General features: G+C 35.9%; 94 protein-coding genes and 2 pseudogenes (2 of these 96 running past the window's edge). 77 read left to right on the top strand and 19 right to left on the bottom strand.

Translation table 11 applies throughout. From position 1 onward, the window contains the following. Positions 1 to 2,829, top strand: the 3' portion of a protein-coding gene (gene rpoC / locus A5880_RS07170; RefSeq protein ID WP_086330905.1) for a DNA-directed RNA polymerase subunit beta'. 825 nt of this gene lie to the left of the window's left edge; the window shows 2,829 of its 3,654 coding nt (coding positions 826-3,654); its start codon lies off the left edge, out of view; its stop codon occupies positions 2,827 to 2,829. A gap of 43 nt (positions 2,830 to 2,872) precedes the next feature. Here the strand turns inward: rpoC and A5880_RS07165 are convergent, their stop codons facing one another. Further along, positions 2,873 to 3,592, bottom strand: a complete 720-nt coding sequence (locus A5880_RS07165; RefSeq protein ID WP_086330906.1) for a glucosamine-6-phosphate deaminase — start codon at positions 3,590 to 3,592, stop codon at positions 2,873 to 2,875. Between the two features lie 136 nt (positions 3,593 to 3,728). On the opposite strand from A5880_RS07165, the gene msrA reads away from it, so the two are divergent. Beyond that, positions 3,729 to 4,262, top strand: a complete 534-nt coding sequence (msrA, locus tag A5880_RS07160; RefSeq protein ID WP_086330907.1) for a peptide-methionine (S)-S-oxide reductase MsrA — start codon at positions 3,729 to 3,731, stop codon at positions 4,260 to 4,262. 136 nt (positions 4,263 to 4,398) lie between these two features. Here msrA and A5880_RS07155 read toward each other — a convergent pair whose 3' ends face one another. Beyond that, positions 4,399 to 5,085 (bottom strand): prepilin peptidase, encoded by a 687-nt coding sequence (locus A5880_RS07155; RefSeq protein WP_086330908.1) that lies wholly within the window; start codon positions 5,083 to 5,085, stop codon positions 4,399 to 4,401. 101 nt (positions 5,086 to 5,186) lie between these two features. Between A5880_RS07155 and A5880_RS07150 the strand changes: the two genes are divergently transcribed. The 3 genes from A5880_RS07150 (at position 5,187) to A5880_RS07140 (ending at position 8,130) form a co-directional block, all read left to right on the top strand. Further along, the gene (locus A5880_RS07150) at positions 5,187 to 6,716 is read left to right on the top strand and encodes a gluconokinase (protein ID WP_086330909.1); all 1,530 of its coding nucleotides are present in this window, start codon (positions 5,187 to 5,189) and stop codon (positions 6,714 to 6,716) included. 63 nt (positions 6,717 to 6,779) lie between these two features. Continuing rightward, positions 6,780 to 7,517, top strand: a complete 738-nt coding sequence (locus A5880_RS07145) for a DUF5105 domain-containing protein (RefSeq protein ID WP_086330910.1) — start codon at positions 6,780 to 6,782, stop codon at positions 7,515 to 7,517. A gap of 124 nt (positions 7,518 to 7,641) precedes the next feature. Continuing rightward, a complete protein-coding gene (locus A5880_RS07140) occupies positions 7,642 to 8,130 on the top strand; it encodes a Dps family protein (RefSeq protein WP_086330911.1) in 489 nt (162 codons plus the stop codon). Between the two features lie 25 nt (positions 8,131 to 8,155). Here the strand turns inward: A5880_RS07140 and argH are convergent, their stop codons facing one another. Further along, positions 8,156 to 9,550 (bottom strand): argininosuccinate lyase, encoded by a 1,395-nt coding sequence (gene argH / locus A5880_RS07135; RefSeq protein ID WP_086330912.1) that lies wholly within the window; start codon positions 9,548 to 9,550, stop codon positions 8,156 to 8,158. A 51-nt stretch (positions 9,551 to 9,601) separates the two neighbouring features. Further along, positions 9,602 to 10,807: an argininosuccinate synthase gene (locus tag A5880_RS07130; protein ID WP_086330913.1), complete on the bottom strand. Its 1,206-nt coding sequence runs from the start codon at positions 10,805 to 10,807 to the stop codon at positions 9,602 to 9,604. Positions 10,808 to 11,191: 384 nt separating this feature from the next. On the opposite strand from A5880_RS07130, the gene rplM reads away from it, so the two are divergent. Next, positions 11,192 to 11,620: a 50S ribosomal protein L13 gene (gene rplM, locus A5880_RS07125; protein WP_306298353.1), complete on the top strand. Its 429-nt coding sequence runs from the start codon at positions 11,192 to 11,194 to the stop codon at positions 11,618 to 11,620. A 13-nt stretch (positions 11,621 to 11,633) separates the two neighbouring features. Next, positions 11,634 to 12,026 carry a 30S ribosomal protein S9 gene (gene rpsI / locus A5880_RS07120; RefSeq protein ID WP_010771970.1) on the top strand — a complete coding sequence of 131 codons (393 nt, stop codon included), beginning with the start codon at positions 11,634 to 11,636 and terminating at the stop codon, positions 12,024 to 12,026. Positions 12,027 to 12,131: 105 nt separating this feature from the next. On the opposite strand, the gene A5880_RS07115 is transcribed toward rpsI, so the two are convergent. The 5 genes from A5880_RS07115 to A5880_RS07095 form a co-directional block, all read right to left on the bottom strand. Further along, positions 12,132 to 13,322, bottom strand: coding sequence for a site-specific integrase (locus A5880_RS07115; RefSeq protein ID WP_086330914.1), 1,191 nt, complete (start codon positions 13,320 to 13,322; stop codon positions 12,132 to 12,134). 66 nt (positions 13,323 to 13,388) lie between these two features. Next, on the bottom strand, positions 13,389 to 13,670 hold the full coding sequence (locus A5880_RS07110; protein WP_086330915.1) for a MerR family transcriptional regulator: 282 nt from the start codon (positions 13,668 to 13,670) through the stop codon (positions 13,389 to 13,391). After that, the gene (locus A5880_RS16195) at positions 13,663 to 14,262 is read right to left on the bottom strand and encodes a rolling circle replication-associated protein (protein ID WP_473700993.1); all 600 of its coding nucleotides are present in this window, start codon (positions 14,260 to 14,262) and stop codon (positions 13,663 to 13,665) included. Before A5880_RS16195 ends, A5880_RS07110 begins: the two co-directional genes overlap by 8 nt. Before the next feature lie 426 nt (positions 14,263 to 14,688). Continuing rightward, on the bottom strand, positions 14,689 to 15,198 hold the full coding sequence (locus A5880_RS07100; RefSeq protein ID WP_086330917.1) for a hypothetical protein: 510 nt from the start codon (positions 15,196 to 15,198) through the stop codon (positions 14,689 to 14,691). Beyond that, positions 15,198 to 15,527 (bottom strand): hypothetical protein, encoded by a 330-nt coding sequence (locus A5880_RS07095; protein WP_086330918.1) that lies wholly within the window; start codon positions 15,525 to 15,527, stop codon positions 15,198 to 15,200. Before A5880_RS07095 ends, A5880_RS07100 begins: the two co-directional genes overlap by 1 nt. A 169-nt stretch (positions 15,528 to 15,696) precedes the next feature. On the opposite strand from A5880_RS07095, the gene A5880_RS07090 reads away from it, so the two are divergent. Continuing rightward, positions 15,697 to 16,527: a helix-turn-helix domain-containing protein gene (locus tag A5880_RS07090; protein ID WP_086330919.1), complete on the top strand. Its 831-nt coding sequence runs from the start codon at positions 15,697 to 15,699 to the stop codon at positions 16,525 to 16,527. A 176-nt stretch (positions 16,528 to 16,703) separates the two neighbouring features. Here the strand turns inward: A5880_RS07090 and A5880_RS07085 are convergent, their stop codons facing one another. After that, on the bottom strand, positions 16,704 to 17,075 hold the full coding sequence (locus A5880_RS07085) for a hypothetical protein (protein ID WP_179190442.1): 372 nt from the start codon (positions 17,073 to 17,075) through the stop codon (positions 16,704 to 16,706). A gap of 167 nt (positions 17,076 to 17,242) precedes the next feature. Between A5880_RS07085 and A5880_RS07080 the strand changes: the two genes are divergently transcribed. The 5 genes from A5880_RS07080 (at position 17,243) to A5880_RS07060 (ending at position 22,132) form a co-directional block, all read left to right on the top strand. Next, positions 17,243 to 17,557 carry a helix-turn-helix domain-containing protein gene (locus tag A5880_RS07080; protein ID WP_086330920.1) on the top strand — a complete coding sequence of 105 codons (315 nt, stop codon included), beginning with the start codon at positions 17,243 to 17,245 and terminating at the stop codon, positions 17,555 to 17,557. A 259-nt stretch (positions 17,558 to 17,816) separates the two neighbouring features. After that, on the top strand, positions 17,817 to 18,869 hold the full coding sequence (locus tag A5880_RS07075; protein WP_336577025.1) for a hypothetical protein: 1,053 nt from the start codon (positions 17,817 to 17,819) through the stop codon (positions 18,867 to 18,869). A gap of 38 nt (positions 18,870 to 18,907) precedes the next feature. Beyond that, positions 18,908 to 19,111, top strand: a complete 204-nt coding sequence (locus A5880_RS07070) for a hypothetical protein (RefSeq protein WP_336577024.1) — start codon at positions 18,908 to 18,910, stop codon at positions 19,109 to 19,111. Between the two features lie 110 nt (positions 19,112 to 19,221). Continuing rightward, complete coding sequence (locus tag A5880_RS07065; protein WP_086330921.1) at positions 19,222 to 20,679, top strand: ATP-binding protein; 1,458 nt, start codon at positions 19,222 to 19,224, stop codon at positions 20,677 to 20,679. A 751-nt stretch (positions 20,680 to 21,430) separates the two neighbouring features. Then, positions 21,431 to 22,132: a DUF6287 domain-containing protein gene (locus A5880_RS07060; RefSeq protein ID WP_179190443.1), complete on the top strand. Its 702-nt coding sequence runs from the start codon at positions 21,431 to 21,433 to the stop codon at positions 22,130 to 22,132. 170 nt (positions 22,133 to 22,302) lie between these two features. On the opposite strand, the pseudogene A5880_RS07055 reads toward A5880_RS07060, so the two are convergent. After that, positions 22,303 to 23,068 (bottom strand): annotated as a pseudogene (locus A5880_RS07055) (tRNA-dihydrouridine synthase). Positions 23,069 to 23,248: 180 nt separating this feature from the next. On the opposite strand from A5880_RS07055, the gene yqeK reads away from it, so the two are divergent. After that, positions 23,249 to 23,818 (top strand): bis(5'-nucleosyl)-tetraphosphatase (symmetrical) YqeK, encoded by a 570-nt coding sequence (gene yqeK / locus A5880_RS07050; protein WP_419469609.1) that lies wholly within the window; start codon positions 23,249 to 23,251, stop codon positions 23,816 to 23,818. Between the two features lie 82 nt (positions 23,819 to 23,900). Here yqeK and A5880_RS07045 read toward each other — a convergent pair whose 3' ends face one another. After that, entirely contained in the window at positions 23,901 to 24,707 is an 807-nt protein-coding gene (locus A5880_RS07045; protein WP_086330923.1) for a hypothetical protein, read from the bottom strand. A gap of 109 nt (positions 24,708 to 24,816) precedes the next feature. Continuing rightward, on the bottom strand, positions 24,817 to 25,491 hold the full coding sequence (locus A5880_RS07040; RefSeq protein WP_086330924.1) for a cyclic nucleotide-binding domain-containing protein: 675 nt from the start codon (positions 25,489 to 25,491) through the stop codon (positions 24,817 to 24,819). Between the two features lie 157 nt (positions 25,492 to 25,648). Between A5880_RS07040 and A5880_RS07035 the strand changes: the two genes are divergently transcribed. The 5 genes from A5880_RS07035 (at position 25,649) to A5880_RS07015 (ending at position 29,854) form a co-directional block, all read left to right on the top strand. Then, positions 25,649 to 26,593 carry a nucleoside hydrolase gene (locus tag A5880_RS07035; RefSeq protein WP_179190444.1) on the top strand — a complete coding sequence of 315 codons (945 nt, stop codon included), beginning with the start codon at positions 25,649 to 25,651 and terminating at the stop codon, positions 26,591 to 26,593. Positions 26,594 to 26,643: 50 nt separating this feature from the next. Then, on the top strand, positions 26,644 to 27,831 hold the full coding sequence (locus A5880_RS07030) for an MFS transporter (protein ID WP_086330926.1): 1,188 nt from the start codon (positions 26,644 to 26,646) through the stop codon (positions 27,829 to 27,831). Positions 27,832 to 27,846: 15 nt separating this feature from the next. Further along, positions 27,847 to 28,245, top strand: coding sequence for a PfkB family carbohydrate kinase (locus A5880_RS07025; RefSeq protein ID WP_336577023.1), 399 nt, complete (start codon positions 27,847 to 27,849; stop codon positions 28,243 to 28,245). After that, a complete protein-coding gene (locus A5880_RS07020) occupies positions 28,242 to 28,745 on the top strand; it encodes a PfkB family carbohydrate kinase (RefSeq protein ID WP_336577021.1) in 504 nt (167 codons plus the stop codon). The genes A5880_RS07025 and A5880_RS07020 overlap by 4 nt, the downstream gene beginning before the upstream one ends. Before the next feature lie 287 nt (positions 28,746 to 29,032). Beyond that, positions 29,033 to 29,854, top strand: coding sequence for a histidine phosphatase family protein (locus A5880_RS07015; protein ID WP_086330928.1), 822 nt, complete (start codon positions 29,033 to 29,035; stop codon positions 29,852 to 29,854). A gap of 447 nt (positions 29,855 to 30,301) precedes the next feature. On the opposite strand, the gene A5880_RS07010 is transcribed toward A5880_RS07015, so the two are convergent. Next, a complete protein-coding gene (locus tag A5880_RS07010) occupies positions 30,302 to 31,285 on the bottom strand; it encodes a tRNA dihydrouridine synthase (protein ID WP_086330930.1) in 984 nt (327 codons plus the stop codon). A gap of 597 nt (positions 31,286 to 31,882) precedes the next feature. Between A5880_RS07010 and A5880_RS07005 the strand changes: the two genes are divergently transcribed. Beyond that, complete coding sequence (locus tag A5880_RS07005; RefSeq protein ID WP_179190445.1) at positions 31,883 to 33,373, top strand: helix-turn-helix domain-containing protein; 1,491 nt, start codon at positions 31,883 to 31,885, stop codon at positions 33,371 to 33,373. Between the two features lie 20 nt (positions 33,374 to 33,393). On the opposite strand, the gene A5880_RS07000 is transcribed toward A5880_RS07005, so the two are convergent. After that, positions 33,394 to 34,896, bottom strand: a complete 1,503-nt coding sequence (locus A5880_RS07000; RefSeq protein ID WP_086330932.1) for a helix-turn-helix domain-containing protein — start codon at positions 34,894 to 34,896, stop codon at positions 33,394 to 33,396. A gap of 213 nt (positions 34,897 to 35,109) precedes the next feature. Here A5880_RS07000 and A5880_RS06995 point away from each other — a divergent pair, with 213 nt between their 5' ends. From A5880_RS06995 to A5880_RS06915, 16 genes and pseudogenes are all read left to right on the top strand, one after another. After that, complete coding sequence (locus A5880_RS06995; RefSeq protein ID WP_086330933.1) at positions 35,110 to 35,817, top strand: helix-turn-helix domain-containing protein; 708 nt, start codon at positions 35,110 to 35,112, stop codon at positions 35,815 to 35,817. Positions 35,818 to 35,906: 89 nt separating this feature from the next. Then, positions 35,907 to 39,068, top strand: a complete 3,162-nt coding sequence (locus A5880_RS06990) for a lectin-like domain-containing protein (RefSeq protein ID WP_086330934.1) — start codon at positions 35,907 to 35,909, stop codon at positions 39,066 to 39,068. Between the two features lie 219 nt (positions 39,069 to 39,287). Beyond that, positions 39,288 to 42,632, top strand: coding sequence for a MucBP domain-containing protein (locus A5880_RS06985; RefSeq protein ID WP_086330935.1), 3,345 nt, complete (start codon positions 39,288 to 39,290; stop codon positions 42,630 to 42,632). A gap of 15 nt (positions 42,633 to 42,647) precedes the next feature. After that, a complete protein-coding gene (locus tag A5880_RS06980; RefSeq protein ID WP_086330936.1) occupies positions 42,648 to 43,016 on the top strand; it encodes an LPXTG cell wall anchor domain-containing protein in 369 nt (122 codons plus the stop codon). A 4-nt stretch (positions 43,017 to 43,020) separates the two neighbouring features. After that, on the top strand, positions 43,021 to 43,821 hold the full coding sequence (locus A5880_RS06975) for a WxL domain-containing protein (protein ID WP_086330937.1): 801 nt from the start codon (positions 43,021 to 43,023) through the stop codon (positions 43,819 to 43,821). Between the two features lie 30 nt (positions 43,822 to 43,851). Next, a complete protein-coding gene (locus tag A5880_RS06970; protein ID WP_086330938.1) occupies positions 43,852 to 44,637 on the top strand; it encodes a WxL domain-containing protein in 786 nt (261 codons plus the stop codon). Positions 44,638 to 44,800: 163 nt separating this feature from the next. Further along, a complete protein-coding gene (locus A5880_RS06965; RefSeq protein WP_086330939.1) occupies positions 44,801 to 45,904 on the top strand; it encodes a WxLIP family cell surface protein in 1,104 nt (367 codons plus the stop codon). A gap of 27 nt (positions 45,905 to 45,931) precedes the next feature. Next, positions 45,932 to 46,597 (top strand): hypothetical protein, encoded by a 666-nt coding sequence (locus A5880_RS06960; protein ID WP_086330940.1) that lies wholly within the window; start codon positions 45,932 to 45,934, stop codon positions 46,595 to 46,597. A 30-nt stretch (positions 46,598 to 46,627) separates the two neighbouring features. Further along, positions 46,628 to 47,302, top strand: coding sequence for a signal peptidase I (gene lepB, locus A5880_RS06955; protein WP_419469608.1), 675 nt, complete (start codon positions 46,628 to 46,630; stop codon positions 47,300 to 47,302). An 18-nt stretch (positions 47,303 to 47,320) separates the two neighbouring features. After that, on the top strand, positions 47,321 to 48,040 hold the full coding sequence (lepB, locus tag A5880_RS06950) for a signal peptidase I (protein ID WP_086330941.1): 720 nt from the start codon (positions 47,321 to 47,323) through the stop codon (positions 48,038 to 48,040). A 19-nt stretch (positions 48,041 to 48,059) separates the two neighbouring features. Then, a pseudogene (locus A5880_RS16190) lies at positions 48,060 to 50,683 on the top strand (YfhO family protein). 160 nt (positions 50,684 to 50,843) lie between these two features. Further along, the gene (locus A5880_RS06935) at positions 50,844 to 52,517 is read left to right on the top strand and encodes a hypothetical protein (RefSeq protein ID WP_086330943.1); all 1,674 of its coding nucleotides are present in this window, start codon (positions 50,844 to 50,846) and stop codon (positions 52,515 to 52,517) included. Positions 52,518 to 52,856: 339 nt separating this feature from the next. Further along, positions 52,857 to 54,611, top strand: a complete 1,755-nt coding sequence (locus tag A5880_RS06930; RefSeq protein WP_086330944.1) for a DUF2264 domain-containing protein — start codon at positions 52,857 to 52,859, stop codon at positions 54,609 to 54,611. Beyond that, positions 54,598 to 55,425 carry a hypothetical protein gene (locus A5880_RS06925; RefSeq protein WP_086330945.1) on the top strand — a complete coding sequence of 276 codons (828 nt, stop codon included), beginning with the start codon at positions 54,598 to 54,600 and terminating at the stop codon, positions 55,423 to 55,425. The genes A5880_RS06930 and A5880_RS06925 overlap by 14 nt, the downstream gene beginning before the upstream one ends. 138 nt (positions 55,426 to 55,563) lie before the next feature. Further along, the gene (locus tag A5880_RS06920; RefSeq protein ID WP_086330946.1) at positions 55,564 to 56,727 is read left to right on the top strand and encodes a glycoside hydrolase family 88 protein; all 1,164 of its coding nucleotides are present in this window, start codon (positions 55,564 to 55,566) and stop codon (positions 56,725 to 56,727) included. Between the two features lie 12 nt (positions 56,728 to 56,739). Then, complete coding sequence (locus A5880_RS06915; RefSeq protein WP_086330947.1) at positions 56,740 to 58,518, top strand: glycoside hydrolase family 35 protein; 1,779 nt, start codon at positions 56,740 to 56,742, stop codon at positions 58,516 to 58,518. A gap of 19 nt (positions 58,519 to 58,537) precedes the next feature. Here the strand turns inward: A5880_RS06915 and A5880_RS06910 are convergent, their stop codons facing one another. Further along, positions 58,538 to 59,245: a GntR family transcriptional regulator gene (locus A5880_RS06910; RefSeq protein ID WP_086330948.1), complete on the bottom strand. Its 708-nt coding sequence runs from the start codon at positions 59,243 to 59,245 to the stop codon at positions 58,538 to 58,540. A 233-nt stretch (positions 59,246 to 59,478) separates the two neighbouring features. On the opposite strand from A5880_RS06910, the gene A5880_RS06905 reads away from it, so the two are divergent. The 8 genes from A5880_RS06905 (at position 59,479) to A5880_RS06870 (ending at position 68,946) form a co-directional block, all read left to right on the top strand. Further along, complete coding sequence (locus tag A5880_RS06905; protein WP_086330949.1) at positions 59,479 to 60,405, top strand: PTS sugar transporter subunit IIAB; 927 nt, start codon at positions 59,479 to 59,481, stop codon at positions 60,403 to 60,405. Between the two features lie 279 nt (positions 60,406 to 60,684). Then, a complete protein-coding gene (locus tag A5880_RS06900) occupies positions 60,685 to 61,476 on the top strand; it encodes a PTS mannose/fructose/sorbose/N-acetylgalactosamine transporter subunit IIC (protein ID WP_086330950.1) in 792 nt (263 codons plus the stop codon). Then, positions 61,463 to 62,269 carry a PTS system mannose/fructose/sorbose family transporter subunit IID gene (locus tag A5880_RS06895; RefSeq protein ID WP_086330951.1) on the top strand — a complete coding sequence of 269 codons (807 nt, stop codon included), beginning with the start codon at positions 61,463 to 61,465 and terminating at the stop codon, positions 62,267 to 62,269. Before A5880_RS06900 ends, A5880_RS06895 begins: the two co-directional genes overlap by 14 nt. A gap of 24 nt (positions 62,270 to 62,293) precedes the next feature. Then, positions 62,294 to 62,938 carry a bifunctional 4-hydroxy-2-oxoglutarate aldolase/2-dehydro-3-deoxy-phosphogluconate aldolase gene (locus A5880_RS06890; RefSeq protein WP_086330952.1) on the top strand — a complete coding sequence of 215 codons (645 nt, stop codon included), beginning with the start codon at positions 62,294 to 62,296 and terminating at the stop codon, positions 62,936 to 62,938. A 4-nt stretch (positions 62,939 to 62,942) separates the two neighbouring features. Further along, complete coding sequence (locus A5880_RS06885) at positions 62,943 to 63,950, top strand: sugar kinase (RefSeq protein ID WP_086330953.1); 1,008 nt, start codon at positions 62,943 to 62,945, stop codon at positions 63,948 to 63,950. A gap of 13 nt (positions 63,951 to 63,963) precedes the next feature. Continuing rightward, the gene (gene kduI / locus A5880_RS06880) at positions 63,964 to 64,806 is read left to right on the top strand and encodes a 5-dehydro-4-deoxy-D-glucuronate isomerase (protein ID WP_179190447.1); all 843 of its coding nucleotides are present in this window, start codon (positions 63,964 to 63,966) and stop codon (positions 64,804 to 64,806) included. Positions 64,807 to 64,821: 15 nt separating this feature from the next. Continuing rightward, positions 64,822 to 65,625 (top strand): gluconate 5-dehydrogenase, encoded by an 804-nt coding sequence (locus tag A5880_RS06875; protein ID WP_086330954.1) that lies wholly within the window; start codon positions 64,822 to 64,824, stop codon positions 65,623 to 65,625. Between the two features lie 426 nt (positions 65,626 to 66,051). Continuing rightward, positions 66,052 to 68,946: a hyaluronate lyase HylB gene (locus A5880_RS06870; protein ID WP_256924835.1), complete on the top strand. Its 2,895-nt coding sequence runs from the start codon at positions 66,052 to 66,054 to the stop codon at positions 68,944 to 68,946. Positions 68,947 to 69,014: 68 nt separating this feature from the next. Here the strand turns inward: A5880_RS06870 and A5880_RS06865 are convergent, their stop codons facing one another. Further along, positions 69,015 to 70,196, bottom strand: a complete 1,182-nt coding sequence (locus tag A5880_RS06865; protein WP_179190448.1) for an MFS transporter — start codon at positions 70,194 to 70,196, stop codon at positions 69,015 to 69,017. A gap of 168 nt (positions 70,197 to 70,364) precedes the next feature. Between A5880_RS06865 and A5880_RS06860 the strand changes: the two genes are divergently transcribed. The 3 genes from A5880_RS06860 to A5880_RS06850 all read left to right on the top strand — a co-directional run bounded on the left by A5880_RS06860 (position 70,365) and on the right by A5880_RS06850 (position 72,410). Further along, positions 70,365 to 71,204, top strand: a complete 840-nt coding sequence (locus A5880_RS06860) for a helix-turn-helix domain-containing protein (RefSeq protein ID WP_086330956.1) — start codon at positions 70,365 to 70,367, stop codon at positions 71,202 to 71,204. Positions 71,205 to 71,295: 91 nt separating this feature from the next. Further along, positions 71,296 to 71,709 carry an Rrf2 family transcriptional regulator gene (locus A5880_RS06855; protein ID WP_086330957.1) on the top strand — a complete coding sequence of 138 codons (414 nt, stop codon included), beginning with the start codon at positions 71,296 to 71,298 and terminating at the stop codon, positions 71,707 to 71,709. Between the two features lie 77 nt (positions 71,710 to 71,786). Then, on the top strand, positions 71,787 to 72,410 hold the full coding sequence (locus A5880_RS06850) for an NAD(P)-dependent oxidoreductase (protein ID WP_086330958.1): 624 nt from the start codon (positions 71,787 to 71,789) through the stop codon (positions 72,408 to 72,410). A gap of 51 nt (positions 72,411 to 72,461) precedes the next feature. On the opposite strand, the gene A5880_RS06845 is transcribed toward A5880_RS06850, so the two are convergent. After that, complete coding sequence (locus A5880_RS06845) at positions 72,462 to 73,475, bottom strand: hypothetical protein (protein ID WP_086330959.1); 1,014 nt, start codon at positions 73,473 to 73,475, stop codon at positions 72,462 to 72,464. Between the two features lie 179 nt (positions 73,476 to 73,654). On the opposite strand from A5880_RS06845, the gene A5880_RS06840 reads away from it, so the two are divergent. From A5880_RS06840 to A5880_RS06705, 28 genes are all read left to right on the top strand, one after another. Beyond that, positions 73,655 to 74,902, top strand: coding sequence for a competence/damage-inducible protein A (locus tag A5880_RS06840; protein ID WP_086330960.1), 1,248 nt, complete (start codon positions 73,655 to 73,657; stop codon positions 74,900 to 74,902). 107 nt (positions 74,903 to 75,009) lie between these two features. Beyond that, positions 75,010 to 76,059: a recombinase RecA gene (gene recA / locus A5880_RS06835; RefSeq protein WP_086330961.1), complete on the top strand. Its 1,050-nt coding sequence runs from the start codon at positions 75,010 to 75,012 to the stop codon at positions 76,057 to 76,059. Between the two features lie 257 nt (positions 76,060 to 76,316). Further along, positions 76,317 to 77,873, top strand: coding sequence for a ribonuclease Y (gene rny, locus A5880_RS06830; protein ID WP_086330962.1), 1,557 nt, complete (start codon positions 76,317 to 76,319; stop codon positions 77,871 to 77,873). Positions 77,874 to 78,043: 170 nt separating this feature from the next. After that, on the top strand, positions 78,044 to 79,696 hold the full coding sequence (locus A5880_RS06825; RefSeq protein ID WP_086330963.1) for a peptide ABC transporter substrate-binding protein: 1,653 nt from the start codon (positions 78,044 to 78,046) through the stop codon (positions 79,694 to 79,696). Between the two features lie 162 nt (positions 79,697 to 79,858). After that, the gene (locus A5880_RS06820) at positions 79,859 to 80,743 is read left to right on the top strand and encodes an ABC transporter ATP-binding protein (protein ID WP_086330964.1); all 885 of its coding nucleotides are present in this window, start codon (positions 79,859 to 79,861) and stop codon (positions 80,741 to 80,743) included. After that, complete coding sequence (locus tag A5880_RS06815; RefSeq protein WP_086330965.1) at positions 80,740 to 81,492, top strand: ABC transporter permease; 753 nt, start codon at positions 80,740 to 80,742, stop codon at positions 81,490 to 81,492. The genes A5880_RS06820 and A5880_RS06815 overlap by 4 nt, the downstream gene beginning before the upstream one ends. A gap of 9 nt (positions 81,493 to 81,501) precedes the next feature. Next, positions 81,502 to 82,620 (top strand): sensor histidine kinase, encoded by a 1,119-nt coding sequence (locus A5880_RS06810; RefSeq protein WP_086330966.1) that lies wholly within the window; start codon positions 81,502 to 81,504, stop codon positions 82,618 to 82,620. Next, positions 82,613 to 83,212, top strand: a complete 600-nt coding sequence (locus tag A5880_RS06805; RefSeq protein ID WP_086330967.1) for a response regulator transcription factor — start codon at positions 82,613 to 82,615, stop codon at positions 83,210 to 83,212. The genes A5880_RS06810 and A5880_RS06805 overlap by 8 nt, the downstream gene beginning before the upstream one ends. A 148-nt stretch (positions 83,213 to 83,360) precedes the next feature. Beyond that, positions 83,361 to 84,158, top strand: a complete 798-nt coding sequence (locus tag A5880_RS06800; RefSeq protein ID WP_086330968.1) for a TIGR00282 family metallophosphoesterase — start codon at positions 83,361 to 83,363, stop codon at positions 84,156 to 84,158. Positions 84,159 to 84,350: 192 nt separating this feature from the next. Next, positions 84,351 to 85,850 carry a helix-turn-helix domain-containing protein gene (locus A5880_RS06795; RefSeq protein ID WP_086330969.1) on the top strand — a complete coding sequence of 500 codons (1,500 nt, stop codon included), beginning with the start codon at positions 84,351 to 84,353 and terminating at the stop codon, positions 85,848 to 85,850. Positions 85,851 to 86,148: 298 nt separating this feature from the next. Continuing rightward, positions 86,149 to 88,554: a MucBP domain-containing protein gene (locus A5880_RS06790; RefSeq protein ID WP_086330970.1), complete on the top strand. Its 2,406-nt coding sequence runs from the start codon at positions 86,149 to 86,151 to the stop codon at positions 88,552 to 88,554. Positions 88,555 to 88,567: 13 nt separating this feature from the next. Beyond that, the gene (locus A5880_RS06785; RefSeq protein ID WP_086330971.1) at positions 88,568 to 88,843 is read left to right on the top strand and encodes an LPXTG cell wall anchor domain-containing protein; all 276 of its coding nucleotides are present in this window, start codon (positions 88,568 to 88,570) and stop codon (positions 88,841 to 88,843) included. After that, positions 88,844 to 89,425, top strand: coding sequence for a WxL domain-containing protein (locus tag A5880_RS06780; protein ID WP_086330972.1), 582 nt, complete (start codon positions 88,844 to 88,846; stop codon positions 89,423 to 89,425). It abuts the gene before it with no gap. 101 nt (positions 89,426 to 89,526) lie between these two features. Next, on the top strand, positions 89,527 to 90,582 hold the full coding sequence (locus A5880_RS06775; protein ID WP_086330973.1) for a WxLIP family cell surface protein: 1,056 nt from the start codon (positions 89,527 to 89,529) through the stop codon (positions 90,580 to 90,582). Positions 90,583 to 90,791: 209 nt separating this feature from the next. Further along, positions 90,792 to 91,160: a YlbF/YmcA family competence regulator gene (locus tag A5880_RS06770; protein ID WP_086330974.1), complete on the top strand. Its 369-nt coding sequence runs from the start codon at positions 90,792 to 90,794 to the stop codon at positions 91,158 to 91,160. A gap of 2 nt (positions 91,161 to 91,162) precedes the next feature. Then, positions 91,163 to 93,730: a DNA mismatch repair protein MutS gene (gene mutS, locus A5880_RS06765; protein WP_086330975.1), complete on the top strand. Its 2,568-nt coding sequence runs from the start codon at positions 91,163 to 91,165 to the stop codon at positions 93,728 to 93,730. Between the two features lie 37 nt (positions 93,731 to 93,767). Further along, positions 93,768 to 95,840: a DNA mismatch repair endonuclease MutL gene (gene mutL, locus A5880_RS06760; protein WP_086330976.1), complete on the top strand. Its 2,073-nt coding sequence runs from the start codon at positions 93,768 to 93,770 to the stop codon at positions 95,838 to 95,840. A gap of 29 nt (positions 95,841 to 95,869) precedes the next feature. Next, positions 95,870 to 96,424, top strand: coding sequence for a Maf family protein (locus A5880_RS06755; RefSeq protein ID WP_086330977.1), 555 nt, complete (start codon positions 95,870 to 95,872; stop codon positions 96,422 to 96,424). 30 nt (positions 96,425 to 96,454) lie between these two features. Then, positions 96,455 to 96,949, top strand: coding sequence for an acyl-CoA thioesterase (locus tag A5880_RS06750; protein ID WP_086331429.1), 495 nt, complete (start codon positions 96,455 to 96,457; stop codon positions 96,947 to 96,949). A gap of 100 nt (positions 96,950 to 97,049) precedes the next feature. After that, positions 97,050 to 97,487 carry a peptide-methionine (R)-S-oxide reductase MsrB gene (msrB, locus tag A5880_RS06745; RefSeq protein WP_086330978.1) on the top strand — a complete coding sequence of 146 codons (438 nt, stop codon included), beginning with the start codon at positions 97,050 to 97,052 and terminating at the stop codon, positions 97,485 to 97,487. 267 nt (positions 97,488 to 97,754) lie between these two features. After that, a complete protein-coding gene (locus tag A5880_RS06740) occupies positions 97,755 to 99,428 on the top strand; it encodes a peptide ABC transporter substrate-binding protein (protein WP_086330979.1) in 1,674 nt (557 codons plus the stop codon). A gap of 251 nt (positions 99,429 to 99,679) precedes the next feature. Then, positions 99,680 to 100,291, top strand: a complete 612-nt coding sequence (gene ruvA / locus A5880_RS06735) for a Holliday junction branch migration protein RuvA (RefSeq protein WP_086330980.1) — start codon at positions 99,680 to 99,682, stop codon at positions 100,289 to 100,291. Between the two features lie 12 nt (positions 100,292 to 100,303). Further along, positions 100,304 to 101,314: a Holliday junction branch migration DNA helicase RuvB gene (ruvB, locus tag A5880_RS06730; RefSeq protein WP_086330981.1), complete on the top strand. Its 1,011-nt coding sequence runs from the start codon at positions 100,304 to 100,306 to the stop codon at positions 101,312 to 101,314. Between the two features lie 253 nt (positions 101,315 to 101,567). Beyond that, positions 101,568 to 104,210: a BspA family leucine-rich repeat surface protein gene (locus A5880_RS06725; protein WP_179190449.1), complete on the top strand. Its 2,643-nt coding sequence runs from the start codon at positions 101,568 to 101,570 to the stop codon at positions 104,208 to 104,210. A gap of 180 nt (positions 104,211 to 104,390) precedes the next feature. Beyond that, positions 104,391 to 104,966 carry a TetR/AcrR family transcriptional regulator gene (locus A5880_RS06720; protein WP_086330983.1) on the top strand — a complete coding sequence of 192 codons (576 nt, stop codon included), beginning with the start codon at positions 104,391 to 104,393 and terminating at the stop codon, positions 104,964 to 104,966. 110 nt (positions 104,967 to 105,076) lie between these two features. Beyond that, positions 105,077 to 106,771 carry an oleate hydratase gene (locus A5880_RS06715; RefSeq protein WP_086330984.1) on the top strand — a complete coding sequence of 565 codons (1,695 nt, stop codon included), beginning with the start codon at positions 105,077 to 105,079 and terminating at the stop codon, positions 106,769 to 106,771. A gap of 279 nt (positions 106,772 to 107,050) precedes the next feature. Then, a complete protein-coding gene (locus A5880_RS06710) occupies positions 107,051 to 110,071 on the top strand; it encodes a hypothetical protein (protein WP_086330985.1) in 3,021 nt (1,006 codons plus the stop codon). Between the two features lie 445 nt (positions 110,072 to 110,516). After that, positions 110,517 to 112,040: a helix-turn-helix domain-containing protein gene (locus tag A5880_RS06705; protein WP_336577018.1), complete on the top strand. Its 1,524-nt coding sequence runs from the start codon at positions 110,517 to 110,519 to the stop codon at positions 112,038 to 112,040. Positions 112,041 to 112,050: 10 nt separating this feature from the next. Here A5880_RS06705 and A5880_RS06700 read toward each other — a convergent pair whose 3' ends face one another. Then, entirely contained in the window at positions 112,051 to 113,550 is a 1,500-nt protein-coding gene (locus A5880_RS06700; protein WP_336577017.1) for a helix-turn-helix domain-containing protein, read from the bottom strand. Positions 113,551 to 113,918: 368 nt separating this feature from the next. Here A5880_RS06700 and A5880_RS06695 point away from each other — a divergent pair, with 368 nt between their 5' ends. Continuing rightward, positions 113,919 to 114,509, top strand: a complete 591-nt coding sequence (locus tag A5880_RS06695) for a winged helix-turn-helix domain-containing protein (protein ID WP_256924823.1) — start codon at positions 113,919 to 113,921, stop codon at positions 114,507 to 114,509. Between the two features lie 136 nt (positions 114,510 to 114,645). After that, positions 114,646 to 115,343: the 5' portion of an L-type lectin-domain containing protein gene (locus A5880_RS06690; RefSeq protein WP_086330989.1), read on the top strand. 1,807 nt of this gene lie beyond the right edge of the window; only the first 698 of its 2,505 coding nucleotides appear in the window; it begins with the start codon at positions 114,646 to 114,648; its stop codon lies beyond the right edge, outside the window.

The raw sequence follows: 115,343 nt of genomic DNA, 5'->3' as shown, positions 1-115,343 counted from the left end.
GCACCAAGCATTATCGTGCAAAATGAAAAACGTATGCTGCAAGAAGCTGTTGATGCGTTGATCGATAATGGTCGTCGTGGCCGTCCTGTTACAGGACCAGGTAACCGTCCATTGAAATCTCTTTCTCATATGTTGAAAGGGAAACAAGGTCGTTTCCGTCAAAACTTACTTGGTAAACGTGTGGATTACTCTGGTCGTTCCGTTATCGTCGTAGGGCCTAACCTAAAAATGTATCAATGTGGTCTACCAAAAGAAATGGCGATTGAATTGTTCAAACCATTCGTTATGCGCGAATTAGTTCAACGTGAAATCGCAACAAACATCAAAAATGCAAAACGTAAAATCGAGCGCGGTGAGGATGAAGTTTGGGATATCTTAGAAGAAGTAATTCAAGAACATCCAGTTTTACTTAACCGGGCACCTACATTGCATAGACTTGGTATCCAAGCCTTTGAACCTGTATTGGTCGAAGGTCGTGCGATTCGTCTTCACCCATTAGTGTGTGAAGCCTACAATGCCGATTTCGATGGAGACCAAATGGCCGTTCACGTTCCGTTGAACGAAGAAGCACAAGCAGAAGCACGTATGCTGATGTTAGCGGCTCAAAACATCTTGAACCCTAAAGATGGTAAACCAGTTGTTACACCATCTCAAGATATGGTCTTGGGTAACTATTACCTAACGATGGAAGAAGAAGACCGTGAAGGGGAAGGCATGATCTTCCGTGATATGAATGAAGCTGTTTTAGCATGGCGCAATGGCTATGTTCATTTACACTCACGTATTGGTGTTCAAACAACATTACTTGGTGATAAACCATTTACGGACTGGCAAAAAGAACGTATTTTGATCACTACTGTAGGTAAAATTATTTTTAACGAAATTATGCCTATTGAATTCCCTTATTTGAACGAACCAACTGACTACAACTTAACTGTGCAAACGCCTGATAAATATTTTGTAGAAGCTGGTACGGATATTCCAGCGCATATTAAAGCGCAAGATTTAGTATTGCCGTTCAAGAAGAAAAACTTAGGAAACATCATCGCTGAAGTATTCAAGAGATTCCATATCACTGAAACTTCTAAGATGCTTGATAGAATGAAGGACTTAGGGTATAAGCATTCTACTCATGCGGGTATGACTGTTGGTATCGCAGATATCATGGTATTGCATGAGAAACAAGAAATCATCGATGATGCCCATAAACAAGTTGAAAACATTACAAAACAATTCCGTCGTGGTCTGATTACAGATGATGAACGTTATGAACGTGTTATTGGTGTTTGGAACAAAGCCAAAGATGAGATCCAACAAAAACTGATTGAAAGTATGGATGCTAAAAATCCAATCTTCATGATGTCAGATTCTGGAGCCCGTGGTAACATCTCCAACTTTACTCAGCTTGCTGGTATGCGTGGACTGATGGCCGCTCCAAACGGACGTATCATGGAACTACCGATCATCTCTAACTTCCGTGAAGGACTTTCTGTCTTAGAGATGTTTATCTCTACCCATGGTGCTCGTAAAGGGATGACCGATACAGCCTTGAAGACAGCCGATTCAGGTTACTTGACTCGTCGTTTAGTTGACGTAGCGCAAGACGTTATTATTCGTGAAGACGATTGTGGAACTGACCGTGGTCTAGTGATTCAATCTATTCGTGAAGGAAATGAAATCATTGAACCTTTAGAAGAACGTCTACTTGGGCGTTACACTCGTAAATCAGTGATGCACCCTGAAACAGGCAAAATGATTATTGGCGAAGATCAACTGATTTCAGAAGATCTTGCTAGAGAAATCGTTGATGCTGGTGTTGAAACTGTAACGATCCGTTCCGTATTTACATGTAATACCAAACATGGTGTGTGTAAACACTGTTACGGCCGTAACTTGGCTACAGGTTCTGGTGTTGAAGTTGGTGAGGCAGTTGGTACAATTGCCGCTCAATCAATCGGAGAGCCTGGTACACAATTAACAATGCGTACGTTCCATACAGGTGGGGTTGCCGGAGACGATATTACTCAAGGTCTACCTCGTGTCCAAGAAATCTTTGAAGCACGTAATCCTAAAGGGCAAGCAGTTATCACAGAAGTTACCGGTGAAGTTATCGATATTTCTGAAGATCCTGCAACACGTCAAAAAGAAGTAACAATCAAAGGAAAAACAGATACTCGTACGTATACAGTTCCGTATACAGCTCGTATGAAAGTCGCTGAAGGCGATACGATCCATCGTGGGGAACCATTGACAGAGGGTTCGATCGATCCTAAGCAATTACTACAAGTTCGCGATGTTTTATCTGTTGAAAACTACCTATTGCGTGAAGTACAACGTGTGTACCGTATGCAAGGGGTGGAAATCGGCGATAAACATATCGAAGTAATGGTTCGTCAAATGCTTCGTAAAGTTCGTGTCATGGATCCAGGTGACACTGAAATCTTACCAGGCACATTACTAGATATCGCTGAATTTAAAGATCGTAACTATGACACATTAGTAGCTGGCGGCGTTCCTGCAACAAGTCGTCCAGTTTTACTAGGAATCACAAAAGCATCATTAGAAACAAACAGTTTCTTATCTGCTGCGTCATTCCAAGAAACAACTCGTGTGTTAACAGATGCTGCGATTCGCGGTAAAAAAGACCCATTACTTGGTTTGAAAGAAAATGTTATCATCGGTAAGATCATTCCGGCTGGTACTGGTATGGCTCGTTACCGTAACATGGAACCAAAAGAAGTTGGCGTAGCTAGCGAAAATGTTTACAGTATCTCTGATATTGAAGCACAAATGGCTGCTGAAGATGCTTTGAATGAGTTGAACAAATAGATAGAAAAAGGCTTGAAATCAGTTGATTTCAAGCCTTTTTTATTTAGTTAAGCTCTGATGCAGCTTCTTGATCTAAAACAATTGTTAGGTTCGGGTGTGTTTGCAGTAAAGATGCGGGCACCTCATTTGTAATGGGACCGAAAAAGGCTTGTTTAATAATACTTGCTTTTTTCTTCCCAGTCGCAAATAAGACAATTTCTTTAGCTCTCATCACACTTTTAGGTCCCATTGTAACGTAAAGATCAGGGCGTTCATTTTCATCGCCACCGACCTCATTTAATAAAATATCTTTCATATTTTCGGTAGCATTCTCATCTACCACAGAAGTTAAATCTTCAAATTTTGTTGTTCCAGGCAAATTTCCACAGTAATGTCCATCAGCGCCAATACCTAATAAAATCAAGTCTAATCCACCGTCTTGTTCAATCCTTTTATCCTGCGATTTGTAGTTGATTTCGTCTAATGGATGAATCTGGCTCTCAGGAATTTCTGCTGGTTTAAAGAAAAGGTTATTGAGATTTGTCATAGTTACACCATACCCTTTTTTCTGTCTGAACGGGATTTCATCAAAGTTGTAATAATGAACGTTATCAAAATAAGATTTGTTTTTTACATCAGCAACCAAGTACTCGTACATTTTAACTGGTGTTGAGCCTGCGGTAATTGCTAAGTTGACTCGTTTTTGTTGGTGCATTTTTCCTAGTAGAATGTTAGCAGCAACGCGGCTCATTTTTTCGTAGTTTTCTTCAATAATGATTTTCATTTTTTGCACATCTCCTTCTTTTTGTTTAACTTATCATGTGGGAACCATCCCATGTCAATGGCATTTTTATAGGCAAAGTAATTTCATTATTTTTTTATTCGGCTTATGATAAAGAAAAAGAAGAGGTGAAGTGGTCATGGAACATAATTACGAAAAAGCAATTTTTGCTGGCGGTTGTTTTTGGTGTATGGTCAAACCTTTTGATACGCAACCAGGTATTATTTCAGTTGTAGCTGGTTACACAGGAGGACATGTTGAAAACCCAACTTATGAACAAGTCACAACAGGAACAACTAGTCATACAGAAGCGGTTGAAATAACGTATGATCCCACGATTATGTCATACGAAAAACTAGTAGAAACGTATTGGCAACAAACAGATCCAACAGATGCTTTAGGGCAATTTGCAGATCGCGGTGATTCTTATCGTCCTGTTATCTTTTATGCAAATGAAGCACAAAAGGAAATTGCTGAAAAATCCAAAGCGACACTACAAGCAAGTGGTCGTTTTACTCAGCCAATCGTTACAAAAATTGAACCAGCTCAGCCTTTTTATCCAGCAGAAGACTATCATCAAGATTACTATAAAAAACACAGTGTACACTACAATCTATATCGAGAAGGATCTGGACGAGCTGGATTTATTCGGAAAAATTGGAAAAATAAATAGATAAATGGAGAGGCTGGAACAAAAGCACCTAACTTCGAGAAAGAAGAAGGAGTTAGGCGTTTTTACTCCAAACTTTTACTGGATTTGAGATGGCTGAGATATGACTCTTAGAGTTATGACCCAACCACGTTATTAATTATTTGTATAGAAATACAATAAATAAACCGAGACTTAAAAAAGGGACAAACGGTAGCTGAGTTTGTTTTTGGTGTAGGAGTAATCGATAAAGAACAATGAAAATCAAGCCACTACTGCTAGCAACAAACAATAAAAGAATCAAAGACTGCCCACCCAAAAGTGCTCCCCAGAAAGTCAGTAAAATAATATCTCCTCCACCTATGGAATGAGGAAGAACATAATTTAATAGATGTAGACTAACGAATAGAATTAGACTTGTCAAAAAATCAAGTGGTAAGGCTAAATACATATGAATGATACTTAATAAAATAGCTGAAGGATAAAAAATGACTGGTTCCACTATTAAATAAAAAATATCTGTCAAAGAAAGCAGAATAGCTGTAAATAAAAACAATAGAAAGTATAACGGCTGAATATTTATGAAAGTCACTAGTAAACAAAGAAGACCGCAAAGCAGTTCGCTTAAAAAATACACGATTGATAATTTCTGCTGACAATAGCGACATCTAAAGCGTACAAATAAAATAGACAGAATTGGGATTAGTTCAAATGATTTTAGTGGTGTCTGGCAATAAGAACAATGAGAAGCAGGAAATAAAATGGATTTCCCAGCAGGCACACGTTCTGCGACTAAACAAAGAAATGAACCGATGACACATCCAATGAGAAAATGAATAAACAACATAAAAAAACTCCCTTCATTACATAAATACGCAACTTACTTTTTTTTCACTAGACAATTCTTTTTTTATTAGGAATAATGAAAGTGAGAAATGAGGCGATAAAATGGAGAAAATAGCAATCGGTGTAGATATGGGAACGACTCAAACAAAAGCAGTAGCTTTTAATCAAGATGGAACAGTCCGAACATCAGCCTATGTTCGCTATCCACTTATTCAAGAGACAGAAGGTATGGCAGAACAAGAGGTGAATCAAATTTTCCAAGCAGTTCTTACATGCATCAAACAAGTTGTCTTTGAGGTGCATCCGCTTGAAGTTTCATTGGTATCATTTTCTACAGCGATGCATGGGCTGATTGTAATGGATAAAAAAAATCAACCGTTAACGCAAGTCATTACATGGGCAGACAATCGAGCGGAAAAATATGCAGAAGAATTAAAAGATACTGCTGTGGGGCAAACGCTGTATCAAAATACAGGTTTGCCTATGCATCCAATGACGCCTTTTCATAAAATTCGTTGGATAAAAGAAGAATTACCTGCTATATATAATCAAGCAGTGATGTTTATTGGTATGAAAGAGTATGTTTTTTATCAGTTATTTGATCAATATATTACAGATATTAGTACAGCTTCAGGTACAGGATTTTTAAATATTCATGATCTTACTTGGGATCAACAAGCGCTATCTGAGATGGGGATTAACGCAGAGCAATTGCCTAAATTGGTGAAGCCGACACATCAATTGATTGGATTAAAAAATGAATGGATAGAAGTGTTAGGTTTGTCAGCAAAAACGATCTTTGTCTTAGGCGGTGCGGATGGTCCGCTATCTAATTTAGGTTTAGGGGCTCTAGCGAAGGGAACTGCTACATTAACTGTTGGAACAAGCGGTGCGTTACGATATATTGTCGAAAAACCGAGTACACATCCGCAAGCAGAGACCTTTTGTTGTGTTTTAGATGAAAAACATTGGGTGATTGGCGGAGCTACTAGTAATGGTGCAGGCATTTTTGATTGGGCGTGTGAAACATTATTAAAAGAAGTTCAAGATGTAGCTCGTATGTCTGGGAAAAATCCTTATGACGAAGTAATGAAACTTGTAGACGAAACGCCAGTAGGAGCTAAAGGATTGCTATTTCATCCTTATTTATTAGGAGAACGTGCACCATTATGGGATGCAAAAGCAACAGGTAGCTTTGTTGGTTTAAAACGAACCCATGATAACAAACTCATGATGCGAGCTGTAATTGAAGGGATTTGTTTAAATTTAAAACGTATTTTGACAGAATTGGAAGACCTAGGTGGACCGATAAATGAAATTCGAGCGACAGGCGGCTTTGCTGATTCAGAGGTGTTTAAAAAAGTGATGGCCGACGTTTTGGGCTACAATCTTTCTCTGACACAAAGTATTGAAGCGTCGGCGTTAGGAGCGGTCTTGTTAGGTTGGCAGAGTTTAGGAGAGATGGCTGACCTAGAGGCTGCATGTAAACAAGTGAAGGTTTATGAGATAATAAAGCCCAATAACAAAAACCATCGAGTATATCAGCAAATGTATCCATTATTCGTAGTAACACAACAACAAATGTGTGCCAGCTATCATCAACTAGCAAAGTTAAGAGCAGATTTAGGCTAAAGTTTTTTTGACAAATATCTGCGGACTTGTTTTACTAGTAAGTAAGAGAATGGAGGAAAGGAAATGAAAAAATTATGGATGACTTCTTTGGTTTTGGTAATAGTATTGCTGACAAGCTGCGGAGGCAAAGGAATCTCAGCAGAAGATGCAGGAGAATTATTTGTTGATCGCCTTGTCTATCAAGAAGAAGAAAGTACATTTGCTAAAGAATTTCGTGATGGGAAAAAAGCTGGCAAAGAATTAGATAAAAATAGCCAAATTTTTGAAGAAAGTTTTGCTCAAGGTTTGTCTTCCGCGGGCGCAAAAGTTTCAAAAAAAGAAGCTAAGGAATTAACAAAAGAACTTTTACGACAAGTAAAAGATAAAACAACGTACAAAATTGTTCAAGTGGATGAAAAAAAGAATGGAGCAGAAATTACCTATTATGTTACGGGTTTAGATCTTGTAAGTGCGATGAAGGAAATGACAAGAGAGTTAGTCAAAGACACGCTAGCTAACCCAGAGTTAGCCAAAGATGATCAAAAAACACTGGATTCAACATTTTCTATTTTAAAAGAGCAGTTACAGACAATTAAAGTCAAAACAGATCCAGTTGCATTAAAAGTGCATTTAGAGAAAGAAAAAGGCAAATGGTTTGTACCGAACGATAAAAAGGATGAAGTATCCAATTTGTTCATGGCTTTTATCTCAGGTGCAAAAAATAGTGATACAATGAATAAAGAATTACAAGAAGCGATGAACGATGTGGCAAAAGAGATTATCGATTCAATAGATAAACAACCGATTCTTAACAACAACTAGTGTTTCAGTTTATAATAATTATTAAATAAAAAATATTATTAAAATGAAAGATTTTAGTGTACTTTTTTGTCGTTTCGTACTACAATTATAGATGTAGATAAAGAATTTAGGAGGATGATGTATAATGAAATTTGAACAAACAAAAGAAGTATTGAATCAGCTTGTTGCAGACTTAAGCCAGTTTTCAGTGGTTATTCACCAGACTCATTGGTATATGCGTGGACCAGAATTTTTGACATTGCATCCAAAAATGGACGAATTTATGGATCAAATCAATGATCAATTAGATGTTATTTCTGAACGTTTAATCACATTAGACGGAGCTCCTTACTCAACATTACAAGAATTTGCCGATCATACTGGTATTGCAGATGAAATTGGCACATATGAGCGCACAATTCCTGAGCGTATGGAAAAATTAGTAGAAGGTTACCGCTATTTAGCAGATTTATATCAAAAAGGAATTGAGGTTTCTGGTGAAGAAGGCGATGATTCTACACAAGATATTTTTATCGCAAATAAAACAGATATCGAGAAAAATATTTGGATGTTGCAAGCAAAATTAGGTAAAGCACCTGGTATTGATGCAGATTCACGTACGAAAACTCGTTAATTAAAAAGGTATAGAAGATAGCGCACTATCTTTTATACCTTTTTTCCTTTTCCAATGTCCGTTTGCTACGCTCAATCGCTTTTTTTACTTGATCGAATCCTGTTCCACCATAAGAATGTCGACGTTCGATTGCTGTTTTTGATGCTAGGGTTTGATAGATGTCTGATTCGATCAAAGGTGTAATTGCTTGGTAATCTTCCAGAGAGATATCTTGGAGATAGATGCCCTTTTTTGTACATTCTAAAACTAATTTTCCAACAATTTCATGTGCTTGCCTGAAAGGTATCCCTTTACTAGCAAGATAGTCCGCAAGTTCTGTCGCGTTTGAGAAATCTTTTTCGGTGGACTTTTCCATCGTCTCTTTATTCAATTTCATCGTTTCTACCATGCCCGCCATGATCTCTAAACTAGTCAAAATCGTGTGAGACGTATCAAACATGCCTTCTTTGTCTTCTTGCAAGTCTTTGTTATAAGTTAGGGGTAGTCCTTTTAAAACCGTTAAAAGGCTAAATAGATTGCCGTATACGCGGCCGGACTTTCCTCTAATTAATTCTGCCATATCTGGATTTTTTTTCTGAGGCATAATAGAGCTGCCTGTAGAAAAAGTGTCAGTTAATTCAATAAATTGAAATTCATGGCTACACCATAAAATGATTTCCTCGCAAAAGCGTGATAAATGCATCATTAAAATTGAGCTGTTACTAAGAAATTCCAAAATGAAATCACGATCACTAACCCCATCTAAACTATTTTCGTAAATCGTAGAAAATCCTAGTAATTCAGCGGAATAAGCTCGATCAATTGGAAAAGTCGTTCCAGCGAGAGCCGCACAACCTAAAGGAGAAATATCAATACGTTTCAAACTTTCGGAAAAACGTTCTTGATCACGAGTCAGCATCCCGTAATAAGCCATCATATGATGCGCAAATGAAATGGGTTGTGCATGTTGTAAATGAGTGTATCCTGGCATGATTGTTTCGATGTTTTCCTCAGCTTTATGAACCAACACTTGACGAAACAGATGGAGTTTTTGACTTACTTCTTGAACGATTTCTTTTAAGTACAGATGCATATCTGTCGCTACTTGATCATTTCTACTACGACCTGTATGCAATTTTCCAGCTAAAGAACCGATTTCTTCATGTAGATATTTTTCAATATTTAGATGAATGTCTTCGTTTTCTATAGTGAATACAAGTTCTCCAGCTGCTAATTTATGCTGAATGGTCTTAAGTCCAGCGATTATTTGTTGGGCTTCATCTTCAGTTAAAATACCAGTTTTTGCTAGCATTTTTACATGTGCTAAACTGCCTATAATATCCTGTTTGGCTAATTTTTGATCGAAAGAAATAGAAGCGCCAAAGGCATCAATCCAGGTTTCACTCTTTCCTTCAAAACGTCCACCCCATAATTTTTCCATTACGCATCCCTCTTTTGTGTATGATTATTCATTATTGAACGCTACTAATCACTAATTATCTTTAGTAAGTGAAGCTTGAACTTCTGCATGGACTTTTGTTGGTAACCCCCAAAGCTTAATGAAGCCGACAGCAGCATCTTGATCGAAAGTATCGGCAGATGTGTAAGTAGCTAGGTTTTCATTATATAAACTATTGTCAGATTTACGTCCTTCGACAATTGCATGACCTTTAAATAATTTTACACGCACGACGCCATTTACATATTTTTGCGTAGACTTTAAAAAAGTAATCAAGGCATCAGTTAGTGGATTGAACCATAGTCCATCATAAATCAGTTGGGAAAGTTGATTTTCAATAAGTGGTTTGAAATGAGCAACTTCACGGACAAAGGTCAAATCCTCTAACTCTTTATGGGCGGTCATCAAGGTAATAGCTGCCGGACATTCATACACTTCACGAGATTTGATTCCGACTAAACGGTTTTCAACATGATCGATTCGGCCGATGCCGTGTTTGCCAGCTAAATCATTTAAGTAGAGGATCAGGTCAGACAACAACATTTCTTGACCGTTAATCGCAGTAGGTACACCTTCGATAAACGTTAATTCGATAATGTCTGCTTCATTGGGCGTATTTTCTAAACTAGCGGTTAGCTCGTAAGCTCCTTCTGGTGGTGTTGCCCAAGGATCTTCTAGAATACCGCATTCATTGGCACGTCCCCAAAGATTTTGATCAACAGAATACGGATTATCCAAATCGGCAGGTACGGGAACGCCTTTTTCTTTAGCATAATTGATCTCTTCTTCCCGTGACCATTTCCATTCACGAACAGGTGCAATCACATTGAGCTCGGGTGCAAGGGCGTTGATTGCTACTTCAAAACGTACTTGGTCATTCCCTTTTCCTGTACAACCGTGGGCAATGGTGGTGGCACCTGTTTCATGTGCTAACTCTACTAATTTTTTAGCAATTAGAGGGCGGGATAGGGCAGAGACTAATGGGTAAGATTGCTCGTAAAAGGTGTGTCCTTGTAACGCTATTAAAGCAAATTCATGAGCAAATTCTTCCTTTGCATCAACAGTGTAAGAAGCGGAAGCACCGACTTCGAGTGCTTTATTTTTGATGAAGTCTAAGTCTTTTTTTTCACCAACATCTAAGCAGCAAGCAATTACATCATATCCTTCATCGACTAACCACTTAACTGCAACAGAGGTATCTAATCCGCCAGAATAGGCTAACACAACTTTTTCTTTCATCCAAAACACTCCTTATTTTCTAATTTATCTTTTTTGATTGTTCTCATCATAGCACTTGAAAATACAAAAATCAACACTTTTTATAAATAATTATGCATTATTTCGATTAAAAAGGATAAAATATACAGTCCGAAAGGAGGCGGTTGGCGTAGTATACATTACGCATAATTTTGACTGATGCATTTTTTAAATAAAAATTATTTTTTAGAATGGTCAGAGAGTGAAAGAAAAAAAGGGGAAAAACACAGAAATTCATTGACTTTACTAGCGATAGAGGGTATTATGTTAAATGGTATTGTTTGCCCCACAATGAGCCCCGGAAACTCAAGTGTATGTCAAACATCGAATAGAAAATTGGAGGAAAAAAACGTGCGTACAACATATATGGCCAAAGCTGGCGAAACAGAACGTAAATGGTATGTAGTAGATGCAACAGACGTTCCTATGGGTCGTCTTTCAACTGTAGTCGCTTCTATCTTACGTGGAAAAAATAAACCAACATTCACACCTCATGTGGATACTGGAGATTTCGTAATCGTAATCAATGCAGACAAAGTTAAATTAACAGGTAATAAAGCAACTGACAAAATTTACTACCGTCACAGTCAATACCCAGGTGGATTGAAATCTGTTACTGCTGGTGAATTACGCGATAAAAACTCTCGTCGTTTAATTGAAACTTCTGTAAAAGGTATGCTTCCTAAAAACACTTTAGGTCGTAAACAACTTACTAAGTTAAATGTATACGGTGGAGCTGAACATCCACATGCTGCACAACAACCAGAAGTATTAGATATCACTAACCTAATTTAAGGAGGGAAATTCATTGGCTCAAGTACAATATAGCGGCACTGGCCGTCGTAAAAAATCTGTTGCCCGCGTACGTTTAGTACCAGGTACTGGTAAAATTACTGTAAATAAAAAAGACGTTGAAGAATATATTCCACACGCTGACTTGCGTGAAGTTATCAACCAACCATTTGGTGTAACTGAAACTAAAGGCGCTTATGATGTAATGGTAAACGTTAACGGTGGAGGCTACTCTGGTCAATCAGGTGCAATCCGTCACGGAATCGCACGTGCATTGTTAGAAGTAGATCCTGATTTCCGCGGAGCTTTAAAACGCGCTGGTCTTCTTACTCGTGATGCCCGTATGGTAGAACGTAAAAAACCAGGTCTTAAGAAAGCCCGTAAAGCTTCACAGTTCTCAAAACGTTAATCTTTGTTATATCAAGGATTTCAAGACACTTTCCAGTTTTTGGAAGGTGTCTTTTTTTGATTTGGTTACGAGTTTGGTTACGACTTTTACGTACCTCGTAACTAATTACTCTTGTTTTGCTTGTCTATATTCTTCTAAACGTTTAATTGTGTCAATTTTTGTTTGGTCATTTGTATGCCCGTAAACGTCTCGAATCATGTTGGAAGTTTCTGCATGACCGACAAGAGATTTAATAATTAAACCGTCTATTCCTTGATTGAGTAAATCTGAAACAAAGGTGTGTCTTAAACCATGAGGGATGATATGAGGAAGTCCATATTTTTTCTCTAGTTGGTTTAACTTATTGTTCAACCAATCGGTATGAAGTGGTTGGTTGACGTCGCCTTTTTGATTCACATAGGTAAATAGAAACTGTTGAGCTGTTTGTTTAATTCCTAGTTGTTTCAATTCAATTTCTTGTTTTTGCTTCCATTCTTTTAATAAATTTACAATGGTATCATTGATTGGAACATCTCGAAAGCGGTAGCCATTTTTCATTCCTTCTACACGCTCATATATGCCAGTTTCTTTGTTCTTAACTAACTTATGTGATAAAGAGATTAATTGTTTTTGAAAGTCAATATCAGCCCAAACGAGGGGATAAATTTCACCTTTTGTTGCACCTAAATAATAAGTTAAAGCTAAGAGGGTATAGTTTTGAAAGCCATGTTCTTTTTTCATTAATTCTAAAGATTCTTGAACCGTTTCAATTGAATAATATTTCTTTCGCCGTTTCTGTTCCTTTTTTCGTTTGAGTGCTTCATTTACAGGCATTTCCAGTAATTCATAAGGGTTAGTAGCGATATAGCCTTTTAGTAAAGCATATTTCATTACTTGCTTTGTATAAGATACACAAACCTTGAAATTTGCATAAGGTTTAATCTTCTTTTCTTCGTCACCAAATGCCCATAAAATTTGAAGATTTTCTAGAATATCAAATGACACATGCTTTATTTTTTTATCTCCTAAATAAGGGAGAATGTGAAGACGAAAAACACTTTTCGTTCGATCTAATGTACTTTGTTCATGGTGTTTAGTAATAATATACTTCTTTTTCCACCACATTTCATAAACTTCTTTAAAGGTGTAATCGCCTTTCTTTTTCTTGAATTCTCCCTTTAGTTTTTGGAGTTTCGCTTCTTGTTCAAGAATCATAGCTTCTTCTTTTGAATCGGCATAGGCAACAAATCGAGAGAAACCAGCACCCATGTAGACATTTACTTTATATTTTCCATTATTCATTTTTTTAATTGCCATAGTTTTTCCTACTTTCCTTCTTGCACGTCAGAATGTAAGACCACTATAAAGTGAGTGTAACATGCTTCAAGCTGACTGACTAAACTTTTTTAACCAGCAATCAACTTCTATTTTGTCATATAGAACAACGCCTTGAATATTTATTTTGGGTAATCCTTCTACAATCAATTTATCTAAAGTGTTGTTGGATAAATTGAGGTAGTTACAGAGTTGTTTCTTTTTGATATAACGTGTATTTAAAGCAAATTCTGTTCTAAATTGGTTAACTTCGGTTGTTAATAATTGGTGAATGGTTTGTTGTAAATGTAGCTGTTGTTGTTCGGATAATAGAATAGTGAGTTCATTCATGAATATCTCCTCCAGTTTTTTTGATTTTTGTGTAACGAACTTTGCTTTCTTCAAACATAAGTATTGGTTCTGTTACTTCGTATAAGTTCCATTCTCTAAAAAAGAATGGTTTCTTTTTTGTGTATTCTTTCGTTACTAATACTTTTTGATTAGAAACATTATAGGGTGTATCTGTTCGTTTCTTTGTCTCTTTAGGAAGGCGTAAATTTTGAGATTTGAAGAAAGCTTTCTTTTTATGTTCCTTTAGCTCTAATTCTTTATCAAAATATTTACTGATATATCTTCCTCGATTTTCGATACTATCCACATCAATTTTATTAATTCTAACTGCACCATGTCCCCATATGCTCAAAAGTTGTTTATGAGGAACGTAAGGGAAGTGAAAGAGAATAATGTGATAATGGATAGCTCCGCGTTTTTGCTTCTCCCACGTAGCTAAATAGCGAATGTGAGCTTTCTTGGTTTTATATAATTGGTAATTTAATCGTTTAATAAATTTTTTGAACTCACTATTTGTATAGTCAATGTCTTCTATGTTTTCTTTAAAGGTTAATGTTAGAAATTTCGTTTGTTTGTCAAAGTTTGTGTCAATTAATCGTGCAATATCAAATCGTTTGGTTTTATAATGTTTTTGTTTTCTCTTTAAACTGTCATATTGTCCTTGTGCAGATAGTTCATCGAATTTTTTTCGTATTGTTTTATCTTCTAGCCATTCAAGTTTTTCTTTTTTCGTTTCTTCTGTTTTTGATCGTTTTGAATAGATTGGTTGCTCATATTCCCAAATTTCTATATACGTAGGAGTTTCAATGATTTTCTGATTGTAACTCGTATGCAGTTTTTATCACTCCTAAAAGTAGAAATTGAGTGGCGAATGACAAACTAAGTCTCGTGCCTTTATTTTCGCCAGATGTTGTCCTATAGAACAAGTAAAGGGGAAGAAAGGCGTTGCCTTTCTTCCAGACAACACGTCCATCGTGTGGTTGTTTTCGATCGGAAAGCGGTGTTGGGCTTGCTTGCCCTACCGCTTCCGTCGAAACCACCCGCTGGAAGTATTGTCAGAATCAGGTGCGGAAGTTTTCTCTATCTGTTTTACTCTGTGGGATAAATCAATGATTCGTTTGTCTAGGTCATGATGCTGTTTGACTAACGCATGGATAACCTTATCTCTTTCTCTCAATTTTTCATTGAAAATCTCTGTAATAAAGTCAATGAGTTCATGATGTTTCATCAAATCAACTTTCTTATGAACATCAAATAATTGTCTTAAAGCTTTATCACGTCCAATTTTCGGAATTAAATGAGCGACTTCTTGAAGTTTTTGAATTTCTTCTGTAGAAAATACTCTTGTTTTCCGATGATGTTTTGTTTGTCCTTTTCGTCCATGACTGGCAAAGGGGATATACTCGTATTGAAAAGTATACTCACATTCTTTTTGAATGAAATTTGCCCACTTATTTAACGTAGATAGAGAGTGAAGCCCATGAACTTGTTGAACGACTTCATGGGCGGTAAAAAATTGCTCTTCCATTATTTTTGAGTAACGAGTTTTGCAGATTTTGCCGTAGCAGAAAGTCCGTAACTAACAAATTGCCCATTTGCACGACCCCAAGCCGAGATAGTTAATCCATCAAACCCAACTAAAACCATCCCTTGTTTTTCTAACTCTTCTTGGGCAATAACAGGAAATTCACTTGTAACTTTCACACTGACTTTTTCATATCTTAATTTTGGTAAGACACATTCATATGTCCAACCCAGTGCTTCACCGTCTTTTTGCCATCTTGTTACTTGTACTACTTGGTATTCTTTTTCTAATTTGCTTTCTGGTAGAACTAAATCACTAATTTTTACTGCCATTTTACATTCCTTCTTTCTTTAGTACGAATTTTAGTACAAGTGTAGTATAAAATAAGATTAGATAGTTTGTCAATATATTTTAGTACAAAAAATAGTACAAATGTATTTTACTCTAATTATGGAATCTGTTATGATGAATTTAGCATATTAGTTGAAAGGAACAAGAATTATGAAGCCCAATAAAAAAAGAGTTGGAGAAAGAATTAAAGAAATTAGGACAAATTTAGGTTATAGTATGGATGAATTTGGTCAATTAGTTGGCGATTCTCCTAGAAGTTCTGTTAATAATTGGGAAAAAGGGGTTAGTCTCCCAAAAAAAGAAAAGTTAGATAAGATTGCTTTATTAGGAAATAGAATGCCAGAAAAAGTATTGTATGGTGAAGCTGATGAATATTTATATGATTTAATCGAACAGAATTTTGGTGTGAGACTTAGCAACAGTATTCTTTTAGAAATTTTTGAAACAATTCCACCAGAAAAACGTAAGTATGATGATATGATGTGGTTGGCAGTTGCTAAATATTTCATAGACAATGGAACATACGGAAAAAGCGTCGGGGAATTTGTTTATACTTCTGTGTTGGGCTTGCCTAATTTGTATGCTGGAAGTTATAGCAATGATTTTATAGAACAGAGTGAAAACTTTAGTCAGCTGGACACAATGTATTATGTTTATGCGGATGTAGAAAAAAATACAATGCACGTGACACCGTTTGCCCCTAACGAGAAAAATAAAAAATTGTATTTCTCTTTTCCAGAATTTTTAGAGAAAAAAGGAGAGCATAATATTTTTACTGCTAATTTTGAGGAGATTGGATTAACAATAGATAATTCAACAATTATCTACTATGGAATTGATAAAGAGCAACTAGAGGAAGTTGTTAAAGTTTATAGATACAGTGAAGTAAGTGATCTTTATAAGGTTGAATTAGCACCAAAGAACCGTTTGAAAATGTTCAGTGAAGAAGTTCAGAAGGAAATACAAAATTTAAAGAGATAGAATCGTTTTAGAGATAAACCCCAACAAAAGAAGTCAACAGCACAAAACGCTGTTGACTTCTTTTATTGGGCATATAGTTTTGTCTGTACCCCGAGGAACTCACAAAATAGCAATACTTTGGCTAGTTCTCAGAGGCTTTTAGCGTAACATGCCCACCGTTTGCAGAAACCAATGAGCTAGTCGTTGTAAAAGTACAATTCTCGCCCCTTAGAATCCAGCAAAATAGCAAAAGATTTTTCGACTTTAACCTTAGGTCTGTTTTTTAACTCTTCAATTTGTTTTTCTAAAATTGTTGCATTGTTTAAGAAATCTTGATAGAAGGCGTTGAAAATATAAGAGCTAGCGTGAAATTCTTTCGTAATCTTTTTCTTATTGAAGGGCATGACGTCTCTGTTATTAAAAAAACTATTTAATACAGCTAAAGCTTCTTTCCATGAAGAAATTTGGTCAAATGTATCTTTTAATTGATACATATCCTGATACGTGATTTCCTTAATGGGGTGGTTGTTTTTTGTAATGAGTACTTCTTTTTTTGTTTCTTTATTCATTTTATTTTTCCTCCTAGAGTTGTTATTGTAAAAAGTTATACACATTAAAAATGTGCTTTAATTGAATTATAAACTTTTTAAAAATCAATTTCAAGAGAAATAGATTTTTAAAACTCGTATATTTAGTGTTTTATGTTGTAGAATTATGTGTGAGAGGAGAGAGGTATATGCACGAATCAGATTTACGAAATTTCATATCCAAAAAATTAAATTATTTTCGATTAAAAAAGAATGTTAGTGCAAGAGAGATGAGTTTAGCGATTGGACAAAGTGATAACTACATAAATTCGATTGAAAACAAACGTGTAACGCCTTCTATCCAAATGCTATATATTATTTGTGAGTATTTAGATGTTCCGGTAAATGAGTTTCTTAATGAAACAAAGACAAAAGATTATTATCTAAAAGAAATTAATAAGAAGTTAGTAGAATTTGAAAGCGAACAATTAGAAAGCATTTTAGCCATGCTGAAATCATTGTAATAAAAATAATCAAGTGATACTAAATTTGATTTTTAATCTTATATTTGGTATGATGATTGTGCGAAACGATACTATTTTATTAATGAAGCACAAAAACCACTCTACGGCGAATAGAGTGGTTTTCTTTTGCATTCGTTGCGACTACGAATGAGTGGGCTAGAAGAAACTTGCTTTTAGTCATTGTCTTTCTCATCTAACCAGTTCAGAAGAAAAAAGTGTAGCAAGTGTAAGTAAAAAAGTTGAGAAGTGTGGACAGAAGTTGCGAAGTAAAGTAAGCAGTTCAGAAGAAAAAAGTGTAGCAAGTGTAAGTAAAAAAGTTGAGAAGTGTGGACAGAAGTTGCGAAGTAAAGTAAGCAGTTCAGAAGAAAAAAATGTAGCAAGTGTAAGTAAAAAAGTTGAGAAGTGTGGACAGAAGTTGCGAAGTAAAGTAAGCAGTTCAGAAGAAAAAAATGTAGCAAGTGTAAGTAAAAAAGTTGAGAAGTGTGGACAAAAGTTGCGGAGTAAAGTAAGCAGTTCAGAAGAAAAAAGTGTAGCAAGTGTAAGTAAAAAAGTTGAGAAGTGTGGACAGAAGTTGCGAAGTAAAGTAAGCAGTTCAGAAGAAAAAAATGTAGCAAGTGTAAGTAAAAAAGTTGAGAAGTGTGGACAGAAGTTGCGAAGTAAAGTAAGCAGTTCAGAAGAAAAAAATGTAGCAAGTGTAAGTAAAAAAGTTGAGAAGTGTGGACAGAAGTTGCGAAGTAAAGTAAGCAGTTCAGAAGAAAAAAATGTAGCAAGTGTAAGTAAAAAAGTTGAGAAGTGTGGACAAAAGTTGCGGAGTAAAGTAAGCAGTTCAGAAGAAAAAAGTGTAGCAAGTGTAAGTAAAAAAGTTGAGAAGTGTGGACAGAAGTTGCGAAGTAAAGTAAGCAGTTCAGAAGAAAAAAATGTAGCAAGTGTAAGTAAAAAAGTTGAGAAGTGTGGACAGAAGTTGCGAAGTAAAGTAAGCAGTTCAGAAGAAAAAAATGTAGCAAGTGTAAGTAAAAAAGTTGAGAAGTGTGGACAAAAGTTGCGAAGTAAAGTAAGCAGTTCAGAAGAAAAAAATGTAGCAAGTGTAAGTAAAAAAGTTGAGAAGTGTGGACAGAAGTTGCGAAGTAAAGTAAGCAGTTCAGAAGAAAAAAATGTAGCAAGTGTAAGTAAAAAAGTTGAGAAGTGTGGACAAAAGTTGCGAAGTAAAGTAAGCAGTTCAGAAGAAAAAAGTGTAGCAAGTGTAAGTAAAAAAGTTGAGAAGTGTGGACAAAAGTTGCGGAGTAAAGTAAGCAGTTCAGAAGAAAAAATGTAGCAAGTGTAAGTAAAAAAGTTGAGAAGTGTGGACAGAAGTTGCGAAGTAAAGTAAGCAGTTCAGAAGAAAAAAGTGTAGCAAGTGTAAGTAAAAAAGTTGAGAAGTGTGGACAAAAGTTGCGGAGTAAAGTAAGCAGTTCAGAAGAAAAAAGTGTAGCAAGTGTAAGTAAAAAAGTTGAGAAGTGTGGACAAAAGTTGCGAAGTAAAGTAAGCAGTTCAGAAGAAAAAAATGTAGCAAGTTAGAAAAATTTAGTGATAGTAAAATTTAAAAAAGTTATAATGTTGAGTTAACAAGAAAAAGAAAGTACAATGTTAAATGAAAAGAGATGACATGAAAGTGTTAGGAGGATACTATGAATATAAAAACAGTCAATATAGAAAAGATACGAACAATGTCAGAGAGTGCTTTTTTTGATAGAAAATCGGGCAAAATTAAAGCGCAAAAATTGGCAGAGACATTAGTAGCATTTGCAAATACTAATGGTGGAATTGTGGCTGTGGGAATTGATGACGGGAATTTAGAAGGAGTTAATCAATTAGATTCAATTAAAATAAATGATCTTATTCAAGTGGGATATGATTGTTGTAAACCTGTGTTACCTATAAGGCATGAATTTAGAGAGATAACGAAATCAAATGGTAATAAGGATAGAATATTATTGATAGAAGTAGATCCTAGTTATGAAAAGGTATATTCAACAATGAAAGATAAAGTTTTTACTAGAGTAGGTGATGAAACTAAAGAGTTATCCTACGAACAGAGAAAAGATTTGGAATATGAGCGTGGTTCAAGAAGTTTTGAAAGCGAAACAAATTCAGAATGTTTGTTGGAAGATTTAGATGAATCTTTATTAGAACGTTTTAAAGAAATTCATGATTATAAGAAAGATGATATATGGAATCTTCTTTTTTCTAGAGGTTTAGCTAAGAGATTATCTAACAAGGAATATGTACTTACAAATGCATCAATAATATTATTTAGCAAGTATCCACATGTATTTTTGCCGAATGCTAAAATGAGATTTATTCGTTATGAAGGTTCAGAAGCGCAGACTGGAACTCGTATGAATGTAATAAAAAATGAAACGATAGAAGGTCCTCTTCCGACTATTTTATATAAAATAATAAATATCGTTGAAAATCAATTAAGGGAGTTTAATTTTCTTAATATAGGTACTAAAAAATTTGAAAAAGCTCCAGAATATCCTAAGGAAGCATGGATAGAAGGATTAGTAAATGCAGCAATTCATCGATCTTATAATATATCGGGAGATGATATTAGAGTTATGATGTATGATGATCGATTAGAAATCCAAAGCCCAGGGAAGTTTCCATCTATTGTTACACCTAAAAATATCAGGGAAGTTCACTTTTCTAAAAATCCCGTAATAGCCAGAACTATGAATGATTTAAAGTGGGTAAGAGAGTTTGGGGAAGGTGTGGATAGAATTTATAGCCAAATGGAAGCATTTTTTTTAGACGATCCTATATATGTAGAAAAAAATAACACTGTTAAATTGACTTTGAAAAACAATATCTATATTAGAAAATTACGGCAATCTGAAGATATTGAAGATAAGTTATCAATTGAGTGGTCTGAATTAACTTTAGGAGAACAACGAGCTTTATCTATTATTTATAATAAAGGAAAAATAAAAACAGCTCAACTGGCTAAGGACATGAAAAATAGTACAAATACTGCTAGAAAAATTTTAGAAAGTTTAGAAGCTAAGGAGACAATAGAAAAAATAGCCTCATCTCGTACTGATCCCAATCAATACTATGTTTTTAAAAATGATAATACCTATTAAATATTTTATCTAAATAAAGTAGTTTTTAACTATAGTTTATTGTAAAAATGATTTATAGAATATGATAAAAATAGTGGAAATTAGAAGCAAGTTACTTTAGATCAATGTTTCTTCATCTATAAGTAAAGAAATATTTAAAATGTCAAAAAATTGTATAACAGTATTGTTCTTCAATGTATTTTCCAACCAATATGTAAGCTAATATATTGTTATTTTAACATGCATAGTCTTGTTCTGATTCACGTGTATTTTTGGGTACGTCTTGAGGTACGAAGATATTAAAATATGATGAAATTCAATAAAACCGTAACTATTGGAATATTGTTCAATTCGTTGCTAATAAAGGGTTTTTCAACTCTTTCAAAATCTCTGTCACACAACCAGGTCTTAAGAAAGCTCGTAAAGCTTCACAGTTCTCAAAACGTTAATTATTGGAAGATACCATTCAATTACAATGTTTCAAAGCACTTTCCAGTTTTGGAAAGTGTCTTTTTTTGTTCTAAATAATAATGAATAATTCCAACACTAAAAACTCTGTTAACAGTAATTAATTTTCAATTAAATAAGAATAAACAATTGTTATTTCCAATAACCTGGAACCATATTAATATCTATTAAAAGCCAATTCTCAAAAATATTACATCTGTAAGATTCAAAACATCTCTTAGAGGTAGACGCAACTTGTAATATATATTACTATGGAAATTATAAGGATAGTTCGAGGACTTATGAAATACATGGGGGATTAATTATGAAAAAAGTGAAAAGAACTCTTTTGTTAAGTTTGTGTATGGTACTTTCAGGTGCATTAATCGGATGTAACAAACCAGCTAAATCAACCACTAATACGGATCGCTCTTTATCTAATACTAAAGTAACTTCTAGCTCTAAAGAAACCAAAGCATCAACAACTGAACAATCAAGCACCGTTCAAAATACAAAAGAAACGGATAAATCAGAGGAAGAAGTAAAAGAAGAGCCAACAGCAGAAGTAGCACCTGTAGAAATGAATCTATCACAAATTCAACAAGGAGATTATTCAAGTCTCAATGGCGCTTGGGGAAATGGCTTAGGTCAAACGATATTTGTGGAAAACAATACAATAAAATTTACCGACATTTCTAATCAGAAACAACCAGCGGAAATAATGGGACTAAGCGTAGACATACCCACATTAAATTCACCAGATGGGACACCTGAGTTAGTATCATATATGGGAGAAAATAACAAAGTTAAATCTTATGAACAGCAATTAACGCTTGAAGAAAACCAAGGTTTCATTGCCCTAAAAAGTAATCTACCTAGTGCAGCAATTTATGTATCGTTTTTACCAAAAGGGATAATGGGAGACTTACTCGAAGGTGATATCAGCAAAGATAAAATTGTCGCTGTAGGTACTCAAAACACTGGTACGGCTGTTCGTGCAGACTATGTGTATTATAAAATAGAGTAAGCCAAAAGTGACAAATTACTATGTACCCATAAAGAAATACTGTAATACCTGTATGAAGTACCTGCAAAAAGTGGGTACTTTTTTATGTGCTCCGTATCGAAAACCATGAAAAATGCATACTAAAAAGCGCCCCTATTTCTAGAGAGCGCCTAAAAAACTATTTAATAAACTCAATCTGTTGAAGACTCACTGGCTCTTTCTTTATAAAATTCTCTCAGAATCTCACGAACCTCATCCGTCGATTTCGTCCTCATTAATTTCACCCGTAAATCACTAGCACCGGGGAATCCCTTCACATAAATCTTAAAGAAACGATGTAAACCAACAATTGAGCGCGGAACGATTTTAGCATAATGATCTTGTAAATCAAGCTGCATCTCCAATAAGCCAAGTAACTTTGGAGGCGAATGCTCTTTTGGCTCTTTTTCAAATGCATAAGGGTTTTTAAAAATACCTCGACCAATCATAATGCCATTCACATCATATTGTTCAGCTAATTGTAATAAGTGTTTAGGGGGCTATTCGGTCGCGGATTTCCACAATTTGAGGAATTAAATCCCAATGAGCATCTACTTTACTCATCTCATTCGTGTCCGTAAATGAATCGATAAATTGGCAATATCTTGTTTCAATAGATGAGTAATCCAGTCTTCCATTTCTGCATACCCAATACGCGTTTTCACGCTAACTGGTAAGCCGCCAGCTTTTGCTGCATCGATTAATTCGGCTGCTCATCTTCAGTAAAAACGAACCGACCTTGCACGTTTTCTTTTCGATCGGGATGACAATAGCTATCTGAATTGGTAAATTCCGTGAAAAAAACATCTGACGCGTCAGCTTCTTTCACAACATGGCGAAAGACTACATCTGTCACATCTTCCATTGGTGCTAAAATAGAAAAGGCTTCGGTAATTCTGCCCAAAAATTAGTTGTCATTAGATAATCTCCAGTCTGTTACTCTCTAGTCCATTCTAAAAAATCATACTCATTATACTAACTAATAGTAGAAAGAATCAAAGGGAAGAGTTTGTCGGAGGTATGCGTTATGTATGCTGTAGATTATTTTGGGCATTTCGTGATAGGATAAAGTGGATGAGAGGGGAGCATAGGATAAAAATGGTTGAAAAAGAGTCAATAAAAAAATTTCTTGTGTATCATGATTGTTTAGAGACTTATTATCATTGTGTTTCTGTAGGGGATTATGCCTATGAATTAGGGAAGCTTTTTTTGGATGATCCTACTAAAGCTCAGATTGCTGGTTATTTGCACGATATTTCTGCTATTTATCCAAATGATCAGAGAATTGATGTAGCAAATGCAATGGGGATCACTTTGTGCAAAGAAGAAATAGAGTTTCCATTGATTATTCATCAGAAAATTTCAAAGGAAATAGCTTTGAATGAATTTAAGGTGGATGATCCAATGATACTATCTGCTATTGAATGCCATACAACGTTGAAAGAACAGTATTCGGAACTCGATTTAGTTGTGTTTATTGCCGATAAAATAAAGTGGGATCAACGAGGAGAGCCGCCATATCTTAGCGGACTTCTAAAAGCGTTGGATAGTTCTTTAGAAGAGGCTGCCTATTATTATATTGATTATTTGCTGAATCATGATATAAAAGTGATTCATCCGTGGTTAAAGGAAGCCTACATTGAATTGAAAAGTAAACGAAAGAAGTAAATGAATAAGGAATGCCTCCTGCAAAAAACGTTATACAGTTTTTTGTATGGAGCATTCCTTTTAAAAATAAGCATCCTTACTACTAAACAACGGTCCATTCATTCAACGTTTTACCGTTGGCATCTACTAATTCCAGCCAACTATTCGTCCCGCCAAAATATAAAAATAACCCCACTTCATTAACACTTTTTAAAATAATATCTTCAGTTGTAACGAAATTTTTTATCTGGTCTTTATGGTCCTGTCGGATTCTTTCTCCCATTTTTGCGGAGAAACCTAGGGAACCGTCTTTATTTAATGGTGGTTTTTTCATCAAGGTTGCTCCTGCTTTTAGAAGCATTTCATTTCGTTTGTGCCAAAGGGCAGTCGCTTTGCTCTCTCTGGTATCAATAAAGAATTCGATTTGACTGACTTCTTTTGTCCATTTATGACGAGCTTTAGCGGGTTTGGCGTTGGTCTTTTTAGGTTTTTCCTCCGAGGTCAATGAGTAGCCAAATGTTTTGAGAACTAGTAATACTTCGTTTTTATAGTTGGTGATGTTTTTTTCATAGTTTATGGGAATCTTTGTCTCTTTTTGAGAACTTTCAGCAAGCGTGATACCATTTTCTGTAGCCTCTGCAATGAATAGTTGTTCTAAATAGTTAAGTTCAATATCCCATGGAGGAGTGATGGTGATCACTTTGTTAAATTCTATATTCTCATAGGACGCCTTTGTTTCTGTTTTTCCAATTGCAACAAGAGTTGTGTCCATGAGTAAAAGATAAATGGAGCCTTGTTCCGATAGACCTTCTTGATTAGTAGTGTTAGATAAAGTAATAGTGCTTTGATGGTTATTAAGGTGAATCGTTGTTGTATTTTCGGTGATTAGTACGTCTAGTTTGATTTCCATGTTGGGCTCCTTTTGTAAATTGAAGTAATCGTCTAGATTTTATCATGAAACTGGAAATAAATCTTGCAGGATATCTAACGGAATTTATGATTTTTTAGCTAATTGGGTATTAAAGTGAGTATAAATCGCTGATTTTATTTGATAGAACAGATTTTTGGAGTAGAAGATAGCGATCTCCTTTTTTCTTAATCAGTCCTTCTTCTTGAAATTTTTTAATGACACGTAAAAGATGGCGATACGTTGTTCCAATTAGTTCAGGTAACGTACTTAGGTCAAGTTCAAAGCTGCCATCTTTTTCCGATGCCAGAATGTAGCTGGCAACTCTATTTTCAAGTGTGAAAGACATGTTGATTGATGTATTGGTTTCAACTGCATGAAGGGTCATTGCTAAATTATAAGCGACTTTTTTGACAAAATTAGTATCATTTAAAAGCTCATCACGGCAGTAGTTCATCGGAATCAATAGGCAACTACTAGGCTCAAGAAATTCGATTGAATTTAAAGAAGGGTTGTTGTAAATAAGTTCAATTTCGCCTAATATTCTAAATCCTGTAATCACATTTAAAATAGCTTCTTTGCCATTGCTCAATGTTCGATAAACACGAATTTTACCACTAAGCATGATACAGAAATATTCTGCAAATTCATCTTGTTTATACAAAGATTCACCTTCTTGTAAGGTACTTAAAAGAATCTGTGGATAATGGCGTTTTTGGATATAGCTATCTAAATGATGTTCTGTTATTTTTGCTACCAACAAATCCAGATCGTCAATAATTTTCATTTCTTTTCCCCCTGTGTGACAAATGTCATAGCTTGTTTGATATTTGTTTATTATACTGAATTCAACCAAAGAAATAAAGCCCTTACAAAACGAATATTAGTACATTTTTTAAGGGAATGCTTTTGGAAAAATGCAAAAGAAAGTTGGAGGAAGAAAAATGAAAATGATATTGGATTTGGACACTGGAATTGATGATGCATTGGCGATTGCGTATGCTCTTGGTCGACCTGAGATTGATTTGATTGGAATTACGACAGCTTTTGGAAACGTAACAATTGATAAAGCAGTCAAAAATTCATTGAGTATTTTGGAACTTCTTGGCAGAAGTGACGTTCCTGTTTTTGAAGGGGCGGCACATCCAAGTACAGCCACTTCGTTTATGACAACGGATCATTTGCATCGAATTCACGGACTAAACGGTATTGGTAATGTAGTGTTGGATGAACCAAAAGGTCAAAAAAGTACGATAACAGCAGTTGATTTCTTGATTGACGCTGCAGTTACTCATAACGAGGAATTGGTCTTAGTTGCGACTGGTCCTATGACTAATTTAGCTGAAGCAATCAAGAAAGATCGAGCAGCAATCGAAAAAATCGGGAAAATCGTAGTAATGGGCAGTGCGCTGACGGTACCTGGAAATATCAGCCAATTTGCAGAAGCGAATATTTATAATGATCCGGATGCTGCAAAGTATGTCTTGGAAAGCGGAATTCCTCTTGTATTGGTAGGGCTAGATGTTACGCTAAAAACAATGATTGAAGGATCAGACATTGCCTCATGGACAGAAGTGGATACAGCTGCTAGTCGTGCAATTACAGAAATGGCAACGTATTATTATACAAATGAATATGAAGAAGAAGAAATTGTTGGAGGCGCGTTACATGATCCATTAGCTGTTGAAGTAGCAATTAATCCAGCGATTATTACAGCTAGTTTGCCAATTAACTTAACTGTAGAAACAAAAGGCCCTTCTATCGGACGTACAACAGCTAATATGAGATTGTTGAACCAAAAAGAGAAAAGTGCTCAAGTTTGTGTTGATGTTGAAGGGGATTTATTTATTAAGAAATTCACGCAAACGGTTCATGAAATACTGAAATAGGTTCTGTTATGGTTCATTTTTTTAAATAATTTTTTAAAAGGAGTAAACTCATGAAAGATAAAATGGAAAAAATTGCAATATTATCATTGTCTCTCATTCTTACATCTATGTTGGCCGTTTCTGGGAGCATTCCAGCGCTGATTCAACAATTTGACGGCTATTCTCGATCTTCGATAGAGTTTTTGGTTTCTATCCCGGCTTTTCCGATGATTATCATGGTTGCCCTTAGTCCTTTGCTGTCGAAAATATTAAGTGAACGTGTCACGATCATTGTAGGTTTACTGATTGCAGGAGGGGCAGGTATTTTGCCGACAGTGCTTACTTCATATAACAGTATTCTTGTTTCACGTGTGTTTTTAGGAATTGGTTTTGGTTTAATCAATACAAGAGCTATTAGTATTATAGGGGAACGTTGGTCTGGCGGGGAAAGAGCAACATTACTTGGATTTCGGGTTTCGGCTGAGACGATCGGTCAAACAGTTATGACACTTGTTGCTGGCCAGTTGTTAGCTTTTGGATGGAAATATCCATTCTATGTTTATGCACTAGCGTTCTTTATTTTAATCATGTATTTGCTATTTGTTCCTTCTGAACAGCGGTCGACAGACGACTCAGTACAAGAAGATGCAGCTGAAGCAAATGCAGTGGCTAAAAAAATGACAACTGAGCAAAAAGGTTTCGTTCTAATGAATGCAGTGTTTATTGGGTTGCTTATTTGTGTAAACGTATCCAATGCGTTGAGACTTCCAAGTTATATTGTAGAAACAGGGATTGGAACAAGCATAGAAGCGAGTAGAGTGTTAAGCATGATGATGTTTACAGGGTTCTTGGCAGGTCTGACTTTTGGTAAGCTGATGTCCTGGCTGAAAAATCAATTATTGACGGTGAACCTTTTAATATTAGGTCTTGGACTTGTGGTTATTGCGTTGACAAGTAATATTATAACGATCGCTTTAGGTGCTTTTCTTTGTGGTTTTTCAGTTACAATTTGTATTACGTGTGTTTTCAATAATCTATCTGAAAATTTATCTAAAGAAATGTTAAATACAGGAATGGCTGTTGTTTTAGTCGGGTGTAACATTGGCGCTTCAGGAGCACCCGTTGTGTTGAATTGGATCGGATTAATCAATGACAATTTAACGACTTCTTTCTTGGTCTATGCAATGATTATTATAAGTGTGGGAGTCGGTGTGTTCATTTTTTCAAGAACAGCAGCAAAAAATGTAATCAAAGAATAGCTTGGAGGAAACAACGTGAACAAAGTAGTCGTTTTGGGAAGTATCAATGTAGATATGGTCATGGAGACGCAAAAATTACCTCGAATAGGTGAGACGATTTTAGGAAATGCCATTGACTATTTTATGGGTGGAAAAGGTGCGAATCAAGCAGTGGCAGTGTCTAGGATAGGTGCTAAGGTCGAATTGTTTGGGAAGGTTGGAGATGATACATTTGGTGAAAAAGCGCTCCGTCATCTTGAAAATGAAAAAATCAATACGGCTCATATTTCAGTAGAAGAGAATATTTTTACAGGAGTTGCCTCGATCTTTAGAATCAATGGTGATAATTCAATTGTCGTGTTACCAGGTGCTAATATGTTGTTTGAAGACATATCGACTTTAGCTGATTGTTTACAAAAAGAGGATATTTTTTGACACAATTAGAAATCCCATTGGAAACAGTAGGGAAGGGATTACGTATAGCGAAAGAAAAAGGCGCAGTTACAATTTTAAATCCAGCACCATTTGATGATAGAATTGTTCGCCATCTAGACGTAATTGATATCATTACACCTAATGAAACAGAATTTGAAGGACTGATTGGTCATGGGGTTGATGAAACAGAATTAGAAACCGAAATGTTGGCATGGTCGAAAAAACATCAAACAAAATTAATAGTGACAAGAGGAGCGCAAGGCGTTTCTTATGTTTGGAATGACGAAGTGATAACAATTCCAGCATGTAAGATCGAAGTACTTGATACAACAGGTGCAGGAGACACGTTTAATGGTATTTTAGCAGCTTTGTTGAGCAGAAAAACGGATTATCAAGAAGCAATCCGATTAGCAAGTATCGGAGCCTCATTGTCAACGACAAAAATCGGTGCACAAACTGGAATGCCAACACAAAAACAACTAGATAAAATAAAAGCGTAGAAGGCTCGTTTGGTCCTGACAGAAAAATAGGAAGATCCGAAGGTGGCGTTCTTTGCCACAGCAGGCTATTCTCTTTTTTCCGAAGGACTAGCCTTGTAAAGCTGGATAAAATAAAAGCGTAGAAGGCTCGTTTGGTCCTGACAGAAAAATAGGAAGATCCGAAGGTGGCGTTCTTTGCCACAGCAGGCTATTCTCTTTTTTCCGAAGGACTAGCCTTGTAAAGCTGGATAAAATAAAAGCGTAGAAGGCTAGTCAGTGTTATACAGTTTAGAAGGAGGGTGTTTAAATTGAAAAGCAGGAGATATGGGAAGAAACTGTCAATTTTTGTAGCAATCGTTCTGATGTTTGGTTTGCTTAGTGGGTGTAACAGCAATGAACAGCAAGGGAAGAGTGAATCGGAGCAAGCGCAAAAAACAGAAGATGTGACTATTTATTTGACACGTCATGGAGAGACGATGTTCAATATAATGAACAAGGTACAAGGTTGGTCAGATACGCCGTTGACTGAAGAAGGGGAGAAGGTTGCTGCTGATTTAGGTAAAGGATTAGCACAGGAGAAGATTACATTTTCTGCAGCGTACTCAAGTGACTTAAAGCGTGCATTTGATACGGCAACTATTGTGTTAGCAAACACGGATCAAAAAAAACTTGAAATCCAGCAAAATAAGCAACTACGAGAACCAAATTATGGTGGTTACGAAGGTGAATTTATTGATAAAATCACACCAGAATTAGCTGCACATAATGGTTTTGAAACAGGCAAAGAATTTCAAGCGAGTGCTGGAAAAATGTATTGGAATAAGCTGGCAGATACTTATCAAGCGATGGACACGTATAAATTAGCGGAGAATGCTGAATCAGTAGAAAAAAGAATGGAAGCTGAACTTTTGGCTATTGCAAAAGAGCAAAGTCAAAAAGGTGGAGGAAATGTCTTAGTTGTCAGCCATGGCATGGCAATCAATATCATGCTATCAAAGCTATCTTCAGAATATGAAGGCAAACCTTTAAAAAATGCAAGTGTAACGAAAATTGTTTACAAAGATGGACAATTAAACGTATTGTCTATCGGGGACGTCAGTTATTTTGAAAAAGGCCAAAAAAAGGAATAAGAATTGAAAATCAAGCCATTGAAGGACAGTTGTAAATCGTGCGAGTGTTTTCGATGGCTTAATTTTTATTATGAGATAAATTCTTAATTTGGTTTCTTTATTTTTCGTTGAATTTTTATTTTTAATCGAGTAAGTGAGAGGGGGGAAAAGAATTTATTGTATTTTTTTCTTATAGTTGCTTTATTTCCAGTTAATAAAAATAGCTCTATACTTTCTGATGTTGGTGAGAAATCGCCGGCATCTTTTTTAAAGCAAAATAATAGAAAAGACACCCTGATATCCTTTAGAATTAAGTCGACGAAAACCAATCAAAAGGGGAAATCAGGATGTCCTGTACAAATCTTATCAAAGAAACCTTATAATCGATTTAATTCTTTGGATTTCCTTCACCAACATTAGTTGACAAAGAGCCTTTCTAGAGAGCGCCTAAAAAACTATTTAACAAACTCAATCTGTTGAAGACTCACTGGTTTTTTCTTTATAAAATTCTCTTAAAATCTCACGAACCTCATCCGTCGATTTTGTTCCCATCAATTTCACCCGCAAATCACTAGCACCGGGGAATCCCTTCACATAAATCTTAAAGAAACGATGTAAACCAACAATTGAGCGCGGAACGATTTTAGCATAATGATCTTGTAAATCAAGCTGCAGCTCCAATAAGCCAAGTAACTCTTGAGGCGAATGCTCTTTCGGTTCTTTTTCAAATGCATAAGGGTTTTTGAAAATACCTCGACCAATCATAATGCCATCCACACCATATTGTTCAGCAAGCTGTAGACCTATTTGCCGATCAGGGATATCACCATTAATTGTAATAAGTGTTTGAGGGGCTATTCGGTCACGAATTTCCATAATTTGAGGAATTAAATCCCAATGAGCATCTACTTTACTCATCTCATTTCGTGTTCGCAAATGTACAGATAAATTGGCAATATCTTGTTTCAATAGATGAGTAATCCAGTCTTCCATTTCTGCGATTTCTGCATACCCAATACGTGTTTTCACGCTAACAGGTAAGCCACCAGCTTTTGCTGCATCGATTAATTCGGCTGCTACATCTGGATGTAGAATAAGTCCGCTGCCTTTTCCTCGACCAGCGACATTAGGCACAGGACAGCCCATGTTGATATCCACGCCTTTAAATCCCATTTCAGCTAGACCAATGCTCATTTCTTTAAAAAATTCTGGTTTGTCTCCCCAGATATGAGCTACCATAGGCTGTTCATCTTCCGTAAAAACTAAACGACCTTGCACGCTTTCTTTTCCATCGGGATGACAATAGCTGTCTGAATTGGTAAATTCCGTGAAAAAAACATCAGGTGCGCCAGCTTCTTTCACAACATGGCGAAAGACTACATCTGTCACGTCTTCCATGGGTGCTAAAATAAAAAAAGGCTTCGGTAATTCTGCCCAAAAATTAGTTGTCATTAGATAATCTCCAGTCTGTTACTCTCTAGTACGTTCTAAAAAATCATACTCATTATACTAATAATAGTAGAAAGAATCAAAGGGAGGATTTTGTAATGTATATACTTTAGGTATTTTACGTATCTTTTAGAATTCCATGATAGGATGAAAATGGTTAAAAAAGAGTCAATAAAGAAATTTTTTTGTGCTTTATGATTGTCTAGAAACGTATTATTACTGTGTCTTTGTGAGAGAGATGAGGTTGGGAAGAGAGTGTTTAGCTTTGAGAAATTCACCGTTTATCGCCTTTTAGATGATTCCTCTAAAGCTCAGAAAAGGATTAATATCAGAAGATTTTAGATGATCTGAATTTTTTTTTAGTTTTAAGATCTAACGTCTGGAATTCATTTTTTATGAGTTTTATAGAGTGGTTTATTATTTTTTTAGAAAAAAATTAAAAAAAATAGGATTTTTAAATAATGAAACGATGTATCATGATAAGTAAGTTTTCAAAAAAGTATTCTTAAGGTGAGAAAAAAGAAATTCATTTAAAATGCAAATGTATATATTTAATATAGTATGTTTGGAAAATGGAAATACTAAAGAAGGTGAATGGAAATGAGATTATTTTTAGATGATATTTATGACAGAAGGATGAAGATACTTAGTATAATCAACAGTAGTAAACAAGAAGTAAGTATTAAAGATATAGTTAATAAAACGGAAGTAGTGCCAAGAACAGTATCAATGATAGTCAAACAATTTGAACAAGAGTTGGAGAAAGATGTATTTAAAGTTAACTATACGAATAATACAATTAAAAATGTTTATGCTACTAATATAGATATAAATGCAATAGGACGTAAGTATTTACTGCAATCAATAATGTATAAAATCATTGAACAAATATTTTTATATGAAAAAATTGATGTCAGTAAGTTTTGTGAGGCTGAGTACATAAGTCAAGCGACTTTTTCAAGACGTAGAAAAAAACTAAAAGAAATTCTTCAAGGTTGTGGATTAAATTTATCTAGGGAAAATAAAATTATTGGGGAGGAATTACGAATAAGAAACTTTTATTTTCAATTTTTTTCTAAAGCATCAAATACATGGTTATTTAGACCGCAAGAGTTTCACGAATTAAATGATTACTTTTCTCAAAGAGTTGTTGATTGGGAAAATAAAAGTTCAGTTCAAAGGTATCATATTAATTTAATTACGTATATTAGTATTATTCGTTCAAAACAGCGAAATTTTGTAAATAATAAAAAATTAATAGAACTATCAAAAAAACGGACAAATTCTTCTAATTTACAACTCTTATTTGATTATTTCTCAAAAAGTAAAAATAAGACAAATGAACAGGTGTGGTCAGAAGCAAGTGCAACCTTGTTTATTCTTTATAAGGAAAAAATTTTTAATGATTCGTTAGAAGTAGATGCGTATGAAACTTTTTTTTCAATTGACCATTTTTCATTTGTAACACATAGCAATATTTTTGTCAGAGAAATTATAGATGCTTTTTTTGAAGGAATAACGGATAAATATCTATATTTAAGGATTAGGCAAGAGATTGATTTATATCATCTGATTGTAAAAACGTGTTTTATTGACCCTAAAAATTTTGATTTTGTTTATGATGAAAGAGTATATACGAATATGGATCACTTTGAAAAAACAATAAGAGAAAAAACGATACGTATTTTTCAGCACTTAAAAACAACACAGTATAGTGAATTTTTTAACCAAATTCCTAAATATATTACAGAGACATCGTTGATTGATTACATATATTTTTCCATTTATGCATTATTTGTTGAATTAAAAAATTCAGAATCTCAGTCTATTAAAATTTTTGTTCAAGATGCAAATGTTGCTATGAGCAATCTGCTAAAACAAAAAATCAATTGCTTTTTTGGCAGTAAAGTAAAATGTATAGATCGACTAGAGTTAAATCCGGATCTTATCATTACAGATACAAATATAGTAGTTGCTGATAAGCAAGTAGAGCAGGTTTATATTAATAGGTTATCAGATTTTGATTTTTTGGTAGAAAATATAGAGCGAAAGATACTAGAAAAACATAGTAAAGAAACGAGGGATTTTTAAAATACATAAGAAACTATTATTCATCTTAAAAGTGAATAAAGTTCTTGACTGATAAAAGATATCAAGTTTTTCCAGGCTTCAGTATCTTCTGGATGCTCGAAATAAAAAAACGGTGTATCATTATTTTTTTCAAAAGAATCTGAGATAATTATATCTGCTTCATTTATATCAAAAGTGATTCTAAGGGTAGTATCTTTGAAAAAAATAAGAAGTTTGTTTTTAATCAAATCATACCCATAAATTGTTTTTGAATGTTGAATAAGTACATTCAAAGGACGATGCTTATTTGAAGTGATTAAAACTAAATAAAGTAGTTTAGCCAAGTATGTGACTAAAGATGGAATAGTGGATATAGGAGGAAATAGTTCACTATTCCAATTGTTATGGATAAATTTTGCTAACTCAGTCTCATGTATTTTAAACAGTCCATCTGATGATTCAGCCGTGAAGGGAGCATCATCACTAATTTCTGAAAATGGGCTATCTATAGTAAAGAATTTTACATAGAATAAATGGAAAATGATTAAATAATAACTAGCTGCATAATTCTCTTGAGTTAGACTAACATTATATTTTTTTAAAAAGTCGTTTAAAAATTTAGATGTAAATGTAGTAATTGGAAGAGAAGAATCAATAAACATAGTGGCAATACGTATTTTGTTAGTTGGAGAGTCAATATTAGAAATAAAAAAACGAGCTAAAAAACCAAAAAAGAGTTCTTCTTCGTAAATGTGTTGATCAGATACATGCCGTTTACGTAAGGACTCTTTTATACTGTCCGCAAATGATGTGGGGGATACTTTTTGGAAAACTTCCAAATAAGGTAAAAAATCTTTCGGTAAAGAAATAAGTTCTAATTTATAGGAGAGATGCCAATAGGTAATCACTTGAAAATAGTTTAATCGCATTTTTTGTGATGGAGAAAGTAACTGTGAATCAATTGGTGCAGGAAGTTCTTGTAGAAAAGTTGGCGAAAATTTAAAAGGCCATTCTACACCTTTATAAACACTCCAATAAACATAAAACATAACTAAGCGTCTATTTTTTTCATTTCCTATTATATTTGATTGTTTCTTTTTAGATGAAAAATTTATAGATATATCGAAAGGTTCCAATAGTTGATTAAAAAAACCTAAAATTTTGTATGTGTGAGAAAGACTCAAATTTAAATTTTGAGACAATTCTTCCGCACTGTCATAGTAACGGTAGGATAAAGCATTTAATATAGAAAACGTTTGAGAAATTTTTATATAGTAAAGCCTCATTGTATCTATGATGTAGCTAATGTTTAGAGAAGACGTAATCGAATAATACGTTTCTTTTTTTTCTAAAATAACAGAATTTTCTTTAAAAACAACAGCCAAATCCTCTTCTAACTGTGAGCGATAGATATAGAAAGAGTGGTTTGGAATGTTTAATTTTTGTGAAACTTCGTTCGTTGACAATCCTTTTTTTGAATAAATAAGTAATTTTAGCAACTCAAAGCGCAGCTGTTCATTTTTTTTCATAAATAACTCTTGCATATAAATACCTCCTGCACGATATATTGTAACAACAAAATATTTTCAGAAAAGACATTCATAGGTGATTTTTTTGAAAAAAAAAACAAAAAAAATGTTTTATACTGAATTTATATTAATTTGATGTGAATATTTCTTAATAATAGTATACCTCACAATTATTGAGAAACAAAAAATTCTACTCAACGGTTAGAACAGAAGAAGGAAGGATAGAAAATGTTATACATAGGTGTTTTACAATTTAGTGAAAATCATAGTAATAAGTTGTACATAGAGAGATTAGCTAAGGAAAATAAACTAGTTGAACTGTCAGGAGAAAATATCAGAATTGAAAATGAATGTGATAAATTGCAGGCAGTTGTTATCTTTGAAAATGAATTAAATGATGTGGCTAGAATTTGTACAGCAATTTTATCTATAAAGGAACAAGCGGCGTGTCATATCTGGATTGTTTCAACGATTCAACAAGGAACGGGCAAAATCATTTATCTTCAACTTGGAGTAGATTCGGTATTTAATGAGCAATATCAAGAAACGGATGAAGTGGGACTAAGTATTGAGAACACATTAATCAAACAGCAACAAAATTTATCTTTAAAGCAACATCAAAATGAAAAGAAATATGGACAAACATTACTTCGCTTAAAAGAAGGGAATTTAAGTATAGTAGTTGGCGAAGGGGACGAAGTTCCTTTGACCAGGTTAGAATTTAAATTGATTCATATTTTAGCAGAGAAACCGAAGACAACATTTTCTTACGAGGAAATACACAAAAAAATTTATGGTGATGAAGTAGGCAATCAAAAGTATCGTATAGCAAATCTTATTTTTCATTTAAGAAAAAAAATAGAGAAATATACAGATGAAATAGGCTATATTAAAACGGTTCATTCTAAAGGGTATATGTTAGTGGAGAGAAAATAACATGTAGGATGATTAGAAAAAATCAAGCAAATTAAAGTGTTTTCTTATAGTTAAGAAAAGGTACTCCTAAAAGAAAAGGAAGAATTGGATTGGAAAAGAGAAGAGCTATAAAGTTAATTATTTATACAGTACTAGCGGTGTGTGTGTTGTTACCTGCAAAAGCAAATGCTGTTGATCCACTCGATCCAGAAGTAGCACCAGAAAGTATAAAAATTGATGGATTATTCACAGTTCCTGCAGGAGCAAATAGTACTAAACGAAATAAAACAGTGATCATTACAGAGAAATTAGAGGGTCAAAAAGGTGCTATATATGCTACAGAATTAAACAAAGTAGAGTTAGATAAAGATTTTTATTCTGAAATGTATATCAATATCGATGGTAATGGTGATGGTGTAACCTTCGTTATGCATAATGATCCAAGTACAATAGGAAAATATGATGGAGCAGCTGGAGAATCCTTGGGAGCATATGCACTATTACCAATATCTGCGTATCTAGAGCCGACAAATCAAATAAAAAAAAGTGTAGCAATTGAATTTGATACCTATTTAAATGCAGACGCATCAGATTACCAATTTGCTGGGCTTGCGAACGTAAGAGAAAATGGGCATGTCGCTTATGTCTTTCCTGATGATAAAGCACAATATACCAGTACTACAAGCCTACTCTGGCTTAAAGCTATCAAACACAATAGTCCGCAAATTCCAAATGATTTTAAAATTGGAGATGGGAAATGGCGATTGTTTAAAATTTATTGGACAGCGTGGGATGCAAGTGGGAAGGGCCAATTAACGTACGAATATGAAGGATTAGATCCAGTGAATATAGAAATTGAAAAAACGAAATTTGGAGATGCAAACTCGGTTTATTGGGGATTTACTGGTTCAACAGGTAACGACGTGGAAAAAGCCATGGTAGCGTTTCGTACAGTTCCTGGTCTAGTCTATTATGATGACCAAATAGAGTTTGAAAATTCTAAGGGAGAAAAGCTGGGTACGGATAAATTCGCTGGTAAAGATGAGGAAGTCACTTTGCATTATTCCGGCAATTATACGGGAGGTAAAAAGAATTTAGAAAAACCAACTTTTGAATTTGAACTTTCTTCAAAACAACTATATAAAGAAGGGTCTTTGAAAGTGGGAGGAAGTTTTGTAACTCCTGATCCTGATGCTCTTAAAAAAAATAGTATAAAAGTTTCTACTGAAGATTTATCTTTAGCAAATAATAGAGTAGATATCACATTTAATGTAACGAATAGTGACTTGACAGCTACTGGGAAACAAGAGGTAGTAAGACATTTGGTATCCGATACGATGATAGCTCCTGATGCTTCAAATCAATACGATGTGGATGCGGTTGCGCCTACTGGAACAGGGAAATTACTGTTAATTAATCATGATAGTCCTGAAGAAATAACTGGAGTGAGTGATTACAGCACGTTTATGAGTGAATTTAAGGATGATGTATCAAAAAAAAGTAATATAAAGATTTCATTAAAACCAGGTCAAGACATTGAAGGTATAGTCAAAAATATAGGGTCAAACAGTATTGTGTTATTACTAACAGATGAGGTAGGGAATACAAGAGAAGTTAAGGTTCCAATTTTTGTAAAAGATCCAGAGACATCTGTTTCACCAGACAATAAGTATCTATTATCTGGTACAAACTTTACAGTGTTAGCTAAGGATTATCCTAAAGACTCAGCAAGTGTCAAGAAAATGATTATAGCAGAAGGAAAACTTTCGATTTTTGATACTAGTTTGGTACCTATAAGTACTCTTGATCCAAGTGAAATTAAAATCGAATCGGCAACCTTGCCTAATTTAAATACAGAAGGTGCCATAACTACAGGAGAGCATCTGGTTACATTAACCTATGGAACTGGGTCATCTAAAGTGGAAAAAACAATTGTAGTTACTATTGAGGCAAGTGAAGAAGAGATAAGTGTTTTTTATTTAGAAGATGAAAGTGGTACCGCATTACAAGAAGATTTACAGTTTACTGGTTTGTATGGGGAGGAAGAGACCTTTAATGCTGTGGCGATTGCGGGTTATACATTGAATAAAGTAAGTATTGACGGAGTTGAACAAAAACCATTAGTCGATCTAGTAAAAGCCAAGTATGGTGAAGTGAAAGAAATAGTATTTTATTACCAAATGAATCCTGTTGGAAGCCTTGTTTTCGATCCACCTGTGATCAAAGAAGGAGATAGTACGATATTTACGTCCACCTTTAAAAATAGCGCGCCAGCACCGTCTGCTTTTAAAGAAGTTGTATACAAAACGACAAATCCCTTTCCAGAAAATCTTACTGTTGATTTAGCTAGTGTGAAGCTGACTAAAGATGGTCAAGAAATTAAACCAACTGATATTTTTATAGGGACAGGAGGGAGATTGAATGTAAAGATAGCAGAGTTAGAATCAGAAGCTGAGTATGTATTAGCTTATGAAGTGAAATCGGAAATATCAACTCCTCCAATTCAAACAGATGTGGCGTTTAAGCAAGGATACGAATTGACTGGAAATACGTCAACAAATGTTGGAATTACAACAACTGTTGAAGATTTATCACTACAAATTAAGCCTAAAATAGGTACAGTCAATGTAGCATTTGTGGATGATATTGGGAAGAAAATTCATGAACCTGTTTCTGTTAGTGGAAATGTTGGTGACAAGATTGATTTGACCCTCAATAAAGAGGTACAAGATGTATTAAAAATAATATCAGATCAAAACTATCAAATTCACTCACGGCCAACACCTGAGGATGCTATTTTAGTGAAAGAAACGGAGTACGACGTTCAATATGTGTTTAGTGGAACACTCTTTGTCTACTCTGCGCCAGAGACTATTGATTTTGGCATAAGAGATGCAGGAATTTTCGGTGTACGAGTGGAAAAACCTAGTTATGATAAAGAGTTAATTATTTGGGATAACCGGACGACGTTAACAGAATGGTCGCTGAAGGCAAAATTAGAAACGTATCTCACGAGTAAAGATGGTGAAGGAGAAAGAATTTTGCCTGATGCTATTCGTTATCGGACGGATGAAGAGACTGAAATCATATTAAATGCCAATGATCAGCCAATAGTCAAAGCTACTCATACATTAAGTAGTCAGTATGATGTGAGCGATAAATGGGCAACGGGTGAGCGAGGTTTTAAATTGGATGTTCCTGCAGGTGCTGTTCGTGAACTAGGAAAATACAAAGCAACGATTGTTTGGACTGTTGGAGCAACACCGCAATAGACGGTGAAATCATCACCATCAAAATTTACTGTTATTCCTAGATACTTGTAGAAATATCAAACTGCTAGAAATGAATAGAGCTCGTGAAGACACACACTTTATCAATAATAAGACTCATTATTTTTGGTTTCTTTTTTCTATTAATCAGTGGTGTATAGGTGCTGTTTAATAGGAAGTTGAAATAAATGTATTTAATTCTAGTAAGAAAGGAGGATGAAAATGAGAAAAAAATTGATTTTAGTAGTGGTCTGTTTAGTTACTATTTGTGCTGGATACTTTTGTATTGAAAATAAGGCAATAAAAGCAGAGGAAGGAATGCTTCCTTATGCTGATGGGCAGGGAACACGGGTAGCTGGTTCACTGATTGATTATCCTGGAATTAACTTAGTGGATAGTAAAAATCCTGGTGCAGCTAAGCCTATTCCAGGAGAGTATGCCCTGATGTTTCGTATTACGCCTAGACTGACGTATACGGTCAGTGGAGCATCAAAGGAAGGTTTAACTTATGCATCGTTTAAGGAAAATGATATTACAGGAGATAATTATGTACAGTTGAATAAAGTAGCGATTTATAAAGGTCAATTCATAGATTTACGTCTTACGATTGAATCATATACTTCAAGCTCACTAAATCCGACAGCCTATATTTATTATCCCACTTCAAAAAGTAGTTCCCTTCAAAAAGATAACTTTCTAAGAATTGATACGCGTGGTAGTAAAGCTCAAATGAAAATTAGATATGATTTCTTTGAGAGTGGAACGACAACAAAAATTCCTGTGCAAGGCATGTGGAATGTGAAAAGGTTAAACAATGTAAAAGGATTAACCATTGATTCCGACAGTTCTTTTTTGAAAGGATTATATACTTATAGCAATAGTGAACTTACTTATGATGAGGTTGAGCCATCTGTCACTAGATTTACTGGTGTTTCTGCCGGTGAAAAAGTAACGCAGGAATTTACCTATTTGTTTAATTCTGATGGATCGATGCACCAAACGATTGATCTTGCTTCTGGAACAGTTGCCTACTTGAAATATGATACATCAGCTGTGGCAAGAGTTATTCTTCCACCACCTCAAATTTTCGGAGAAACTAGCGAAGAGACAAACACAATTAGTTATTCAGTGGTTCAAGATATGCCGATGCAATCGGATCAATCTTTTTATCCTCAAAAGTATGAGATGTATATGAATGCAGATGCAATTTTTGATTTGTCTCAAGCACAAGTCAAGGTAACGGATATGAATGGTACAGATGTCACCTCAAAATTTACAATCACAAAGGATATTCCTAATCATAGATTTGTTGTCACAACCTCACCAAGTACGTTGAGTGATGCTGGATTTGTTGATAATTCTTATGAGTTTAACATTACGTCTAAATTGGTTGAAGGTGTAGATAAGGAAAAATATTATCAAAGCGATGGTTATCTCCATATTCCGATGAATGTCTATAATGTCACAGGTGATGGTGATAGTGAAATCAATGAGGGAATTGCTAAAACTAGATTAGGTGGCACTCCTAGTGCAACACCTATACCTAGAGAAGTAATGCTTGGAACAAGTACAGATGATTTAGATCCAACTACTTTAGTAAAGAATTTAAAGGGTGTCTTTGCATCAGAATCGGTAAGTATTATTGGTTTTGCAAATAAAGTAATCTTCTCCAAAGAAGGTCTGACATTAGCTGGAGTAACGATTAGAGGAGATAAGACGGGATTAGGGACAACGATATTTGTACCAATTACGGTTAAACAGTTTAATAATCCTGAAATTACGTCAAAAATTGTTTCAGAAGTGAAGCAACCGGATGGCTCGTGGAAAGTAAGTGAGCAGGCGAAAGTATTAGACAATGTTCGTTTTACTATAACTTCAGAGCTAACTAATGAGACTGCGTTATGGCAACAAGCAAAGTTATCTGCTCAGTTAGATGCAGCATATAACAATGTAACACCTGTTTCTGCTAGTTTAATAGATTCAACTGGTTCCTCTAAAGAATTGGAATTGCCAATTATAGCACAAACGGCTCCCCTTACAGTCATTCAAACTGCGGAAAATAATCTGTTAGTAAATGCTAAAGGGAGTACTTTAAAAGTTATCTACACAGCTCAAATCGATGCTTCTGCTGGTTCTAAAGTACTAAAGACAATAGCTACTCCCCAAGGCTTGAATCCGGACAATTCAGCTATTACAGTGTCCAATTTAGAGCATCCACTTACGATACAAGCAAGTGAGGCAACAATAGCTATTTCTTATTTAGAAGACAACGTAATTGGTTCAGCAAAAGAAGTATCACAAAGTAAATCTCTAAGCAAGTTAATAGGGACGGAAGAAAGTATTTCAGCTGAAACAATTCCAGAATATACATTGAGCAAAATAAGTATTGATGGAGTTGAACAAAAGCCATTAGTCAATCCGGTGAAAGTTAAATATGGGGAAATAAAAGAAGTAGTTTTTTATTACCAAAGAACACCTATTTTATCAACTGAGTTTTCTATTTCCCCGAATGTGATAAAAGAAGGGGATAGTACAACGTTTACGTCCATATTTAAAAATAGCGCGCCAGCACCGTCTGTTTTTAAAGACGTTGTGTATAAAACGACAAATTCCTTTCCAGAAAATCTTACTGTTGATTTAGCTAGTGTGAAACTGACTAAAGATGGTCAAGAAATTAAACCGACTAGTGTTGTTATGGGATCGGCAGGAAGATTGAATGTAAAGATAGCAGAGTTGGAATCAGAAGCTGAGTATCTATTAACTTACGAAGTGAAAGCAGAAAATCAAGGAGTTCCAAGTCAAACAACGTTGAATTTTCTTCAAAGTTATGAATTAACAGGAAAAACTTCTAATAATGATGTTGTAACACAAACAGCAAGCGAAAAGACATTACAGATTAAGCCTAAAATAGCGACAGTCAATGTAGCATTTGTGGATGATACTGGGAAGGAAATTCATAAACCTGTTTCTATTAGTGGAAATGTCGGTGATACGGTTGATTTGACCCTCAATAAAGAGGTACAAGATGTATTAAAAATAATATCAGATCAAAACTATCAAATTCACTCACGACCAACACCTGAGGATGCTATTTTGGTGAAAGAAACGGAGTACGACGTTCAATATGTGTTTAGTGGAACACTCTTTATCTACTCTGCGCCAGAGACTATTGATTTTGGCATAAGAAATGCAGGAATTTTCGGTGTACGGGTGGAAAAACCTAGTTATGATAAAGAGTTAATTATTTGGGATAATCGGACGACGTTAACAGAATGGTCGCTGAAGGCAAAATTAGAAACATATCTCACAAGTAAAGATGGTGAAGGAGAAAGAATTTTGCCTGATGCTATTCGTTATCGAACGGGTGAAGAGACTGAAATCATATTAAATGCCAATGATCAGCCAATAGTCAAAGCTACTCATACATTAGATAGTCAGTATGATGTGAGCGATAAATGGGCAACGGGTGAGCGAGGCTTTAAATTAGATGTTCCTGCAGGTGCTGTTCGTGAACTAGGAAAATACAAAGCGACGATTGTTTGGACTGTTGGAGCAACACCACAATAGAGGGAGGAAAGAAAAATGAAACAAAGATATTTATTTTCAGCTCTTTTTATCTCTATCGTGTTTACTACACTCTTATTTGGTCATCCAATGGTTGGAGAGGCTGAAGAAAATGGCGGTGCGGTTCAGACAAACGGTGGGATTACTTTTTATGAAGAAAGTACATCCAACAGCGCGAAAGAATCTAATGATAGTAACGCGACTACAACACCTAGTCAGATGCAGATGCCTAAACCAACTAAACCTGTAGGCAGATATCCCTCGACAGGAGAGCTGGTGAAAGCAAGCCTTGGGATTAGTGGAATTATACTAATTGGAATCGGTTTGATACTGTTCTATCTGAAACGGAAAAAAGAGCAGAGGAATATCGAAGGGAAAGAGGGGTAGCAGAATGAGGGAAAAACAAAAGACTCTTTTGTTGATAGTACCATTTTTATTAATTGTTCTATTTAATGATTCAGTATCAGCTTATGCAGAAACAGCAAGGCAGGGAATCGAAAATATCCAGTTTGAAGGTGGCTACCCCAAAGTACCTAAAGACCCTGAACAACCTGGAAATGAAGTGAATCCAGGCGATAGTCCTTCTACAAATGGAGAGCTGAGAATCGATTTTGTTCCTCAATTTGAATTTTGGAAGAATGAGACAACCTCAACAGATGCCGTTTATTTTGGAAATGCTCAGTTATTTCATGGAAATGTCGGAGCTAGAGGAAATTTTGTACAAGTGTCTGATTATCGTGGTACTGGAAAAGGCTGGACTCTACAGATACGTCAAGAAATGCAATTCAAAAATGATGACACAAAAAATAAAGAACTTAACGGTGCAGTGATTTCTTTGGACCAATCTTGGGCTAGCTCAACTAGAAACAAAGAAGAAGCACCAATCGTTCAAAAAGATGTGATTCGTATCGATAATATTGGCCAAACATATAATTTAGCTGAAGCAAAACCTGGTTCTGGTGAAGGAACCTGGGCTATTACATTTGGAGCGTCTGCTGAAAATGGTTATGGGCGAAAAGAAACACTCAAACCACGTTTAGACAAAGAAGGCAATCCAGTTATGGATCCAAACTTTGAAAATAAACCAATGTATCAGAATGAAGCATTAACGTTGTCTATACCGGAGGCAACCAAAAAAGATCCGGTCACTTATAATACGGTGATAACTTGGATTTTATCCGAGCTACCATAAATAATCCAAAAATATTAGGAGGAAACAGAAATGAAAACCACACACAAATTAGCAAGTGCTGCATTATTAGCAGCAGTCGGAGTAGCTCTTGCAATTCCATCAGCTACAAAAGCAGCAACAAGTCCCAATCAAACAGGGAAAGGTAATATTGAATTCCAAACAGATACATCAACAAATCCATCTAACTTACCACCAGGTGAATCATCAGGAGAAGAATTGACAGAACCAACACAAAATCCAGATCCTTCTGAATTGAAAATTGTATCAGTGACAGATATGGATTTTGATAAACATGACATTCTTGCCAATGATTCTGAAAAAACATATAAAGCAGTACCATTTACAGATGGAACTCAAACAGTAGCTCATTTTGTTCGCTTCAGAGATATTCGTGCCAATGTTGCTGAAAATTTCTACACAATAGATGTAGCATTAACAAAACAATTTACAAGTACAGGGACTCTTACTTCTGAATTGACGGGTGCGAAATTAACTTACAATAACATATCTTTGGTAACAGGAACAAATAGTGCAACTTTACCTACTCAAGCTGCTGTCTCTTCAGTTACTGACTTAGAATTTGCGGAAGACGGTTCAAAATCTCAAACAATATTGACTAATAAACAATCTGGCAAAGGATTTGGTGTATTTGAGCTAATGTTTGATACCAATGAAAATGCTAAAGCTGGTAAAGATGTATATGATGGTGTGACATTGAAAGTGCCAGGTACAAATGTATTGAAATCTACAAACTATGAAGCTGAAATCACTTGGACAATTGCTACGACACCAGAAGTAGAAGAACCAGAAGCATAAAAAAATTGTAAAATAGGGGAGACATAAGTAGTCTCAAAAAATGAGTAGTGCATGATTTGATTCGTTTACGCTATTCATACCGATGGTGTTAGAGGGTGAAACAAAACGAGTTTTTAGTTTTGTCCCACCCTCTTATTTTCAAGAAAAGAAAGAGGGATATTTAATGGGAAAAAAAGTAACAAGAACACTACTGAGCTTATTATACATAGTTACACTCTCCTTTATTTCTGCATTGACGGTTTATGCAGAAGAGTCAAAAGATAATCAAAATTCTGGTGGTTTCTCTTATGAAGTGATCTTGCCAGAAAACCAACATAATTCTAAAGTAGGCTACTTTGATTTAAGAGTGACACCAGGGCAAAAGCAAACGCTCCAAATAAAACTGAAAAATAGCGCAGATAAAGAAACAACTGTTTCAGTCAGTGTAAATGGAGCTAAAACCAACAGTAACGGTGTTATTGAGTATGGCGAGAATAAAATGAAAAAGGATGCTTCGCTAAAATATGATTTGAAAGACATTGTAACTGGTCCAAAAGAAGTGACATTAGCACCACAAAGTGAAAAAATGTTAGATTTAGAAGTTGCTGTGCCTGAAGCTTCTTTTGAAGGATATATTTCAGGAGCGGTTAGTTTGTCTGAAAAAGACCAAGAAAATACAGATACAAAATCAGATAGCGGAATGATTAAAAATAAATTTGTCTATCAAACGGGCATTCAATTAAGTGAAAGTGAAACTAAAAAAATCAAGCCTGAATTGAAATTGAATCAGGTGTATCCAGAACTAAATAATTACCGTAATTCTATTTTTATTAATTTTTCTAATGTTAAACCAATCTATATCAGTGATATGACAGTAGATGTCCAAATTATGGGTAAAGCCTCAGATGAAGTACTATATGATACTAAAAAGGCTCATATGAAGATGGCACCAAATACATTGATTAATTTTCCAGTATCTATGAATGGTGAGAAAATGGTGCCAGGTGATTATCGCGCCAAAATCTTAGTGACTACAAAAGCTGGCGGGCGTTGGCAGTGGGAACAGGAATTTAAAATCACAGATGAAGACGCAGATAAGTTCAATGAACAAGATTTGACATTAGTTCAAGAGACAGGAATCAATTGGCTGTTGATCGCAATGATTGTTGGCGGTTCTTTGGCATTGATTTTGATTGTTTTTATAGTGATTCGTTCGTTAAAGAAGGGTAGCAAAAAGAAGAATGCTAAAAGAAAAGTCTCTTCTACAAAGAAAAGAAAGAAAAACTAGAGAGAGTTAGAGAGGAGGCGCAGAAAAATGGAAATATTAGATTGGCTGTTTATTGGACTCCTTTCCTTCGCTATCCTCTGTTTTGTGTTGATGCTCATTTTTTTGACTGTACTAGTACTAACAGGAAAAAAGTTGGAGCAACTAAGGACAAAGAGACCTAAACATAAACTTAAAGTGAAAAAATGGAAAAAAGCTTGTCGTAGGCTGATTAAAAAGCGTAATCAGCAGATTCGGTATGTTATTTTCTTTTTATTAATAGGAATAGTAGGAGTTAGCGGTGCTTTTTACAGTCGCTATTACCAAGCAACGAACTTAGGGAAAAGAGATTCAGATGCTTTAATACAAGGTTATTTTCTGATTGATGGTATTGAAGAACAATTAAATCAAGTGCAAGAAGCGGATAATCCTAAAAAAATACAAGGGACATTGTATGATTTATCAGCACGACTTGCTAGTTATGGTGCACATTCAGCAAATGGACGTTTATCAGAAGAAGGGCAAAAAAAATTGAATCGACTGTATTCAAATATGAAAGAATTAGGAGTGAATCTGGGGAGTCAGACATTAGAGTCATTAAGTAACCCTGAGACACTGAAAAGTTATAAAAGTGATGTAAAGACAGCTCAAGGAAATCAGAAAAAAGTATTAAAGTACTTCCGTATTAACGAAGCTTCTTTAAAGAGAAATAAATAAGCTGTTTTAATACACCAAGGAGGGTTTTTGATGACAACACGTAAACCAAGAGCTCTTAAAAAGAAAACCAACAACCACCAGTCTACTGTTTCAAGACCTAAAAAGGCTCAAAAGCGACAACAATCAAACAAGAAAAGAAAAAAACAGCGACGGAAATGGATGAGGAAAACGCTGATAGAAATAGTATTTAGCATAGTGATCACGTTGTTTTTGATTTATTTGGTTTCGTTATTTACCTTCGTCCTACCTCAAGTAGAAGGGTTTGGGATGACCCCAGTGTTGAGAGAGCCTAATCGAATTTTTGTGAATCGTTTAGGTGAAATCAAACGCTATTCTCTAGTTTATTTTCATGTTCCGAATCGAAAAAATGAGGTTTCCACACGTCGAATTATTGGTATGCCAGGAGAAAAAGTAGTGTATAAAGAAGATGTTCTTTTTATCAATGATCAGGAACGAGTGGAACGATTCTTGACTGAAGAACTTAAGAAGGCGGGAAAAGAGGGCTATCAACTAACGGAAGATTTTAGCACAGAAGCAATTATTGGAGCTGTTCGGGGTAAGATCCCTCAAGGAAAGTATTTAGTTTTAGGGGATAATCGTTCTTTTGCAACAGATAGTCGGCATTATGGATTGGTTGACGAACAAGAGATTATCGGTGTCGCCACAATGAAAGTACTTCCGCTTCACGAAATGATGAAACTATAGAAAACAAAGGTAGAGACTATGAATCATCTTGAACGAAATCAAAAAAAACGAAGAAAAAATTCTAAAATAAATCAACAAAAAACTCATGCTGTAAAGAAAAAAAGAAGACAGAAATTAATAGTAAAAAAGCGCCGATCACTTTCAAGAAAACACCAAGTGCAAAGACGATTATGGCAAAAAAAATTAGCGAAGCTATCTAGCATTTTAGAAACGATTCTATTTGTTTTATTTATTTTAGTATGTTTGAATTTTTTGCTGAATTACCGTTCTCATTTTGTAGAAGGTCACTCAATGGAACCGACATTTAAAAATGGAGATCATTTACTAATTCATAAAAGAAAAACAATCACTCGTTACGATATTGTTACGTTTGAACCTAAAGAGGAGCCGGATAGTTCATATGTTAAACGTGTGCTTGGACTTCCTGGTGATCGGATTTTTTTATACGATACTCAATTATATGTATTTGAAAATCTAGATAGAAATCAAGAACCTGCTAAACTAATTCAAGAAAATAAATTACCTGATAGTACTATAGTAGTCAAACTCTTTCAAAAAGAAACGGTATCTCTTTTTAAAAACGTAGAGCAAATTCCTAAAGATCATTACTTTGTTTTAGGGGATAATCGTTCAAATTCTAAAGATAGCCGTTCAATTGGATTCATTGATGCAAAGCAAATCGAAGGGGTTGTTAATTTTCGCTTTTACCCCTTGGATCGATTTGGTTTTGTTCATTAAATTGTAAAGTGAGGTCAGTATGAGAAAGAAAGTTCATTTATTTATCAAAAATAATGGGATGTTTCTGTTGCTAAGTGTGGGAATTCCAATTGCAATTATGGTGATTGTATATGCAAAAATAGGTGTTTATCCAGGAAGTGAGCAGCACACGATTTTGGCAAGTGATGGGTTTTCTCAATATGTTAACTTTTATGCTAGTTTAAACAATGTATTTAAAGGAGATCAAAGTATTTTTTATACTTGGAATAGTTCAATGGGACTAAATTATTGGACATTTATTGCGTATTATTTAGGAGGGATATTCAGTCCTTTGGTGATTTTTTTTACAAATCTTCAACTTCCAGATTTTCTTTATTATCTTACATTAGTAAAAATCGGCAGTTTAGGCGGAGCGTTTTGGTTTTTTGCTTATCAGACATTTCGGCTACCAAAATGGAGCCACGTTGCTTTAAGTGTTTCATATGCATTGATGTCTTTTGTGGTAGCACACTCTGAAATATTAATGTGGCTGGATGCAATGGTCTATTTGCCTTTAATTGTTTTGGGGATTCATCGCTTAATGGATCAAAAGAAACCAGTCTTGCTATTTATAAGTTATGTTCTATTATTTGTTTCAAACTTTTATATGGCGTTTATGGTGGGGCTGTTTACCTTTGGCTATTTTGTAGTACGCATGTTGACTGATCGAAAACGATATTTGTTACGTTTTCCGATGTATTTGCTTACTTCATTTCTAGCTGGTGGTACATCGATGATCGTGATTTTACCTACAGTTTTGGACTTGAAAAACAACGGAGAAGTATTTAGTAAAATTGTTCATTTGAAAACAAAAAATACTGGTCCTTGGGATTTAATAATTAAAAATATGATAGGAATCTACGATAGTACCAAGATAAAGTCTACACCGTTTATTTACATAGGCTTGCTAGCTGTTATCTTTTGTTTATTTTTTTTCATCACGAAGAAAATTTCATTGAAGCAAAAAATTTGTTATGGCAGTTTATTGTTGATTTTAGTTGCCAGTTTTTACTTAGAGCCGCTGAATCTTTTTGGCAAGGGATGCATACACCGAATATGTTTAATTTTCGATTTAGTTTTCTTTTCTCTTTCCTCGTATTGCTTTTAGCAGGTTATGGGTGGGAAAAATATGATTCAGAAGACTTTGATCAACTGGTCACGATTTTTTTAAGTTTAATGGGGCTATATTTATTTGTGAGATTTATTACGGGACAAGCTGACTATAAATATATTCAAGCGATCAATGTTATTTGGACGTTCGTTTTTCTCGTAGGTTATCTAGTGGTTATGGCTTTAATGAAAAGAAATGAAAGTTATGGAAAGTGGATTGGATTATTATTGCTTTTACTGGTTTGTGGAGAGGCAGGATTAAATAGTTATGGTATTGTTTTAGGGATTCAAAATGAATGGCATTATCCTTCTAGGAAATACTATGCAGAGCCTTATAAACCAATCAAGGAGTTAGTGGATCAGACCAAAGTAGATAATACTAGTTTTTATCGTTTGGAGAATTTAGATTTTGTTTCACCTAATGATTCTTTTAATTACGGATATAGTGGTGTGAACATGTTTTCTTCAATCCGAAATCGTCACTCATCTTACTATTTGAATGCTTTGGGGTATCGCTCAACAGGAACGAATTTAAATATCCGTTATGCCAACAATACGTTGTTGATGGATTCTTTAGTAGGGATGAAGTATAACTTAGCAAAAGAGGTCGTTAGAAAATTTGGATACAATAAAATTGCCGAAAAAGGTGAGTTTTCACTGTATGAAAATAGCTATGCGTTACCACTTGGAATGTGGACGGACGATGAAATATATGAGTCTGGCGCTGTAAAATCACAAGCAACACTATTAAATCACTTGGCCGAAACAAAAGAGGATTTCTTTTCATTTAGTGCGTTGGAACAAGTCAAAATTACAAATATAAAAGAGCAAAAAGGAAGGATCAATCGTACTGATGTTGTGACATATACACCAGAAAAAGAGACTGAGCCGATGATTTTAGAATGGACAGTGGACATCCCTAAAAATCGACAGGCCTATGTTAGTATTTATCCAGTAGGGTATAAAACGTTTGGCTTTCCAATGATGAAGCTGGAAGTAGATGGCGTTGTTCATGACAGTTCCATCACAGAAACGGGGCAGTATTATTCTTTAGGCTATTACAAAGAAGCAAAAAAGGTCACTTTTAAGATGAGTATTTCTAATTTGAAAAAGAAAGATGTTTTTCAAATCGTCCAGCCAGATGTAGCGTTGTTGGATACAAAGAAATTCAGTCATTCCATTGAGAAAATCAAAGATAATGGCGTAGACTTTCAAGTGAAAGGACGTAGAGCGGCAACAACAGTAAAATTGGATCAAGATAAAGTGCTTTTTACTAGTATCCCTTATGATAAAGGCTGGAAGGCATATGTTGATGGGAAGCGGACAACTATTCCAACCTTTAAGCAGGCGTTTTTGACTTTACCAGTGAGTGCTGGAGAGCATGAAATTGAATTTGTCTTTTTACCACAAGGTTTTCCTTTAGGTGTTGGATTGTTGATAGTGTGTACAGGCGGCTTTGTTGGGTATGTTTGGTGGTTGCGATGCAAAGCTGAAGATCCATTTTATAGTTATTAGATATAGAGAAATTAATACGATAAACTACTTATTTAGATGCGTAGTGTAGAGCCAATACTTCTTTTTAGTTTTGACTCGCACGCGCTTATTTTTTAGCATAGTTCATTAAAAAAGATAGAAAGGAATAATGAGTGTTCACTTATTGTTGGTAATGTAAAGAATGAAAAGTCAGAGAAGTAATGGGATTGTGGAAGTTTGGAACAAATCATACCTTGTAAGGTACTATTTGTTTTTTCTAGTACTGAGTGTTGGTGTTCTTTATTTCAGTCACATTCAAGGGGGATTACTTTATCAAGGAGATGACATTTTTTTTCATCATAATCGGATTAATGGGTTAGCTTTAGGGATTGCTAATGGAGATTTCTTTCCAAAAATCAACTTTTATTTTTTGAATGGTATGGGATATGCCGCACCTATTTTTTATGGAGATCTTTTTTTGTATCCGGCAGCCATTTTAAGATATGCTGGTCTGACGATTGCTCAGTCATATATTGGATTGTTAATAATGATCAATTTTGCTAGTTATGTTATTGCGTATCACAGTTTTAAAAGTTATAAAGAAAATAAGCAGCAAGCGTTATTCTTTGCTTTTTTATATGGAACTGCGTCTTATCGATTGGGAGATATGATTGAACGCGCAGCATTGGGAGAGGTTTTGGCGTTGACTTTTTTACCTGTCGCTTTACTAGGGTTATGGCATATTTTCAGAGGAAATGAAAAGAAGTTTTACTTATTGGGAATTGGCATGAGTGGAGTAATTTTAACCCATATGTTGACAGCTGTTATTTTTTGTTTTTTTATTATTTTCTTTATTTGCTTAAATATGGATGTTATTTTTGAACAAAAAGAAAGGGTGTTTGCTTTTGTTTATGCGATTGGAGCGACAATACTGTTAGTCGCTGGTTTTCTAATGCCAATTATAGAACAGTTATGGGGACAAACGTATAATTTTCAAGTTTCACCTGTGATTACTTTAGAACAAAGTGCCAGTAGTATTCAAGAGTATTTTTGGATTGCGTTTAAAAATTATGGGCATAACAATTTAGGTTTATTTGTTATTGCAGGCATGTTTATACTAGTAATCTGCTACAAATCTTTGTCGAAGCTGACGATGCAATTAGTGATTATTGGTGTGGTATTTTTTGTTTTAGCAACGAATATTGCTCCCCAGAGGTTACTTAGTAAAACTATTTTGAATACAGTGCAGTTTCCTTGGCGTTTTTTTCTGATTGTTACACTTTGTATTTGTTGGGGATTTGCAGATACTAGTGAGCAATTTTTTCGGAATAGACAAATCAATGGCTGGTTTATTAGAGCAGTGATGTTAGGTGTGTTGTTAATGGGCATAGGTCATAGTTTAGTGTTACCTGATGCAATAAAAAAGTGGCGGCAGGATTCATATACGGATTATGATCCAAACTATTTAGGGTGGGGATTAGAGTATATCCCCAGTGGAATGGACATTTTATCATTACGAACACAGCCAAAAGAAATTAGAAGAACGGATATGGTCACAATTGACAAAACAGAGTGGTCGTATGGCAAAGTCAGGTTGAATTATCAAGTTAGTCAAACTGGAAAAATAACGCTCCCGTTTATCTATTATAAGGGGTATCAGGCGCGAAATATAGAAACTGATGAGAGGCTGGAGGTCGCATCAAGTGATAGATTTCCGGGGTTATGTGAGATTATCGTTGGGAAAAACGGGAAGGTAGAAATCTTCTATGAAAAGACTTGGATTCAACGGATATCTATGATGGTTTCTGTAATTAGTTGGATTATTTTGATGACGGGTATTATTCGTCAGAAACTTTTCTCACCGGACAAATCATGAGAATAAGGAGTTCTGATGTTTAGTGGGCAGAGAGCGAAGGCAAATTGTTTTTCCGTTTGTCTCGTTCTTGCTTTTTTTGTTATTCACATTTAATTATGAGTTTTTTGTTTGATTTTGATCGTCATTTCCTCATTTTTATTAGGTTAAGTAGGAGGGAGAAACGAGGGGGATGTTCATTTAATCATATAAACCCAATGTTTATGACTATGAAAAAACAGATTAAGTGGAAGGGTGAGGACAAATATGAGTTCATTTTATTTTAATCTAGATTAGAAAAGTATGTTTGAAAAAGGGATTGTAACTTGCTATTCTTTTCGGTGAGCGAAGGAGGTTCTAGTGATGGAAAAGAGTAAAAGGAATCCTTTTTTTAGTCAGAAGGATTTTGTAGTAGCGCTAGAAGAAATTATTTTGCCATTGAGAAAGCCAATCATTAAATCTGAATATTCAGGGCTGTGTCTGGGAAACAGTGGAGCAGTATATAATCAGCAACGAGCTGATATGGAAGCGCTTGTTCGTCCTTTATGGGGAATTGCGCCATATTGGAAGAGTCAACAAGATGATGAACTGAGAGATGCTTTTTTAGCAAAATTGGCTAAAGGAACAGATCCTGATGGTCCTCATTTTTGGGGTAGGGTCACTGATTACGATCAATATATCGTTGAAATGGCAGCGATAGCGCTGACGCTTTTGTTACAGAAAAATTACTTTTGGGATCAATTAGCAGAAAAAGATCAAAAAAATGTTGTTGCATGGTTATCGCAAGCGTTGGAAAGGAAAATTCCTAAAAATAATTGGACGTTTTTTAAAGTCCTCATTCGGATTGCGCTGTATCATTGTGGGGAGTCTTTAAATTGGGAGAGATTAATAGAAGAACTTCAATTAATTGACTCCATGTATATCGGTTCAGGCTGGTATATAGACGGAAAGAGCACACAAAGAGACTATTACATCCCTTTTGCTTTCCACTATTATGGGTTGATTTATGCGAAATTTATGAAAGAAGAAGAGCCGATCTGGTCACAACGTTTTATCGAAAGAGCGACGATATTTGCCCAAGACTTTGTTTATTACTTTGATAGTGATGGAGAGGCGTTGCCTTATGGACGGAGTTTGACGTATCGGTTTGCCCAAGGCGCTTTTTTTTCAGCATTGGTGTTTGCAGATGTTGAAGCGATTCCTTGGGGAGAGATGAAAACAATTTTATCTGCCCATTTAAAAAATTGGTTAGACCACGATATTTTTACTTTTGATGGCAGACTGTCAATCGGTTATCATTACGAAAATCTTGTGATGGCAGAAGGTTACAATGCGCCTGGTTCGCCATATTGGGCATTAAAGACATTTTTAATATTAGCAGTTTGCGAAGATCATCCTTTTTGGCAAGCTATGCCCTTACCAATAAAGAAAAAAACAAGGAAGCTCATGGAAAAAGGAAATATGCTTTTGATTCAAGAAGATAATGGCCGCCACGTATTAGGTTTTCCAGCCGGCATGATGGTTGAAGGACAGGCGCATGCAGAAGCGAAATATAGTAAGTTTGTTTATTCAACGAAGTTCGGTTTTAGTGTACCGAAAGCTGGATTTAGTTATGAAGAAGGCGCATTTGATAATACCTTAGCTATTTCTTGTGACAACGGACGTTTCTTCCGAACAAAAAGAGAAACGCTTAACTATCAAATCACGGAGGAAGCTGTTTATCATCGATGGTCGCCATTTGAAGGTGTAGTAGTTGATACAGAGCTGTATCCTTTGGGGCAGTGGCATTTGCGTGTCCATGAGATTGACACGAAGGTTCCTTTAGAGATTCGAGAAGGTGGGTTTAGCGTTCCATTGTCAGGAAGAAAGCCACAAGGAAAAATAGGAGCAAATTGGTGCTTTGTGACAGAAGAGAAGTTGATCTCTAAAATCATAGCAGTCGAAGGTTATGATGAAGCGTTGGTTATTCAACCAGAAGCCAATACTTCGTTATTTTTTCCTAGAACCAGTTTGCCTTGTTTGAAAAAAATATTACCTGTAGGAAAGCACCGTTTAATCTGCCTTGTTGGTGGAATTGTTAACGGTGAGGAAGGGATAAAAGACGATGATAAAAATTGAATTAAAGAATGAAGAAAATCAAACGATTATTGGTCGGATTGATCATGAAAAGGAGTGTGGTCCTTTTGTCGCAGAAGGGGATAGCTTGGCAGTTCTGGCAATAAAAGACTACTCATATGAATGTGGAGATAAGATTATTGTCACAATAAATGAAGAGGATACCTATTTTGTTGTTCAACTAGATGAGACATTAGCACCTTCCCTTATTTTTGTGCCTCAAAAAACATGGGAGTACTCAATTCCGCTAACTGAGTCTACTAGAAAAGCTTCTGTTGAAACAGCTTTTCACTCAAAACGTCACCACTTGATGGTGCGAAAAGCTTATGATTTTGAAATTAGAAATTATCAAAATCTTTCTTTTAATTCCCATGATCAAAAAGAAATATCTGGCGTTTATCCTCATGTAAAAGCAAATGTGGAAACGAGAGACGATGCTGTTTTTTTTGCTAAAAATGCGATTGACGGAAAATATGGCAACTTGTCTCATGGCTCGTATCCCTTCGCTTCTTGGGGAATCAACCAGCAAGCAGATGCGGCATTGACGATTGAATTTGGTCGTAAAGTAGACATTGACTGGATCAGATTGTTATTTAGAGGAGACTATCCTCACGATAGTTATTGGAACGAAGTGACACTAGAATTTTCAGATGGCACCCAACTTGTTGTGCCAACTACGAATGCCACAAGTTTTCAGGAAATCAGATTTCCATTAAAAGTAACAGAATCGGTAACGTTTAAGGAGCTTAAAAAAGCAGCGGATAGTTCTCCCTTTCCTGCTCTTACCCAAATTGAGGTTTTTGGGAGAAATAAATAAAAAGGAGCCATGATTTTTTTGCTGATAGCGAAATCATGGTTTTTTGCTAGAAAAATTTCTCAAGAAGGTTCGCTTTTTGAATTTTTTTGAGTTATAATGTTTTTGGTTAATATGTTAACAAGTTAAGGAGTGGTGGATATGACTCTTCAAGAGAATAAAAATAAGCTGATTCGCTTAGGTGAAAATGTAACCCAACGATGGCTCAGTGAGCAAATCAATGAATGTGTCAGGAAAATTGAAAAAAACATGGAGCGGTTTGGCGCGAAATTCCCCTCAGCTTGTGGGACAAACGGACAATATCGTATCAAAGAGAACGATGATTGGACGAACGGATTTTGGACAGGCATGCTTTGGTTTGCTTACGAATGGACTGGAAAAGAAAAATTTATGAAACGAGCGATGGAAACAGTCGAAAGCTTCCAACAACGATTAGATAATCACTTTGTATTGGATCATCATGATATTGGTTTTTTGTATAGTTTATCAGCTGGTGCAGGCTACGAAGTAACTGGAAGTAAGGTTTGCAAGAAAGAACTTTTACAGGCAGCAGATGTTTTATTGGCTCGCTTTCAGACACAGGGCAATTTTATTCAAGCTTGGGGAAAATACGGTGATCCAAAGGAATACCGCTTGATTATTGATTCTTTGATTAATTTACCACTTTTATTCAAGGCGACAGAAATTTCTGGTGATCCTCGTTACTCGGCTGTTGCTGCGAAGCATTATCATACCTTGTTGAACACAGTGATTCGAGAAGATGGGACAACGTTTCATACGTACTATTTTGATCCTGAGACAGGAGAGCCAAGTCATGGTGCAACCCATCAAGGCAATAGTGATGAATCGATTTGGGCAAGAGGGCAAAGTTGGGCGGTGCTGGGGATTCCTTTGAATGAACGTTATCTTCATTCTGAGCCGTTTCCAGAAATTTATTCAGCAGTCGTAGAGGTCTTTTTGGAACACTTACCTGCAGATCTTGTGCCTTATTGGGATTTTGATTTTAATGATCAACATCCTTCAGACAAAGACAGTTCTTCAGCGGCAATTGCAGCTTGCGGATTATTAGAAGCGGAATCATTGCACGCATATCCAAAAGCAAAAGCAATCGCTAAGGGAATGCTTTATCAACTGGGAGAACAGTATTCAGCCAAAAATATAAGTGATAACGAAGGCTTATTACTTCATGGTGTTTATGTACATGGAGAAGGAAAAGGCATCGATGAACCAAATTTATGGGGCGATTATTTTTATTTAGAGGCCTTGATTAGGTTAGCGAAGCCGACGTGGAAAAGATACTGGTAAAGGGGGATGACAATGCAAACGTTTGAGATAAAAGAAGATTTTTTATTAGATGGTAAGCCGATCAAATTGATAAGTGGTGCGATTCATTACTTTCGGATGACACCAGGTCAATGGGAAGATAGTTTATATAATCTAAAGGCTTTAGGCGCCAACACGGTAGAAACCTATATTCCATGGAATATACACGAACCGATCGAAGGAACTTATGATTTTAAAGGAGTCAAAGATATTGAAGTCTTTGTTAAACTTGCTCAAAAAATGGGATTGATGGTTATTTTGCGTCCTTCTGTTTATATCTGTGCAGAATGGGAATTTGGCGGGCTGCCAGCTTGGTTACTAAAGGAAAAAGGTATACGTCTTCGTTCAACTGATCCACGTTTTATGAGAAAAGTTCGTCAATATTTCAGTGTTTTAATCCCTAAGCTAGCACCATTACAGCTGACCCTGGGCGGACCAGTCATCATGATGCAGATCGAGAATGAATATGGTTCATATGGTATGGAAAAAGAATACTTGCGTCAAACCAAACAATTGATGGAAGAATTTGGTATTGATGTCCCAATGTTCACCTCTGATGGCGCTTGGGATGAAGTGTTGGATGCAGGGACATTGATTGAAGAAGATGTGTTTGTGACAGGGAATTTTGGTAGCCGTTCAAAAGAAAATGCGCAAGTAATGAGAAATTTTATGGAGCGTCATGGCAAAAAATGGCCAATCATGTGTATGGAATATTGGGATGGCTGGTTCAACCGCTGGAATGAACCGATCATCAAAAGAGAGGGGAAAGAATTAGCGAGTGAAGTAAAAGCTATGTTGGAAGTCGGTTCGCTGAATTTATATATGTTTCATGGGGGAACGAATTTTGGCTTTTACAATGGTTGTTCTGCACGAGGTGCGCTTGATTTACCCCAAGTCACCAGCTATGATTACGACGCTTTGCTGACTGAATGGGGGGAGCCGACAGAAAAATATTATCACGTTCAAAAAGCAATTAAGGAAGTTTGTCCAGAAGTTTGGCAAGCAGAACCACGAAAAAAAGTCCCCGTAAATTTAGGTATATATCCTGTAAAAAATAGTGTGTCGCTCTTTTCAACGAAGGATAAGATGATAACAGCTCAGCAAACCACGTATCCTTTAAGTATGGAAGCAGCTGGTGTTGGTTACGGGTACATGCTATATTCAGTCGAATTGAACAATTATTTTCATGAGAATAAATTGAAAGTAGTAGAAGCTAGTGACCGGATTCAAGTGTATGTTGATGGAACGTATAAAGCAACCCAATATCAAGAGACTGTTGGGGAAGAGATGATTATAAAAGGGCAAGCAGATCATAAAAAAATCAACTTGGATGTCTTGATCGAAAATTTAGGGCGAGTGAATTATGGGTTTAAGTTAAATGCACCCACGCAATCAAAAGGTATCCGCGGCGGTATTATGCAGGATATCCATTTTCATCAGGGGTACAAACAATACCCGCTGACACTGTCTGAAGATCAGTTGCACTCTATTGATTATACAGCGGGAACAGACCCCTTACAGCCATCCTTTTATCAAATAGAGTTTGAGCTAAACGAGTTAGGTGATACTTTTATTGATTGTTCCGCTTACGGTAAAGGTGTGGTCATAGTAAATGGCATTAATCTTGGTCGTTACTGGAATGTTGGACCAATCCGTTCGTTGTATTGTCCAAAAGAGTTCCTAACCAAAGGATGTAATGAAGTTGTGATTTTTGAAACAGAGGGACGAGAAATTAAAGAGCTTATTTTTTCGGAAAAGGCAATGATAGATTAAAAAAATAGAGGTAGAAGCTTTACTCGGCTTCTACCTCTATTTTTGTTTTGAAATATTTCCAATGTTTGTAGCTAACGATGTATTCAGCTACGCTTCCGTCAGGTAAATAAGAATGCTTGATTTGTTTAACAGCGGGCTCGCGAAAACTTAGTTGCAGTAAATGTAACAACTCTGCATCGTCAGGAAAGACGATTTCATTTGTTTCTACAGAAGCTAATGAAAAAAGATCAATATCAAAATCTTTACGCACACGTTCGTAAACACTAGCATAAGCAGAAAGTTTTTTTGACAGAGGTTCTTTTACTAATTTCTTTGGTAAATGAGTGATATGCACTAAAAAAGGAACCTCACTGAATGATCGCACGCGGACGATTTTGTAGTAAGAACTATTAGCAGGCAAGCCAAGCTCTTTTAAGATATCAGGCTTCTTTTCTTCTTCGATAGAAATCACTTGAATCTTCTCAGTATCTAAAGAATGCAGTTCTATATCAGAAAATTTAACATTTTGAGAGACCTTTGATTTGGAGACGAAGGTTCCTTTACCTTGTATACGATAAAGGTAGCCTGCGCTAGTTAATTCGTTCAATGCCTTCACAGCAGTGATAGAGCTAACTGAATATCTGCGCTTGATGTCTGCTTCTGAATAGAATTTATCACCTGGGATGAATGTATGGTTTTTTATTTCAATTAAGAGATCTTGCTTGATCTGCTCATATTTAGGGATCACAATGGATTACCTCCGTTATTGTAGGGTAGTTCTTTAAGCATAACATGTTAATTTTATTTAAGCAATTGCTTTATAGCCTATCTGTTAGTAAAGACGAACAATTAGTAAGGAGTAATCGAAAAACTCAACATATTAAGATATTAGGTTTACGGATGAGTTATCATGTGTTATAGTATATTCGTAAGAGACATAACATGTTAAGTGGGGTAACCTGCATTTTAGGAGGGAATCAAGTGGAAAACATTGTGTTAATAAGTCATGGCGAGATGGCTGAAGGTGTTAAAGTCAGTCTTGAAATGATTGTTGGACAGCAAGCAAATGTTCACACCGTTTCATTGCGACCGGATGGGGATAATATCCAGTTTGAAAATGAGTTAAATGAAAAAATGAAAGCCCTTAACGGATCAACACTTATTATTGCAGATTTATTGGGCGGAACACCTTGTAATGTGGCGATAAAGAATTATTTACATGTAGAAAATGTTGAAATCATTGCTGGAATGACTCTTTCGATTGTTATAGAAGCTGTTGTGAATCAACAAGTAGCTGTAAAGGAACTGATTTGTCTAGCGAAGGAAAATATTGTAGACGTGAAAGCTGGGATGCACCAAGCAGAACAAGAAATTTCAGAAGCGAACTTAGAAACCGAACTCAATGATTTTAGCATGTATGCCGGAAAAGCCAACATCGTCAACACTCGTATTGATGAACGCTTGATTCATGGACAAGTTGCAGGAATTTGGTCAACCAGCTTAGATACACAACGAATCATAGTAGCTAATGATGAAGCAGCTTCAGATCCGCTGCAAAAATCTTCACTTCGAATGGCAGCGCCTACTTCGATGCGATTGTCTGTTTTGCCTGTTGCTCAGGCAGCTGAAAATATTCTTTCAGGGAAATACGGAAAACAGCGCTTATTTTTATTATTTAAAAATCCGACAGACGTTTTACGATTTATAGAAGCGGGCGGCCCAATTCAAACCGTGAACGTCGGTAATATGAGTTATAAAGAAGGGGCACGTGAGGTCACTAAAAGTATTCAAGTTTTAGAATCAGAAGAAGGGGTTTTCGATGCTATTTCGGCTAAAGGAATAAATGTAACCGCTCAATTAGTACCGAATGACCCATCTATTGATTTTATGAAGAAATTAAAAGGTTAAAAGAATTGGACGAAAGTGGTTAGCTTTTATATTACCCAGCTTTACAGGCTAGCTCTTCGGGAAAAAGATAAAATTTGATTGTGGCAAGTGACGCCACCCTCATATTTTCCTATTTTTCAGTCGAGCCTGTTCAGCTTTTAAATTATCTAGCTTCGCGGGCTAGTTCTTCGGAAAAAAGATAAAATCTGCCTGTGACAAAAGGCGTCACAAACATATTTTCCTATTTTTCAGTCAGAACTGGACGAGCCCACTATGCTTTTAAAATTAGGAGGAAATTTTATGCATTTAGCGGCGTATCAAATTATTCTTATTACGGTTTATGCTTTTATTGCGATTAATGATTCACTTATTTCTAATACATTGACACAGCCGGCGATTGCCGGAATGATTTCTGGGATGATCATGGGAGATTTGAAAACTGGGTTGATGGTCGGTGGGACGCTTCAATTGATGCGTTTAGGGATTGCTGCGTTTGGTGGAGCGTCTGTGCCGGATTATTTTACTGGGGCGGTGTTAGGTACAGCGTTTGCCGTGATTTCTGGTAAAGGAGCAGAGTATGGGATTGGTTTAGCTGTTCCTGTGTCGTTATTGATGCTTCAATTAGACGTTGTTGCACGTTTTTGTAATGTGTTTCTGCTACATCGAGTGGATAAAGCAATCGATAACATGCAGGTGAAACGAATTCCGCGTTTAGTGTTATCAGGTTCTTTTTTATGGGGATTATCTCGTGCGATTCCGATTTTATTGATGTTGTTAGTGGGGGATGCGGCTGTTACAACAATTACTGAAAATACGCCAGAGTGGTTGATGACTGGTTTGAAAACAGCCGGTGGTGTGTTGCCAGTTGTGGGTGTCGGAATTTTACTTCGTTACTTGCCAACTAAACAATATATTCCTTATTTACTTTTAGGTTTCTTTTTAGCTGCGTATTTACAAGTGCCGATGTTAGGGGTTTCGATTATCGGGATGGTTGCAGCCATGCTTGTGTTTAAACGAGATAGTGATAAATCAGTAACACAAACAGCTTCTAGTACGAGTAACTTTGAAGGAGGATTTGATGGGGATGAGTAATCAAAAACTAACAAAACAAGAATTGAATGCTATCAGCTGGCGGTATATTTTAGGAAGCCAATTAAATTGGAACTACGAACGAATGATGAGTTCGGGGTATTTGTATGGGATTTTACCCGTTTTGAAAAAATTCTACGGACATGATGAAAAACAGTTGCAAGATATGTTGCGTACCCACAATCAATTTTTTAATACAAATGCGATTTTCGGGAATTTGATTATGGGGATTGATGTAGCTATTGAAGAGGAAGATGGCTATAAAGCTAAAGATACGATTGTCGCGCTAAAAACAGCTTTGATGGGCTCACTTGCTGGTGTGGGGGATTCTTTATTCCACGTCATTTGGGGAACGATTTTTGGTTCAGTGGCAGGGACACTTGCTCAAAGTGGCTCTGTTGTCGGGTGTGTGATCTGGATTATTGCCAATATAGCCTTGTTGTTTGCTCGTGCGGCGTTATTACCATTGGGATACAAACAAGGAGTAAAACTAGTTACGACATTGAAAGATAAATTGGCTGCCTTCACAAATGCAGCTACTGTTTTAGGGGTTACCGTAATTGGTGCATTGATCCCATCAGTTATCAAAGCAACTGTCCCTTTTGTTTATAAAAAAGATGGTGTTGAGCTAGTTATTCAAGATACATTAGACGCTATTTTGCCATCACTGGTGCCGATTTTATTGGTTATTTTGACGTACTGGATGTTAGGACAAAAGAAATTAAATTCTACACGAGTGATTTGGATTATTTTGATTCTTTCAATCGCTTTGAGTGCTTTTGGAATTTTAGGTTAACAAATTAAGAAAATAGGTGATTAGATGAAGCGAGTGACTATTTTATCTCGTTTAGAGAAAACAGGTGTGGTAGCGGTTGTTCGAGGGGCGACCAAAGAAGAAGCGCTTCAAGCAAGTCATGCGATCATAAAAGGCGGTATGACTGGAATCGAGTTGACCTTTACCGTTCCTCAAGCAGATGAAGTAATCAAAGAATTAGTGGCTGTATATAGTAAACGCGCTGATATCGTCATTGGAGCTGGGACGGTGTTGGATGCTGTGACTGCTCGTCTGGCGATTATGGCAGGAGCTGAATATATTGTTAGTCCGAGTTTTGACGCCCAGACTGCTGAGCTATGTAATTTATATCAAATTCCTTATTTGCCTGGCTGTATGACCATCACAGAAGTCAAAGAAGCGTTAAAATGTGGAGCCGATATCGTAAAACTGTTCCCGGGAAGTGCTTATGGTCCAAGTATTCTTTCAGCCTTTTTAGCACCGATGCCTCAGGTTAGTTTAATGCCTACAGGAGGAGTCAATCTAGAAAATATGGCGGATTGGTTCCAAGCGGGTGCTGTGACTGTAGGTGTTGGTGGCGACTTACTAGCTCCAGCAGCAGTGGGTGATTTTGAAAAAGTGACAGAAACAGCCCGTCAATATGCAGCCAAATTAAAAGAAATCAAGGGATGAGCAGATGGGAAAAGTTGTTACTTTAGGAGAAATCATGTTGCGCTTATCTACTCAAACGGGAGATCGCCTAGCTCAAAGTCATTCTTTAAATGTTCATTATGGCGGCGGAGAAGCAAATGTTGGGATTTCGTTAGCGAATTATGGGCATGACGTTATGTTTGCCAGTAAAGTACCAGATAGTTCTTTAGGAGAAGCGGCTCGAAAACACTTAAGCCGTTACCAAGTAGACACTCGTTTCTTGCTTACAGGGGGCTCAAGATTAGGGCTTTACTATTTGGAAACAGGTGTAGGTGAGCGTGGTGCGTCGGTTGTTTATGATCGAGCAGGATCGAGTTTTGCACAAATGGAAGAGATTGAATGGGATGTGGCTGAATTGTTCCGAGAGGTTGATCTTTTTCATGTCTCAGGGATTACACCTGCGTTATCTGAAAAATGGCAAACGATGACGCTTGAGCTAATAAAGCAAGCAAAAAAAGCAGGTTGTCTGGTTAGTTTTGATAGTAATTATCGTAGTAAATTATGGGACCAACATGAAGCAGGTGCTGTGTTACAAAAACTGTTACCGTATGTAGATTACTGTTCAGCAGGAAAATTAGACGGAATACATTTATTAGGAATCACTCCTTTTCAAAAAGAGCAAGAAAATGACAGTGCTTTTTATTATGAAGAAATGCAGCGTATGTTTCCCAATGTACGAGGGTTTTATGCAACTAAAAGAGAAGTGTACTCCGCAAGTGTGAATCATTTGGTCGGAACCTTGTGGCTTGATGGTCAATACTATGAATCAGCCGTTCATGAAATTGATCCAATTGTTGATCGAGTGGGTGGAGGCGATGCGTTTGCTGGTGGGATTTTACATGGTTTATTAGAACAATTACCACCTCAAAAAATAGTTAATTTTGCTACTGCTGCATCTGCACTTAAACATACGGTTTACGGTGATTGCAATCAGTTTAATACAAAAGAAGTCGAGGCATTTCTTACAGCCGACTCAGGAAAAATAATACGTTAAAGGAGCATGAATCATGCAAAAGATGGAAAATAGATATACCCATAGTCCGGAAGATATCCGTCACTATTCAACAGAAGAGTTACGTAGAGAATTTTTAGTAGAAAAAGTATTTGCACCCGGCGAAATCAGTTTGACTTATACGCACAATGACCGCATGATTTTTGGTGGCGTGACCCCGACAACTGAGCCACTAGAAATTGTATTGACGAAAGAATTAGGCGTGGATTATTTCTTAGAACGCAGAGAATTAGGCGTGATTAATATCGGTGGTGCTGGCTCCATTACAATTGATGGAAAAACAGAAGCGATGAAAAAACAAGATGGTTATTATATTGGAAAAGAAACGAAGCAGGTTGTTTTCCAATCAGATGATCCGAAAAATCCGGCAAAATTCTATGTGAATAGTGTTCCCGCACATCATAAATATCCGAATGTGAAAATCAGTATCGATCAGATTAAACCCATGGAAACAGGGGAAGCTTTGTCATTGAATAAACGTAGAATCTATCAATACATTCATCCCAATGTATGCGAAAGCTGCCAACTTCAAATGGGCTATACTGTGTTAGAACCAGGCAGTTCATGGAATACGATGCCTTGTCACACGCATGAGCGCCGGATGGAAGCGTACCTTTATTTTGATTATGTCAATGAAGACACTCGTGTATTTCATATGATGGGAAAACCGGATGAAACAAAACATTTAGTTGTCGACAATGAACAGGCGATTATTTCACCAAGTTGGTCGATTCATTCTGGGGTGGGAACAGGTGATTACACCTTTATTTGGTCAATGTGTGGTGAAAATATCACGTATACAGATATGGATATGGTTCCAATGAGCCAATTAAAATAGAAAAGAGGCAATAAAATGGAGTTCAATACGAATATGTTTCGATTAGACGGAAAAGTCGCTTTGGTCACAGGTGCAATACACGGTATTGGTTTTGAAATTGCCAAGTCACTATCTATCGCCGGTGCAACGATTGTTTTTAATAATTTGTCACAAGAATCTGTCGATAAAGGGTTGGTTCTTTATCGAGAAGCAGGAATTAAAGCAGTTGGTTATGCCTGTGATGTAACGGATGAACAGGCGGTTCAAGCAATGGTTCAGCGAATCAAAGAAGAGGTTGGTTCGATTGATATTTTGGTCAATAATGCTGGAATCATCAAACGTATTCCGATGCTGGAAATGTCAGCAGACGATTTTAGACAAGTTGTTGATGTCGATTTAAATGCACCTTTTATTATGGCTAAAGCGGTTATTCCAGACATGATCGAAAAAGGTGGCGGCAAAATCATCAATATTTGCTCAATGATGAGTGAATTAGGACGAGAAACCGTTAGTGCCTACGCTGCTGCTAAAGGCGGATTAAAAATGTTGACGAAAAATATTGCGTCAGAATATGGGCAATACAATATTCAATGTAATGGGATTGGACCTGGTTACATTGCTACGCCACAAACAGCCCCGTTAAGAGAAAGACAAGCAGATGGAGAACGGCATCCTTTCGATCAATTTATCGTTGGTCGAACACCTGCGGCGCGTTGGGGGAATCCAGTCGATTTAGCAGGTCCGGCCGTTTTCTTAGCTTCAAGCGCATCTGATTTTGTTAATGGACATATATTATATGTGGATGGCGGTATTCTAGCTTATATTGGAAAACAACCGTAAATAAAGAGAGGGACTAATCATAAAAGGAGAAGAGGACGAGACAAAAGTGTTCAGCTCCGAGAAATAAGAGGGAATTCACGAAAATTGCTTTAAAAATTTTTGTGAATACCAGCTTATTTCCGAAGGATCTGCTTTTTTCTCGCCGTTTATTCGGATTTTGGGTGTCTGAGATATAACTTGCAGAGTTATGACCCAGACGCTCTCGAGCGACCTTGGATGAAAACGCTTGCTTTCTCGTGTTAACTATTCTATCGTAAAAAAGTAAAGAGTTATGCAATGAAAGAAGGAGGACTAAAAATGATCAATTTACGCAAAAAAATGATCTTTACGCTTGGGTGTTCGCTTTTAATTGGTAGTTTTACTTATGATTTGGGGTATGAGAGTTTTGCAGAAGGGACAAACGAAAGCAGTCAGACAACTAGGTCGATGTATGAATCTGATTTTACGAAGCAATTAGGCCAGTGGCAAGATACTATAGGGAATGCCAATAAAACCATTGGTAATAACGGATTAACAATTGCCAATACCAAACAAGGAACAAATCTAGAATCTGTTTCCCTAAATAAAGATGCTGGCCTAAAAAGCTCAGGTGATCTTGAATATACGTTTTTATATGAAGGGCAAACCAATTTTGGCGTGGTCTTTCGCGGGGATGTACAAGACGCAAAAAAATGGCAGTCTTTTGCCTATACTCGTGATGGGCAATGGCAATTAGGACAACCTGGAGGCAAGTGGATTACAACGATCACTGGGGCAAAACTAATTTCAGGTCAGCAATACAAATTAATGATTCGATATGAAGGAAAAAGCATCAAAGCCTTTTTAAATGATCAATTGCTCTATGAAAATAATGAAGTGATTTATCCTAACACCTCTGCGTCTATCGATGGCGATTGGGAAGGCTATGTAGGAATTCGTCTTTTTGGAAATCTCTCAAAATTAAACGTTCTTTCTATGCGTAGTGGTGCAGTCGGAAGTATTCCTGTTGAAAATGCTGAGAGTGACTATGCAAAATTAAAAGAAAAATGGAAAAACCAATTAGTATCCGACCAATATGATGAAACGAACGCACCACTTGTTACTTACGTACAAAACCTTTCAAAAGAAGCAGAACAATTATTTCAAACGTTAAATAAAGACCCAAATCGAACCTATCTTTGGCCGTTGGAACAAGGAAATACGCCGTCCGCGGACCTAACGACACAATTTACAAAATTACAGAAATTAGCATTAGCATATGGCACAAAGGGCAGTCTGTTTTATCATGATCCTCAGATTGCTGCAGCAATTGAAGACGGACTGGATTTTATGGTCACTAAAAAAGGATATGATGGGAAGAAATATCATGGCAATTGGTGGGATTGGCAGATCGGTGTACCGCAAAAATTTGTCAGTATTCTAATGATTCTTGGTGATACCCTCCCTCAAGCGAAACAACAACAATACACAACCGCAATCAGCGGCTATGTGCCTGATCCTTTTAAACAACTGTATACGAAAACTCAAGGAACATTTGTTGATTTAGCTTTTATTCCTAATTTTGTGACATCAGGAGCAAATCGGACAGACTTAGCTCAAACTGTTTTAGCTTTGGGGATTTTACAAGAAAATGAAGGGAAAATCAGTCAAGCATCCAGTAGTATCGTTGATGTTTTTAAATTAGTGACTAAAGGGGACGGCTTTTACCAAGATGGTTCCTTTATCCAACACAACAATATTCCCTATACAGGTTCGTATGGGAATGTCTTAATGAAAGGTGTCGGCCAAATTTTAGCCATCACAAAAGATTCTAAATTTGAAATGGCACCAGATATTGTGCACTCGTTTGTTGAAAGTGTGGATCGAGCGTTTATCCCATTAATTTATCAAGGTGAGATGATGCCGCTTGTTAATGGACGCTCCATCTCAAGAGCACCAGCGAAAACCAAGGTGGGGTATGGTTCCACTACATTATACAATTTACTTATTGTTTCTAAGTTTGCACCAGCAGAATACCAGCAGAAATTTAAAGAAGCAGCGAAGCATTGGATGAAAGAAAATCCAGCCTATTATTTAACCAATGCCAGAGATTATAATGACTTACAAATGACCATGACTTTATTAGACGACGCTTCAATTATTGGGGATACCTTACCTTTTGTTGGCACAAAAATGTATGCTTCAATGGATCGTTTTGTCCAAAGAACACCGAATTATATGTTCGGACTAAGCATGTACTCTAGTAGAACGTCTTCATTTGAAGCTGGAAACAAAGAAAACAAACGTGGCTGGCATACGGCTGATGGGATGATGTATCTATACAATGATGATGAAGTTCAGTTCAACTCAGCTTACTGGCCAACGATCGATCCGTATCGGTTACCAGGTACGACAGTGGATACAGTCCCTTTGAAAGATGAAGTATCTGCTTTTACAACCGTCACATCGAAAGAAAAATGGGTTGGCGGTGCAGCTTTGGATAATCAAGCTATCGTAGGGATGGCGCTGAATAAAGCTGGTACCAAAAATAATGGCACGCTACTTCCGATGAACCTTCAAGGGAAAAAATCATGGTTTATAATAGATGGTCAAATCGTTGCCTTAGGAGCTGGGATTAAAGGGAACACGACCGCTTCAATTGAAACGATTGTTGATAACCGCTTGTTAAATGATCAGTATACCTATCAAGTATTGTCAAACAATGGGCTGATTCAGCAAGAAAATGAGCGTAGTAATAAAGAATGGCTACTATTACAATCAGACCATCAAAATGCAAACATCGGGTACTACTTCCCAGAAAACGCAACAGTTGATGTAACTAGTGAAGTTCGCCAAGGAAGCTATACACAAATTAATGAAGCTTTTCCGAGTAACGATATCTACACAGGAAATTACCGGAAGTTTGTGATTAATCACGGGCAAAATCCTACAGATGAAACCTATGCCTATGTGACACTACCAGGGATTGATGAAGCTGGATTGAAAGCATACGCAGCAGAAAAACCAGTGACTATTTTAGAAAACTCCTCAGCTATTCAAGCGATTGAATTGAAAAAAGCCAACTATCTGGGGGTAAATATGTGGAAAGACACTGGCGGCAGCATTGCGGGGATATCATCGAATAAAGCTATTTCTCTGCTTAAAAAGACCAGTGAAGGAAAGAAAACTTATGTACTATCAGATCCAACCCAATCAAATGTTGTAATGACAGTCAAATTACCGAAGGATTTCACTAAGATTTTGACGATGAGTGAAGGGATCACTTATGATGAAACCACAGAAATGTTTACACTCCGTTTTGAAAATACAGGGGGAAGTAGTAAACAGATTGTTGTAGAGTAAAAGAATAGCAAACGACTTTTGGCTATCTTTTCTTCTAACCGAAGGAAAGATAAGCTAAAAGTCGTTTCTTATTTGGAATACCGTGAACTCAATTGTATAAATGGAATGCCGCCTAATGTGATAAGACCAAGAGTTAAAAACAGTTGGAAATACCCATTAATAGAAAAGAAACTGAATAAATAAGAGCCTAACACAGGGCCAAGTGAACTGCCTAATTTCGTTAGCTCAGCTAACCCAAAATACAATCCTTTGCTACTGTTTGGTGCAAGTGAGTCAATCAAATAGTCAAATCGTGCCCCTAACAATAATTCACCAAGACTATAGGAGAGTACGACCAAAAAAATAATAAAAGGATAATCAGCCGCAAAAGGTAGTAAAAACAAGCTGACACCAAATAAACCATTACTAACAGTTAAAAGAACGTAAGATGAAATCCCTTTTGTAAATCGTACTACAGGAAACTGCAATAGCAGAATCGTGCCAGCGTTCATAGTTAAAAGGAAATGATACAGTGTCACACCTGATTCAAACAATTGGCTATTGGAAAAAAATTGCGGAACGATTGAATTAAATTGTGAATAGCCAAAATAAGAAAAGCTAACACCTGCTAATACAAGGACAAACGGCAAAACTTTTTTATGAGCTATTCGCTGTGTTTTGGGTGACGTTTTTATTGAAACTACCGTCTCGATAGAAGAGAAATTCAAAACAAGCCCGTTAGCAAATCCGTAAATAATATAGAAACATCCTAATAACAAGTAAGGGTACAGAGAATCTTTAGCAGCAAAAAGTAAGCTTAATAGAGGGCCTACAAGAGCACCAATATTCAGTGCAGCATATCGGAAATTATAACTGATAATTCGCTGCTCGGGTGGAGAAAAGAAAGATATTGCTCTTTTTGAAGACGGTTCAAAAATAACATAGCACAACCCGTTAGCCCCATTCAATAGTAAAAACGTAATGAAAGATTCTGCAAAAAAGAAACAAATAAAAACAAATCCCCACAAGATTGGCGTATAAGTCAGAATTATTCGCTTATTTATTTTGTCTGTTAAATACCCGCCTAAAGGACTGCATAAAACGTTGATCAAAGGGCTGATACCAAGTATATAACCAATTTGCAGAGGGGAAAAGTGTCGTTCATTTGATAAGTAAATGGCCAAAAAAGGGATACTCATAAACCAAGCAGTTCGTGTAAATAACGTTCCTAAAAGTAGGACACGAATGTTCGCATTTAATTTTTTTATCATCATAGCCTCCTAAATAGTTTATAGGTATGGTATCATGTTGAAAATAAAGTGCTTTTTTTGTTGCGTATACGCACAATTTTGTGTGTAGCCTACTTCAAAAAAGAAAAAGCAGAGAGCGGAATGAACGACGGGGGAAAAGCACTTCGCTTTTAAATTAGGAGGAAAACAATGACACATTTTGGGCAAACGATTAAACGGATTCGACTGTCTAGAAGTCTCAGTCAAGAGGAAGTATGTAAGGGAATCATGAGTCGATCGAATCTTTCACGCTTTGAAAACCAATTATATATCCCTAGTTTTGACAAGGTTTTACAATTACTAGATCGCTTATTGGTAACTCTAGATGAATTTATGTATATTCATAGGGATTTTTTACCTAGCCGGTATGAGTATTATTACGGACAACTAATTCGCGCAGAAAACTATCAAGACAAAGAAGAGATGCTGAGAGTATCCGCTCAAATTGCTGAAAACAAACACGAAAGTAAAGGGTTTTATGAATTGTTTTTACTTTCCCAACTGACGTTAATTGAGAACGAATTATCTTCGCTTTTGACGAAAGAGGAGATTGCGGCCTATATGCGTCCGATATTACTTAATTTAGAAAACTGGCTATTTCAGGATTTTCGACGGTTGAATAATTTTATTCAACTATTTGAAATAGATGAAGCAACCTTTCTGTATGATCGAGCGATCAAGGAATTTACAAAATATGACGGTTTTACAAAAGAAAATAATATAAAAATTCATTTGTCATTAAATCTAGGTCAATTATTTTTGGCCAAAGAATTACCTGAAAAAGCATTTATTTACTTTAATAAATCCAAACAATTTGCTCGGCAAAAAAATAAATTTTATCAAGAATTGGTCAGCGATTTATTTATTGAAAAAATTTTGCATAGAAAAAATATAAGCTATCAAGATCATACCTATAGTGAACTAATGAAATTATTGTCTGAATTGGGTTATGACTCTTTGGTTCGCTCCAGCGTTACATATACAAATTAAAATAGTCGGCGTTTATCTGTTGACATTTTCAAGCAATCGCAGTAAGATTTAAATGTAACTTATGATGTTACTAAGAGTTGGAGTGATAGACATGGCCATGTCAACGAAATTAAGTGTTGCGATTCATATTCTCAGTTTGATCGAAATCGGACCACCCGATCGTGTCAATTCTGAATTGATCGCATCAAGTGTAAATACCAATCCAGTTGTTGTCAGACGATTGATGAGCAAGCTAAAAAAAGCTGGACTCATTCATACAAGCAGAGGCGCAACTCAAACATATTTACTAAAAAAACCAGAAGAAATCAACCTTTACGATATATACCAAGCAGTTGAATTAGACCATGAAGTATTTAATATTCACCAAAATCCTAATCCCAATTGTCTCGTAGGGGCGAATATTCAAGCGGCTTTAGAAGGACAATATGTAAAGGTTCAGCAAAGTATGGAAGCAGAATTGAAAGAAATTGCTTTATCTGATGTAATTCATCAAATGAAGCAGTAAGAGACGTAGATGTGTCTCTTCTCTTTTTAGATTTAAATGTAACAAAAAAAGTTTCATTAATGGGAAGGAAGATAAAGATGAAAGTAGCAATTTTAGGAGCAAATGGTAAAGCAGGTTCAGCGATTTTAAATGAAGCAAAAAAACGTGGATTAGAGGTTACTGCGATTGTTCGTAACGCTGCAAAAATGACAGATGACACACCAGTAATTGAAAAGGATGTCTACAATTTAACAACAGAGGATGTGAAAGGTTTTGACGTTTTAGTCAGTGCCTTAGGTTTCTGGGGTGATGTAAATGAATTTACAGGATCAACACAACATCTGATTGATATTTTAACTAATCAAAAAACGCGTTTATTAGTTGTCGGTGGTGCAGGAAGTTTATTTGTAAACCCTGAACATACTGTACGTTTAAGTGAAACTCCTGATTTTCCTGAAGCATACCAACCATTAGCAACTGCGATGGGTAAAGGATTGGGCTTATTAGAAGCAACTAAAAATGTTAATTGGACATATATCAGCCCAGCAGCAGAATTTGATGCACAAGGTCCAGCAACGGGAAGCTATGTTGCTGCTGGAGAAGAATTAGAAACGGATAAAGAGGGTAAAAGCTATATCTCTTATGCCGATTACGCAATTGCAATGGTGGATGAAATTGAAAAAAATGCACATCCTAACCAACGTTTTAGTGTACATCAATAAAACAAATAAAAAAGAATTTCCTGATAAAACGGGAAATTCTTTTTTTATTGATTAGCCGAAACACTTAGAACAAGGAGTTAACCCTCTATTTAGGGCCTCTTCTAGCGTAGCGGGCGTATATGTTCCATTTCCGCATTTTCGATTATGGTATTTTTCTCCTGTTCGAGTCACTAAAACCATTTCTTCAGTGCCTTGTGTATTTGGCGCAGGGGTTTCTGGGGTGTGAGCGGCAGCTGGGGCTTGTTGTTGCTCCATAGCAGCTTGTTGTGCTTCTTGTTCTGCCTTTTCAACAGCAGCACGGGCTGAGGCAATTTGTTTTTCTACTTTTTCTTTTTCAGTGATTTTTTGATGGACCGTTTCTAACCGTTTTAATAAGGAAGATTTATTTAAGGTCGCTTTGGCTACTAAGGCAGTTGCAGAATCCACCTGTTCTTTTGTTTGTTTTGTTTCTGCTAATTCAACGGCTTCGTGAATAGGTACATTTTCCTTTACGATTGCTAATCGTTTAGTAAAATCATCTTGTTCTTTCGTTAACGAAGTGATGCGTGTGGCAGCTTCATCATAATTTTTTTGCGTGGGTTTATTTTCAGCTAAAACTAGAGCAGTTTCAGCTTCTTTTAGTGTTTTTTGTTCTTGTTTTTCTTTATTTAAAAAGGCGATGAATGCTTTTGATGGTTTGACTTCAATTGTTTCAACTTTATCCTTATCACCGATTGACGCGACAAAAGTTAGTTTTTGCGGATTATCGTCTTTTAAAGTTACTTCATATGAAAATTCGCCGTTGTTTGTTTTGATTTTTTTTCCATCGAGGGTGATGTTGCTTTGGTCATTGGTCGTTCCTTCGATTAGTGCGATTCCTCTATCATTTGTTTCGACTTCTTTTTCGGCGATGCTAATACGTGGAGATGTTGGTAACGCCAAGCCAGCTCCGATCATTACAACAAAACTAATCCCAGTTAAAAGTAATGCCTGCTTTTTCGGTTGTTTTTTGAACCCTGCTTTCAATGAAAAAAATCCTCCGATTAGTACGCCGAAAAAACTTATTAATGAAATAAATGCAACCATATTTCTTTTTTCCTCCTTTTGTATTAATATACAAATTGTATCATATTATTATATAAATGATAATAATTTCGCCGTTTTGAAATATAAAGTAAATCGAGCTGTTATACAGCTACAAAAAAATTCCTGTGATAAAATGAAATCAGAACCATTTGCGTATTTTATTAGAGAAGAGGAGAAAAATGAAAGCAGAAATTATTGCAGTTGGTACAGAGTTGTTATTAGGTCAAGTTGTCAATACAAATGCGACTTTCCTATCAGAAAAATTAGCAGATGCAGGAATCGAAGTATACTATCATACGGTGGTAGGAGACAATCCCAGGCGTTTGGAACAGCTATTAATGGAGGCGCAAAAGCGGAGTGATTTAATTGTATTATGTGGTGGCCTAGGCCCGACAGATGATGATTTGACGAAAGATACCGTAGCGGCGCATATAGACCATTTGCTCATTCAAGATGAGCAGGCGTTAGACCGTCTTCATGACTTTTTTGCCTTTTCAAAAAATCAAATGACCGAGAACAATTTAAGACAAACCTTGATGATCGAAGGGGGGATTGCTGTTCAAAATCCAACAGGGCTTGCTGTAGGTACCCTTATTACTGTGGAAGAGACGACATATCTATTGCTACCTGGACCGCCTAATGAATTAAAACCAATGTTTACCCAACATGCCCTGCCATTATTAGAAGAACTTTTCCCGCAAAAAGAACAGCTCATTTCTAGAGTTTTACGGTTTTATGGTATTGGAGAATCACAATTAGTAACGGAACTAAAAGAATTAATCGATACCCAGACGAACCCAACCATTGCGCCATATGCCAAGCCAAATGAAGTGACACTAAGATTGACTGCTAAAGTGGTAGATCAAGCACAAGGTAAACAACTGCTAGATATTCTTGAAGCACAAGTTATGACCCAAGTTGGTGAATATTTTTATGGATATGGTGATGACAACAGTTTAGTAAAGGTAACGGTCGAAGCACTAAAAGAACATGGAAAAACTGTTTCAGCCGCAGAGAGTCTGACTGCGGGGCTTTTTCAAAGCACATTAGGAGACGTAGCAGGTGTTTCAGAGGTATTCAAAGGAGGATTTGTTACCTATTCTGCACAAACTAAACAGGAATTTTTAGGTATCGATCAGAAATTACTTGAAAAAGAAGGAGTTGTCAGTAAAGCTTGTGCAATAGCAATGGCAGAACAAGCAAGGAATCGTTCAGGCGCTGATTTTGCTGTATCATTTACAGGTGTTGCAGGCCCAGGTGAGCTGGAAGGACAATCCGCCGGAACCGTCTGGATCGGTTTGGCAGAAAAGGGACAACCTGCCGTGGCTGAATGCTACCATTTTAATCGTGAGCGCAATTACATCCGTCAAAGTGCAGTAATGAAGGGTCTAGATTTAATCCGCAGAGCAGTAACTAAGAAAAAATAAAAAGGCGAATGTTTGTTCGTTTTTTGCTTGCTTTTTTTAAATAAACCAGTTATGATAGATTTATTGAAAAGGAATTTAAATCGTTTATATATAAGGAGGATTATCGATTGGCAGATGATCGTAAAGTGGCCTTAGATGCCGCATTAAAAAAAATCGAAAAGAACTTTGGTAAAGGTTCAGTAATGAAATTAGGGGAGAAGATTGATCAGCAGATCTCGACTATCCCAAGTGGTTCTTTAGCATTGGACGTTGCATTAGGTGTAGGTGGTTATCCAAGAGGACGGATCATCGAAGTATATGGCCCAGAAAGTTCTGGTAAAACAACAGTTGCGTTACACGCGATTGCTTCTGTACAGCAACAAGGCGGAACCGCAGCATTTATTGATGCAGAACATGCCTTAGATCCTCAGTATGCACAGGCATTAGGTGTAAACATCGATGAACTTTTACTTTCCCAACCAGATACTGGTGAACAAGGATTAGAGATTGCAGATGCGTTGGTTTCCAGTGGCGCGATTGACATAGTCGTTATTGACTCTGTAGCGGCTCTAGTGCCTCGCGCAGAGATTGATGGTGAGATGGGTGCCAGTCACGTTGGGCTGCAAGCACGCTTGATGTCACAAGCTTTACGTAAGCTTTCTGGTTCAATCAATAAGACGAAGACGATTGCGATTTTCATCAACCAAATTCGTGAAAAAGTCGGCGTTATGTTCGGTAATCCAGAGACGACACCTGGGGGACGTGCATTGAAGTTCTATGCAACTGTTCGTTTAGAAGTAAGACGAGCAGAACAATTGAAGCAAGGCACAGATATTATTGGTAACCGCACAAAAATTAAAGTAGTCAAAAATAAAGTGGCTCCGCCATTTAAAGTTGCCGAAGTAGATATTATGTACGGTCAAGGGATTTCTCAAGAAGGCGAACTCCTTGACATGGCTGTCGAAAAAGACATTGTTGACAAGAGCGGTGCATGGTATAGCTATAAAGAAGAACGAATCGGTCAAGGACGCGAGAATGTGAAAGTCTACATGACGGAACATCCAGAAATGGTCGAAGAAGTGTCTAAACGTGTTCGTGACGCATATGGCATTGGTGATGGAACAACAGTTGTTGAAGTTGAAGAAGGACAAGAAGAACTTCCTCTTGATGAGGAGTAATATAGACTGAGAAGCAAACTGATAAGAGCGGATGGCCGCTTTTCATTGGTTTGCTTTTTTTATAGTAATCATTCTTCTTTCGTACAGGACAGTTTCACCAGAAAGGGCTTTTTTGAGTTGACACACTGGTGTACAAACATTAGAATAAAGTTGTGTGCAAATACACGTATGCAAGTAGGCATATTGATAATTGATTATAGTTTATCAGAAAACTACATGAATATTGAAAATTTGAAGATAGTACGGAGGTGGAAACAATGGGTTTAGAAATTCTCCTCGCTATCATCGGTTTAGTTGTCGGTCTTGGTTTAGGGTTAGTCGTTGCAAAATCACGTCATGAAAAGGCTATAGATGGTGCAAAGTCTTCTGCAGAAGGTATCATTGAAAGTGCTAATAAAGAAGCAGAAACTCTGAAAAAAGCAGCTTTGTTAGAAGCTATGGAAGAAAACCAGAAGTATCGGTCAGAAATTGAAAGTGAGTTGAAAGAAAACAAAGTAGAACTTAAAGCTCAAGAAAATCGTTTATTACAAAGAGAACAAACGTTAGATCGTAAAGATGATTCTCTTGAAAAACGTGAAAACTCACTGGAAGAAAAAGAAGAGAAACTTGGTGCTAGACAGCAATTAATTGATGAGCGAGAAAAAGATGTAGAAGAACTAGTTGAAAAGCAACACCAAGAAATAGAACGTATTGCTTCACTATCTAAAGACGAAGCAAAAGAAATTATCATGAAATCAACAGAAGAAGAATTAAGTCATGAATTAACAGTAATGGTTAAAGAATCTGAGCTACGTGCCAAAGAAGAGTCAGATAGGAAAGCTAAGAACTTACTTTCTCTAGCGATTCAACGTTGTGCGGCAGATTCAGTTTCTGAAACAACCGTTTCGGTTGTTAGTTTACCAAATGATGAGATGAAAGGAAGAATCATCGGTCGTGAAGGTCGTAACATTCGTACATTAGAGACCTTAACAGGGATTGATCTGATCATCGATGATACGCCAGAAGCGGTGGTACTTTCTGGATTTGATCCAATTCGTAGAGAAATTGCTCGTATGACGCTTGAAAAATTGATTCAAGATGGTCGAATTCACCCAGCTCGTATTGAAGAAATGGTGGAAAAATCTCGTAAAGAAATGGATGAACGTATTCGTGAATACGGGGAGCAAGCAGCATTTGAAGTGGGTGCTCACACATTACATCCTGATTTGATCAAGATTTTAGGTCGCCTACGTTTCCGTACAAGTTATGGTCAAAACGTATTGAATCACTCAATCGAAGTTGCTAAATTGACAGGTGTCTTAGCCGCTGAAATTGGCGAAGATATTCAATTAGCTAAACGTGCTGGTTTACTACATGATATCGGTAAAGCCCTAGATCATGAAATCGAAGGCTCTCACGTAGAAATTGGTGCAGAGCTTGCGGCTAAATACAAAGAAAATGCAACAGTCATTAATGCGATCGCATCCCATCATGGGGACGTCGAAGCAACTTCTGTTATTTCTGTATTGGTTGCAGCAGCAGATGCTTTATCCGCAGCTAGACCTGGTGCTCGTAGCGAGTCAATGGAAAATTACATTCGCCGTTTAGAAAATCTAGAGAATATCTCTAATGGATTTGAAGGCGTTGAATCTAGTTTTGCCGTACAAGCTGGACGTGAAGTTCGTGTAATGGTCAAACCAGATGAAATCACAGATTTAGAAGCTGTACGTTTAGTTAGAGATATTCGTAAGAAAATCGAAGACGACCTAGATTATCCAGGACACATTAAAGTGACCGTTATCCGGGAAACACGTGTGGTAGATTATGCGAAATAACTAATATAAAAAGAAGCAACGCCTCAGGGCAAGTTGCTTCTTTTTTTGTAGTAGCTTACATTAGAAAAAATTCAGAATATTTTTACTAACCCACCGTAGTGTTTTAATTGCGATAAACATACAACTTTGATATATTCTGTATAGCTTTTATAAAATTGGGGGGTTTTTAGATGAAATTAAAGAAAAGTGCTTTACTAGGATTGATTGCTGTATCAAGCATTGCCCTAGTTGCATGCGGTGGAAACACGAAGAAAGCTGACAGCGGATCTGGCAGCGGAGAAAAAGTTTTCCGCTTCATTGAAAGACAAGAAATGCCAAGTGCTGATCCTTCACTTGCAACAGATGAAGTAAGTTTTGTTGCATTGAATAATGTATATGAAGGAATTTACCGATTAGATAAAGATAGCAAACCTCAACCTGCTGGTGCAGCTGAAAAGGCTGAAGTCAGCGAAGATGGTTTAACGTACAAAATCAAATTAAGAGAAGATGCTAAATGGACGGACGATAAACCAGTAACAGCTGCTGACTTTGTTTATGGTTGGCAAAGAACAGTTGATCCTGCGACTGGTTCAGAATATGCATACATGTTTAATTCTGTAAAAAACGCTGAAAAGATTTCTAAAGGTGAAATGAAAAAAGAAGAGCTTGGTATCAAAGCAGTCAGTGATTATGAATTAGAAATCACACTAGAAAAAGCAACTCCTTACTTTGATTACTTGTTAGCTTTCCCTTCATTCTTACCTCAAAGACAAGATATAGCTGAAAAATATGGTAAAGATTACACAACAGCTAGTGATAAAGCAGTCTATAACGGACCATTTACATTAACAGATTTTGATGGACCAGGAACAGATACAAGCTGGTCTTACACAAAAAATGATAAATACTGGGATAAAGACACTGTAAAATTAGATAAAGTCGCTATCGATGTAGTAAAAGAAGCACCGACTTCATTGAACTTATTCCAAGATGGGCAAGCGGATGAAGTGCCACTATCTGGAGAATTAGCACAACAAATGAAAAATGAACCAGATTATATTGTCTTAAAAGGTGCATCAACTTTCTATCTTGAACCAAATCAACGAGAAGAAAATTCACCTTATCGCAACGTGAACTTACGTAAAGCATTATCATACGCAATTGATAGAAAAGCACTAGTTGAACAAATTTTAGCAAATGGATCAGCTGTACCAACAGGATTGGTTCCAGAAGGTTTGGCTGCTAATCCTAAAACAGATGAAGATTTTGCCAAAGAAACAGGCAACGAAATCACCTATGATGCTGATAAAGCAAAAGAATCATGGAAAAAAGCCAAAGAAGAATTAGGGATTTCTACATTATCAGTAGACTTATTGATCGATGATACAGACAATGCCAAGAAGATGGCAGAATACCTTCAAGGTTCATTATCTGATACATTAGAGGGATTAAAAGTGTCTGTTAGTCCAGTACCATTCTCCGTGCGTTTAGATCGCTCTAATAAAGGAGATTTCCAAATCGCAGTTAGCGCGTGGGGAGCAGATTATGCTGACCCAAGTAGTTTCTTAGATTTATTTACAACAGATAATTCCTATAACAGAGGACACTATTCAAATCCTGAATATGACAAATTAGTTGAAAGTGCGGCAACAACGAATGCTAATAATCCAGAAGCACGTTGGAAAGATTTGTTAGATGCTGAAAAAATCATCATGGATGATATGGGCGTGGTTCCATTGTACCAAAAAGCTGAAGCACACCTTCGTTCTGAAAAAGTGAAAGATGTTGTGTACCACTCAACTGGTGCGAAATATGACTTTAAATGGACATATATAGAAGATTAAGAAAACATTTAAAAAGGCTACTCCTGCAAAATACTGCAGGAATAGCCTTTTTTTGTACTGTATTTTAGTTATGACAAATGTCATATAAATCAATGACAAGCGCCTCTAACATCACTTCTTGATATTAGGTAAGATACATACATAAGCAAAGGAGAGAAAAAAATGATCAGAATAAATAATCTAACGAAAACCATAAATAAAAAAACGATTTTAAAACAAGTTTCATTGACCATAAATAAAGGCGAAATCATAGCTTTAGTTGGTCCCAATGGTGCTGGGAAAACCACACTTATCAACTGTTTAACAGGATTGATTAGACCAACAAGCGGCGAAATTACTCTTTTTGGACAACAGCCAACGAATAAAAAAAATAAAGCTAAAATGGGTGTTATGCTGCAGGAAAGTACGACACTAGAAAATGTGAAAGTCAACGAGTTGTTTTCCTTATTTCGTAGTTTTTACACAAACCCACTGTCACTCGAAGAATTGTTGGAGTTAACAGGTCTGCAAGAACATCAACATACCTACACAGCCAAATTATCAGGTGGGCAAAAACGTCGATTGACATTTGGCTTATCTATTATCGGAAATCCTGATCTACTATTTTTAGATGAACCTACAACAGGTATGGATGTGAAAAGTCGAAAAATTTTCTGGGATAAAATTAATACATTGAAAGAACAAGGAAAAACGATTATCCTAACTACTCATTATTTAGAAGAAATCGAAAAAGTAGCTAGTCGGATTCTACTAATGAAACAAGGGGAAATCGTTCATGATGGAACATTAAAGAGTATTCAATCTGAAATGTTGCAAAATAAGCTGAGTTTTCAATTATTAGATAACACACCAGACGAAAAACTAGCTGAATTATTATATGTAACAGCGCTTGAAAAAGAAGTAGACCGTGTGACACTTTATACCGGCAATAGTGATGAAACACTGTTTGATTTACTCGCAGAAAAGATTAAATTTGCCAATCTGTTGATCGTTCCAGGAAACTTGGAGATGGTCTTCAATACATTAGTTGAGGAGGAAAACAAATGAACGCATTAATTGTACAAACGAAAACGGATTTAAACCGCTCTTTATTTAGAAGCAAACCATTTATCTTTTTTTCTTTAGGAATGCCAGTCGGCTTTTACCTTTTATTTACCAAAGTATTTAATATGGGTGTTCCAGAAGAATACATGGACATATTTTATAAAGACAGTATGATTCAAATGGCAACGTACAGTGTGATGATTAGTTCATTGTTTTCTTTTTCTATGACCTTAATCGAAGACCGTAAACAAGGGGTGAAGCAGTTTTTACGTTTGTCACCTATGCCCGAAAGCATTTACTATGCTAGTAAGATTTTAACTCAATTTTTGATCAATAGTTTGCTATTAATCGTTATTTTTCTGGTGGGGTATTTCGTTAACGGTGTTCATATGCCATTTTTTACATGGATTTTCTGTGGTTTATGGATTTTATATGGCTGTTTGCCAATTGTCGCGTTAGCAACGATTGTAAGCCTTGCAAAAGATTCAAATACAGCAAGTGTGTTGAGCAATATGATCTTGATGCCTCTTGCGATTATAAGTGGCTTATGGTGGCCGATTGATCTGTTTCCAGAGCTCGTTCAAAAAATGTCAGCAGGGTTACCATCGTTTTATGCAGCGCAAGGTGCTAAACAATTAGCGGATGGGCAATTACCAGATGGAAAAGGAATGTTGATCATCTTCGTTTATTTTGTCGGAATTATGGTATTATCAATATATCTGAATAGCCGTAAAGAAGAAGTAAAACGTTAGGGGAAAGTTATGATTGGGAAGTTTAGGTTGTATCCGAAAGAGGATGGATTTGTTTCATTTATATGGTTAATTTTTATTTTGATTCCGATTATTGCGATGTTTCCGTATGATAATTTTGATAAGCAGCTAGCTTTAGCCTTGTTGGGAATTTTTGTTATAACCTATCGAAATTGTTTGTTTAATGGGAAATGGTTGCCGCTTTGGATGGGTCTGATGTATGGAATATCGCTGTTTTATGCCATGTATTTTGGTTATATTTATTTGTTTATCTATCCGGCTTGGATGATTGGTTTTATACCGATGAAAAAGAAAGTCTTTAAGTATTACTATAGTGCATTAGTATGCATGCTGACACCTGTACCGTTTAGTTTAAGTCGCTTACCGGAATATATGGCACAAGAGTTGAAAATCACGATTTTTGTGTATGCATTTTTTATTTGTGCGGCGCCTTTTGCTGGTCGATCAATTCGTAGACAAGCAGAATTACGTAAGCAAATGTATCAGTCAACCCAACGGATGGAATATGTAATCAAACAAGAAGAACGTTATCGAATTGCACGCGATTTGCATGATACATTGGGGCAGTCATTATCTATTATGACGATCAAAGCAGAATTAGCTGGAAAATTACTCGATAAAAATCCTGAGAAAGCTAAAAATGAAATAGCAGAAGTGGCAGAAACTTCAAGAGGGACCTTACAAACGGTGCGAGAAATTGTATCAAGTATGCGCCATGTATTGATCGTTGAAGAAATGATCACGATTGAAAAAAGTTTACGAGCTGCCAAAATCATCTTATCTACAGAAGGGGAAGAATTAACGGGAGAAATTGCTACGGATATCCAAAATACATTGAGTTATTGTTTACGTGAATGCGTCACGAATGTTATTCGTCATAGTAAAGCGAGTCATTGTAAGATTATCATAGAAAAAGCTCCAACTCATTATACTCTAACGGTCGAAGATGATGGCAACGGAATGAGTGGTTCTGTACACGGAAATGGGTTAACTGGACTGAAGGAACGGATCGAAAGCATTGGTGGACAACTAGAATTTACTCAGAAAAATGGAACGAAGGTTATATTCACAGTGCCTGTGGATAAAAAAGAGGAGACGATCAATGATTAAGTTAATTATCGCAGAAGACCAAGGATTATTGTCTTCTGCTTTAGCGACGATTTTAGGGTTGGAAGATGATTTAGACGTTGTAGGAATTGCGAAAAATGGCGTGGAAGCACTGGAATTAATCGAAAAACATCAGCCGGATATTTGTTTGACAGATATTGAAATGCCATTAAAATCAGGTTTAGATTTAGCAGAAGAATTGAAAGGTAAGACGCAAAAAGTAATTATTTTAACCACGTTTGCTAGAGAAGGCTATTTTGAACGTGCCGTTAAAGCAGGTGTATCCGGCTATCTTTTAAAAGATACGCCCACAGACGAGCTGATTGAAAATATTCGAGCGGTTATGCAAGGGAAAAAGTTTTATTCACCAGAGCTGGTGACCGGTTTATTTTCCCAACAAGAAAATCCGTTAACGGTGCGAGAACAAGAAGTCTTGTTGGCTGTTGGAGAAGGACTGTCGTCTAAAGAGATTGCAGAGAAATTATTCTTGACTAGCGGAACCGTGCGCAACTATATGTCAGAGATTTTAAATAAGTTAGACGCGAAAAATCGGATTGAAGCGGTCAGTATTGCTAAGGAAAAAGGTTGGATATAAAAACTTGCGGTAACTGTTTTTAAGTTTTTTTTCTTATGGAAAAAGTATACGTTAAAACATAGTTAAGAAGGATTAGTTACGAAACCTTCCCTTCCACCCTAAAAACCTCTATAATAAAAACAGAAATTAAAAGAGAAGAGGAAGCTTTTTGCGTATATTATTTATAGGTGATGTTGTCGGTTCGCTAGGTAGAGAGACTATCAGCACATATGTACCGAAATTAAAAAAAAAATACCGTCCCCAAGTAACAATCGTTAATGGAGAAAATGCGGCAGCAGGGCGCGGGATTACTGGGAAAATTTACAAAAAATTTCTCCAAGACGGCGTAGATGTAGTTACGTTAGGCAATCATAGCTGGGATAATAAAGATATCTTTGAATTTATCGATGATGCAAAAAAAATGATTCGACCAGCGAATTTTCCACAAGGAACACCAGGGCAAGGCATGGTGTTTGTCAAAGTCAATCAACTTGAGTTGGCAGTAATCAACATACAAGCCCGTGTATTTATGGCAGATATCGATGATCCGTTTCGCAAAGTTGACGAGTTGATTCGTGAAGCGCGTAAGCGGACGCCGCTTATTTTTGTTGACTTTCATGGAGAAACCACTAGTGAAAAGCAAGCAATGGGCTGGTACTTAGATGGAAAAGTCAGTGCAGTCGTGGGCACACATACCCATGTACAGACCAACGATGCTCGAATTTTACCAGCAGGAACAGCTTATTTAAGCGATGTTGGCATGACAGGACCATATGATGGGATTTTAGGAATGAAGCGCGGTCCTATTATTGAGAAGTTTTTAACCTCATTACCTAGACGATTTGAAGTGGTAGATGAAGGCCGTAGTCTATTGTCGGCGTGTGTCATTGACATTGATGATCAAACAGGGCAAGCAAAAAAAATCGAACCTATCCAAATTAGTGACGATCGTCCATTTGAAGAATAGAACATTTAAATGTTAAGACAAATAAAAAAAGAAACAAAAGCATCTTGCTCCAAGGCGTAAAAGGAGTTGTTTGCTTTTGGTTTCTTTTTTCTTTGTAAATACGTTGAGCTTCTAGGAACAAGAGAAAAGTAAAATAGTCTATAATAAGACCAACAGTTGAAGTCGAGGCAATAGAGAAAGAAGGAGGCGTCTATGCGAAATTCTTTTATGGGGAAAAAAGAACGCATGAAGTTCGAGTTATTTAAATCGGTTGTTTTCTCAAAGAATGGATTAAGTTTTAATGAATTGATGCGCAAGCACGATCTGACTAAAAGTACACTTAGTAGATATATCCATGATTTATCACAAGAGATAGAAGAAACATTCGATGAGAAAGTTCATTTAATCCAAGATAGTCAGACCGGAACCTATCAAATTCAAACGAATGAATCGTATAGTGTGGGCTATTTGGTTGATTATCTTCACTTGTTTTATGTTGAAGAAAGCGGGATTTTTTTTATTCTAGATGAGTTGTTAAAGAATCATTATACGTCAATTGAAGCGATGGCTCTTGATTTGCATATGAGTAGTTCGTCAGTGTATAAACAATTACGGATGTTAAAACAAATGTTAACTCCTTTTGGCGGCAAGATTTCATTTGATCAACTAGCCAGTCCTATTACAGGGGATGAAATTGGGATTCGATTATTTTCTTTTTATTCTTATTGGTCAGTCTTTAAATCAACAGAATATGGCAATAAAAATTATCCTGATACATGGTGGGATATTAAGGCGATGGAAGAATATTTTGATCACACAGCCTCCTTGTCAGAGTCTCAACGAGCGAAATTGCGCTTTATACAATTGATTACATTTAAACGAGTACTTTGGCAGAAAAACTATATAGATATTTCTGATGAGTTCATGGCTGATATTGCTTATTTTGACACTAAAGACTTGGAGTTGTTACCGTTATTAAAAAAATTTCTTCCTAACGAATTATACCGCAGAGAAAGAGCATTGCTGTTATATGCAACACGAGGTTTGATCTATAATTTAGATTCGCAGGAAACAAAGAGAAAAATTGTTCAAAATTATCAGAAGTCATCATTACAAATCGCGGAATATACAACGAAATTGATGAAAGAAGTTCAGGAAAAATTTAAGCTAGACTATACAGCGGATGGATATATAAACTTTTATTTTTATTTGCTCATCTTGTTGATTTATATTAAGCACATTAATATAGATATTTCTGGTTATTATAAAAATGGACTCTCCTTTCACTCCATGATTGACTACGATGAAGCAAATGTAGCGATCTTCCAAGACATCGCAGAAATCATTCAAAAACAGGAATTCTATACAAAGATAAATAAGAAATCTTTAAAAGGTGTAAAATCCATTCTCACGCTGACCATTTATTCCGGCATTTATTTAAGCAAAAAAGCAGGTAATATGTCAATTTGTGTAATTTTTAATAACAATCTGATTTTGGCAGACGGGATCAAGAAAGTTATTCTAGATGTTTATAATCCAGACCGAATTATTTTCACCAATGATGTATTATCGGCAGATTTGGTTATTTCAGATTCGTATGAAGCAGTAGATCCACATACGAAACACTTTTATTTTGATGAACAATTGAACCCGGAGCAATGGGGGAAGATGATTGATGTCATCAATCAAATTTTTTATAAAACGATTTTTTAGCTCTATAAAAAGTAAAAAAAGCAGAATTCTAGATATTAAAAAAACGATTTTAACTGTTTTTTATAAAAAAAATCTTTTTTTGAAAGGCTGAAGCAAAACAAATGCATGTTTTGTTTCAGCCTTATTTTGCTTATAAATAGTAAGTTTTCGAGATAAAGAACTGTTGTTTTTTAACTTTTGAAACAGATTGTTTCAGAAATATATAATTTTTTTCTGAAAAAAATTGTATTATTTCAGTGTGATAAAAAAGTTGCTTATATCAACAGGTCACATATGAAATAAGCGGATAGGAGAAGCGATGAAAAAATATATGTTTAGTTTATTCGTTTTGTTTTTCTGTCTTTTACATACTATTGGTTCAACAGATACTGCTTTTGCGGACACGGTTTCTCCTCCTACTGGATATCCGCTAGGTGTTTCAACAAAAACGAATTTAACCGCGGGAGGAACACTTTATTTTAATACCGATCAGTTGCAGGAAAAACAACTTGTAGGTCAGTTTCTTGCAAAAAATGTCACATCGAATGGTTCGTCAGGATTATCAAAAGGCGGATTTCAAAATTATCAAAATTCCTTGCGTCAGTGGGACTTAGATCAAATTGATCCAGCTGTTGTTTCTGAGACAATTACTGGTAACGACATCATTCAGTGGTATGCAAACGCGACAAGTTTTAAATACATTAATGGCGAGACACTACATTACTATATAAGTAATCCGCCAACCGACCAACAACTAAAGACAGCGTTACAATATTATCCAGGATTGCAGGAAAATTTCAATAAAAGACTCTACAACGATTCGCTTACCACGTTCCCAACATTTGTAGATAATGGAATTTCAAATTTTTCACAAGTGACGGATAATATACGGTCTGTTAGTGACTACTACGCAGGATTGATTGATACAGATCAAGCCGTGATATATAATTCCGCCGTTCAATCTGCAGAAGTAAATACAGAGAAGAAAGTTGTAAACCCTAATGATTGGGGTGGACAATCATCCATTCAAATCAATGTAGCTTTGAAAAAGGGCGTGACGAATCAAGCAGTTGCGATTGTTGATATAGATGGTCGCATTGATCATTTTAAAAACGCGCAAGACATCTCAATCAATTATACCAACTATGATCCGGATACGATGTTGCCGCCGTATTTGTTCATTAATTATAAACATTTTCCTTCTTTTAATTTCAGTGGTAGTACATTTTTTCATGCGACAGCTTATCCTAGTTTGCCTGGAAATGAAGAATACAAATTCGAAGGGAACGAGGGGATTTTTTTTGAAGGGAAGTATGCCAAAAACGCCATACCATTAATCAAATCCGATAGTCACACAATATCAGATGAATTAAAGGATAAAACATATAAAATTGCATCACATTTGGTTCATAACTTTAATGACGAAGATCAAGAAATTCAATTTAGAAGTAATGCGTCATTATTTATCGGAACAGTTATGGCGCCAAGAGCTTCTGTAAGGTTAGATGATACTCAAGGTCGTGTATTAGGAAGTATCGTTTCAGGGCAAGATATTTATACGAATATGCCGATTAGTGTAGAAGAAAGTACAGTAATGTTTGATTATGATGATTTTCCAGGTCTAGGGGATATTATTGGCGGAGAAGAACTTGAAGCCCCCGTTAAAGTTGGTGAACATTTTAGCTATAATGGATCTGAAAAAAGACAATTGTATAGTATTTCTCAAAAAGTTCCCGCTTATTCACAACGATTTCCAATTCAAACATTGAAAATTACTGATCAGTTAGCAAACTCATTAGCGATTGCTGCAGAAGATGTGCGTATCAAAAATGAGTCAGGCGCAGATGCTTCAAATCGTTTTACCGTCAATGAAAGTGGCGAAAATGAATTGACGATTGAAGCCAAAGCAGAAAGTTTAGCAGATGAATCTTTTTATGGGCAAACATACACAGTTGATCTGATTGGCAGTTTAAATGTGAGTCAAGAAGAACTTACAGGTTCAAAAGAGAACCAACTAAGGATTCCTAATACTGCTATTGTTACTGAAAATGATGAAAATAAAGCGAGTAATGAAGCTTTACTAACCGTCGATTTTATTCAAGCGAAATCTGTTATCGTAAACTATTTAAATGAAGATGGCCAAGAGATAGCGCCGACAGAAATGTTGGAAGGAAAAATCAATATGCCCTATCAAGCGAAAGCAAAAGATGTTCCTGGGTACACATTGATAGCCCTTCCTGAAAATGAAACGGGTATTTTTTCAAATGAAGAACAAACCGTAACATATCATTATCAAGGGCATCTAACGTTTTCCGATGTACCTACACAAATTAGTTTTGGTACACATGCGTTATCTGCAAAGGACGAAGAATATAACGTTGAATCCAAAGACAAAGATATTGTCGTAAAGGATACAAGAATGTTAGGGTCAAATTGGCAATTGAGAGCAACGTTGAATAAGCCGTTAACGGGAAATAAGACACAGCACGTACTACCAGAAGCATTGTTTTATATGAAAGAAGGCACACCCATTGTGTTACAGACAGGTTCCTCAACGATTATTCAATCAGCAACCACCACAACTCATGATGACTACAACGTAAGCCAACAATGGTCAACATCTGATGATGGATTAAAGGTAAGTGTGAAATCAGGAGAGGCACTTGCTGATCAATACTCTGGAGAGATTCGTTGGGAATTGTATGATGTTGTCTCCAACGACTGAAAGGTACTCGACGATGAAAAATAAAAAAATGAAATGGGTTCAAGTATTCTTGTTGTGTTGTTACTTTTTATATCTAACGGAAATGAAAGAAAGCCATGCAGAAGAAAAAGCCAAAGCAACAGTGGGATTTTATGAAGTGGATAAAAAAGAGCAGCGCCCAAGCAAAGGATTACCAAAAACTGGTGAAACAGGACGAAACAAAGAATTACTGATAAGTGGAATATCCATTCTGTTCGTTATAGCAGGAATGATATCATATAGAAATTTCAAGAATGAGGAGAGAATTTAAATGAAAGCAAACAAAATTTTAGTAGGACTTACATTAGTATCAATGATTTTTAGCGGAAGTATCGTAGTAAATGCAGAAGAGGTCAATCAAAAATCAACAAGTGATATCGGATTTACTGCACCAACAGAAGGAGCATTAACGTTATTAAATGTTGCTGACTTTGATTTTGGCTCTAATCCTATTTCAGCGAAAGATGAAGTATATAAAAATAAAGCAGAGACAGCTACAACCGTTCAAGATATTCGCGGAACAGAAGCTGGTTGGACTGTTCAAGTTGCTGAAGGCGGACAACTTAAAGCAGGAGAAAAAGAATTAACAAACGCTCAAATTACGTTGAAAACACCGACTGTATCAGATAAATCAACCGGTTCAGCTACTGCTAAAACAGATGTAGTGTTAAACACAAATGGTTCAAGTGCAACAATTTTAGAAGCTACCGCTGGACTTGGGAATGGTGTGACAATTGAAAGCTTTGGTAAGGATGCGGCTATTTTAGAAGTACCAGGAGAAACCGTCAAAGTAGCAAAACAATACGAAACAACATTAACATGGACATTGGTTGACCAACCAGAAAATAATTAACATCATTTTACAAGAACAGTTGAGACGAAAGCAGATACATGCTTTTGTCTCAACTTTGTGTTATAAACGTACATAGAAAAGAAAAAAATGGAGGAATATACATGTTAAAACGAACACTTAAACTTTTGTTGCCGCTGATCGGCTTTGTATTTGGTTGTCAGGTAGGAACACAGAATGTTTGGGCGCAAGATGCTGGTTACGAAGTAAAAGCAATTCCTTCAACAAAACAAGTTGATACGACAAAAACATACTTTGATTTACGACTCGAACCAAAAGAAAGCCACACTGTAAACGTTCGAGTAACGAATCAGTCTGATCAAGAGCGGATCGTAAATACCCAAGTGAAAACAGCTACTACCAATACAAATGGGGTTATTGAATATATCAAAAGTGAGCAAAATAAATCCATCAACTTACCCTATGATATGAGTAAATTAGTAAAAACCAACACACCTGAAATCACATTAGCTCCTCACGAATCAAAAGAGGTGGTGTATGAGATAAAGATGCCCGAAAAAGATTTTTCAGGGGTTTTATCTGGCGGGATAATTTTTACCAGTGAAGAGAATGAAAAAACGGAAAAATCCACAGCAGATGTAGCAATTAACAATCAATTTGGCTATGTGATTGCATTAGTTCTTCACGGAAATAAACCTGTTGATCCAGATTTAGAATTATCAACAGTTAGCTTAGGACAAGTTAATAATAGAAATGTAGTATTTGCAAACTTAGCTAACCCAGAATCAGCGTATTTGAATCGATTGAATCTACACGCAACAATCAAACAGAAAAATAAGGACAAAATTCTCTACGAAACCAAAAAAAATGAGCAGCAAATGGCGCCAAATTCACTATTTAATTACCCGATTAGTCTACAAGAAACAGAATTTAAACCAGGAAAATATCTATTGACCATCCATGCAGAATCAAAAGGAAAAACTTGGGATTTTGAAAAAGAATTTGAAATCAAAGGTGAAGAGGCAAAAAAACTAAACGATAAAGCCTATATTCACAAAGAGAAGAATAACTACTGGCTTTATATAATCCTATTACTGATCCTATTGCTTTTGATTATTTTAGTGATTGTATACAGAAAAAGACAACAAAAAATCAAAGCACTGGAAGAACAAGTAGAAGAGTTAAAGAAAAATAATTGATTAGCGACATGAGAAAAAGCGAAGCAACCTGAACATAGGGAAGCTTCGCTTTTTAATTGCTGCTGAATAAACGAATCAGTTAATAAACAATAAAAAAAATTAAAACCGCCTGTTTTCTTTCCCACAAACTGTTGAATCTACTCGATTTATGTTAAAATAAGTAGACTTGTCTTACAACAAAATCTTACCCAGAATAAAGGTGTGAAATTATGGAGCCATCCATTACAGATAAAAGAATCAACGAAGAATTAACGAAATTATTAGCCTTAATCGGTGAAGATGATTTGATCAAGCGCTACAAAGAATTAGAAAAAAAAGTTCAAAATAATGAGAAACTCACCGAGCTAGTCGAACAAATCAAAGCTGCTCAAAAAGATGCTGTTCAATTTGCTCATTATGATAAACCAGAAGCTGAAAAAGCTGCTATCCAGCGCGCGGATGAACTGACGAAAGAATTTGATGAACATCCTTTAGTTGTAGCATACAGGGAGCAATTGATAGAAGCCAATGACCTTTTACAACACGTCACCGACATGATCCAATACAGAATTAATGAAGAATTAGAGAAGGAAGGGTAATAATGCCACAAAAAACCAAAAACACACCTATGATGGAACAATATTTAGCAATCAAAGACCAATATCAGGATGCATTTTTATTTTATAGATTAGGAGATTTCTATGAAATGTTCTACGAAGACGCAGTCAACGCCTCGCAATTGTTGGAGCTGACATTGACTAGTCGCAATCGAAATGCTGATGATCCAATTCCAATGTGCGGGATTCCACATCATGCAGCACAAGGCTACATTGATACATTAATCGAAAAAGGCTATAAAGTGGCGATTTGCGAACAAGTGGAAGATCCTAAAACGACTAAAGGCATGGTGAAACGAGAAGTTGTCCAACTGATTACTCCTGGAACCGTAATGACTAGTAAAGGCTTAGATGCAAAAGATAACAACTATTTAACTGCTATCGTGGAAGAAAATGGTACGTTTGGTTTAGCTTATGTGGACTTGAGTACAGGAGAATTGAAAACGGCGGTTTTACATGATGAAGATGGCGTAATCAATGAAGCATCTGCTCTTCAAACCAAAGAAATCGTATTAGGGAGTTCTATCTCTGAGTCACTGCAGCAAACATTAAAAGATCGTTTGAATATTATTTTTTCTGAGCAAGACCAAGCGGAAGAAAATGCGGAGTTTAGTTTTTTAACCAGTGAATTGACACAGCCATTAGAAGTGGACGTTACTGGAAAATTATTGACCTATTTAACGACTACACAAAAACGAAGCCTCGCCCATATTCAAAAAGCTGTGGAATATCAACCAGACCATTTCTTGAAAATGGATCATTATTCCAAATTCAACCTAGAATTGACCCAATCCATTCGAACTGGTTTGAAAAAAGGAACCTTATTATGGTTGCTGGATGAGACCAAAACTGCAATGGGCGGCCGTTTATTAAAACAATGGTTAGATCGTCCTCTTATTCAAGAAAAACAAATTCAAACACGACAAGACATGGTTCAATCATTATTAAATGCTTATTTTGAACGCGTTGATCTACAATCAACATTGACGAAAGTATATGATTTAGAACGGTTAGCAGGTCGAGTTGCATTTGGGAATGTAAATGGACGTGACTTGATTCAACTGAAAACATCGCTAGAACAAGTTCCTCTGATTCGTGAGTTAATCATGGGAATCAATCAAGGCGAGTGGAACGACCTGTTACTAGATTTAAACCCAGCAGAAGATATCGTTGAATTGATCAACCAAGCAATCAATGAAGAGGCACCACTTGCAATCACCGAAGGGAACATCATTAAAGACAATTATAATGAAAAATTGGATGAATACCGTGATGCTATGCGCCATGGTAAGCAATGGTTGGCTGAGCTAGAAGCAAAAGAACGCCAAGAAACAGGCATCAAAACACTGAAAGTCGGTTTTAATCGCGTATTTGGCTACTATATTGAAGTAACTAAATCTAATTTAGCTAATCTAGCAGAAGGCAAATATGAACGCAAGCAGACCCTAGCGAATGCAGAACGTTTCATCACTCCAGAACTGAAAGAGATGGAAACATTGATTTTAGAAGCTGAGGAAAAATCCGTTGACTTAGAATATCAACTATTCTTAGAGGTTCGTGAACAAGTCAAAGCCAATATCGAACGTCTTCAAAAGTTAGCGAAAACAATTAGTGCAGTCGATGTCTTGCAAGCATTTGCTACGGTGAGTGAACGATACCAATACGTTCGTCCAGTACTGAAAAGTAACAGTAAAGAACTGCATATCGTTGAAGGACGTCATCCTGTGGTGGAGAAAGTCTTAGGGCATCAAGAATATATTCCAAACAGTGTTCACATGAGCAAAGAAAATATCATTTTATTGATTACAGGACCGAATATGTCAGGTAAAAGCACGTACATGCGTCAATTAGCCCTTACAGTGGTAATGGCGCAAATCGGCTGTTTTGTTCCAGCGGAGTCGGCTGAATTGCCGATATTCGACCAGATTTTCACGAGAATCGGTGCCTCGGATGATTTGATTGCCGGGCAAAGTACCTTTATGGTGGAGATGATGGAAGCAAACCAAGCTTTGCGTCATGCCACACCGAATAGTTTGATTTTATTCGACGAATTAGGTCGGGGAACGGCAACCTATGATGGAATGGCCTTAGCACAAGCGATTATTGAATATATTCATCGAGAGGTTAAAGCAAAGACCTTGTTCTCTACTCATTACCATGAGTTAACCGTGTTAGATGAAACATTGACTGGTTTAAAAAATATCCACGTCGGTGCTGTCGAAAAAAATGGCGAGGTCGTTTTCTTGCATAAAATGATGGATGGGCCAGCAGATAAAAGTTACGGTATCCATGTTGCGAAAATCGCAGGCTTACCAAGTGCATTGTTAGAACGTGCAGCAACAATCCTTTCTGCCTTAGAGTCAGAAGACCAACCGCTTAAAACGGTGGAATATACAGACGAAATTAAGGAAGATACAGAGCAATTATCCTTATTTAAAGAAGTATCGACTGATGAGTTAGGTGTGATTGATACCTTGAAGAAGATAAATTTATTGGAAATGACACCAATGGATGCCTTAAATAAACTGCATGAATTACAAAAAAGAATCTAAGTTATAAAGAAAACTGAGCAAGGAAAGGATCGTTTAGATGGGAAAAATACAAGAATTATCAGAACAACTTGCCAATCAGATCGCTGCTGGTGAAGTGGTAGAACGTCCTGCGTCAGTTGTCAAAGAACTTGTGGAAAATGCGATCGATGCTGGAAGTACGCAAATCGACATTTTTATTGAAGAAGCCGGTTTAAAAACGATTCAAGTGATTGATAATGGTGAAGGCATTGCCAAAGAAGATATCCTTAGCGCCTTTAAACGTCACGCAACAAGCAAAATTCACACAAGAGATGATTTGTTTCGTATACGTAGCTTAGGCTTTCGCGGAGAAGCGTTACCCAGTATCGCATCTGTCTCAGAAATCATCGTTGAAACTGCTGTTTCTGAGGAAGAAGAAGGCAGTTATGTTCAAATGAAAGGCGGGACAATCGAAGAACATCGTCCCGCAGCGCTCAGAAAAGGAACGAAAATCACCGTTTCTAATCTATTTTTTAATACGCCTGCTCGTTTAAAATATGTTAAAACGATCCAAACAGAACTAGCGAACGTTGGGGATATTGTCAATCGTTTGGCATTAAGTCACCCGACGATTGCGTTTCGCTTGGTTCATGATGGTAATAAAATGATGACAACCTCTGGTAACGGTGATTTGAAACAAACCATTGCAGGTATTTACGGCATTGGAACGGCTAAAAAAATGTTGAAAATCGAAGCTGAAGACTTAGACTTTAAATTAACAGGATATGTTTCGTTGCCAGAAGTGACAAGAGCCAGCCGTAATTATTTATCTACGATCATCAACGGTCGTTACATCAAAAATTTTGCCTTAAATAAAGCGATTGTTGATGGGTATGGTTCTAAGCTGATGGTGGGACGTTTCCCTCTTGCTGTTTTAGAAATCGACATGGATCCGTTGTTAGTAGATGTCAATGTTCATCCAACAAAACAAGAGGTTCGTTTAAGTAAAGAAAAAGAATTGATGGTATTGATCAGTGAAGCGATTCGCGAAGTTTTAAGTCAGGAACAATTGATTCCTAATGCAGCAGACAATCTTCGTTTTAAAAAGAAAGTCGAGTCGCAACCCAAAGTCGAACAAATGGAAATTCCTTTAACCGAACAAGAAGAATCAGCAAAACCTATTCGTAAGCCAGGGAGTCTAGGGTATGACTCAGTCAGTGGTAATTTCTTTGTCAAAGAAACAACCGCCGACTTTATCCCGCAAATACCTAGAGAACAACAACCAGAAAAAGAAGTGCCAGAAGTAGAACCGCTATTAGATAAAGAAGCTTTAATGGCCTATGCATTTAGTTCGCCGGTTGAAGAACCAATAGCTGATCAGAGTGAATCAACAGAACAAACAACAGAAGAAGCTGAACAAAATAGTAATATTGCCGCAGTAGACGAGCAACGCTACGAAGCAGAGCTGAGTCATCATCCAGAGTTTGATTTTTCAGAGAAGAATGCACAACGAGAGCTAAATCAAGCATTGACTAAAGTATCGGATGAGCGACCCAAAGAACGGTTTCCTGAGTTGGACTATTTTGGTCAGATGCATGGTACATACCTGTTTGCTCAAAGTAAAGATGGACTGTATATCATTGATCAACATGCAGCACAAGAACGGATTAAGTATGAATATTTTAGAGAGAAAATCGGAGAAGTAAGCGATGATCTCCAAGAATTACTGGTTCCTATTGTCATCGATTATCCCAATAGTGATGCATTAAAAATCAAAGAACAAAAAGAAACACTGGCGCAAGTTGGTATCCACTTGGAAGACTTTGGTCAAAACAGTTTTATTATTCGGGCCCATCCTACGTGGTACCCAGCTGGTGAAGAAGAAAATATTATTCGCGAAATGATCGATATGTTTTTAACAACAGGGTCAGTCAGTGTGAAAAAATTCCGTGAAGCAACAGCCATCATGATGAGCTGTAAACGGTCAATCAAAGCCAACCATTACTTGAATGAACAACAAGCTCGAGTATTATTGAAGGATCTGGAGACCTGTGAGAATCCATTTAACTGTCCACATGGTCGGCCTGTATTAATTCATTTTACAAATTCAGATATGGAAAAAATGTTTAAACGAATCCAAGATCCCCATTAAAAAGGTACGAGGAAGAAGGTTTTATACAAATGACAGTTATCCTAGCTTCGCAATCGCCACGTAGACATGAGTTATTGAGCAGAGTCATTTCTGACTTTGAGGTTGTTCCGGCTGATATCAACGAAGAGGTGAAGAGTTATTTCACCCCAATGGACTATGTCCTAACAATGGCGGCTCAAAAAGCGACGCATGTAGCAAAAAATTATCCCAATGATTTAGTCATTGGCTGCGATACAATCGTAACGATTGATCATGAGATTTTAGGAAAACCAATGTCTAGAGAAGACGGGTTTCGCATGTTGCGTCAATTAAGCGGACGCACACATAAAGTCTATACAAGCGTTGTCTTGATGAAAGGTGACCAAGAATCTTCTGCCACAGTTCCAGCGACAGTCGAGTTTTATGACCTAACGGATGAAGAAATTAATCGCTATTTAGACACAAATGAATACCAAGATAAAGCTGGGGCTTACGGTATTCAAGGACAAGGTGCTTTGTTAGTAAAAACGATTCAAGGAGATTACTATTCAATTATGGGATTGCCGATAGCGACTCTGTATCGTATGTTGCCAGCTTTTGAGTAGTAACCAATAATGAAAGAAGGAAACAAACCAATGAAATGTTCTCAAACAAGAGCGATTCAAACGCATATGATTACTTATCCTCATTTAAATTTTCATAAAACCTTATTTGGTGGTCAATTGATGGCTTGGTTGGATGAAACGGCTGGGCTTTCGGCAGTTAGAGTGTCTAGAGCAGCAATCGTTACCGCTTCTGTAGATCATTTAGATTTTCTAGCTCCTTTAAAGGCAGATCATTCCGTGTGTATTGATGCTTACGTCACAGGTGTTGGGAGTCGTTCAATGGAGATATTTGCTAAAGTGATTGGGGAAGATTTATTTACAGGAGAACGTTATTTAGCTGGGACCTGTTTCATGACTTTTGTCGTACCTAAAGGAGCGCAGTTACCTGAGAAGATCCAACCAGAAACAAAAGAAGAGCAATTTATCTGTCAAGGATATGAAGCAAGAAAGCAAATTAGACAAGCGAAACGACAAGAAAGTATTGATCTTGCCAAAAATGTTGATTTAGATATTCCTTGGCAGTAATAGTACAAGAAAACATTCATTTTCTAAACAGAAAATGAGTGTTTTTTTCTCAATGATGCTATGATAAGACTAACTAAAAAATGCAAGGATGTGATTTGTCATGGAAAAACCATCAAAAGAAGAGTTAAAAGAAAAATTATCGGATATCGAATATGCTGTTACCCAAGAAAATGCAACTGAGCGTCCATTTTCTGGTAAATATGACGATTTTTACCAAGAAGGCATCTATGTAGATATTGTTAGTGGGGAACCTCTTTTTAGTTCAACAGACAAATACGATGCCGGTTGCGGTTGGCCAGCTTTTACCAAACCAATCGAAAAACAAGGTGTCAAAGAAAAAGCAGACTTTTCTTTAGGGATGCATCGTGTTGAGGTGCGGAGTAAGGATGCGGACTCTCATTTAGGGCATGTTTTCACTGATGGTCCAAAAGCCCAAGGGGGATTAAGATATTGTATTAATGCAGCTGCCTTGCGTTTTGTTCCAGTAGAAGACCTTGAAAAAGAAGGGTATGGGGAATATACATCGTTATTTAAATAATTCAGAATAGATTCATTCGGAAATAGCCAACTTGGTATTAAAAAAAAGTAGCTGTAATCCCTTATTCTATTCACGTTGTAAGTGTTAAAGGGAGACGTCATTGGCGTGTCTCTTTAACACTTCTTTTTGTATGCCTTTTTTTTCGAGAACTACTGTTATTTTTTATGATATAAAAATAGTTGCTATTTGTGTTTATTTCTAGTAATATAAAAATATTCAGAAAATTAAAATTCAGAAAGAAAATAATTGTTTATTGAGGAGAATAAGATGAAAAAAAGAAAAGTGACGAAACTAATAAGTGTAATGATGCTGTCTACTTTAGTGTTAGCAGCTTGTGGAGGCAAAGGGAAAGCTGCTGATACAGATAGTAGTACCGACGGGAAAAAAGCGAGTGGGGAACAGCTTTTTAAAGTGGTCGTACAACAAGAAATGCCTACTGCTGATTTATCTCTAGGAACGAATACAATCAGCTTTTCAGCCTTTAATAATATCTATGAAGGTCTGTATCGCTTAGATGAAAAAAGTAAGCCACATGCAGCAGGTGCAGCAGAAATGGCGAAGAAAAGCGATGATGGCTTGACGTATACCTTTAAGCTAAGAAAGGATGCAAAATGGTCGAATGGCGATCCTGTTGTAGCAGCAGATTATGTCTATGGCTGGCAACGTACCGCAGATCCCAAAACAGCGGCTGAATATGCCTATATGTTTGAGTTGGTAAAAAATGGAGCAGATGTTTCTGCTGGGAAAAAAAGCTTAGATGAATTAGGAATCAAAGCCATCAGTGATTATGAATTAGAAGTCACTTTAGAGCGTGAAACACCATACTTTGATTATCTATTAGCATTTCCATCATTCTTCCCTCAAAACAAAAAAATTGTTGAGGAAAAAGGCAAAGACTATGCCTCAAATAGCGAGTCATCTGTTTACAATGGTCCATTTACACTAACAGACTTTGACGGTGCTGGAACAGATACTGAATGGTCATACACAAAAAATGATCAATATTGGGATAAAGAGACCGTTAAATTAGATAAAATCGAAGTAAAAGTAGTCAAAGAAGCACCAACATCACTAAATCTATTCCAAGATGGACAAGCAGATGATGTAATTTTAAGTGGAGAATTAGCGAAACAAATGGCAGACGATCCAGAATTAGTCATCGAAAAAGATGCGCGTACATCTTATCTTGAGTTTAACCAAAGAGAAGAAAAATCACCGTTTAAGAATGCGAATTTAAGAAAAGCTATCTCGTATTCGATTGACCGTGATGCAGTCGTTGATCGTATCTTAGGAGATGGATCCGTTGCTTCTACTGGATTAATTCCAGAAGGCATGTCGTATTCTCCAAAAGACAATAAAGATTTTTCAGAAGAAAATAAAAATCAATTGAAATACGATAAAGAAAAAGCCAAAAAATACTGGGAAAAAGCTAAAAAAGAACTTGGAATCACAACCTTTAAATTCGATATCGTAGGTGACGATACTGATTCTACGAAAAAGATTTTAGAGTATATCCAAGGCGCTGTAAAAGAAAACTTGGATGGTGTTGATGTGACTGTTACCAATGTACCGTTCACTGTTCGCTTAGATCGCGGGAAAAATGGCGACTTTGAAACAATCATGGGCGGTTGGGGTGCAGATTATGCAGATCCGAGCAGTTTCACTGATTTATTCTTGACAGGTGGTTCTTATAACAGAGGTCGTTACTCAAATGAAAAATACGATGAGTTAGTCAAAGCTTCTGGTAGTAAAGATGCTTCTGATCCAGAAAAACGTTGGAATGATATGGTGGAAGCCGAAAAATTATTGATGGACGATATGGGCGTAGCACCTGTGTATCAAAAAGCAGAAGCACACATGCGCAGTAAAAAAGTCAAAGGCGTTGTAGCTCACGGAGCTGGCGCTCGATATGACTATAAATGGACGTATATTTCTGAATAATAAATAAATCGAAGATGAAACAAAAATAGCTAGCTCCAAGAAATAAGCAGAAATTCATAAAATTGTTCTTCCGACTTTTATGAATTCTAACTTATATCTTGGAGTTCCTTTTTTATTTAACAAAGAGTTTTTTTCAAACTACTGATTTTGACCGATTTGTGCTAAAATAGAAACGTATGTGCGTGTAAAAATGCAGAAAACAGTGAATCAAAAGATAGTTTTGTTTCAACTGTATCAAGAAAGGTGAAATTATGTACGAGTATATCATTGGTAAAGTGACATTTATCAGTCCATATTATATTGTAGTAGAAACAAATGGCATCGGTTATCAAATTTCTGTAGGCAATCCTTACCGCTATTCTGGTAAAACTGACCAACAAATCAAGATTTACGTCCACCAAGTTATTCGTGAAGATGCTCATTCCTTATATGGATTTAGCGATTTAGACGAAAAACAACTCTTTTTAAAACTCATTAGTGTCTCAGGGATTGGACCTAAGAGCGGGCTAGCCATTATGGCGTCAGAAGATCACGGCGGTTTGATCAATGCGATTGAAAGTGAAGATGCGGCTTATTTAACGAAATTCCCAGGAGTAGGGAAAAAAACCGCACAACAAATGATCCTTGACTTAAAAGGCAAGTTAGGCGATTTAGAAACGTCAGAAGCAGCAGTAGAAGCGATGGCGAAAACACCAAGTTCCCAATCTGTCAATCAGTCATTAACAGAAGCTTTAGAAGCCTTGAGTGCTCTTGGATACAGCGAAAAAGAAATCAAACGAATTACACCAAAACTGGAAGAATTAGGGCAACAGCCAACAGACGAATATTTACGCAACGCATTAAAATTTATGATGAAACGCTAAGGAGGACTAGCTATGACAGAAGATGAAAGATTACTTTCAGCACAAAGCGGTGAAGGGGAAGAATCGCTAGAAAAGTCACTACGTCCACAATTTCTCGAGCAATACATCGGACAAGATAAAGTCAAACAAGAACTGACAATCTATATCGAAGCTGCTCGTAATCGTGAGGAAGCCTTAGATCATACTTTGTTATATGGTCCACCAGGGTTAGGGAAGACGACGATGGCCATGGTTATCGCCAATGAAATGCACGTCAACATTCGTACAACCAGTGGACCTGCAATTGAACGAGCGGGTGATTTAGTTGCGATTTTAAATGAATTAGAACCAGGCGATGTCTTATTTATTGATGAAATCCATCGCTTGCCTCGAGTAGTGGAAGAAATGCTCTACTCTGCTATGGAAGATTTTTACGTAGATATCATGGTAGGACAAGGAACAACCGCTCATCCTGTTCATTTTCCTCTACCACCATTTACATTGATTGGAGCAACGACCAGAGCTGGGATGCTCTCAGCACCTCTTAGAGATCGCTTTGGTATTATTTCCCACATGGAATATTATGAAACACAAGATTTAAAAGAAATCGTATTGCGTTCTGCTGATATTTTTCAAACAGAAATCGTTGAAGAAGGTGCCTTTGAAATTGCCCGTCGCTCTCGTGGTACACCAAGGATTGCCAATCGTTTATTGAAGCGTGTTCGTGATTTTGCCCAAGTGCAATCCAATGGTACAATTGACCGTAGTATTGCAGATCAAGCATTGACCTTATTACAAGTTGATCATCAAGGTTTGGATTATGTGGATCAAAAATTATTAAAAACAATGATCGAATTATACGGTGGCGGACCAGTTGGGTTGAGCACATTATCTGTGAACATCAGTGAAGAAACGGAAACAGTAGAAGATATGTATGAACCTTATTTAATTCAAAAAGGGTTTATTAAGCGAACGCCTAGAGGGCGAATCGCTACGCCATTAGCTTATGAACATTTTGGCTATGAATCTTATTATCAAGAGTAAATTGAATTTCCATACAAGAGAGGCTAAGCCTCTTTTTTTGTTATTTAAAATAAAACGAGAGATTGATTACTGAGTCGAATAAGTGATTGTATAAGAAAAATCCAATCGTTTTTTTCTATTCCTTTCTAACTATTTTTAGTTATTTTTTTCTGTTTTTTAGTAAAAAAAATACTATATTATATATTTGCAATATTATACACTAAGATTGGTATTATAAAAAAAGAATATACTATTGAATTGAAGGAGAATGAGAATGAAAAAAATGAAAGCTTTAGGGGTTACGCTAGCAATGCTATTGTTAGTTTTTTGTGGGGAAAAAGCTTTAGCCTATGATCAAATCTATGAACTGAAAGAATACAAAATAGATGATAACGCTGGAACTATCATAATTGACAGACCAACAATTCCACAGACTAAAAGTGAAGAATCACGTTTAAGAAACAATTTGCCAGAAAAGTTTGATTTTAATACAGGGAATGTAAAAACAGAAACAAGAAATCAAGGAGAATTAGGTATATGCTGGGCTTATTCTGCCTCAGATAACATTACAATATCGAATAAAAAAGAATTTGGTAAAGAATATTTACTTTCGCCTAATTACTATAATTATTACTCTGCATCAAATGCTTTTACGGATAGTAACAATCCTTTTGGAACAAGGGTTTTAAATAGTGGTGGTAATTCAGAAAGTGTTTTTATGCAAAACCATTTAGGAAACGTTGGAATTCTGGAAAAGGATTTTAATACACCGACAGAAGTTCGCCTAAGTTCTCCAATAGGTATACAAGAATTTAAAAATTTACAAACAAAAAAATCTCCAGTTTCAGTCGAAGGTATAGAAATTGTTCACGGTATTTCTTATGCTGATATTACGGAAGAAGAAAAAACACGTAAGATTGATGAGATGAAGCAAGCGATATATAGGCACGGCGCAATTAGTTTTTCATATAATACAGATGCTTCGCATAGTAGTAGTTATTTTAATAATGAAAAAAAGTCTAGTTTTGTTCCTGCTAAAGATGTTGGAAAAGGAAAAGTAACAATAGTTAATGATAGAATGCTTAAAACAAATCATGGGATTGTCATAGTAGGATGGGATAATGAGTTCAATAGTGATAATTTTACTGTTAAGCCAGAATCTAATGGTGCTTTTTTAGTTAAGAACTCATGGGGAGGAGATCCTTATTTTTATATTAGCTATGAGGATATTTATATTTTGAACTCACAAAACTATGCAGTAGATACGAAAATGACATCTTACGATAAAAACAACACATACGTGAATACAAGAGCTGATCGTTATGCTACGGTAAAAAACTATAATCGCACTGTTTATCTAGGAAATGTTTATACTACTGGTCATTTAAAAGAGCAATTAAAAGCAGTTTCTTTCTATACCGAACAAAAAGAAGTTAGCTATGAGGTTTATTACTATGATAAAGCAATACGTGGTGAGAATTATGGTGATATAAGGGATATGACGAAAATTGCTCAGGGAAAGATTGATATTCCTGGAATGAAAGAAATAGCGACAGAAACAATTGAGATAGAACAAAATAAAGATTACTCGGTGATTGTTAAAATAGTTTATCCAGAAGATGTTCCGCACTTTTCTTTATTTATGCAATCTGTAAAAAATGCGAATGAAGGAAATTATCCTGAGCTTAAAGAAGGTAAATCGTTTTTGAGTAAAGAGAGTACAAACAACAATATGTATTGGCAAGGTGTTTCAAGCGGTGAAGTGTATGGACGACGAAATAACATATACTTGAATGCATACACAAATGTGGCAAAAGAAGTTCCAGTAACGGGGGTGTCTGTTTCAGATGTTACTAGAGATTTGAAAGTAGATGAACAAATTCAACTATCTGCTTCAGTTAGTCCGGAAAATGCATCTAATAAAAAAGTTAATTGGACAAGTTCAAATAATAATATAGCGACAGTTACTGCTGAAGGGCTTATAACTGCCAAAAATGAAGGGACTGTTACAATTACTGTTACAACTGTTGATGGAAAAAAATCAGCTAATTGCCAGATTAAAATTAGCGAAAAAGATCAATATGGAACAGCTCCTTGGCTATGGGATGAAAGTACTCAAACAATTACTTTTGGAGAAGGTAATTTTCCGTCGACTTCTGAAACAAATGGAGTATATGAAACTATCCAACTAAATGCTTTAAATAAAAAGCCAATAAAACATATAAAATTTACAGGAAAAGTCAAATTGAATAAAGAGTCAAGCTATCTTTTTGCTAATCTTTATCGGTTAAAATCTATTGAAAATATACATTTACTTGATACTTCTGAAGTTGTTAATATGTCAAGAATGTTCTTTTCCACAGATGAATTAATGTCGTTAGATTTATCCAGCTGGGATACGTCGCAAGTAATCGATATGTCAAGTATGTTTCATGCTTCATACATTACTTCTTTAAGCGTATTAAACTGGAATACGTCGAATGTAAACGACATGTCAAGTATGTTTTCTCACACATATAGATTGAAATCTTTAGATTTATCTAACTGGGACACTTCTAAGGTGCAAAATATGTCCTTTATGTTTGGAAGTACTACTGGTATAAACTCCTTAGATTTATCTAATTTCAATACATCCAGTGTAATGAATATGTCAGGCATGTTCTATTGTTCATTTGTAAAAGCTATTGACATCTCTAATTTCAATACATCGAATGTAAACGATATGCAAGGAATGTTTCAAAGTGCAAATAAAATAGAACAACTTACACTTGGAGAAAAAACAATTCTTAAAGAAAATTGTTCTTTAGTGAGTGGAGAATGGATCTCCCAAGATCAAACAATTGTTTATAATAATACCAAAGAATTTATTACTCAATATGATGGCTCTCATTCGGGTATTTACAATAAAAGCAAATAAATACAGATATAGCTTAAGTCTTCTAAAAGTGACAAAGAGGAAAGGTCTAGCTTCGGCTAGGCCTTTTTTTCACTATTACTTCACCAACCCTTAACTATCCCTAAAAATCCCTCAAAACCTTATATTTTCCTCCAATTTTTTGGTATGATAAACCTATCTAAAAAAAGCGAGGAAAAAAACATGAGCGAATCTCAAATAACCAAAAAAGCCATTTCATCTGCATTGATTGAATTATGTGGGCATAAATTATTCAGTAAAATCAGTGTTCAAGATGTCACCAAAGAAGTCGGGCTAAATCGTCAAACATTTTATTACCATTTCACTGATAAAAATGACCTGCTACGCTGGATATATACCCACGATGCTTTGATCTATCTAGATTCGCCAGACGTTTCTGTCGATAATTGGGAAGAGCAAGCACTAAAAATGCTTAAAGCGATACAATCAAAAAGCGATTTTTATTATAATACTGTTAGCTCCGACTCAGAGATTATAAGAACCTGTTTTTCAGCAATTACGAACAAGCTATTTATCAATCTTTTTGATCAAATGGATAAAGAAAAGCAATTACTTCCAGAAGACAAGATTTTTTATGCTCGTTTCTTTTCTTATGGTTGTAGTGGTGTTTTGATTGATTGGATTTTAGGAGGCTACAAAGAATCTCCTTTAGAAATTGCGACACAACTTTTCCGTTTAGCCAAAGATACAGAGTTCTTTTCTTATCGTTTATATGCCCAAGAAAATGAATTATTATGACAAACTGTCCAGAGTGTCTAAAAAGAAGACGCAATGGAAAGGCTATCACAAGACTTTTATGAGGAAGCAGTGTACGCTAGGTTCATATAAATGAATCGGAGGGGTTTCCCATGAAAAAAAGACACATCGGATTGGCCGCAGTCTCTGCATTAAGCGCAGCATATCTTGCTAAAAAAGTATCTGCTGAAAAGAAAGTAGAAAAAGTAGCTGAAATAGAAGAAGAGATTAATAGCCGTTATTATGGAGATAAACAGGTTTATTTAATTGGCGGCGGTATTGCTACAATGGCTGCTGCTGCTTACTTGATTCGTGATGCGAACTTTAATGGAAAGAATATCCATGTGATTGAAGGCATGAAAATTCTTGGAGGCAGCAATGACGGGATAGGCACTAACGAAAAAGGTTTTGTTGCTCGTGGCGGCCGGATGCTGAATGAAGAAACTTATGAAAATTTCTGGGAATTATTTGATAGTATTCCATCACTTGAATGGCCAAATCATAGTGTAACGGAAGAAATTTTGAATTTTGATCACCTACATCCAACCCATGCACAAGCGCGCTTAGTGACAAAAGACCAAGAAATTGTAGATGCACATACGATGGGATTTGATAATGAAGATCGGCTAGCAATGACAAAATTATTAGCGGCTTCTGAAGAAAGTTTAGATGGCGTAACCATTGAAGAATGGTTTGGTCCACACTTTTTTGAAACCAATTTTTGGTATATGTGGCAAACAACTTTTGCCTTCCAAAAATGGAGCAGTGCATTTGAACTACGTCGTTATATGAACCGAATGATCTTAGAATTTTCTCGAATTGATACACTAGAAGGTGTAACACGTACGCCATTGAATCAATACGATAGTGTGATTTTACCGCTGAAAGCATTTTTGGAAAAACATGGTGTTGATTTTACTCTAAATGAAGATGTGATTGATTTAGAATTTAAACCAGGTTCTGAAATCACGGTCACTGCGTTAAAACTAGGAAATGGTGAAACCATCGAATTAAGCGAAGATGATGTAGTGATCATGACGAATGGCACAATGACCGATAGTTCTACAGAAGGTGATTGGAGCAATCCAGCGCCAGCAGTAACAGAAGAATCACGCTCGGCTCGCTTATGGCGGAATATCGCTAAGAAAAAAGCAGGTTTAGGCAATCCCGAACCATTCTTCGGCAATGAAGCTGAAACAAATTGGGAAAGTTTCACTGTTACTTGTCGAGGTGATAAATTACTGAAACGTATCGAAGAATTTTCAGGGAACATTCCTGGATCAGGTGCGTTGATGACACTGAAAGATTCAAGTTGGTTAATGAGCACAGTTGTTGCAGCTCAACCGCATTTCAAAAATCAAGATCCGGATACAACGATTTTCTGGGGATACGGTATTTATACCGATAAAGTTGGAGATTACGTAAAAAAACCAATGCGTGAGTGTACAGGTGAAGAAATTTTATACGAATGGATCTGTCAAATGGGCTGGCAAGCGGATTGGGATGAAATCATTAAAGATATTGTCAACGTCATTCCGGCATACATGCCTTATATCGATGCACAGTTCCAACCGCGTAAAATGACAGATCGTCCTCAAGTTGTTCCAGAAAATAGTACCAATTTTGCGATGGTTAGCCAATTTGTAGAAATACCAAAAGATATGGTCTTTACAGAAGAATACTCTGTACGGGCAGCACGAATTGCAGTGTATACGCTCTTTGATATCGACAAGGAAATTATTCCAGTAACGCCGTATAATCGTGACCCAAAAGTGTTGGCAAAAGCTGCACAAACAATGTTTAGATAGTCAGCGAATGTAGTAAAAATAATCAAAAGCTTCTTATTAATCAATTGTTTTAATACATTGATTGATGAGAAGCTTTTTATCTATAATGAAGTTTTTTTGTCAAATGCTATTTGTTTTTTCATAACGTCATATAAATCGAGGAAATGTTGCAACGAAGGCAACTAGACGCATCAGAAGGAATGTATTATGATGAAGTTGATGAAACAAATTGAATTCATTACTCTACATAAATCGAATAAATAAGAACACAAAGTTATTAAGATATGGGGGAATAAATCGATGAACAAGGGGAAAGGACTTGCTTTGTTATTAGGGTGTCTTGTTATATCAAGTCTTGTATATAAACAAGTGAACTTTTCGCTGATTAAAGCGGAGAAAACAACAAGTAATCAAATAACGATGGACGAAAAACAACCAGCAACTAACTCCACACATGAAGTTGTTCAAGGGCCAGAAAATAGAGCTGTTTCTAGTAAGAGAAAAGACACTTTTTTAGATCTTTTAGAGTCAGACAAGTGGAGAAGAGAACCAGACGATGGAGAACCTGAGGAAATGTTTCGGAGAAAACAATCTTTTATGGCGAGAAGTGAGGCAAAAGAGTTAGATGTTACAGGTGCATTTGGAGGTAATTTATTTGATCAATTTGTTAGGATCGGGAATCCGAGTGGGAATCCTGGTGATACACAGTATTACTTAGGGAGTGAGATGAAACCTAATTTGCAGATGTTTTATCAAGGAATTGGGAATCAATCAAATCTTTTTGGCATTTTAGAAGAAAGCAGCGTTGGTTGGACAAAAGACAGCTTATTGAATTCATCTCCTGTCATCCTATCTCAAACAGATGCTTCAGGTACAAAAGTAATTGATGCGTTATCAATTAACGGCCATGGAAACTTAGCAGACACAACCAATCAGCCGTCACTTATAGAAAACATTCGTTTTTATGGAATCCGAGATGAGTTTTCCCTACTATACTACACAACGTATTCAAAAATGGTCTACGAAATAAGAAATAATCCTGCTGTAAGATCAGCAAATATGTTTGACTACCATTTAAGAGTAGAGTCTATCAGTGGTGTAGATCCAAATGGTGCTACTATTGTCGGAACTAGAGTGACTAATATTGGTGCAAAAAGTTTACCAGGATTATCTTTGGGCGGCAAATACCACGTAGAACCGCAAAAAGTAACAACAAGTGGTGGAGGAGAAAATATCCCACAGTCAAAACCAGTTACGTTTTTAGACTCAAACCGAGGACTTATCTTTACCACTTCAACATTGGATCCTAAACATGAAATCAAAGTCAGATTTTATTTTGATACGCCATCTAAGCCAAAAAGTTGGAGTGTTGGGCAACTGAATGATGGTGGACATTTAGAACAATTTTATGATGCTAGATATTCAGGCTTTACTGGTCCTGCATCTCCTGGACAAGAAAAAAATAATGCGGGATTTGATGCAGTTGCCTATTCGAATGAAATTCGCCAAGCAAATGGCATTAAAGAGCCTTATAAAACAGCGGTTTATGTTAAAAATGATCCAGCTGATCTAGCACCTGGTGAATCTACATTGTACAGCTATAGAGTATTATCTTCTCTTTTAATTAGCGAAACACCGGAAATTGCTTTAGATGAAGATGAAAGTTCTTATTTTGGTGGGTCACATACGATTACTGGAACAACAATGCATTACAATGATAAAAGTAAAAATATAGAAATTTTATATGCACTGAACCCAGACGGTCCTTTTACCTCTGGAACCATTGTTAAAAACGATACACCCGGAAGTGATATTCCATGGTCAGTTGTCATTCCACAAAGTGCTCTTAAGCTACAAGACCAAAAAGTTTATCTTAAGGCAGTCGCTAAAGATTTAGGAAACAAAGAGTCTGATATATTATTTCAAAATGTAGTTTATAATACGCCGCCAGTTATTACGATCCCAAATCCCAATAATTGGTATTTTAACGGATCAAGCTATACATTTTCTGGCACATGGTCTGAAGCAGAAAGAGAAACCGTTTCACTCTATTATTCACTTGATGGTGGACTTCCAGAAGCTATCGCTAAGAATCTGCCGAATCCAGGAGGGAATCAGCCATTTACCAAAGAGATTTCAGCGGCTAAATTAGGGAATGAATCACATACAATAAGTGTTTGGGCGGAAGATGCTCGTGGTGGTTTATCAAAAGAAGTAACGTGGACGATTGGGCCACATACTATGCCGGAACTTTCAGCAAGTTTAGCTATTGATAAGACAGAAATCGATGAAGGTCAAAGCGTGTTGTTCACGTCAACATTTAAAAATTCAGCGGCAGAACCTTCCGTCTGGGATCAAGTTGTATACGAAACGACAGAAGTATTTCCAGAAAATGTAGAGGTAGATACAGCCAGCGTTACATTGAATAATCAAAAAGTGACAGGCAAAGTAACGTTTGCAAATGGAAAATTGAGTGTTGAGCTTGGGAAAGTAGATCCTGGAATAGAAATGCAGTTAACTTATACGGTTGTTTCAAAAATTGGCACTCCGCCAATATCTGCACCGATAAAAGTGGATCAAGCATATAAAGTCAGCGGAATAACTGCGGATGCGACGAAGAAAGAACAAACATCAGGAGCAGTGAAGTCGTTCACGATTAATCCAAGAATCGCATCTGTAGAGATCCTTTATTTAGAAGTTGGTACAAATGAAGCATTGAAGACGGGGGCATCATTGAGTGGTCAAATTGGAGACTTAACTGATCCAATACAGTTAGAATTGATTGAAGGATATGAGCTAACACAAGTGTTTTTCGATGACAAAGAACAATTGCCGCTTCCGACTGCTCCATTCAAGGTGAATTATGGTACAGTAAAACAAGTGAAGTTTTACTATGAAGGAAGATTACGCTTCAAAACAGTACCAGACTCATTTGATTTTGGTATACAAGCAGGATTTATTGAATCAAAACGATTCAAGCCACAAATTAAAGGACAAAACCTGATTATTTCTGATACACGTAGAGAGAAACAAGGGTGGTCGTTGAAAGCCAAAATAACTGACCCATTAAAAAATGCGGAAGGTGTTTTAATGACTGATGTCATTAAATATAATAATGGTGGTAAAGAGGAATTGGTCTTAAATGAAACAGATATGGTAATTTACCAGCATAAAGATACCACGAAACACGAATACGATTTAACAAAAGAAAATTGGTTGAAAAATGATGAAGGCTTCATACTGGATGTAAAAGCTGGTGGCCTAAAAGCGCTAGGAAAATACCATGCAGAATTAGAACTAACGTTGGAAGATGCCAAGTAGATTGTTAGATTAACTATGCTCGTTTATAACGGACATCTAAACATTAAATAGGTAGGTTTGATGAGATCAGACAAAGTTAAAGTAGGAAACATCAATCCTGTATTTCTTTTCAATTGAAGGAAAAACCACACAATACGTTTCATGTATTGTGTGGTTTTTTTTAATTAATGAAGAATCTAACTTTTTATCATCTACTATTTGGGCACTATTCATCTCAAGTGGGGAAAGAGTTGCGTAAATATAAAATAAATTTATTATAAAAGAATTATCTTTTTTTGATAAAAAAAATTCTGAAAAAGAGTAAAAAAAAAGATTTAAAATATTGCATAATAAGCATCTAGATGAATAAATTTCGTTTTTTATTGGGAAAAAAGTAAAAAAAGAAATAAAAAAACAAGAATAAGAGATATTCTTATAGAGGAGCAAACCTAATTAGGAGGGGAAAATGAGAGTTTTTTTAGATGAAACTTATGATAGAAAGTTGAAAGTGTTAAGTTATATAGACAATCAAAGAAAAATAGTAAGTATAAAAAATATATCTGAAAACACAAATCTTTCTGAAAAAACAGTTTTACAAATTATTAGGCAGTTTGAACAAGAATTTTCATCATCTTCTGGTCAATTTCAAATTAGTTATGTGAATAAGACAATTAAAGGAATTATTGCAGAAAATTTAGATGTAATGTCAATTGCGGGAAAGTATTTAAAAGATTCTATCCTGTACAAGATTATTTATAATATTTTTTTATATGAAAAAGTAGATGTAAAAAAATTTTGTGAACTAGAATACATAAGTCCTTCAACTTTTTCTCGTTATCGACAACGACTAGCTTCGATTTTGAAAAAATTTGATTTAAAGCTATCTCGTGTAAATAAAATTTCTGGTGATGAATTGAAAATAAGAAACTTTTTCTTTCTATTTTTTTCACATGCATCGAACCAATGGGAATTTAAACCACAGGAATATAGAGAAATTGAAAATAATATCTATAAGAAAGTAGAATCGTGGTCTTCTATTAACAATGTAAAAAAGATCAGGATTTGTCTGCTGATTTATATAAGCAATATACGATCTTCTCAAAAACATAATTGTAAAAATGGAATTTTAGTTGACTTATCCAAAATGTCTGAATTTGACTATAAAGAAGCCTTAGTTAATTATTTTCGTTCAAAGAAAAATCGATCACAAGAGCAAATTTGGCAAGAAGTAAGTTTTATTCAATTATTTATGTATAAAGAAGACTTACTTACAGAAAAAATACAATTTGATCAATATACTTCATTTTTTAATGAAGAAAATTTTTCATTTATCAAAAGTAGCAATCTACTGACCGAAAAAATCATCAATACTTTTTTCTTGAACACTGAAGGAGAACCTGAAAAGTTATTTCTTAGGATTAGACAAGAAATAGACAAAATGCACTTGATTTTGTCTACTTGCTATATTGATGTAAGTGTCTTTAGTTATGTATATGACCCAATTAACTGTTATTACCGTGATAAAACGGAAGAAGAACTAATTGAACATATTCATCAAATACTGGAGGATTTACAGTTATCATCCACCTATAAAAGTTGGTGGAGGGATCTTAAAATAGAGAAAACATCGCTTGTTGAGTATATTTATTTGATTGTTTACATGTTATTAAACGAAATGCAAGAGTATACTTTTCCCCCAGTAAAGGTAATGGTTCAAAATTCCAAAGCATTTGCAGAAACGATTATGGCAAATAAAGTAGCGTTGGTTTTTACAGATCGAGTGCAATTAGTTGAAGGATTACAAGATCAACCAGATGTATTAATTACAGACACTCATTTACCGGAAGTATCAGATACTACCAGAATCGTCTTCACTAACTCATTTTCAAGCTTGAGTGATTTTAATAAAATAATTGATGAAATCAAGCAAGAAATTCTAAAGAAGTATAGCCATCGTACGTTTATACAGACATTTAGCAATTCCCGTTGAATAGCGTTGATTATTTAAAAAAGGTCGCATTGTGCAAGCGTGAATTGACAAATGAAGACAACTGTTTCCAAAGGTTTGGATCAAAAGGATTGTCAAAATAAAAGAAGTTATCATTAGCAATGTCGCCCTCATAACAGTCTGAAATGACAATGTCAGCTTCTGTAATAATTTTTGTAAAGCGAATGATTTTTTTCCCAAAAATAGTTAATAAACCATTTTTTATTTCATCAACAGTGTAGAGATTTTTTGAATATTGGCAAAAGATAGTTAAAGGTTCGATCTTTGTTGAACTATCTACAATGTAATACAGAAGATTGACTAGGTAATTAAGCAAACCATCGGAAAGATTTCTTTTGAAAAAAGAATCGTTTTTTAAAAACGAACGAGTGAACTCAGTAAGTTCTTTTCCTATTCTACTGAAGTCTTCAGTGTCAGTGTCTAGTAAAAATAGACGTTCTTCATACTCTTGTAATGTTTCGTAGTCGATACCAATATATTGGATATAAATTAAAGCCATCATTAAATGATAGAAAAAAAAATGAAAATCGTCTTCACTCATTAAAAGAGTATATTTTTCTTGCAATTTAGTTAGTAGTGTGTGACAGCTACTAACTAAAGGTAAATCAGAATCAATGAATAATTGAGCCGTTTGTTTTTTTATTTCTGCGGTATCAATATCGCTGATGAAAAACCTAGCTAGGAAACCGAAATAAGCTTCTTCGGTGCGGAGCTCTTCTGTAGATAGAACATTATCAAAATTTAGTGTAAAAATTGTAGGATTTCCGTTATTTAAAATAAGTAAATAAGTCAAAAAATCGCTATCGATGTTTATTTTTTCCTGCAAATATAAAATTCGCCAATAAGTAATATTTTGAAAATAACGAATTCTAGTTTGTTGAGAAGGGGATAACATCGTTGAAATTGGAACAGGTAAGTCTTTGAAATGCTTAGGTGATCGATTAAAAGGCCAAAACAATCCTTTTAATATAGACCAGTAACTAAAAAAAAGAAAAAAGCGAATATCTAATTCGTTACCATAAATATTTGTTTTTTTTGATTCATCACCAAAAGCCGTTTTAATATTGAAAGGCTTTAGTAATTTATTCAAAGAAGTTAATGTTTTATAAGTATAAGACGGACTTAAGTTCACGCTTTGGGCTAAAGATTCCAGAGAACTATAGTTTCTATCGGCAGCAGCAGAAAAAATCGTATATTCAGGAGATACAGTAATATAGTAGAACCTTAAATAATCAATCACATATGCGATGTTCATGGATTTAGGAAGAGACACATATAAAAAAGCCGATTTTTGATTCACTCGAACCACTTCATCTGGAAATGCAAGAGCTAAATCTTCATTTATTTGCTGGATATAACGATAGATAGTACTTTTAGAATCACCATTTTGATTGATGACTTCTTGAATACTAATACCGTCTGTACTAAAAATTATTTTTTTGAATAAATCAAATTTGTTTGCCTCATTTTTTTTCATAAATTTCTTATTCATTAATCTATCACTCCTTTTGGCAAATAGAAAATCTATAATAATTAAGTGATTATAGTGAAATATAACATGAATTCAATAAAATGTTAATAAATTCGTTGTGAAACCCTTGGAAAACAAGTATTTTTCAAGATTTTCTAAAAAAAAAGTATTTTTCGGAAATAAATATAGCATAAAAAATGTATAATTCTAATAGAATTAAATAATAAATAAATAGTATTTGATTTAAGAAAGGATAAACAAACATGTATAACATAGGAATCATACCGATAAATGAAACAATTACTGATACATATACAAATCAATTAAACAAAACATCTTATCAGATACATACATTTTCAGCAGAAGAGGTCTCATCGGGAGCATATCTTATGGATGCATTAATAATAGAAGAAACATCAACTTTAGGATTGAAAGGCACGTGCGAATTAATTTTGGAGTTGAGAAGAAACTTTAAAGCATTAATTTGGGTTGTTTCTCAAAATATCTCAAAAACAAGTAAAATGGTCTATCTTCAATTAGGTGCAGATGGGGTAACAGATAAAGAGGTGGAGCAAGAGGAATCCATTATACAACTATCTAACCTGTTGAAAAGAGTCAAAGAAAAAACGACAACTAATGATGAGAAAAAAAAAATAGTAGATATCAAACATTCTGAAGGTTCTTTAGATTTAATTCCGGAAAATTTGAGCGTTATGGTAGAAGGTCAAAAAGAAATTTGCTTAACCAAACTAGAATTTCAAATAATTTCTTATTTAATTAATCACAGTGGTAAGGCAGTAACATATGAAGAGATTTATGAACATGTATGGAAAGATGATTACAACAACTGTCAAGAAGGAAATAAGCAATACCGTGTTAGTAATCTTATTTTCCATTTACGCAAAAAACTAGAAAAAGACTCAGCTAAACCAAAGTACATCAAAACAATTCGCTCCAAAGGCTACATGTTGGTTTTATAAAAACAATGAGTTACTAAAAGATTCATGATTTCGGCTTGTCACATATTAAAGAATCGATAAAATGGAGGATTTTCTGTGATTAATCAAAGTATCTACTCAACATTCGTCTAGACTAGAAAGGAGGTGAAATTATAAGATGTTTCGTAATTTTAAAAAAATAACTTTTTTCTACGCTTTAGCGATTGGATTAACACTATCAATGCCTTCGCAAGCTGAAGCAATAGCTTCAGAAGACGCACCTCAAAGTGTTCCCTTAACAGATATCTTTAAAGTTCCAGCAGGAGCTCATAGTACAGTTAGGGGAAACACCGTAATTATCACAGATGCTGAGACAGAAAGAATTGGGAGTATATTCTCAACGGAAATAAACAAAGTTGATTTAAGTAAAGACTTTGAAGCTGAGATGTATATTAATTTAGAAGGTACAGCGGATGGTGTGACATTCGTTTTTCACAATGATGCAGATCGAGCTGCGAAATTTGATGGAACGAATGGTGCAACCGGTAATGCGATGGGAGCATACGCTCATGGTGTAGACTCCAATTATCTGAATCAGAAAATACTACGAAGACAGTTGAAAAGCAGTTTTGCGATTGAGTTTGACACCTATCTGAATGGTGATAACTTTGATGCGGATATTTTAAGAAATGAGGACAGGGGGCACGTAGCTTACGCATTCCCTGACCAAGTAGATTCGTATGTATTTAACTGGAATCAGTCTCTTAAAGTGAATCATCAAGGATTGCAATATCCTTCTTTCCCTTTAGGTGATGGAAAATGGCGACTTTTGAAGGTTCACTGGAAAACATGGAATGCATCGAATTATGGGGTGCT

It is taken from the genome of Enterococcus sp. 4G2_DIV0659, assembly GCF_002140715.2.
In the GTDB taxonomy this organism is placed as follows: domain Bacteria; phylum Bacillota; class Bacilli; order Lactobacillales; family Enterococcaceae; genus Enterococcus_L; species Enterococcus_L mansonii.
This window is presented reverse-complemented; position numbering and strand designations above follow the sequence as displayed.

Coding starts and splice junctions, on each gene's coding strand:
- A5880_RS06700 (WP_336577017.1), bottom strand. CDS start 113,550: ATGAATAAGAAATTTATGAAAAAAAATGAGGCAAACAAATTTGATTTA.
- A5880_RS07140 (WP_086330911.1), top strand. CDS start 7,642: ATGAAATTTGAACAAACAAAAGAAGTATTGAATCAGCTTGTTGCAGAC.
- A5880_RS07000 (WP_086330932.1), bottom strand. CDS start 34,896: ATGCAAGAGTTATTTATGAAAAAAAATGAACAGCTGCGCTTTGAGTTG.
- A5880_RS06985 (WP_086330935.1), top strand. CDS start 39,288: ATGAGAAAAAAATTGATTTTAGTAGTGGTCTGTTTAGTTACTATTTGT.
- A5880_RS06705 (WP_336577018.1), top strand. CDS start 110,517: ATGAGAGTTTTTTTAGATGAAACTTATGATAGAAAGTTGAAAGTGTTA.
- A5880_RS06815 (WP_086330965.1), top strand. CDS start 80,740: ATGAACGCATTAATTGTACAAACGAAAACGGATTTAAACCGCTCTTTA.
- A5880_RS06965 (WP_086330939.1), top strand. CDS start 44,801: ATGGGAAAAAAAGTAACAAGAACACTACTGAGCTTATTATACATAGTT.
- A5880_RS07005 (WP_179190445.1), top strand. CDS start 31,883: ATGAGATTATTTTTAGATGATATTTATGACAGAAGGATGAAGATACTT.
- A5880_RS07080 (WP_086330920.1), top strand. CDS start 17,243: ATGCACGAATCAGATTTACGAAATTTCATATCCAAAAAATTAAATTAT.
- A5880_RS06860 (WP_086330956.1), top strand. CDS start 70,365: ATGACACATTTTGGGCAAACGATTAAACGGATTCGACTGTCTAGAAGT.
- A5880_RS06960 (WP_086330940.1), top strand. CDS start 45,932: ATGGAAATATTAGATTGGCTGTTTATTGGACTCCTTTCCTTCGCTATC.
- A5880_RS07060 (WP_179190443.1), top strand. CDS start 21,431: ATGAAAAAAGTGAAAAGAACTCTTTTGTTAAGTTTGTGTATGGTACTT.
- A5880_RS07155 (WP_086330908.1), bottom strand. CDS start 5,085: ATGTTGTTTATTCATTTTCTCATTGGATGTGTCATCGGTTCATTTCTT.
- A5880_RS06780 (WP_086330972.1), top strand. CDS start 88,844: ATGAAAGCAAACAAAATTTTAGTAGGACTTACATTAGTATCAATGATT.
- A5880_RS07130 (WP_086330913.1), bottom strand. CDS start 10,807: ATGAAAGAAAAAGTTGTGTTAGCCTATTCTGGCGGATTAGATACCTCT.
- A5880_RS06890 (WP_086330952.1), top strand. CDS start 62,294: ATGAAGCGAGTGACTATTTTATCTCGTTTAGAGAAAACAGGTGTGGTA.
- rny (WP_086330962.1), top strand. CDS start 76,317: ATGGGTTTAGAAATTCTCCTCGCTATCATCGGTTTAGTTGTCGGTCTT.
- A5880_RS06805 (WP_086330967.1), top strand. CDS start 82,613: ATGATTAAGTTAATTATCGCAGAAGACCAAGGATTATTGTCTTCTGCT.
- A5880_RS07100 (WP_086330917.1), bottom strand. CDS start 15,198: ATGGAAGAGCAATTTTTTACCGCCCATGAAGTCGTTCAACAAGTTCAT.
- kduI (WP_179190447.1), top strand. CDS start 63,964: ATGCAAAAGATGGAAAATAGATATACCCATAGTCCGGAAGATATCCGT.
- A5880_RS07040 (WP_086330924.1), bottom strand. CDS start 25,491: ATGAAAATTATTGACGATCTGGATTTGTTGGTAGCAAAAATAACAGAA.
- A5880_RS07110 (WP_086330915.1), bottom strand. CDS start 13,670: ATGAATGAACTCACTATTCTATTATCCGAACAACAACAGCTACATTTA.
- A5880_RS06970 (WP_086330938.1), top strand. CDS start 43,852: ATGAAAACCACACACAAATTAGCAAGTGCTGCATTATTAGCAGCAGTC.
- A5880_RS07095 (WP_086330918.1), bottom strand. CDS start 15,527: ATGGCAGTAAAAATTAGTGATTTAGTTCTACCAGAAAGCAAATTAGAA.
- A5880_RS07165 (WP_086330906.1), bottom strand. CDS start 3,592: ATGAAAATCATTATTGAAGAAAACTACGAAAAAATGAGCCGCGTTGCT.
- A5880_RS06720 (WP_086330983.1), top strand. CDS start 104,391: ATGAGCGAATCTCAAATAACCAAAAAAGCCATTTCATCTGCATTGATT.
- A5880_RS06785 (WP_086330971.1), top strand. CDS start 88,568: ATGAAAAATAAAAAAATGAAATGGGTTCAAGTATTCTTGTTGTGTTGT.
- A5880_RS06845 (WP_086330959.1), bottom strand. CDS start 73,475: ATGGTTGCATTTATTTCATTAATAAGTTTTTTCGGCGTACTAATCGGA.
- A5880_RS07045 (WP_086330923.1), bottom strand. CDS start 24,707: ATGGAAATCAAACTAGACGTACTAATCACCGAAAATACAACAACGATT.
- A5880_RS06875 (WP_086330954.1), top strand. CDS start 64,822: ATGGAGTTCAATACGAATATGTTTCGATTAGACGGAAAAGTCGCTTTG.
- ruvB (WP_086330981.1), top strand. CDS start 100,304: ATGACAGAAGATGAAAGATTACTTTCAGCACAAAGCGGTGAAGGGGAA.
- A5880_RS06975 (WP_086330937.1), top strand. CDS start 43,021: ATGAGGGAAAAACAAAAGACTCTTTTGTTGATAGTACCATTTTTATTA.
- rplM (WP_306298353.1), top strand. CDS start 11,192: ATGGCCAAAGCTGGCGAAACAGAACGTAAATGGTATGTAGTAGATGCA.
- A5880_RS07145 (WP_086330910.1), top strand. CDS start 6,780: ATGAAAAAATTATGGATGACTTCTTTGGTTTTGGTAATAGTATTGCTG.
- A5880_RS07090 (WP_086330919.1), top strand. CDS start 15,697: ATGAAGCCCAATAAAAAAAGAGTTGGAGAAAGAATTAAAGAAATTAGG.
- mutL (WP_086330976.1), top strand. CDS start 93,768: ATGGGAAAAATACAAGAATTATCAGAACAACTTGCCAATCAGATCGCT.
- A5880_RS06925 (WP_086330945.1), top strand. CDS start 54,598: ATGATAAAAATTGAATTAAAGAATGAAGAAAATCAAACGATTATTGGT.
- A5880_RS06795 (WP_086330969.1), top strand. CDS start 84,351: ATGCGAAATTCTTTTATGGGGAAAAAAGAACGCATGAAGTTCGAGTTA.
- A5880_RS06930 (WP_086330944.1), top strand. CDS start 52,857: ATGGAAAAGAGTAAAAGGAATCCTTTTTTTAGTCAGAAGGATTTTGTA.
- A5880_RS06900 (WP_086330950.1), top strand. CDS start 60,685: ATGCATTTAGCGGCGTATCAAATTATTCTTATTACGGTTTATGCTTTT.
- A5880_RS06725 (WP_179190449.1), top strand. CDS start 101,568: ATGAAAAAAATGAAAGCTTTAGGGGTTACGCTAGCAATGCTATTGTTA.
- lepB (WP_086330941.1), top strand. CDS start 47,321: ATGAATCATCTTGAACGAAATCAAAAAAAACGAAGAAAAAATTCTAAA.
- A5880_RS06885 (WP_086330953.1), top strand. CDS start 62,943: ATGGGAAAAGTTGTTACTTTAGGAGAAATCATGTTGCGCTTATCTACT.
- A5880_RS06775 (WP_086330973.1), top strand. CDS start 89,527: ATGTTAAAACGAACACTTAAACTTTTGTTGCCGCTGATCGGCTTTGTA.
- A5880_RS07030 (WP_086330926.1), top strand. CDS start 26,644: ATGAAAGATAAAATGGAAAAAATTGCAATATTATCATTGTCTCTCATT.
- A5880_RS06840 (WP_086330960.1), top strand. CDS start 73,655: ATGAAAGCAGAAATTATTGCAGTTGGTACAGAGTTGTTATTAGGTCAA.
- A5880_RS06870 (WP_256924835.1), top strand. CDS start 66,052: ATGTATGAATCTGATTTTACGAAGCAATTAGGCCAGTGGCAAGATACT.
- A5880_RS06855 (WP_086330957.1), top strand. CDS start 71,296: ATGGCCATGTCAACGAAATTAAGTGTTGCGATTCATATTCTCAGTTTG.
- A5880_RS06825 (WP_086330963.1), top strand. CDS start 78,044: ATGAAATTAAAGAAAAGTGCTTTACTAGGATTGATTGCTGTATCAAGC.
- A5880_RS07035 (WP_179190444.1), top strand. CDS start 25,649: ATGAAAATGATATTGGATTTGGACACTGGAATTGATGATGCATTGGCG.
- A5880_RS06710 (WP_086330985.1), top strand. CDS start 107,051: ATGAACAAGGGGAAAGGACTTGCTTTGTTATTAGGGTGTCTTGTTATA.
- A5880_RS07010 (WP_086330930.1), bottom strand. CDS start 31,285: ATGACAACTAATTTTTGGGCAGAATTACCGAAGCCTTTTTTTATTTTA.
- mutS (WP_086330975.1), top strand. CDS start 91,163: ATGCCACAAAAAACCAAAAACACACCTATGATGGAACAATATTTAGCA.
- A5880_RS06920 (WP_086330946.1), top strand. CDS start 55,564: ATGACTCTTCAAGAGAATAAAAATAAGCTGATTCGCTTAGGTGAAAAT.
- A5880_RS07115 (WP_086330914.1), bottom strand. CDS start 13,322: ATGGCAATTAAAAAAATGAATAATGGAAAATATAAAGTAAATGTCTAC.
- A5880_RS06895 (WP_086330951.1), top strand. CDS start 61,463: ATGGGGATGAGTAATCAAAAACTAACAAAACAAGAATTGAATGCTATC.
- yqeK (WP_419469609.1), top strand. CDS start 23,249: ATGGTTGAAAAAGAGTCAATAAAAAAATTTCTTGTGTATCATGATTGT.
- A5880_RS06770 (WP_086330974.1), top strand. CDS start 90,792: ATGGAGCCATCCATTACAGATAAAAGAATCAACGAAGAATTAACGAAA.
- A5880_RS06695 (WP_256924823.1), top strand. CDS start 113,919: ATGGATGCATTAATAATAGAAGAAACATCAACTTTAGGATTGAAAGGC.
- A5880_RS06820 (WP_086330964.1), top strand. CDS start 79,859: ATGATCAGAATAAATAATCTAACGAAAACCATAAATAAAAAAACGATT.
- A5880_RS06915 (WP_086330947.1), top strand. CDS start 56,740: ATGCAAACGTTTGAGATAAAAGAAGATTTTTTATTAGATGGTAAGCCG.
- A5880_RS06850 (WP_086330958.1), top strand. CDS start 71,787: ATGAAAGTAGCAATTTTAGGAGCAAATGGTAAAGCAGGTTCAGCGATT.
- A5880_RS06995 (WP_086330933.1), top strand. CDS start 35,110: ATGTTATACATAGGTGTTTTACAATTTAGTGAAAATCATAGTAATAAG.
- A5880_RS06810 (WP_086330966.1), top strand. CDS start 81,502: ATGATTGGGAAGTTTAGGTTGTATCCGAAAGAGGATGGATTTGTTTCA.
- msrA (WP_086330907.1), top strand. CDS start 3,729: ATGGAACATAATTACGAAAAAGCAATTTTTGCTGGCGGTTGTTTTTGG.
- ruvA (WP_086330980.1), top strand. CDS start 99,680: ATGTACGAGTATATCATTGGTAAAGTGACATTTATCAGTCCATATTAT.
- A5880_RS07150 (WP_086330909.1), top strand. CDS start 5,187: ATGGAGAAAATAGCAATCGGTGTAGATATGGGAACGACTCAAACAAAA.
- A5880_RS06865 (WP_179190448.1), bottom strand. CDS start 70,196: ATGATAAAAAAATTAAATGCGAACATTCGTGTCCTACTTTTAGGAACG.
- A5880_RS06715 (WP_086330984.1), top strand. CDS start 105,077: ATGAAAAAAAGACACATCGGATTGGCCGCAGTCTCTGCATTAAGCGCA.
- A5880_RS06935 (WP_086330943.1), top strand. CDS start 50,844: ATGAAAAGTCAGAGAAGTAATGGGATTGTGGAAGTTTGGAACAAATCA.
- A5880_RS06790 (WP_086330970.1), top strand. CDS start 86,149: ATGAAAAAATATATGTTTAGTTTATTCGTTTTGTTTTTCTGTCTTTTA.
- A5880_RS06755 (WP_086330977.1), top strand. CDS start 95,870: ATGACAGTTATCCTAGCTTCGCAATCGCCACGTAGACATGAGTTATTG.
- A5880_RS07065 (WP_086330921.1), top strand. CDS start 19,222: ATGAATATAAAAACAGTCAATATAGAAAAGATACGAACAATGTCAGAG.
- argH (WP_086330912.1), bottom strand. CDS start 9,550: ATGGAAAAATTATGGGGTGGACGTTTTGAAGGAAAGAGTGAAACCTGG.
- A5880_RS06740 (WP_086330979.1), top strand. CDS start 97,755: ATGAAAAAAAGAAAAGTGACGAAACTAATAAGTGTAATGATGCTGTCT.
- A5880_RS07085 (WP_179190442.1), bottom strand. CDS start 17,075: ATGAATAAAGAAACAAAAAAAGAAGTACTCATTACAAAAAACAACCAC.
- lepB (WP_419469608.1), top strand. CDS start 46,628: ATGACAACACGTAAACCAAGAGCTCTTAAAAAGAAAACCAACAACCAC.
- A5880_RS06750 (WP_086331429.1), top strand. CDS start 96,455: ATGAAATGTTCTCAAACAAGAGCGATTCAAACGCATATGATTACTTAT.
- A5880_RS06980 (WP_086330936.1), top strand. CDS start 42,648: ATGAAACAAAGATATTTATTTTCAGCTCTTTTTATCTCTATCGTGTTT.
- msrB (WP_086330978.1), top strand. CDS start 97,050: ATGGAAAAACCATCAAAAGAAGAGTTAAAAGAAAAATTATCGGATATC.